The following is an 84,344-nucleotide window of genomic DNA, read 5'->3' on the forward strand; positions in this document are numbered from 1 at the left end:
CGCCGCTCGGCCCGGTGACCATCGTCGCGGCACCGATCGCGATCCTCGCCTTTTACCGGGGGATCAGCTTCATCCACGAACTGTCGCACCTCAAACGCTCGGCGTTGCCGGGGTTCGCGACCGCGTGGAACGTGCTGTTCGGTATCCCGCTGCTGACGCCGGCGTTCCTGTACGACGACGTGCATGTCCTGCACCATGCGCGCACGAACTACGGAACCGAACGTGACCCGGAATATCTGCCGCTGGCATCGATGCGGCGGCACGAGCTGGTCTTTTTCCTGGTGGTTTCGATCCTCGCCCCGTTCGGCCTGCTGGTGCGCTTCGCCCTGCTCGCCCCGCTCAGCCTGTTCAGCCGGCGCCTGCGCCGATGGGTTATCCAGCGCGGATCGGCGCTGGCGATCAATCCGGCGTTTCGCCGCCGCATCCCGACCGACGCCGTGCGCCGCGCGATGATCGTGCAGGAAGCCGCCGCCAGTCTGTGGGCGATCGCGATCGTCGCGCTGACGCTCACCGGGACGATCCGCCTGGGCAACGTCCTGCTGTGCCTTGCCGCGGGATCGGCCGTGGCGCTCGTCAACCAGCTGCGGACCCTCGTCGCCCATCGCTGGGAAAATGACGGCGGCGAACCGCTGAGCCTGACCGGACAATTTCTCGATTCGATCAACGTGCCGCCGCCGGCACTGCTGCCGGCATTATGGGCACCGGTCGGGCTGCGCTATCACGCGCTGCATCACCTGTTGCCGTCGATCCCCTACCACGCGCTCGGCAGCGCCCATCGGCGGCTGCGCGAACGGCTCGGCGAAACCGCTGCGCTTGCCGGGGTGGACCATCCCGGCCTGATCGCCCCGCTGCGCACCGTCTGGGGGGCGGTACCGATCCGCTGACCCTCGTGCGGTGACGAAGCACAGCATCGACCGGCGTCCGCGGGTCAGCGTCACCACCTGCCCATTCGATGACGCAATGATCCGTCCCCCTTTGTGCAGCATGTCGGTCAGCGACTGGTCGACCGATCCCCGCTTCAAAAAAGAATTGGCGCGTCGGTTCGCCTGAACGTCATGATGCCGGACTGTGTCGGAATCAGGAACAAGGTGCACCCCCGCCATGTGGTCTCCGGCTTTTTTCCCGATCGTCCTTGTCGCCGCGCCCGATACGGCAGCGCCGGATGAACAGAGCTGGCGATTCGATGTGCCGCGACAGGCCGGGAACATGCAGTTGCTGGTCGTGAGCAACGGCAGCGTCACACAATGAGCCGTTTTCGCTATGCAACGCTTGCCGCCCTGCTGTCGCTGGCGGCACCGACGATGGCCCGCGACGTGGCAAGGATCGAGCCGGTCCCCGTCGTGACGCTGGCCCGGTCGATTGCGATCGGGTTCGAGACGTTCACCCTGCCCAACGGGCTGCGCGTCGGGGTCCGCACCGATCGCAGCGCCAAGACCGTTGGCGTGCAGGTCGACTATGTAGCCGGATCGACCGCCGAATCATCGGGGAGGACCGGGTTTTCGCATCTGTTCGAGCATCTGACGTCCAACGGGAGCGAGAATGCGCCCGAGAACCATTCGGTGCCGATGCTGAAACTGGGTGCGACGATCAACGGCGTGACGCAGTTTGACCGTATCGCCTTTGCCAACGACGTGCCTGGAACAGACGCTGTTCCTCGAAAGCGACCGGATGGGCTATCTGCTTCGCGCGATCAACCAGACCGAACTCGACGAGCAGCAACGACCTGTATCGCCGCCGCCGGCGATTATGTCGCCCGACAGGTCACACGCTACCGTACGCTGACGCTCGAACTCACACGCAGCGCGCTCCACACTGCGATCGATCCGGCGAAGATGAGCTGGGTCGTGGTCGGCGACGCGGCCGAGGTGCGCGGCGCGCCCGACGCAATCGAGTTGCCGGTGTCGGTCGTCGCGGCAACGATCGCCAAACCGCGACCCTGCCGCGATCATCATTTTGTCACCAACGTTACTCAGGATCGTAAGGAAATTCCCGCCCGGCTCGTCTCCCCTATCATGAAGTGACGTCGCTGGGGCGGCCGGGGGAATGATCATGCATTCAGGCAGTTCGTTCTTTGCGTTTCTTACGGGAGCGGCGATGATGACGGTCGCTCCCGCCACCTTTGCGCGGCAACAGGCGCAGTCGGTTCCAACGTTCGACCTGTCGGCCCAGCCTGCAGATACCGTCATTCCCGCGCTGGCTCGGCAGGGTGGCATCCAGATCCTGGTCGACGGGGCGGTGGTGCGCGGCGTTCGGACAAGCGCGGTGGCCTCGTCGATGATGGTAAGGATGCGGATCTTGCGCCCGTCGCGGGTACGCCCCTCGATGAAGTCGTATGCCCATACATTGCCCAGATATTCCGGCTGCAGTCTGATGCACGAACCGTCGTTCAGCCACAGCCCCCCGCGGTTCGGCTGCTTCTGCGGGACCTTCAACCGTTCGCGCCGCCAAATCCGTTCCACCCACTTGTGGTTCACCGACCAGCCAGCGGCTATTCAACAACGCAGTCACCCGGCGCGATAGCCGTAGTGCCCGTACTGCTTGGCCAGCGCGACGATATCGTCGGTCAGCGCCTTTTCGTCATCCGCCCCGCACGGAAAGTTCCGCTATATTGATCGATGCTGCCCGAGCACGCGGCATACACCCGGCTTGCATATATCCAGCACCGCCCGAACCCGGTCGATGCCTTGCAGGGTTCAAAAGGTTCCCTTTGCATTCGGGCTATGATCCATCCCGCGGATAGATCATTCACGCCCTCATCCCGAAGGACCAACTTGTCCAGTGCCAAGTCCGAGATTGCGCGTCGCAGGCGGGCGTTCTTCTTCTCCGGATCATTCATTCGCCACGCCTGATCCGTCTTTAGGCCGCCACATTCCTTGCACCAGCGATAATAGGTCTGCTCGCTGACCGCGATTCGCCAGCAGGTCTCGGCGGTCGTCCCGTCCTGACTCAGCAGGATCTCAACCTCACGCAGCCTCCCAATAATTTCCTTAGGCTTGCGCTTCTTGGCTGGCTTTCGTCGTCCCTCCCTTGGTCCAGACTGTCATAGTCGGTGGACCACTCAAAAGGGTGCAGCGCAAGCGCGGTCGACGTGGACGAGCGAGTCCTGCCAATGCACGTCAGTGGGATGCTCAATCAGAAGTACATTTTGCGTACCCGTCAGCCATTCTCACGCGGCATCGGGCGTGTTAGCCGGTTTGCGCCACCCGGTCCGTCCCGGGCGGTGAGGCGTAGGAACCTCAGGTCATTGCAGCCGGTCGACAACAGGTGTCGGCCGGGTGGCCGTCACGCATGTCCAGGGCTCGCCTAAAGGTGGCGGCGCCTTGTGCAATGCAGGGTTCCTAACACCCGGCTCCACGGGCCGGAGACCGCCTCCTGACGACAGGGGAGGTGGATATGGTTCCAGGATCTTCAACAACAGCCTCGATGCTTGCCACGGCCTTGCTGGCAGTGGTTCCCGGCAGTGGCGTTCCAGCATCCGGCATCGCCGACTTTCTGACGACCATCGGCGGCGATACCGAGATCGGGACCAGTGGGTCGATGCTCTCCGATCCGTCGCCACAGCTCTACCCACTGGCGCGCGATAGCAGCGAGATCATCGGCTATCGTTTCTTCGCCGAAAAACTGGCCGCCAACGGCTCCGCCACGGCCGAACGGGCAAAGGCAGCGTTTGCGCAGGAGTGTGCTGCCAAGGGCGGCCATATCGAGCCCGAGGGCGGCACGGTAGCGCGCGGCTTCCGGGAACGCGTGCTGGGTCGCAGGCTGCCGCCACGGGGCAGCTACAAGCATTTCTGGTCGGGAGTGTCGGCGGTGTGTGCCCGCAGCCCGTCCGAGGTCATGACGCCCAGGCTTCCAGCTCGAATGTGGTCGCCATGTCGATCCGATCCGCAAGCCCGCGAGCAAGTCGGTGGGCATAGGGATCGCGCAGGCAGACCGCAGCGGCCTCCGAGCCCGTCCCGCCGGATATGGCAAGGAAACGGCCCCGGCCCCTGTGAAACCGATCTTGATGTGTCGTGCCGGGTGGATTGTAGATCAGGACCGGCGTGTCGGACACTAGCGGCGCACCGACCGCCGACGACATATAACCACCTGCCAGTACCAGCACGAAATGTGCTTCGTCATGGCTGTGTCGGCGGACTTCCTCTTCTGGCGCGTTCGCGCTCAGCAGATGGAAACTGAAATTTGCGGTCTGCCGCCCCGCCGGGCCGCTACCCCAGAAATCTGTTCTGCCCCGTCTGATGACCATTCAAAGGGTGTGCATCATCTATGATTGTCGCGCTATCCAAGATACCCGGCACGTCCCTCCCGCGCGCGACGGGAAATCGAGAAGCTTTTCGCGTTCCTGAAATTAGACTCCGTACGCGACACCCGCGAATGACAGCTGTCGGCTGAACCCGCGGGGCGGCGAGGCCGCCGTGGATGGCAGATCTGTCCCACTTCACGTCGTTCCGCGCCAGCCTCCGCGGCCCCTCGGGGGCGCAATCAATTCACATGGACGAACGAGCGAAGTTGGGAACCGCAACATGGCCGCTGAATGGCCGGAACTGGGTCTCGGCCGCCGTCCCGGAACGCCGTTGTCCGACCCCGCCGCACCTTCCCACCACATGTACCCAATTAAGAATGGTTAAGTTTACCCCCTAACGATTGAGCAGTCGTTCGAATCTATCGAGCGGGCATCCTTGTTCACCCTCCTGCGCTGGGTCGCGCATCTCGCCGCCTTTGGGCGCATGTCGGACGTGATCGACCGGGTGGAGGACGCGGCATGTTCCGCGATGCGCACCTTCGCCAAGGACCCTCACAGCGGGGAACGACCGCCGGTGCCGCTTCCCGCCGGTGCGCGGCCGGTGCTGCCGGACGGAATTGGATACGTGACGTACATCGATTTCGATCGCCTCGTCGCACAGGCCCGGCAGCGCGACATCACCGTGCACGTCGCGGCGATCCCCGGCACGTTGGTGCACAAGGGTCGGCCGCTGCTCCACGTCGTGGGTGGCGATGACCTTGAACGGGACAGCGATCTTGTAAAAGCCTTCACGATCGAGCGGCATCGCGATTTCGACCATGACCCCCGGCTCGGCCTGATCGCGCTGGGCGAGATCGCGGGGCGGGCGCTCGCCCCTGCCACCAACGATCCCGGCACAGCGGTGGAGGTGTTGAACGCCCTCTTTCGCACCCTGACCCAACTGCCCGCGCATGGCGCGGTGCCGGACGATGATCTGCCGCCCATTCATATGGTGCGCCCCTCCATTGAGGAAATGGTTCGCGCCGGCTTCGCGCCGATCGTCCGGGAGGGTGCGGGTGATGAGGAAGTGGCGATACGCGCGTTCAAGATATTGCTCGGGCTTAGGGAAACGCTGCCCCACGCCGGGGAGGTCACACGAGCGCTCACCGATGAATTGGCGGAGAATGTCGCGCGGGTGATGCTCGACACAGCGGCCGCGGCCAAGATGTTGGCCGTTCGTGGAGATAACTTTTAGCGGTCGTGCCGAAATATTACCCCGAAGGGAACGCCCAGAGCGTCCCGCGCACCGTTCGTTTGTGGGAAAGCAACGGCATTTAAAAATTGGAGCCTAAGAACCAAAACCCGGCCAGACCCGTTCATCCGGGATGACCATCTCAACAGAGCCCTACGCCCTGATCGTGGATGACGACCCGATCATCCTTATGGACCTTGATGGCATCCTCGCAGACGCAGGGTTCCGTTGTTACGAGGCCGATAACGGCGATGCCGCGATCGTGATGCTGCCCGAGTATGCGGCGAACATCACGCTGCTGTTTTCCGATGTCGAAATGCCGGGCGATGCGAACGGCTTCGCACTTGCCCGTCATGTCGCGAAAAACTACCCGTGGATTGAAATCGTAATCGCGAGCGGTCGGATCAAGCCGGAGGGCGGAGACATGCCCGATCGCGCTACGTTTCTGAGCAAACCGTTCAGTGCGCAGATGGTGCATAACCACCTCCGCAATACGCTACCTGACGGGAAAAAGCCCGAGCCGCTTAAGCACAAGGTTTAAGCGGGCAATCGATGCTTCCGGTACCGTGAACGTTTACGGATGCTGGCTCATATGACCGGACACGCCCGCCTGAGCATTTCACATTTCGTTTTCATTCCACTACATCGAAGGTCCAGCCTGCCGGGGGCAGGGTTTGTCGAACATCGAAGTCGAGGAAGCGGCGGCTGGAATGGCCATAGGAGCAGATACTGATGCGGCCGGGAGCGTTCGCGACGCGGCACGCATGATCGACCTGATTGCTGCTTTCGATTGGAAGGCGACGCCGTTGGGTGCGAGAGCGGCCTGGCCGGCGACGCTCCGCATCACTGTCGACACGATGCTTGCTTCACTGCACCCCATGTGTGTGATCTGGGGACCGGAGCGCATCCTCCTCTACAATGACGGCTACGCGCCGATCCTAGGCGGGCGCCATCCTGACGCATTAGGGCGTCCCACGGCCGGTGTATGGCCCGAACTGTGGAGCGATCTCGGACCGCTGATCGATCGCGTGTTTGCCGGCGAGAGCGTGGCCTTCCGCAATCAGCCGTTTGCGATGACGCGCAACGGTTACATCGAAGACACGTGGTACGACTTCGCTTACTCGCCCGTGCGGGACGAAGCTGGCGAGATAGCAGGCCTGCTGAACGTCACCTCGGATTCAACGTCGCGGGTAATGGCAAAGCGCGACCGTGACGCTGCGACCGTGAAGCTGTCAGACAATGAGGCCAAGTGGCGAGGCTTGTTTGAAACGCTGGAAGAGGGCTTCATCCTCGGCGAAGTCGTGCGCGACGAGGGCGGTCGCATCATCGACTGGCGCTACGATGAGGTGAATAACGCCTGGTATGATCTGGTGGACGTCGAGCGCGGCTGTGCGATCGGGCGGACCATTCGCGAGGTGTTCCCCGGTATCGAGGACGAATGGGTGATGGAGTTCGCCCGTGTCGTCGAGACGGGCAAGGCTGTTCGATTCACCCGGCAGGTGGGCAACCTTCAGCGCTGGTATGACGGTGTGTGCCAACCGGCGGGCGGTGATCGGTTCACCGTTCTTTTCCTGGAGGTAACCGACCGCATCAAATCGGACGAACGACGCGAGGCGTTGGCCGAGCTCGGGCGCGCCTTGACGGCGCTGACCAATACGGATGCGATGGCGCGGGCATCAATGGCGATCATCGGGCGAACCCTCGATGTATGTCGTGTCGGTTACGGAACGATTGCGGGCGACGGTGAGACGCTGGCCGTTGCCGAGGATTGGACCGCGAAGGGCTATGACAGCCTTGCCGGGTCGCACTGCCTCAAGGATTTCGGCGGCTACGCAGACGACCTTCGCGAAGGCCGCACCGTTGTCATTCCCGATGTGCGCCTTGATCCGCGCACGTCCGCTAATCCAGCACCGCTTGAAAGCGTGGCGGTGCGGAGTCTGGTCAACCGCCCGATGGTTGAAAAAGGTCGGACGGTCGCGGTCCTCTACGTCAACGACGACGAGCCGCGAGAATGGACTCCGGAAGAGCTGGCGTTCATCGCCGATGCCGGTAACCGCACGCGCACCGCCCTTGAACGACGCAGGGCCGAGGAGCAGGCGAAGGAAACCGCCAGCTTCCTGCAAAGCGTGCTGGCCGCATCGACCGATTGCATCAAGGTGCTCGAACTCGACGGCACCCTGTCCTTCATGAGCGAGGGCGGCATGAAGGTGATGGAAATCAGCGACTTCAACGCCGTGCGGGGCTGCCCATGGCCGAGTTTCCTGCGGGAGGATGGCTCGCAATATGCTAAAGATGCCATCGAGGCGGCGAAGCGAGGGGAAACGACCCATTTCGAGGTGCCCGCCGATACCTATCTGGGGACCGCCAAATATTGGTCGGTGTCGGTATCGCCGATTCCCGGCCCGGATGGCGAGGTTGCCCGCATCCTCTCGGTGTCGCGTGACCACACCGAACTACACAAGGGGCAAGAGCAGCAGCGGCTGCTCAACGAAGAGCTGGCGCATCGCATCAAGAACACCATGAGCGTCGTGCAGGCGATTGCACACCAGACGCTGAACAAGGTTGGGGACCAAGAGGCGGTTAGCTCGTTCGGCAAGCGATTGGCCGCGCTTGCCTCGGCGCATGATGTGCTGACCAGGGACCAATGGTCTACCGCGCGGTTGGGTGACGTTGCCAAGGGAGCGTTGGCGACCTTCGGCGAGGATCGGTTCCTGCTGTCCGGTTCTGACGTGACGATCGGGCCGCGGGCAACGCTGTCGCTGACCCTCATGCTGCATGAGCTGGCGACAAACGCCGCCAAATACGGGGCGCTGACAGTGCCCGGCGGCAAGGTGTCGGTGACCTGGGCTGTTCGCCGCAACGGCGACGAGGACATGCTTGATCTGAGCTGGACGGAGCGTGGCGGACCGCCAGCGACAGAGCCAACCCGCAAGGGTTTCGGATCGCGGCTTATTCGTATGGGTCTGAACGGCTCCGGGGGCGTTACGCTTCGGTATGAGCCAGAGGGCCTTACGGTGGAGGCCACTGCACCATTGTATCAGGTTCAAGAGGCGTAGCGCGTAAGTACATCACATGGGACAGTCTCAACCCCTTACACGATGGCCGGTGCTCGTAGTCGAGGACGAGCCGATCTTGCGGCTCGACGCGATCAGCATGATCGAGAACGCCGGCTTCGAAGCAGTTGAAGCCTTGAGCAGCGCCGACGCCATCCGGTTGCTCGAGGAGCGCCTCGACATTCGTCTGGTCTACATGGACCTCGACATGCCGCGCAGCCGCAAGGGCATCGAGATCGCAGCCGCAATCCGTAAGCGCTGGCCTCCGATCGAGATCATCCTGACCGCCGCCTATTTCACGCGAGAAAGTGTTCAGCTTCCTGACCGGGCCGAGTTCTATCCCAAGCCAGTCGATCGCGACGAGATCGTGGGTGCGATGCGTCGTTTGATGGAGCACCAGAGTCCTGCAGCAGGTGCCGGACCTGCTTAAATCAAAGATTGTCGTAAACACTTTTGAAATTGGAACAGTGTTGGCTGTCCCAAACAATGACCATAAACTCGATGCATAGACCGCTAGCCGTCGAATGGTGGCGATATGATCGGCAAACCCTAAGTGCGAAGGCAAAGCCGTTAACTAGCCTGCTGATGCAGGAACTCGTCGGCACTTATGACGATGGCGGCAGGACGGTCATGTTGACCTCGGAGGGCGGCATTGAAGGACGGCATCCTGACACATCGGCGGGACTGTTGTTTGCTCCTCGTCGCTTCAGATCATGCGCTGCGGCCCTTTTCAGCTCCACACCCGACGACCTACGCTATTTCACACCGCTTCGCGATACTGCAGGCCGAGTGACTCGGTTCGAGTTTCGCGCTAGCGGCGAGGGGCAGGGGAAGCGCACCCCGGCCGCTTCAGATCCTGATCTTGTTAGCGGTGTAAGCAGCCCGCAACACGATCATGACGACCTGCCCGCCGCAGCGTACGGTCGACGAACCGTGCGCCTTCCGCTCCAATTTCAACTGCGAACGCATCGGTTCCAGCTGGCACCATCAGGTGCCATGCGCCGGTCATAAAAAGCTAGATTTTCCGCGACAGGCGGTTGTCGTCGATCACGAAGTAGTGTGCCTGTCCGATGGCGTTGCTTTTTGCAGCAACGCAGTGTCGACTGCTTCGACGGGGACCATCGCTCCGGGACCGATCAACAGTGTCGAGCCATCGAGCTCGTCGCGGAAGTCAGCAGGGAGCATAGCTGCTATCCGGGTCAATGCGCCCCCGCCTCGTGAGCTTTTTTAGAGGTCCTGATCCCAATTGCGTGCATTGCCATTCCAATCAGCCGGGTGCGACACCAAAACTCTTTCATACGCTAACCAGGTTACTGTTTGTCGGAACCCGGCTCCGCCATCTTCCGATGCTGTTCGGCAAGCACCGATCCGGGTACGACGTTGGCGAGCACGCCTTGGATCTTGGTAGTCCAGCCTGAGAAGACGGACGGTTTCCCGCGCATCATCGCTTTCCAGCCATCGCTCGCCACGTCTTCGGCGGAACGCTTGTTCGGATCGCTGCCGACCTGCGTGTCGAGCAGGTCGCCCCGCGCAAAGAATTCGGTATCGACCGGGCCCGGCATGAGCGTGCTGATCGTGACCCCGTCCGCTTCCTTGAGTTCGTTGCGGAGCGCCTCGGTAAAACTGTCGATGAACGCCTTGGTGCCGTTATAGACGGCCTGGAACGCGCCAGGAATGTAGCCCGCGACCGAGCCCACGACGAGTATCTTGCCGTCGTTGCGCGCAACCATGTCAGGCAGCGCGCGCTGTAGCAGGTAGATCGTGCCGGTGATGTTGGTCTCCACCACGTGTCGCCAGTCCTCGACCTTCTGGTCGAGGAAGCCATGGCCGAGCCCGCGGCCTGCGTTGGCGCACAACACGTCGACGCGGCGGCCGTTTGTGGCGGCCAATACCGTGTCGACGCCTTCGATCGTGGCCAAGTCCGCCTGGATCGCCTGCACGCTGGTGCCGAACTGCTGAAAATCGCGCGCGGCGTCGTGGATCAGCGGCTCGTCCGCGACGACGAGAATGTCGTAGCCGTCCTTTGCGGCGAGCGTCGCGAGTTCGAATCCAATGCCGGTCGATGCACCGGTGATGATGGCAAACCTGTCAGCCATGGCGTCTCTCCTGTTCAGCCGTTCAGGCCGGGCTTCAACACGATCTTGGTGTAGTCGTTCTGTTCGTCATGGAACTTCTGATAGCCGAGCGGGGCATCTTCGAGGTCCATGCGGTGCGAAATCAGGAAGGTCGTGTCGATCTTCTCCTCGAGGATCGCCTGCAGCAGGCCGGGCAGGTAATGCTGGACGTGGGTCTGTCCGGTCCTGAGCGTCAGGCCCTTCTCCATGAACGCGCCGAGCGGCCATTTGTCGACGAACCCACCATAGACGGCGGGCATCGAGACGCGCCCGCCCTTGCGACATGCGATGATCGCCTGGCGGTTGGCATGGGCGCGGTCGGTGCCGAGGAAGGTCGACACCTTCAACTGGTCGATAACGTTGTCGACATACAGGCCGTGCGATTCCAGACCGACCGAATCGATCACCGCATCGGGACCGATCCCACCGGTCATCAGCATCAACGCGTCGTATATATCCGTCTGCTCAAAGTTCAGCGTCTCGGCACCAAATCGGCGCGCCAGTTCCAGTCGGCGTGGAAAGTGATCGATCGCGATCACGCGCTCGGCTCCCATGAGGAACGCAGATTGTACGGCGAACAGCCCGACGGGACCGCAACCCCAGACAGCTACCGTGTCGCCGGGCTCGATGTCGGCATTCTCCGCTGCCATCCAACCGGTCGGCAGGATGTCGGACAGAAACAGCACCTTGTCGTCCTCGATACCATCGGGGATGACGATCGGGCCGACGTCGCTGAAGGGGACACGGACATATTCCGCCTGGCCGCCCGCATAGCCACCAGTCATGTGGCTATAGCCGAACAGGCCGGCCATCGGGTGGCCGTAGAGCTCCTGCGCAATGTCCTGATTGTCGGCCGGCAGCCCGTTGTCGCACGCGGAATACTGGTGCTTGCCGCAATGGTAGCAGGAGCCGCACGCGATGGTGAACGGTACGACGACCCGTTGCCCCTTCTTCAACGTGGACTTCGCACCGACCTCGACCACTTCCCCCATGAACTCATGGCCCAGGATGTCGCCCGCCTTCATCGTCGGGATGTAGCCGTCATAGAGGTGCAGGTCGGATCCGCAGATCGCGGTCGACGTCACCTTGATGATGCAGTCGCGGGGGTTGACGATGCCGGGATCGTCGACGGTATCGACCCGCACGTCATGCTTGCCGTGCCACGCCAATGCTCTCACAATCCCATCTCCTCGAACTGCTTGCGGTTCATCGCGGGGGTCGCAATCTCGCCCGCTTCCATCAACTGCTTGAAACGGCGCAGGTCGCGACGCGCCTGGATCGCGGGTTCGCGTTGGAACATCTTGGCGATTAGTTTTCCGACCACGCCGGCGGGCGGATCGTAGAGAATGGTGGCAGTAACGATGGTGCCGCGCGCGCCGGCATCGCGGAACTCCACCCTCCCTGAGTTCGGCACGTCGGCGCCTTCCTCGCTCGCCCAGGCGATGAGCGCATTCGGCTCATCCGCAGTCAGGCGCGCGGTCCATTCGACCGTCGTGCCGCCGGGCGCTTTCACTTCCCAATGGGAAGTCGTGTCGTCGGACACGCGCACACGGACGACATTCTCCATGAACGAGGGCAGGTTCGAAAAATCGCGGAAATAGGCGTATATCTCCGCCACCGGCCGGTTGATCGTGACGGCGCGGGCGAGCGCGCTGCTCCCGACGGCGTCGGGAATGGTCGCCCTGGTCATCGCGTCGGCGTTCTTCTTTGCGGCCACTACAGGCCCATCGTCGCGGCTATCGGTCACACCGGCCTCCGTGTTGAACGAGTTCGACCAAGCGCGCGGGCTTTGCGATCGTTCCGAGGGGGCGGCGATTGCTGATCTATATCAATATGTTAGTTGTTGCCGGTCCATTCTTCGGCTGCCCTCGGCAACTATAGCTGACGGCACGCCAGCACGATCCAGCGGCCGGTTCGGCGGACCACCCGGACCTGCCAGCGCCGTTTCGTCGCGCGCAGAAAGGCGCGCTGCACCTGCCCGGCGTGCTGCGCAAAATCCGGATAGTCGACCCGGTGATGCGCAAGAACCAGCATGGCCCCGGGACGCAGCGCGCCGGCAAGGACGCGGGCGGTACGCGCCATGTCGTTGGCACTCAGATAGTAGAGCATTTCCGCCACGACCGCGACGTCGTAGCCTTTCCGTGGCAAGCGATTGGGAACGACCAGCTTGATGGCACGGGCCCGGTTTCTACCGGACAGGGCATTGCCGACCAGCATGGTGCCGCTGTCCGTCGCCTCGGTCGCATCGAGGCGCAGCGCACGGGGCGCGATCGCCACCGAGTTCGACCCGTTGCCGGCTGCAATCTCCAACACGCGCCCGCACGGCCCCGGTCCCATGGCGTGCAAGATGGCACGACGCTTCACCGCCTCATCCCGGTTGGAGAAGGTCGACCATGGGTCGGCATCGCCAGCAAACCGGCGGTCGAACTCGGCCAGCGTGATCGGCTTCATCGCGGCAACTCGACGAACATTTCGCGCGGGCGGGTGAAGGCCGCGATCTGCTGCCGGGTCATCGCAAAGCCATCGGGATCGTCGGTGATCTGTCCCGTCTGCGTACGATAGCCGCGCACCGCATGGCGCTTGGCCAACCGCTCCTGCGCTGTCAGCGACAATTTTCTCGCCCCAATAGGGCGCTGTCCGGTGGGCCAGACTGGATAGGCGATCTTGCGCAGTCCGGGACGGCGCAGGGCCGCCACGCAAGCGGCGACCGTGCGATGATCCGGGTGATCGTCCCCCTCAAACGGAACCGCTATCAGCGTCATATGGACGTGGCCGATCGCACGCGAAAGCCCCCGCCGCGCGGCGGCTGCGCGGGTATGCAGGTTCCCGTCCGGCAGGCCGAGAAACGCCACCGCAGCCGCCGCCACCCCAATCCGGTGCAGCGCGCGCCGGCTCTCGCACCGCCGTTCTGCGACCAGCCTTCCGCGTGGCCACCGCAGGCTGGACGGGTGCGACGCCGCGCCATCGGTCACCACAACCACCCGTACCGCTACGCCGCGGCGTCGCAGCCGGCGGATCAGCGTATAGGCACCGATCACTTCGTCATCGGAGTGCGGCGCGACGACCAGCAGGCGCTTCGGGGACCCCACACGCAACATCACAGGCGGACGTTCAGCAACCCGCCCGCCACCGCTGCGCCCACGCGCATGCGCTGCGCATCGGGCGCGGGCTGCCGCAGGTACATGGACAGATCGGTGATCGCGGCGGCCAGCGGGTGCGCGTCGAACAACGATGCGACGCCCACCGCCTGTTGCGCGAGTTCGATCGCCCGCCCCCCGGCGGCATAGACCGCGACCCGTGCCGCCGCGACCAGCGGCAGGCGGGCGTCGTCGTTCGCGAACCAACCGGCCGCTGCCGTGCGGACCGCGCCGGCAGCGGTTTCGACAAGGCAATATAATTCCGCGAGGCGACCCGCCTGATGCGGATCGTCGGCGCGCCCGGCCGCGACGAGGTGCGCGGTGGTGTGGTTCAGCACCGCTGCGATCCCGCCGGCCTGCACCGCGGCAAACCGCAGCGCGCCACCGCTGAACCACGGTTCGCGCACATAATCCCCGGGCACGCCGATCAGGTCGTCGGCCGCAATCGGCGCGTCCCGCCACCGCACGACATGGCTGTCCGATCGCTGCATCCCGGCCACCTGCCAGACCGATCGGTCGATCGCCGGCGGGGTGCGGGCCAGATCGAGCAGCAGCAACTGACGCCCGCCCGGCACATCGACGCCGACCAGCGCGTGGCTGAGCAGCCCGGCACCGCTCGCAAAGCTCTTGCCGCCGTGCAGGCGCAGGTCGCTAAGGCGAAGCGGTTCGCCGGTCAGGTCGGCATTCCACACTCCGAATGCCGCACCATGCGCCACCGCCGCGACGACCCGTGCGGCCTGATCCGCCGCCCCGTAGCGCAGTACGATCTGGATCGCATCGACATGCCCCTCGAACAGCCGGCCGAGCGGCAAGTCGCTCCGCCCGGTTTCATACAGCAGCCGCAGCAGCCGCAGCAGCGCATCGTGATCAGCCGGATCGCCGAGCGCAGGCAACAGAGTCGATCGCGCCGCGATGGCGCGCCGCAGGTCGGTCATGCCGCACGCCGCGCGGCAGACAGGGCGGATAATGCCGCTTCTGCAACGGTCAGGTCGACCTGCCGCATCCCGGCCGGCGGCACCGGAACGATCCGCATCGCAAAGGCTTCGGCATTCGGACAATCGCGCGCGACACCGATCACATGGTCGGTCGTCAGCCCGATCGTTGCCGCGAACGGCCCCAGGTTGCCGGCGGCAAAGGCGCTGCGCGCGGCGGCGTGGCGGTGATATTGCCAAGCCATGTCAGCGGGATGGGCGACTTCGACGGCCGTGCCCGTCCGATCGAGGGCTCTAAGGCTTCCAGCCAGCCCGTCTGTGACCCGTCCCGACCGACGATCGGAGGTATGGACGATCCCGGCCGCGTCGCGCCGCACCCGCATTCCCGCCCGCGCGGCATCGTCGACCAGGCGCGCGTCCTCCCCGGCCGGCAGCGGACGAAAGCCGCCGAGCCGGGCATATTCGTCAACCGACAGCGCAAGATTGGCCCCGCTGGTAAACGGATGGGTCGCCGCGGCTTCCCAAGCCACCGGATCGACCATCCGCCGCATGGCGTGCAGCCGGTCGTAATACGCCTCGATCCGGTCCTGCAGCGCGTGCGGCCGGATGACGGTCCGCACGACCTTGCCCGCCACGACCTCGGCATTGCGGCAACCGGCGACCATTGCCTGCACCCATTGCGGGTCGGGCACGCTGTCGGCATCGGTGCTGAGCAGCAGTCCCGCCCCGTCCAGTGCGACCATGCCTAGCAGCATCGCGGCGTGGCGCGCGCGCCCGGCATTCGCGTCGGATTGCTCCATCCGCTCGATCGCCACCGGCACCGAAGCGCGACGGGCATGGTCGTGCGCCACCGCGGCGCTCGTGTCGTGACAGCTGTCGAGCAGCAGGCACAACCGCAGGTCGACGTCCGTTCGGTCGAGGCGCTCCATCGCGGCAAACAGCTCGGGCAGCGACGACGCCTCGTTCCGGGCGGGCACGCAGATCGCGATGCGCGTCGGGCTGGCCTGTGACATCAACGCGATCCTCTATGCATCGCGCAATACTAGTCGGATCGATGGCCAGCGCCATTGATGCAGATCAATTAGATGTCCTGCAGTAGAAAGACAGGAAGATATTCTACCAATATTAATCGGGATCTGTAGCAAACAAATTAATCGTATACCTACGTGCCGTGTTCGCAAATCGGATGTTTCAGGACATTGACAGAACGATTATTTTCAATCTCGATTGGTAATATCTTCAATTTGCTGGAAAATCGTGTTGATCCAGATCATGTCCGTACCCGAAGTCTGATCGGAGACGTTCGCTCCTTCGAATCTCTAGGAGTTACCATGACCAAACCCTTCGCACGCAACGCCGGCAATGGCGGCGAGACGCATCAGGTGACCGACACCGATCATCCGGTGCTGACCACCAACCATGGCACGCCGATCAGCGACAACCAGAACCAACTAAAGGCTGGTGCGCGCGGGCCCGTGCTGATCGAGGATGAAGTCTTCCGCGAGAAGATGAACCATTTCGACCATGAGCGCATCCCGGAGCGGATCGTCCATGCGCGCGGCAGCGCGGCGCACGGCTATTTCGAATGCACCGACAGCCTGGCCGACATCACCGTCGCCGACCTGTTCCAGAAAAAGGGACAGCGAACCGAGGTGTTCACCCGTTTCTCGACGGTCGCCGGCGGCTCGGGATCGGTCGACACCCCGCGCGACGTGCGTGGCTTTGCGGTGAAGTTCTACACGCGCGAGGGCAATTGGGATTTGGTCGGCAACAATATCCCGGTCTTCTTCATCCAGGATGCGATCAAGTTCCCCGACCTGATCCACGCCGCCAAGATGGAGGCCGATCGCGGCTATCCGCAGGCGGCGACGGCGCACGATACCTTCTGGGACTTCATCTCGTTGATGCCGGAATCGACGCACATGGTGATGTGGGCGATGTCGGACCGCACCCTGCCGCGCACCTTCGCCAACATGGAGGGGTTCGGGGTCCACACCTTCCGCTTCATCAATGCCGAGGGCAAGTCGACCTTCGTCAAGTTCCACTGGAAGCCCAAGGCGGGCCTTGCCTCGACCATCTGGGACGAGACGGTGAAGATCGCCGGTGCCGACCCCGATTTCCAGCGCCGCGACCTGTTCGAACGGATCGACCGCGGCGATTTCCCGGAATGGGAACTGGGCGTGCAGCTGTTCGACGAGGATTTCGCGAACTCGTTGCCGTACGACGTGCTCGACGCGACCAAGATCATCCCGGAGGAAGTGTTGCCGGTGCGCATCGTCGGGCGGATGGTGCTCGACCGCTACCCAGACAATTTCTTCGCCGAAACCGAACAGGCGGCCTTCGTGCCAAGCCATGTCGTACCCGGCATCGGTTTCTCGAACGACCCGCTGCTGCAGGGCCGGCTGTTCAGCTATACCGACACCCAGCTGTCGCGTCTCGGCTCGGTCAATTTCCACCAGCTGCCGATCAACGCGGCGAAGGGCCGCGCCGAAGCCGCCGGGTGTCCATTCCTGAACCAACAACGCGACGGCCATATGCAGATGGCGGTGCCCAAGGGCCGCGCCAATTACGAGCCGAACAGCCTCGCCAAGGCGGGCGAAGAGGCTGGCTCGCGCGAGGATCCGGACAAGGGCTACAAGACCTACCCCTCGGAGGAGCAGGGCCAGAAGCTGCGCATCCGCCCGGAAAGCTTCGCCGACCATTACAGCCAGGCACGGCTGTTCTTCCGTTCGATGGACCCGGCGGAACAGGCGCATATCGCCTCCGCACTAGTGTTCGAGCTGTCGAAGGTCAGCCTCGAGCATATCCGCATCGCGATGCTCGCCAATCTGCGCAACGTCGACGAGGATCTCGCCACCCGCGTCGCCGACGGCCTTGCCATGGACTTGCCCGAAGCGTCGCCGACCGCCGCGCCGGTGCAGGACATGGACGTGTCGCCCGCGATGCGCATCATCCGGGGACCGCGCGAACTGCACACGCTGGAGGGGCGCAATGTCGGCATTCTGATCGCCGATGGCAGCGATGCGGGTGACCTCAAGTCGCTAAAGGACGCGATCAAGGCGGCGGGCGGCAATGCGATGACCATCGCGCCCAAGGTCGGCAAGGTCCCACTGTCCGACGGATCGACAATCGCCGCCGATGCGCAGCTGTTCGGCCAGCCCTCGGTCACGGTCGATGCCTGCGTGGTACTCCTGTCTGCGGACGCCGCCAAGAAGCTCACCAGGGAAGGCGCCGCCGTCCAGTGGGTGATGGACGCGTTCGGGCACCTGAAGGCGATCGGCCACAATGCAGAGGCCAAGCCGCTGCTCGACAAGGCCGGCGTCGAGGCGGATGAGGGCGTCACCGACCTCACCAGCTTCGTTGAGGCCGCCAAGCAGCGCTACTGGGACCGCGAACCCAACGTTCGTACGCTGGCGTAATGCCTAGGGCGGTTGCCTGAGTGGACACAAGCAGGCAGCCGTGGCCTCGGCAGGGAGGACTGGGGCTCCGCGTTCAGCGCCACGAAAGTGCTGGACGCGAAAGGTCGTGAAGGAAGTGGCGACGAACCTGACCGGCTGCAACCGGCCAGGTGTTGGCCAAAATTCGTCGTCGGTGCGATCACTCGGGAATGTCCGACCTTGACGAAGGTCGCCGTTCGAGGCGGCCATCTGGAATGGCCGGTAAGTCCCAAAACTCGCCTCTCTTGGTATCATTCCGTCACATGAATGAACGGCCGAAACCGGGTAGCCGACAATACCAGCCAGCGTCCACTTGTGGGTCTATCACCCAGCGCCGAGTCCTCGGACGATCACCTGCGCCAGATTTTCTAGATATCGGCGATCTGCTTGCTGCCCAAGCACCGCGATCCGCCAGTATAGCGGGGCCGCCAGCAGATCTGCGGCGAGCGACTGGTCGACCGTGTCAGGAAGATCGCCGCGCGCGACCGCGCGGGCAACAATGTCGTACGCATGTATCCGGCGTGCCTCTTGGAACGGTCGTACCGCTGCGGAGAGCGCGACGTTACGCTCAAGCTCAGCATGAATGTCCGAGACGATGCGGCGAATGTTCGGGTGGCGCAACACTCGACGAATGGCGAACAACAGTGCCAGCACGTCCGCCTCGAACGAGCCTTGGTCCTCGATCTCAGCGATCCTTAGACCTACCTGCGGCAACAGGTCCGCCGCCATCGCCGCCTTGTCCGGCCAGCGCCGATACAGCGCCGCCTTGCCCGACCCGGCCGCGCGCGCGACCCGCTCGAGGCTGAGATCGGCATAGCCGACCCGCGCCCATTCCGCGAAGAACGCTCGCGTTAACGCATCGGTGACGTCGGCCCGCTGCACGGCTGCCCCCGAAAGTTGCCGCGGTCTTGGCTCGACGGAACGCTTGCGTTCCAACCGAAATCTCCTACATCGATGAGACGACAGCGTCTCGACGAACAGGAGATACGGGATGACGGACAGGGTGCAAGACTTTTCGGCGATGCTGCGTGACGCGCTTGGCAACTGCCTGGCCGCCGATACGACGAGCTTCGTCGATATGCTGGCCAAGGACGCCTTGATGGAGTTTCCGTTTGCGCCGTCCGGCTTGCCGCGCCGGATCGAGGGGCGGGACGCAGTCGCCGATCACCTGGCCAAGCTCGCCTGCCTCATCGTATTCGATCGGATCGGCCCTGCGCAGGTTATCGCGCGAGAGGGCGAGACAACCGTGCTGGCGTTCGAGGCCGCGGGGATCGGGGTTGAGACGGGAGCTCCATACGATCAGCGCTACCTATCGGTCATTACGACCGTCAGCGGGCAGATCGTACGCTATCTCGACTATTGGGATCCTTTGGTGGTCGCTCGTGCGCTGTTGGGGGACGATGCAGCGAACGCGATCACAATGGATGGCGTTTATGGTGGTTGAGCGCGTCCTGGTCACCGGCTCGACTGGCACCACTGGCAGGCTGCTCGCGAACCTTCTGCGCGGGAGAGGCACCGAGGTCGCTGCGGCAACGAGGCGGGTAGAGCGGGCGGGGCAGGTCCGGTTCGACTGGTCCGACCCTGCTAGCTTCACACCGGCGTTGGACGGGGTAGACGCCGCCTATGTGGTCGCGCCGACCGACCGCGTCGATCAGCTGCCCGTCATGCGTCCGTTATTCGAACTCGCTGCCGAGCGGCTACCAGGCGCGATCGTTCTGCTCTCCGCTGCGTCGCTGCCGCCGGGCGGACCGATGATGGGGGCGGCACACGCTTGGCTGCGCGATCATGCACCACGCTGGGCCGTGCTCCGGCCGAGCTGGTTCATGCAAAACTTCACCGGGCAGTATCTGCCGTCGATCATCGGTGAGGGGCGCCTTTATTCCGCGACCGGCGATGGCCGCGTGCCGTTCATTGACGCCGCCGACATCGCGGCGGTCGCAGCGGCGGCGTTGCTGACGCCGGAAGCCGTATCGGGGGAGCTGGTGCTGACCGGTCCCGAGGCATTGACCTATGATCAGGCGGCGTCGGCCATCGCCAAGGCGATCGGCCGGCCGGTACAACACTACCGGCTCAGCGTCGAGGCGCTGGCCCAACGCTATCGTTCGTTCGGCTTACCCGCGGACTATGCCGACCTGCTCGCCGGGATGGACGGGGCGATCGCACAAGGCTCGGAAGACCGGATCACAACCACCGTCGACGATGTCACCGGCCGACCGCCGACCTCATTGGCGGCGTTCCTTGCCGAAAACCGGAAAAGCTTTATAAGCAAAACAAGCTGAACGGATGTTCAGGTCTAAGTAACCGGGCGGTAGCGGCGAACGTCTGGTTCTGGGTCGACTTACTGAATTCAACAGCCAGCCACTCGCTCTCAGGCAGATGCCGCGTCGAGGCGGAAGTCATTGAGCATAATCATGCCCAATGCTGTCTCAAGCTCGTCAGTCGATGCACAATTTCCTCTATCTCGTTAGGGTTTAGAGGGACGGTATCGATTGAATTGTGAATGCCGATCCCCTCAACCAGCGCGTCCAACGCGCGGGCGGTCAGGGGATCGAAAAAGCGTTCGAGCGCATTGCGGCTGTTCTGCATCCATCGTTGCATGACGACCGCGACCGGGGGATTGCGGGCTGCGTAAGCATATAGCTCGTAGCTGAGCAGTAGGGTGGCGGGCGTCGCCCATATGGATTCAGCAATGATCGATACGACAGCTGCCTTGGCGGTTTCGCGATCCTTAGCTCGTGCCAAACGATCTCCAAAGGCAGCCGACGATTGCTCCGCCAACTGCAGGAACGCCGTCCGGATCAAGGTGTCCAGCGTATCGAAATAGTAGGTGACGGATCCCAGCGGAACCGCTGCGGCAGTGGCGATGCGACGGTGGGTGGTTCCGGCTACCCCCTGCTGGGCGATCACTACCAGTGTCGCATCGACGATCCGCTGTCGTCGATCCGTTTCGTTCCGCCCCTTTCCAATGCCAGTCACGTCGACCCCTTTGCAAAACATGTGTACGTTTGTACATATCCGCGTATCGTAGCCTAGATGAGGGGAGAAGGTCATGCGGGATGCAAGGATTTCACGCCGAGCCGTCATCGGCGGCGCGGTGGCCTTCACCCTGGCGCCGAACACCGTTGCGAATGCGGAGACCAGGATGGAGATGTTCGGACATAATGACGGTCGTTGGCTGAACCCGCCGCGGGTGTGGGAGTGGGAGGGTAATGGCGATCTGACGATGGTCACTGATCGCACTACCGATTTCTGGCGCGAGACTCATTATGGTTTCACGCGCGATTCGGGACATTTCCTGGGTTTCGCGACGCCGGATGCCTTCACGGCACAATTGCGAGTTCGTGGTGCGTACGAGAAGTTGTACGATCAGGCCGGCATCATGGTGCGGATCGACGAGCGTCGCTGGATCAAGGCGGGCATCGAATTGTCCGATGGGCGCGCGATGCTCAGCAGCGTGCTTACAGATGAGCGTTCGGACTGGGCGACCAGTCCTTATGCCGACGACCCGAAAGACTTCTGGATGCGGGTTACCGTCGCCAAAGGCGTATTGCGACTGCAGGTTTCGGCTGACGGAAAAACGTGGCCGCTGGTACGCCTTGCGCCGTTCCCCGTGGCTTCATCCTATCTGGTGGGACCAATGGCGTGCACGCCGGAGCGCGAAGGTTTGCGTGTCCGCTTCTCCGACCTGCGGATCACGGCCCCGCTGGGCAAAGACCTGCACGATCTGACGTGACAATGCCTCCGCAGAGCGGGCCGCACATCGCGTCGGACGGGACAAAGGCACATTTTGAGGTTCTCGACGGGCTGCGGGGTATCGCAGCCCTGCTCGTGGTCGCATTTCATATCCAGGGCATTACCGTACTGTTCGATGCCCAGCGTCTGTTGTTGCCGCACGCCTATCTGGCGGTCGACTTCTTCTTCGCGCTGTCGGGTTTCGTGGTCGGCTATGCCTATGACGATCGCTGGTCCACGATGACGAGCCGGCAGTTTCTGACGCGTCGGCTGATCCGGCTGCATCCGCTGGTACTGCTCGGCGCGGTGCTCGGACTGCTGAGCTATATCGGCGATCCGTTTGCCGGCGATCGGCAGGACGCGCCGGCGATGCTGATCTTCGCCGCGTTTGCCGCAGCGCTACTGGCACTACCCTCCGCGCCGTTGCCTAACCGGCTGGGGGACAGTCATCCGCTCAACGCTCCCGCCTGGACGCTGCTGCAGGAGTATATCGGTAACTTGGCCTACGCACTGGTGTTGCGACGGCTCAAAACCCCGTGGTTGGCGGGTGCGACAATTGTGGCTGGGCTGGCCTCGGTGGCCACTGCCATGTCTCTCGGATCATACGATACCGGGTGGGGGCTAGATAATTTTTGGGGAGCGCCGGTACGGCTTGCGTATCCGTTCTTGGCCGGTCTGTTATTGTTTCGTCTGCACCACCGTCTGCCGCGCTGGCGTGTCGGGTTCCTGCCTTTGAGTGTCATCTTGCTGCTGACCTTTGCAGCCCCCGCAATGCCAACCGCCGGCGTAATCAAGCTGAACGGGCTGTATCAGGCGTTCTGCGTCATCATCCTGTTTCCGGCGATCATCGTGGCAGGTCGACATTCGCAGGGTGGACCGACCATGACGCACCTGTGCCGGACCGCCGGACAGATTTCCTATCCGCTTTACATCACGCATTATCCGTTCGTGTATCTGTACATGAACTGGATGGCGACCGGCGATGGGCAGGGTGCCGTTACAGGCCCCGTCGCGATCGGGTTGTATGTCATCACGATCGTATTAGCCGTGGCTGCCTATCGCATCTGGGACCGCCCGTTGCGGTTGGCGCTACGTCGGTGGATCAAACCGGCAGAAGCAGCCGACCACAGCTGAACGAATGGCAAGTTGAAGGAACCGCTGAACAAACACTCAATGACTGCTTATGGATCCCCTCAGCCGGGAAGCGGCTGACCGCCACATGACCCAGCTCGGCCATTCCCGGCGCCCGTGGCTTTTTCAATATCCGCCTCTTTGCGAGGCTCGCGGTTTCCGATCTTTCCGTCTCCACCGCGCCGTCTCGGGAAAGTGCATTCGGGAACAGATTTCCAGAAGCGGAGCCCCGGATGTCCTGGGATACGATCGGCGCGGCCGGTTTCCCAAGTCACGCTCTCAATAGGGAGTGTCAGAAGCTAAGGCTTGGCATCTGTTTCCCTAGCGAACGGCCAGTCGAACGATCCCATGACGAGCCGCCCTGTGACCTTTGGTTCGCGATTATTCACCCGTAGGACCAAGTCGGTTGAAAGCACGAAGTAGGTGTCCGGCGCCGACGCATAGAGCCGTTCGCTGACGCCCTCTTTGAGCGAGATAGCCAAGCCCGATCCATCCGCGGTGATCGAGAAGGTGCCGAGATCGGAAACAGCGTAGGTCCCGATCAGGCGAGCACGAATGTCGGTCGGGATCGGTATGCTCGCGCGCTCGATACTGTGGTAGCTAGGCCAGCCATAGGCGGCGGCCACGCTGCGGGTGATCTCGGATGCAAGCTCTGCACCTTGGGCGCCGTTCGTCATGATGGCCACCCCGTCGCCCGAGCCGGTATAAGCTACCAGGAAGTTCTCATATCCCTCGTTGCTGCCGCCATGCGCAAAGGCGCGATCGGTGGGTGTCGGGTGGACCTCTAGACCGAGGCGCCATTCCCCTTTGCCAGGTGTCAGCATTCCGGCCGCTAGCGTCGGTTCAAGAATGCCGCCTTTCTCACTGCGCGCACTGTCGCGCACGGCGATTGCGTAGCGAAGTAAATCGCTTGGCGTGGTCCACAGACCAGCGGCGGCCAACTCGGGATAGGTATGTGGTCCGCCGGGCACGAGCTTGCCTGCCCCGTCATGCGGCCATGCGGCGGTCGCCAGGGATGCGGCATCGAGTGGTTGAGCAAAGCTGCTGAGCGTCATGCCGGCGGGCTGAAGCACCTCGTTCCGAAGAACCTCGGCAAACGGCCTGCCTGTCACGTCACCGATCAGCTTCTGAATAACCGTGTAGCCACCGCCGGAATAACGCCAGATCGTCCCCGGTTTGGTATCCACGACGACCGGCTTGGTGTTTGCCGGCGCGCGTCCAGCAAGCACGTCGTCCACGCTCGGCACGGCGACCCCAGCAGCGTAGCCGGGGAAACCATGCACCGTCGTTCCCGCCGTGTGAGACAGCAACTCGCGCAGCGTGACGTGCGCGCCGGGTGGAGCCGGCAGCTTCCATCCCTTGAGCTGCGCGTTGACATCGCCGTCCAGCGTCAAACGGTGCTTCTGAACGAGGCGCAACGCTGCCAGCGCCGTGACCGGCTTGCTGATCGAGCCGGCCTGAAACAGGGTATCGGGCGTCACGGACGTACCGCCCGCGCGCGTGAACCCGTATCCCTTCGACCACTCGATCGTGCCGCCATGCAAAACGGCGACGCTAACTCCGGGCACATTCAGTCGGCGCATCTCCGCTGCGATCGTGCGGCGCGGGCTTGGCGCACCCGCCAGGACGACAGCCGACGTCAGCCCCTGCTCGACCGTCACGATCTTCGACGGCGTGGGAGCGGCCTTCTAGGCCGCTACGGGGATGGGCAACAGAGCCATGATGTACGCCGCCCGGAATGATTTACGCACGCCCAAATCTCCGTGTATTATTTAAATGATACACTGCGCCTGATCCTCCGGTGAGGCAAGCGGCTTTTCCGCGTCCGCTCATCCCGCGCCGCAATCCGCGGATTCCCCGTTTTACCATCGTTCTCGGGAAGAGGGGGTGGCTGCCAAAGGCTCATGCCTGCCTAGGCTGGCTGTAGCTGTTGAGATGAACGAGTGGCTGAATGTGGGAAGGCGAAAGCGAGCCGCGGGTGCCCGGAACTGGGAAGCGCGCACGGTGGCCTGAGTGTTGCCGCATGGGTCACCTGCGTCAGTAGGGCGGGGCTACCCGGACGCGTTGCTCACGGGCCGCCTCGGTCCACCACGCCAGATCATCGGCGAATCGGGGGAAAGCCTTGGTAAGAGCCGTACCGCCATCACCGGACGGGCTTCCCGTGACGTCGAGTGTGCTACCGATCGCGCCGACTGTCAGAGTGATCGAGATCACGACCATCCCCATCTCCGTGAGCGTGCCGTGCCAAGCGCCCGGCGGAATAGCTGGCGATCGCAGCGGGGCGCCAAAACCATTCCTCAAGGAAATGATCGGTCAGCTTCTTGAGGCCGGGCTGCGGGCCCCAATTATACTTCCCGGTCACGAAGACTAAGGCGTCGTTGCCGGTGCGCTTCGGATGTCGCGAAACGGTCATAGTTCCCGAGCAGGGATCGATCCGAAGCGAGCCGGCGCGCAGAACGCGGATCGGCCGCCAGGGGGATATGTTTACCATGATTTACCGCAAACTTGCAGCGTTGCTGCTGGTTGGTACCGCAACCGTTTCAAGCGTTCCGTTTGCCGAGGCCCAGACCGCGCCAGCGACGGCGGTCGCGGATACGGGCGATGCGGGCGATGAGATAATCGTGACCGCGAACCGGCGATCTGAGAACGCCGTCGATGTACCGGTCGCGGTGTCGGTCATCAGACCCGAGGCGCTGCGCGACTATCAGGCGGCCGGGGCCGATACGCTGCTGTCGCTATCCGGCCGCGTGCCCGGCTTGTACGTGGAATCGACCACGGGGCGCATCTTTCCGCGTTTCTACATCCGCGGGCTCGGCAATATCGACTTCTATCTCGGCGCGTCGCAGCCCGTGTCGATCATCCAGGACGACGTCGTGAAGGAGCATGTCGTCCTGAAGTCGAACCCGGCGTTCGACGTCGCCCAGGTCGAGGTGCTGAAGGGTCCGCAAGGGTCGCTGTTCGGCCGCAACACCACCGCCGGTATCATCAAGTTCGACAGCGTGCAGCCGACCGAGACGTGGCAGGGCCGCGGCTCGCTGAGCTATGGCACGTTCAACAGCATCAACGCCGATGTGGGTGTCGGCGGTCCGCTGACGCGCGACGGGAGCGTCAGCATCCGCGTGTCAGGCCTGTACCAGCATCGCGACGACTGGATCAGCAACACCTATACCGGCCCGTCCGACGACGGCACCGTCCCCGGTCGAAACGTGATGGGCGGATTCGACGAGAAGGACGTGCGCGTTCAGATCCTCGCCCGGCCCAGCGACCGGGCCAGCCTGCGCCTGTCGGGGCATATCCGCGACTATGACGGCACGGCCTCGATCTTCTATCGCGGGTCGATCAGGGTGGGTACGAACGCCGTTCCCGCCAGCTTCGATCGCCGCGTCGTGGCCTATGACGAGGCGCGCAACAATCCGCAGGCGTACAAGAACGAGGGCCTGTCGCTGAAGGCCGATTACGACTTCGGCGGGGCTACGCTGACGTCCATCACGGCCTGGGAACACGCGGCGGGGTTCAGCCGTGGCGATACCGATGGCGGTGCGGCGGCGAATTTCGGCGGCGTCGCGCCCAACATCTGCGCGGCAGGCTGCGGCCAGTCGCGGGGCCGGCTGCGCGGGCTGGACCAGTGGACGCAGGAAGTGCGCCTTGCCAGCCCGGATACCGGGCGTTTCAAGTGGCAGGTCGGCGGCATCTATTTTGATGCGCGCGACCGGACCGAATTCGCCCAGCGCTCCTTCTTCCTGACCAGCAACGCGCTGGGCACGACGCCGAACCCGCGCAATTATATCCTGCTGCGCAACGTCAACACCAGCTGGGCCGCGTTCGGCCAGGCGAGTTATGCGTTGACCGACGCGTTGACGCTGACCGGCGGCGTGCGGATCACCAACGACATCCGCACCACCAATCTGCTGCTCAACCCGAATTTCACGAGGCTGACCGTTCCGGCGACCGCGCCCACCGCGTCCTATGCCTGCGGCGCGGCAACGCGTTGCCGTCTCTCCGACACCCAGCCCAGCTGGGACGTCAGCCTGCTCTACAAGCTGGCGCCTGACGTCAGCGTCTATGCGCGCCATGCCCGGGGGTTCCGCGGCCCCACGGTGCAGGGCCGGTCGGCCGTCTTCGCTTCGGCCTATTCTACCGCCGGGTCGGAAAAGAACACCAGCTACGAAGGCGGCATCAAGGCCGTGTTCGCCGATGGCCGGATCAACGTGAACGTCGCCGGCTTCTACTACGAGGTCGACAACATCCAGCTGAACGGCAACGACAGCAACGGCAACGGCGTGCTGTTCAACGGCGGCAAGGGCAAGGGTTACGGTAGCGAGTTCGAAATCGAGGCCCGGCCGATCGACAATTTCCGCATCGGGGCCGGGCTCAGCCTCCTCCATACCGCGATCAACGCCCCCAACGTGTTCGCCCAGGTCGGTGCCGCCGGCGGCGTGTTGTCGGAAACCGTGCTGAATCCTACGGTGCGGATCGGCAACAATTATTACGCCAACATCAACGGCAATCCCTTTCCCAATGCGCCGGACTACAATGTCAACATCAACGCGCGGTATGACCTGCCGATCGCTGGCGACAGCAAGCTGTTCATCGCGAGCGATTTCACGATGCAGGGCAAGACGAACTTCGTCCTCTATCGCTCGGTCGAATACAACGCCGATGGCAACTTCGAGCTGGGTGGCCGGATCGGCTATGCTTTCGGCGCGTACGAAATCGCCGGTTTCGTCCGCAACCTGACGAACCGCACCAATCTGATCGGCGTGATCGACACGTCGAATTACCGTGCGGGAATCTACAACGACCCACGCGTCTTCGGTATCATGTTGAGCGGTTCGTTCCGCTGAACTATTGGCTGGGGACGGCATCTCCGATCGTCTCCAGCCTCTCCGTGTCGGATCGCGCGACGCGTTTATTGAGCGATCGTAAAGCCTTACGTTTGCAAAGGTGAACGAACGGCCTGTTTTAGGCGGTGGCTCGAGCGGGATAAGCGACGGCTTCTGGGTCGGCTCGGACCTCAGTGCGTTCGGCCAGTTCTAAAGCGTCCTCCACGTCGACGCCCAAGTAGCGGACCGTGCTGTCGATCTCGGCAATGCGATTGGCGCCTGGGCGGGCGGCATCGAGCGCTGCCGGCCGCTCCTGCGAGGGTTGAGGGGTCAAATTCGAAGCGCGGCGATCAATGCATCGCGGGCGAGTGCAACGCGGGGGTGCCGCAGCGATGATCGTGCCCAGACGAGGTAGAAGGTGTTGCACGGCACCCTGATCGGGGCAGGTATCTCGACAAGCGTGCAAGCGGCACGCTCGGCGTGGGTAAGGTAACCTGGCAGGACCGTCCAGCCAAGGCCGGCGCACACCCCGGATCGCAATACGCGCAAGTCAGGTGCGGTCAGGGCAGGCTGACGAGCGAGCTCGATGCGGTTGGCTTCCAGCCAAGCGCGCAGCAGCGGGCGATCGAGGTCGTACGCGAGATGCGGTATGCGGTCGAGGGCTGCGGCAAGGGGTTGGCCTGCCATCCGCTCGGCCACCGCCGGCGCGGCGACGGCACGCAGATCCTCCTCGCCCAGTTCTTGAAAGGCAAGCCGGGGCTCGTCCGGCTGCGACGCCGTCACGGCCAGATGTACCTTGTCTTCCAGCAGCAGGCGATAGAGCGCGTCGCGCCCGCCGATGTGGAGACGCAGATCCAGGCCCATGTCCAGCAACGGCGCCAGCCTGGGCGTGATCATCTCGCCCAGGAGATCCGATGGCGCCGCGATATGCACCGTGCCGGACATCCGCGAGGATCGCGCCCGCGCCGTGGCAAGGGCCGCTTCCGCGGTGTCGAGGCTGCTGCCGATCGATGCGGCAAGGTCGTCGGCGATCGCCGTCGCCCGCACGCCGCGGGAATGACGATCGAACAGGGGGTGGCCGAGCTGTGCCTCGAGCGAGGCGATGTGCTGTGATGCGGCGGGCTGGGTGATGCCGATCGCGCGGGCGGCCTCGCTCAACGACCGGCGCCGATAGACTTCGACAAAGGTGCGCAACTGCGACAGCGACATTTGGTCTCCATAACCTGTTTTATGGCCGATCGCCATTCCGCTTGGATTTGCTGATGCCCGCAAGGGCCTATCTGATGTGGCGTACGGACTTGACGGGTGCCTGGTCGCCGCCACCGGATCGCCCCACCGCGACCGGCGCGATGCCCACGATGACCGGTGCCCGCGTTCGCGATGTTTACGAAACAGGAGATTTGACGATGACCGGTATTCTCATGGTGATCACGTCCGCCGACCGCATGACCCCGGGGACCGAACCGACCGGTGTTTGGCTGGAAGAGCTGACCACCCCCTATTACGTCTTCCGCGATGGCGGGGCCGACGTAACACTGGCCTCGATCAAGGGCGGTGCGGTGCCGGTCGACCAGCGCAGCGTCAATGCGGACGGCGAGAACGACGCCTCCGTCGAACGCTATCTGAAGGACGAGGCGCTGAAGGCCGCGGTCGCGGATACGCCGGTATTCACCGACATCGACCCCAACGGCTATGACGCGCTGTTCCTGCCCGGCGGCCACGGCACGATGTTCGATTATCCCGGGAGCGCAGAATTGGCGCAGCTGGTGGAGCGGTTCGACCGCGCGGGCAAGATCGTCGCCGCCGTCTGCCATGGCCCGGCGGGTCTCGTGTCGGCCAAGAAGGCGGACGGCACGCCCTTCGTCGCCGGCCGGCGTGTCGCGGGCTTCACCGATAGCGAGGAACGCGCGGTCGGACTGGACCAGGCCGTACCCTTCCTGCTCGAAACCCGCCTCAAGGAACTCGGCGGCCAGCATGAGGCAGGCCCGGACTTTGCCCCCTTCGCCCTGCGCGACGGCAATCTGGTGACCGGCCAGAACCCGGCGAGCGCGACCCGTACGGCGGAACTCACGATGGACGCCCTCAAGGAAAAGGCAGCGTAATCGTGGGAAATCTTGCGATCATGCTGTGCGTCGCCGATCCTGCGGCGGCGATGCTCACCACGGGAGACGTCTGATGGCCCAATTGTTCGAGCCGTTGACGGTTGGCGGGCTCAGCCTCGCCAACCGCATCGTCATCGCGCCGATGTGCCAATATTCTGCCGAAGACGGTGCGATGACCGACTGGCACCAGATGCATCTGGGCCAGCTGGCCATGGCGGGGGCAGGCGCCCTGACGATCGAAGCCACCGCGGTCAGCCCGGAAGGGCGGATCACCTACGGCGACGTAGGCCTGTACGACGACCGTACCGAAGAAGCGATGCGGCGCGTGATCGACAGCGTGCGCCGCTGGTCGGATGTGCCGCTCGTCGTCCAGCTGGCGCACGCTGGCCGGAAGGCAAGCTGTGCCAAGCCGTGGCACGGGGGTGCGCAGATCGCGCCGGATGCCGAGAATGGCTGGCAAACGGTCGCGCCGAGCGCGATGTCCTATGCCGCGACCGATCACGCGCCCGTCGCCCTGGGCGAGGCGGGACTGGCGCGGATTCGCGATGCCTTCGCCGACGCTGCCCGGCGGGCAGCGCGGCTTGGGCTCGACGCGATCCAAATCCATGCCGCGCACGGCTATCTGCTCCACGAATTCCTCTCGCCGCTCTCCAATCATCGTGACGACGCCTATGGCGGCAGCCTTGCCAACCGTATGCGGTTCCCGCTCGAGGTCTTCGATGCCGTGCGCGACGCGTTTCCCGCCGACCGGCCCGTCACCGTCCGCGTCTCGGGGACGGATTGGGTCGAGGGCGGTTGGACGGTGGAGGAAACCGCGCAGTTTGCCCAAGCGCTCGAACGGCGCGGCTGTGCCGCCATCCATGTGTCGAGCGGTGGTCTTGATCCGCGCCAGCAGATTCCGATCGGTCCCGGCTATCAGGTGCCGCTGGCACGGACGGTCAAGGACGCGGTCACGATGCCCGTCATCGCGGTCGGTCTGATCACCGATCCGCAGCAGGCCGAACAGATTTTGCAGGACGGGCATGCGGACGCCATCGCCATCGCGCGCACTGCCTTGTGGGATCCGCGTTGGCCCTGGCACGCCGCCGCCGCGCTTGGCGCTTCGGTCAAGGCGCCGCCGCAATATCTCCGGTCCGAGCCGCATGAGGCGGGCCGCGTCCTGAAGGAGATGACGGGATGAAACGGGCCGCCACATTATTCCTTGCCGCCGCTGCCGTCGCCTCGATCGCGGTCGGTGCGACCGCCCGCGACACCGCGCGGCCAACCCGGATCGAGCGCGTCGCTGCGTTCGATGGCGCAATGCCGACCGGCGTGACCGTCGCGCCCAACGGCCGCATCTTCGTCAATTTTCCGCAATGGGGCGATCAGTCGCCTTTCACGGTTGCCGAACTGGTCGATGGCAAGGCGGTGCCCTATCCCGACGCCGCGACCAATCGGCCCGATCCGGCCGATCCGGCCGGCCACTTCATCTCAGTGCAGAGCGTCGTCGCCGACGGCGCCAACCGCCTATGGGTGCTCGACACGGCCGCACCGAACTTCGCACCGCCCCAGGCCGGTGGCGCGAAGCTTGTAGCCATCGACCTTGCGACCAATCGGGTGGTCAAGACGATCGTCCTGCCGTCCAGCGTCGTGCTGCCGACGACCTATCTCAACGACGTCCGCTTCGATTTGCGACAGGGGGAACAGGGCGTCGCCTACATCACCGACAGCAGCAACGCCGGCGTGGGCGGCATCATCGTCGTCGACCTCGCCAGTGGTCGGGCAATCCGCCGTCTGTCGGGCCATGCAACGACCAATCCTGAGCCGGGCTTCACGCCGACCGTCGATGGCGAGGTGCTGATGAACCGCCCGGCCAACGGGCCTGCGACGCCGGTCGCCATCGCCAGCGACGCCATCGCCCTGAGCGCCGATGGCAAAATACTATATTACGGCCCCCTGTCGGGCCGTACCCTGCATGCCGTGCCCACGGCGCTGCTGCGGGATCCTTCGGTTTCGGAGGACACGCTCGGCCGTGCGGTACGCAGCTTGGGGCGCAAGGGGGCGTCCGATGGCATTGCCGAGGACGACAGGGGGCGCGTCTTCGCCGGCGACTATGAGCACAATGCGATCCGCATGCTCGATCGCGGCACCTGGTCGACGCTGGTCAGTGATCCGCGGATCAGCTGGCCCGATACCCTGTCGATTGGCCCCGATGGCTATCTTTACTTCACCGCGAACCAGCTGCATCGCCAGCCCGGCTTTCATGGCGGACGCGACCTGCGTCGCAAGCCGTATGCGTTGCTACGGATCAAGGTCGGTAGCCGCCCGGTGCTCCTGACGCGGCACTGACACCGGACAACCGCCAGTCGGCCTGCGATCGTGATTGGTGTCGGCGCCGTATCAGGGGCCGACACGATCTTCACTGTTGCCACCACCTGCAACGTTTCACGCTCGGTAGCACAACGCAGCATCATGAGATTGCGGTCTGAACCGAGGCGGGGACCAATACATCCGCAATGGCCGGCGTCCCGGAACGCCGCTGTTCGAGCCCGCCGCACCTTCCCGCCACATGTACGTTTGCGGGAAAGCTGTATCGGCTGCTTCGGCGACCATAAGATCCACCTTCTTCGCGGAGGATCACGAGACGGGGTTTTGACACCCGCGATCCCACCGAAAAGGGGCGATCGGAGGTGGTTCGACAACCGGACATGCCTGTTGAAAAAGACCGGTGTGGGCGCTGCGTTACGGACAGCAGGTGAGCGCCACCTGAGGGTCGGTTGGTGAGATGCTGGCCGGTTCTCAATAGTTCTAGACGGCTTTGACACTTCGCTCAGGGCACGGGAGAGGGTGTCCGTCCCATTTGCCAATGCCGGTCTTTACCGGTGGATGCCCCTCTGCGTTGCATCGACGCTCCGCAACGCTTTTGATGCGAATGCGAGCAGGCAGACCAGCGTGCCCGCGCCGCCCAGCAGGACGAACAGCCAGCGAACGCCGATGATGTCGCCTAGCGGGGCCGAAGCGAGCAGGCCGACCGGGGCGGCCAGGCCCATCAGCGTCCCGAGCAGCGCCAACACCCGTCCCTGCAGCCGATTGGGCACCGTGGTCTGGACAAGCGCGGTGAACGGCGCATCCCCCATGATGAAGGTCACCCCGCTGACCGCCCAGAACATGGTCGCCAGCCAGAATAGCCGAGGCGGCATAAGGGCAGTCGCGGCGAGTGTCACGCAAGACAAGGTGAAGCCCCACACTATCCATCGCACCAGCTGCTTCGGCACGATCGTCGCAACGATCACGCCGCCTGCGATCATCCCGGCACCGCCGATACTTTCAAGGATCGCGACCTGTTGGGGGCCACCACCAAAATGCTGCTTCACCAAGAGCGGCAACAGGGTGAAGGTCGGCATGATGACCAACACCACCGCGGTCAGCAGCGCGTAGATGCGCAGCAGAAGGGGGCTTTGCCGAACCACCGCAACGCCTTCGCGAAATTCCGCCCAAAGGCCTGCGTTGTCGCGGTCACCGCGTTGTTGCGGGACCGCGAAGATCAGCAGCGGCGTGATGCCCAGGACGGCGGTTCCCACGTCGATCCACAACGCCATGCCGATCGGCATCATCGTGATCGCCAGGGCGCCGAGCGGCGCGGCAGCGACGGTGACGATCCCCATCAGCGTCTGATTCAGCCCTGCTGCGCGGGGGAGGAAGCCGCGCGGCACCAGCATCGCGGTGCTCGCCGACGATGCCGGCATCTGGAATGCACCCGCTGCGCTTCGCACGAACATGGCGACATAGACGTGCCACAGCGCAACCTGCCCGGTCAGGAACAACACGATCAGGATCACGACGCAGGCAGCCGCGATCAGGTCGGCGACGATCATCAATAACCGCCGACTGTAGCGATCGGCGAACGTTCCGCCGAGGGGGCCCAGCAACGCCTGGGGCAGCAGAGCCGCAAGTCCGGCGGTCGCCAGCGCGCCGAGATCCCCGGTCGTATCCGTGATCCACCAGATAAGGACGAACTGCGTTATTGCCGTCCCGATCATCGACAGCGCTTGACCGCCGAAGATCGACCAGTAGCGCCATTCCCAGCCAGGCCCCGGATCGATGCTCGATCCTGTCGCGGCCGGGTCGATGGTCGGAGCCGACGTCATAGCATTCGCGTAAGGACGTCGGCGTCGCGGCCGCGATCAAGGAAGCGGTGCTTGAGCGCCCCCAGAACATGAAGCGCGATCAGCACGAGCAGCGTGTAAGCCAGCGTCTTGTGCGCCCATGCGAAGATGGCGAAGGCGTGATCGTTCTTGGGGAGCAGTTCAGGCAACTCAAGGCCGAAGAAGGGCACGCCGTCGCTCTGCGAGAACGAGCTGGACATGCCGTAGCCCATCAGCGGCACGACGATGGCCAGCGCCAGCATCGCATATTGCACGATGGTCGACAGCGTCGTTTCCCATCTCGCCAGGCCACCTGGATGTGGCGGCACGCCGGATCGATGGCGAACGAACAGGGCGATCGTCCCGATCATGAAGGCCAGCACGCCGAATTCCTTGTGGACGGGATACATCCATTCGAATTTGGCGGCGATGCTGTCGGGCAGCGCGGTCATCGCCCATCCCAGCGTGATAAGCGCAAGGATCAATGTCGCGCGCATCCAGTGCAGCAGACGCATCGGCAACGGGTAACGGTCGGATCGCTGGTTCATTGTTGTTTCCCGGCTTGGGTATCGCCACCCAGCGCGCGGTACATCGCGGCGGCAGCGGTCAGTTGATCGCGACGGACGGTCAGCACCATCTGCCGCGCGGCATAGGCGGCGCGTTGCGCGTCGAGAAGTTCGAGCCGGCCTGTCTGACCAGCACGATAGGCAAGGTTGGACAGCGACACGCGGCGCTCCGCTGCTGTCGCCACCGCGCGCTGCTCGGTCAGTTGCGTCGCATAGGTCGCCTGCGCGGCAAGGCCGTCGGCGACCTCTCGAAACCCGGTCTGGATCGCCTTTTCATAGGTTGCGACAGCGGCCGAGGTCCGCAGCCGGGCGAGATCGAGACTGCCGCGCAGCTCGCCACCGCGAAAGATCGGGACGCTGACCGCCGGCGCGTAGGACCAGGATCTGTTGACGCCGCGGAACAGCGTGTCGAGCGCGAGACTTGCGAACCCGAAGGCCGCCGTCAGCGACACGCGCGGAAAGAAGGCCGCGCGCGCCGCGCCGATATCGGCATTGGCGGCGCGCAGATCCTGCTCCGCCTGGCCGATGTCGGGGCGACGCAGCAACAGGTCGGACGGCGCACCCGCTGCAAGAGCGGTGCGGATCGGCTGTTCGATCAACGGGACCGGCGCCGGCAGGTCGATCGGGAGGGGCGCGCCGACCGCAAGCACGAGTGCATTGATCCCTTGCGCGCGTTCGCGTTCGCGCTGGGCCAGATCGGCCTGCGCCTGGCGCACCAGCCCCTCGGCCTGCGCCAGATCGACGCCGCTCGCCTGCCCGGCATCGTGACGGCGACGGGTGATGTCGAGCGCGGTGCGCCAGTCGGCCAGCGTCGCCGCGGTCAGCGCAAGCTGCTCGTCGGCGAGCCGTTCGTTCCAATAGGCGTCGGCGACCGCGCCGATCACCGTCAGCCGCACCGCGCGGCGCGCCTCCACCGTCGCGAGCCAGCGGTGGAACGCCGCCTCGTTCAGCGCACGCAGGCGACCGAACAGGTCGATCTCGAAGCTGGTCAGCGCGGCCTGCGCGGTGAATTGCCCGAAGGTATAGCCGCCGGGCGTGCTGCCCGTTCCCGCACCGGGTGTCAGGCCAACGCCGGCGCCCGCCACGCCGGCGGGCTGGCGCTGCCGCGTATAGCCGCCGTCGAGGTTGACCGCGGGTAGCGACTGTGTGTGCTGCACCCGCACCTGCGCGCGCGCCATCTCGGCGTTCAGCGCGGCGATACGCAGATCGCGGCTTTCGTCCAGCGATAGCGCGATCAGCCGTTGCAGCCGCGCATCGCCAAACATGCCCCGCCATTCCGGCAGCGCCTCGCCCCCATGCGCGGAGGGATAGGCATCTGCGACGGGGGGCGTCGGCAGCGCCAGCTTCGGCGTCATCGAACAGCCTGCGGTGGTCGCCATCATCACGGCGAGGATCAGCGAACGTATCGTCATGCCGCCTTGCCCGCCCGCCGCGTGCGCCAGCGTTCGGCCATGCCCACCACGACCACGAAGAAGGTCGGCACGAACACCAGCGCCAACAGCGTGCCGGTGATCATCCCGCCGAACACGCCGGTGCCGATCGCGTGCTGCGTTTCCGCGCTTGCGCCGCCCGCCAGCATCAGCGGCATCACGCCGAGCGTGAAGGCAAGGCTGGTCATGACGATCGGGCGCAGCCGTACGCGCGCGGCGGCGATCGCTGCCTCGACCAGACTGCTGCCGGCCTCGCGATATTGCCTGGCGAACTCGACGATCAGGATCGCGTTCTTGGCGCTCAGCCCGATGATGGTGACGAGCCCGACCTTGAAGAACACGTCGTTCGACAGGTCGCGCAGCAGCACTGCCGCCACCGCGCCGATCAACCCGAGCGGGACGACCAGCAATACCGCCATCGGGATCGACCAGCTCTCGTAGAGCGCGGCCAGCACCAGGAACACGACCAGCATCGACAAGGCCAGCAGCATCGGTGCCTGCGCGCCTGCGTTGCGCTCCTGGAGCGACTGCCCGGTCCATTCGATCGCGAAACCGGTGGGCAGGTCTGCGGCAAGCCTCTCCATCTCGCGCATGGCATCGCCGCTGGACGTACCGGGAGCAGCGGTGCCGGTAATGCTGACGGAGGGATACCCGTTGTAGCTGGCGAGCTGGAGCGGGCTGTTGCTCCACACCGGCGTGACCAGTTCGGCGAGTGGCACCGTGCCGCCGGCTGCATTCCTGACCCGCAGACGCATCACGTCGTCGAGGTGCATGCGGTGCGCAGGCTCGGCCTGCACGATCACCTGCTGCAAGCGCCCTTGATTGGGGAAGTCGTTGACGTAGCTGCTGCCGAGCGCCGTGCCGATCATGTCACTGATCGCGGTGAACGACACACCGAGCGCACGCGCCTTTGCCCGGTCGATGTTGAGCCGCACGCTGGTACCGGCCGGCAGCCCCTCGGCGTAGACGCCGCTCAGCCTGGCGTTGCGGGCAGCATGCGCGATGAGCAGGTCGCGCGCGACGAACAACGCCTCGCGGCCCTTGCCCGCACGATCTTCCAGTCGCAGCGCGAAACCGGACGAGGTGCCCAGTTCGTCGATTGCCGGGGGCGTGACGCTCATCACCTGACCTTCGTGGATGGCACCCGCCATCGCTGTCTCTGCGGCCGCCACTTCCTTGGCGACGTTCGTGCCGCGCCGATCGCCCCAATCCTTCAGCATCGTGAAGACCATCGCCGCATTCGGCCCCGAGCCCGAAAAGCCGAAGCCGAGGATCGCTTCGGTCGTATCGATCCCCGGGCGGGTGGCGGCATGGCGCTCATAGGCCTGCACCGCGTCGAGCGTGCGGGTTGCGGTCGCGTCGGCGGGCAGCTGGAAACTGGTCATGAAATAGCCCTGATCCTCCTCCGGCATGAACGAGGACGGGAGAGTGGCGAAGGCGAGCCCGAGCATCCCGACAATCGCGATGAAGGCGAGCATCATCCGCCCGCTGGCCTTCAGCAGCCGCGCGATCCAGCCCTGATAGCGCTGCGTCAACCGGTCGAACCGATCGTCGAACCATGTGAAGAAGCGGTTCTTGCGCGGCGCGTCCTCCAGCGGCTTCAGCAACGTCGCGCACAACGCCGGGGTGAGGGTCAGCGCCAGCAGCGCGGAAAACAGGATCGATACCGCCATCGCCATCGAAAACTGGCGATAGATCGTACCGACCGATCCCGTCGCCATTGCCATCGGGATGAACACCGCCGACAGCACCAGCGTGATGCCGATGATCGCGGGCGTGATCTCTTCCATCGCCTTGCGCGTGGCGTCCCTCGGCGACAGCTGCTCCTCGTGCATCAATCGCTCGACATTCTCGACGACGACGATCGCATCGTCGACGATGATGCCGATCGCCAGCACCATGCCGAACATCGTCAGCACATTGATCGAATAGCCGGTCGCCAGCATGACCGCGATCGTGCCGAGCAGCGCGATCGGCGCGACGATGGCGGGGATCAGCGTATAGCGGACCTTCTGCAGGAACAGGTACATGACGAGAAAGACCAGCACCATCGCTTCGGCCAGCGTGTGCAGCACCTTCTCGATCGAAATGCGCACGAACGGGGCGGTGTCGAACGGGGCGGTCCAGCTCATTCCCTGCGGCAGTGCGCGGGACAACTCGGTCATCCGTTCGCGTACGGCACTTGACGCAGCGACGGCGTTGGCGCCGGGCGTGAGCTGGATGCCGACCGACGCCGCGACCTTGCCGTTCTCGCGGGTGGCGTTGCCGAAGCTCTGACGGCCAAGCTCGATCCGGGCGACCTTGTCGAGGGTCACGCTCGATCCGTCGGTATCTGCTTTAAGGATGATGGCCGCGAAATCCTCAGGGGTCTTCAGCTGGCCATCGGCCGTCAGCGGCACCAGCACGCGCTGGCCCGCGGTCGTCGGTTCGGCGCCCAGCGCACCGGGTGCGATCTGGACGTTCTGCTCGGCAATCGCGGCGGTCACGTCGGTCGCGGTCAGCCCGAACCCGGCGAGCTTTGCCGGGTCGATCCAGATCCGCATCGCGCGCTCGGCCGAGAAATTCTGGACGCGGCCGACACCGGGCACACGCTTCAGCTCATCGACGATGTTGCGCGTCATGTAATCGGAAAGCTCGACCTCGTCCTGCCGTCCGTCCGACAGCAGGCTGACGATCATCAGAAAGCCCGATGCGGCGGATTCGACGGTCACGCCGGTCTGGCGCACCACCTGCGGCAGACGCGGCTCGATCGTCTTGAGCCGGTTCTGCACATCGACCTGCGCCAGCTCCGGGTCGGTGCCGGGGCGGAAGGTCGCCGTGATCGTCGCGGACCCCGACGTGTCGGCCGAGCTTTCGAAATACAGCAGGTTCTTCACGCTCGAAAGCTCGCGCTGAACCAGCGAGACGACGCTGTCGTTCAGCGTCTGCGGCGTTGCACCGGGGTAGCTGGCATAGATGCTGACGGTCGGCGGCGCGACATTGGGAAAGCGGGCAACCGGCATCTGCGGAATGGCGATGACGCCCATCAGCACGATCGCGATCGCGATGACCCAGGCGAACACCGGGCGGTCGATGAAGAAGCGGGGCATCGTTCAGCCCCCCGTCCGGTCGCGCCACGGCCGTTGCCTGACCGGGGTGTCGGGGCGAATGCGGTCCTGCCCCTCGACGATTACCACGTCACCCGCCTTCAGCCCGGTACTGACGACGTAACGCCCGTCCGTCAGCGCACCCAGGGTCACCGGGCGAACGTGCACCCGGTCCTGCCCGTCGACGACACTGACCTGCGCCTGTCCGTTGCCGGCCCGCGTCACGGCCTGTTGCGGCACCAGCAGCGCGGCGGGCAGCGCGGCACGGGGCAGCCGCGCCCGGACGAACATGCCGGGCAGCAGCCGCTCGCCCGGATTGGGCACCTCGACGCGGACGAGCGCATCGCCGGTGTTCGGATCGACCGCGATGCCGGAAAACAGGATGCGTCCCCGCAACGGCGGCTGACCGGCCGCGGCGACGATCTCGGCGGTGCTCGCGCCGGCGCCCTGCTCGCGCAGCTCCGCATATCGCCCGGCGGGCTGACGCACGTCGACATAAACCCGGTCGATCTGGTGGATCGTCGCCAGGGGGTTCGTATCGGCCGCGGCGACCAGCGCCCCCTCCGTCACATTGGTCGCCCCGATGCGCCCGGTGATCGGTGCGGTGATGCGGGAGAAGCCGACATCGATCTGGCGACGCCGCAGCGTGGCGCGTGCTTCCGCCAGTTCCGCCGACGCCTGCTCGCGCGCCGCGACCGCATCATCATAGGTCTGGCGGCTGATCGCGTCCGCCTGCACCAGCGGCTTCAGGCGATCGGCCTGCGTCCGGGTGCGCGCATAGGCGGCGGCGGCCCTGGCGACCGTCGCGCGCGCGGTGTCGGCATCGGCGCGGAACGGCGCGGGGCTGATCTGGAACAGCACCTGCCCGGCGTGGACGGTCGCGCCCTGCTCGAACAGGCGGCGTTGCACGATCCCGCCGACCTGCGGCCTGATCTCCGCCGTACGGAACGCGACGACGCGGCCCGGCAATTCATCCACAGCCGTCACCGCCCGTGGTGCCATCCGGATCGTCAGCACCTCGATCTCGCTGGTCGTCTCCGCAGGCGCTTGCGCGGAGCAGCCACCCAGCATGACGGCCAGCATGATGGCCATCAGAGAGCCGATGCAGGCGGTCGTCGGACGGTGGCTGTTCTTCATGGCGTCGCTCATCGGCGCGCTTGGTTGCCGTCACGTCGAGATTGTGTGGAGACTATATGGAGGCGTGCTGGCGGCCGTGCGGAAAGTCGGGTTAGGATGACGTCATGCCGAAGCCTGCCATCCCATGAGCCCGCTTGCCCTGATTGCGGAGGACGACCGCGACATCGCCGATATCGTCCGTGCCTATCTCGAGCGCGAGGGGTTCCGTACGGTGCAGGCGAACGATGGACGCACCGCGCTCGACCTGCACTCGGCGCTCAAGCCGGACATCCTGCTCCTCGACATTTCGATGCCGTTGATGGACGGATGGGAGGTACTGGCGGAGGTCCGACGCCGCGGTAACACGCCGGTCGTGATCGCGACTGCGCTCGATCAGGATATCGACAAGCTGCAGGCGCTTCGCGTCGGCGCGGACGATTATGTGGTAAAGCCGTTCAATCCGGTTGAGGTGGTGGCTCGGGTCAAGGCGGTGCTGCGGCGCACGGGCGGAGATAATGGCAGCGGCGTGCTGCGGGTCGGCCCGGTCGAGATCGAAACCGGCGCGCATATGGTCCGCACCGCGGCAGGCGAGGTCGCGTTGACGCTGACCGAATTTCGACTGCTCACGCACATGGCGCGCGTACCTACCCGTGTGTTCAGTCGCAGCGAACTGCTCGATGCCTGTCTGCCGGGCTCCGACGCGCTCGATCGCACCGTCGACAGCCATGTCAGCAAACTGCGCCGCAAGCTGGAGCAGGCAGGCGCCCCGGATATGCCGGAGGGTGTTCGCGGCGTGGGCTATCGCTTGTGGTCGCGCGGATGAGCCGGCAGATCAGTCTTACCCGGCAATTATCGATTGCGATGGCGGGGCTGGCCTTCGTCGCCGTCGTGGTCAGCACCGTCGTCTTTTACATCGTCTATGCCGTGCTTGAGCAGTGGCGGTTCCTGCCCCCCATGCCCTCCAGCGCAGCTGACACCACCGGGCTCGATCTTGGCATCACGCTCGCTGCCGCCGGGATCGGGATTGTTCTCGCCCTGGTCATCGCGATCCGGCTTGCGCGCAGGATCGTTCGACCGTTGGGCGCAGTGGGGGATGCGGCGCGTCGGATCGCGTCCGGTGACCTTGCCACAAGGATCGATGCCGTTCCCGGCTCGCATGGCGAAGCCGCAACGCTGATCGCCGACTTCAACGCAATGGCGGGTCGTTTGCAACGCATGTCCGACGATGTGAAGGTCTGGAACGCGCAGATCGCGCATGAGCTGCGCACGCCGCTGACCGTCCTGCGCGGCCGGCTCCAGGGGGCCCGGGATGGCGTGTTCGCCCTTGATGATGCGCTGATCACCGGGCTGATGAAGCAGGTGGACGGCTTGACCCGACTGGTCGAGGACCTTCGCAGTGTGAGCCTAGCCGATAGCGGGCGGCTCGAAATGGTCATGGCGGACATCGATCTGGCCGCCGAACTGACCGAGTTGCAGCCCCTCCTGCTGTCGATGCTCGCACCCGACGGATTTGATCTGCAACTGGCCCTCGAGCCTGGTGTGGTACGGGCGGATGCCGCTCGCATCCGACAGGCCGTCTTTGCCCTGGTCGACAATGCGCGTCGCCATGCCGATCCGTGCACCGTGCGGATCGCGATCGGGTTCGCGACAGAGGCGGCAACGATCTCCGTAGCCGACAAAGGGCCCGGCCTGCCGCCGGGCTTTGCCGGCGATGCCTTTCGCCAGTTCACCCGTGGCACCCGTCAACGCGGGGGATCTGGGCTCGGACTGGCGGTGGTGCGTGGCATTGCGCAGGCGCATGGGGGTGACGTGGTCTACCGACAGTCGCCCGACGATTTCGCCTTTTGCATCAGCCTGCCCCGGAGCAGGCCAAGGTAGCGATGAATTGGCATCGGCCGAAGCTGAACGGGTGTGATGCAGCGGTCAGCGCCCCCCGCCAACCTGCCACGTCAAGCCGCGACAAGTTCGATGTTGGGGTGATCGCCGATGATCTCGAGGACGATATCGAAATAGGTTTGCCCAGTGCCTCGCTCGAGGGCATCCAGCTGGCCGGCGATCCTGTCGACGTTGAACGTGTCGGGCCGTTTGAGCTTTTCCGCCAGGAACGTGCGCGTCGCGGCAAGGCCGAGCGCCGATCTGCTGACGTCCATGTCCCGCCAGATCAGTTTGACCGGCTCACGCCCGTCGATCGCGCCATACCCCCCGTACAGCAGGTCGTTCAACGCATCGAGGCTTTCGCCGAGCGACCAGCTTTCGTCCGCCATGAAGACGCGATTGATTTCGGCATAGAATGTCGGAATGTCGACGATGGCGCGACCGAGGATCTCCAATGTCCTGATCACGCCGGGTCAGCCCGCCGCCATGCCCTCGACCGCGCGAAGCGGAGTCTGCTCGAAGGTGGCGGGCTGTCCGACGGCCCCGAAAACCTCTGCCGTCAGCGGCGAAGAGATCGCGCCGGCGCCGATGGTCAGCGTGATCCGGGCAACGTGCACGCTTCGACTGCGAGGAAAGACGGGTCCGGCAACCCAGCGGATCTCGGCCACTGCGCGATGGCCGGCTGCAAGCCGCAGCGGCACCATTGCCGGACCTGGGTGCATCCCGCGCGGTGCCTGGCGAACCACCGGAAGAATGCGATTTCGCGCATCGCGCATCTGTATCCGGGGCAGGGTGGCCAGCAGGCAATCCTGACCCATGTTGCGAACCGACAACCCGGTTCCCGCGTGCGACATGCCATTGAAATCCCCGTCGCCGGCGTCGAGCGACAGGCGAAGCTGACCTGCCTGGCAGGGCGGCGGTAGCGGGGACGACGCGGTGAGCAGCAGGGTAGCGAGGATCGGCATGTCTCGTCTCTAAAGATATGGCCGGGCGTTACGAACGGCGCCGGAACGGCGGTGTCGGTGATGCCCGGCCTTATGTCAGTAGCGGCAATAGCCCTCATCACGGGACACCATGAGGCAATCCGACTTGCCGGCGAGGGCGCTGCGATTGATCGCATTGCCCTTGCTCGGACGGAGGGTCTCGGTGACGCCGTTGCGCCGGAAGCTCAGGCCCGCGGGCGTGACCTTGCCGATGAATTTGCCGCGCATATTCGCGTCGAGCCCCCACTGATTGTCGATCACGAAGCCGCTGTCCTGGTGAGTGATCTTCAGATACGTGCCTTCGCCGCCCCGCCAGCGGCCGACGAATGCGGCAGGGGGCAGCAGGCGCGCCGGCGTGCTCGCCTGCGGCAGCCTTGCCCCAAGCGTCGTCGCCCGTGCCTTGGTTGCCTTGATCCAGCATTGCGCGATGGCAAGCGATGCCATCGATCCGCCGCTATTGCCGCGGGCCAGGCAGTCACGATCCCGTGACGTCAACCAGGCGCGCTGCTCGGCCAGCAGCTTCTGTTGCGCCGCCGGTTGCAGTCGGCCACGCAGGGACGCGTAGCGAGCGGTCATCTGCGCATCGGCAACGCGCAGGTCGTGTGCCGCACAGCGCTGCATATCCAACGTCGACATGCACCGCGCGGGCGGGGGATCACGAAACGCCGGATTGTTCATGAAGGCGCCAGCGGTCTGCGCGCTCGCCGGCACGGCACAGACGGCACCGGCGACGACTGCAGAAAAGCACAGTATCAGCTTCATGTTCTTGTCCTCTTTGATCCGGCCTGCGCTGGATGTGACGTGCCGAATGTGAATGTGCGATGACAGGCACAGACAAGCAGCAACGCCCCTCGACGTGGCTGGCTCCGAAACGGACGGGAATCGTAGCCTTTGCCGCACAGCGCAGGCCCCGCGTCACCTGTTCGAGTTCCCCGAAGCAGGGTATGGGGCATTGGAACGCAGGGAAAACAGGTGCACGGAAATTCCGCTTTAGGCCATCAGGATGGCTCCGAAACAGCGTCTCGGTTGATTGCCGCCAGTGCGGAGATGGCGAGCGCCCGTACGATGGAATCCATCGTGGACGTCCTGCGACGGACTGCCCGGGCGATCCTTCAGGCGGACGGGATCGCGGTGGTCATCCGCGACGGCGACCAATGTCATTATGTCGCGGAAGATGCGGTCGGCCCGCTGTGGCGCGGGCACCGCTTCCCTGCGGACGACTGCGTGTCCGGCGCGGCGATGCGGGGCGGCAGGACGATCGCCATCGCGGATGTCCGGGAGGACCCGCGGGTGCCGCAGGACCTGTATCGCACTACCTTCGTGCGCAGCCTCGCCATCGTGCCGATCGGCAAGCCGGAGCCGGTCGCGGCGCTGGGGGCGTATTTGTCCGAGGCCGGGCCGGTGGGCGATCCGACGATCGAGCGACTGGAGGGTCTGGCCAAGCTCGCGACGATCGCGATCGAGAATGTCCGCCTGATCGATGCCCGTGACCGCGCGGCAGCGCTGGCCGCCGCCCAGAACGACATCCTCGCGCGGGTCGTTCGCCATGAACCGTTGGCGACGACGCTCGATGCGGTCATCGAAACGGTCGAGCGGCTGTCGTCGTCCGGGGTGCTGGGTTCGATCCTCCTCCTCAGCGAAGACCAGCAGACGCTGCTGCACGGCGCCGCGCCAAGTTTGCCCGCTGCCTATAACGAAGCGATCGACGGGATTGCGGTCGGTCCATCGGTCGGATCTTGCGGCAGTGCGATCCATCGTGGCAAGCCGGTGCATGTCAGCGATATCGCCAATGATCCGCTGTGGACCGACTATCGCGATCTGGCGCTGGCGCACGGTCTGCGCGCCTGCTGGTCCACGCCGATCCATTCGGCATCGGGGGCGGTGCTGGGCACGTTCGCGATGTATCACCGCGACCCGCGCGAGCCGGTGCCCGCCGATCTCGAGATCGTGGACTTCGTGGTGCAGACCGCGGGCCTCGTCATCGAACGGGCCAGGGCGGAGCAGACGGCGCGGGACATCCGGATCGCCAAGCAGACGCGCGAACGCGAGCTGCACTTCGCGTTGAAGGCGGGGCGTTTCGGCGCATGGCATTTCGACCTCGCCACCGGAGAACTGACGTCGTCCGAGACATGCCGCACGAACTTCGGGCGCGATCCGGACGCGGCGTTTTCCTATGCCGAGCTTCGCGCGGCGGTGCATCCCGACGACCAGGCACGCATGCAGGCGGCGGTCGAACAGTCGGTCGCGACCGGCGGTGACTATGACATCGAATATCGCGCCATTACCCCTGCCGGCGATGTGCGCTGGGTGCAGATCCGGGCACAGCCATCCTATGCGGACGACGGTTCGCCCGTGTCGATGACCGGGGTGTCGCTCGACATTACAGCGCGTCGTGCCGCCGAGGAGCGCCTGCGCGATCTGAACGAAACGCTGGAGGCGCAGGTGGCGGCGCGGACCGCCGAGCTGCGCTTTCACCACGACATCATCGAGGCGACCGTCTCGCCGATCTGCGCGTTCGATCATGACTATCGGCTGATCGCGTTCAACAAGGCGCATAGCGACGAGTTCTTCCGCATCTTCGGGCACCGCGTGCAGATCGGCGAGATTTTCCCCGACCTGTTCCTGCCGGACCAGGCGCCGATCATGCGCGGTTTCATGGCACGGGCGCTGGCAGGCGAAAGCTACGTGATCGTCGAGGAGTTCGGCGATCCCGACCTCGCCAAGCCCTATTGGGAGGTGATCTACACGCCGCTGCGCGACGAGGCGGGCAACGTCGTGGGCGCGTTCCATCTGGCGAACGACATCACTCAGCGGCTGCGCGCGGAGGCAGAACTGCGCACGACGCAGGACGCCCTGCGACAGGCGCAGAAGATGGAGGCGATGGGCCAGCTCACCGGCGGGGTAGCGCACGACTTCAACAATCTGCTGACCCCGATCGTCGGCAGTCTGGACATGCTCCAGCGCAAGGGCGTCGGCACCGAACGCGAACAGCGCCTGATCGCCGGAGCGATGCAGTCGGCGGAGCGCGCCCGCACGCTGGTGCAGCGGTTGCTGGCATTCGCCCGTCGGCAACCGCTCCAGGCGAAGCCGGTCGACATCGCCGCCCTCGTCACGGGTCTGGGCGACCTCATCGCCAGCACGACGGGACCGCAGATCAAGGTCGTGGTGTCGGCCGATGCCGACCTGCCGCCCGCCCTTGCCGATCCGAACCAGCTTGAGCTGGCGCTGCTGAACCTCAGCGTGAATGCACGCGATGCCATGCCCCACGGTGGTACGCTGCGCATCTCGGCAACGGCCGACCGGATCGACCGGCGGACACCCACCGGGCCGGCACCGGGCGACTATGTTCGTTTGTCCGTGGCCGATACGGGCACCGGGATGGATGACGCCACGGCCGCGCGTGCGGTCGAGCCGTTCTTCTCGACCAAGGGCGTCGGGCAGGGAACCGGCCTCGGTCTGTCGATGGTGCACGGCCTGGCATCCCAGCTCGGTGGAGCGCTCGTCATCAACAGCCATGTCGGCGTGGGTACGAACATGGAGCTTTGGCTGCCGCAGACCACAGCGGCCGTCGCCCGGGCAGAACCTGCCGATACCGCTGGTGTCGCGTCTTTCAGCGGGCGCGCGCTGCTGGTCGATGACGAGGAACTGGTCCGGCTCAGCACCGCCGACATGCTGGTCGACCTTGGGTACGAAGTCGTCGAGGCGGCGTCCGCCGAACAGGCATTGCAACTGCTCGCCAACGAACAGATCGATCTGCTCGTCACGGATCACCTGATGCCCGGGATGACCGGCGTCGATCTGGTCCGGGAGGTCCGACGTCGAACCCCTGCCATGCCGGTCCTGCTTGTGTCCGGCTTCGCCGAAGTCGACGGTCTCGATGCGGCGCTCCCCCGGCTCGTCAAACCGTTCCGAAAGGACGAACTGGCTGACATGGTCGAGCGGGTATCGCAGCGCTGACCGGATAGCCGCTTGGCGGCGATCACGATAAGAACCACGGATACTCCAACCGAAGGATCATCATGAAGATCAGCGCGCGCAACCAGATTTCCGGCACCATCGCCTCGATCACGCCGGGGGCCGTCATCATCAAGGCCAGCGACGTGATGATCGGCAAGTAACATGAAGCTCGGCTCCTTCTGGCTCAAGATCCAGATCACGTGCGGCGATGCGCTGGCGATGGGGCCGGGCAAGGCCGACCTGCTGGCGGCGATCATCGCCGAAGGCTCGATCAGCGGCGCGGGCCGCGCGCTCGGCATGAGCTATCGCCGCGCCTGGCTGCTGGTCGACGAAATGAACCGCTGCTTCGATCCGCCGCTGGTCGAAACGCTGAAGGGCGGCGGGCGGGAGCGCGGGGCGAAGGTTAGTGCGGCCGGCCTCGCGGTGCTCGAAGCCTATCGCGAGATGGAGCGCGAGGCCGCCGCCATCGCCGAACGCCCGGCCTATGCCCGCCTGCGTACCTATCTTCGCGACGCGCCGGTCACGAACGACTGAACGCGGGCCGGATTGGGGCATCGCCGGCAACTCTCTATATACGCTCGGATACATACTCGATATACGCCCGAATATAAAGCGGCCACAGGGACCGCGATCAGGGGTATTCATCGATGTCGAAGCGGTTCGCAGTGTTTCTCTGCGCCACGGCCATGTCTGCGTTCAGCGCCCCGGCCATCGCCCAGACCGCCACGACGGAGGTGCCGCCGTCGGCTTCCGACGATGCGGCCGATACCGGCCTGCCCGAAATCATCGTCACGGCGCGACGCCGGGCGGAAAATGCGCAGCGTGTCCCCGCCGCCCTGTCGGTGGTGGGCGGCGATCTGATCGACCAGAGCTATACGGTCAACACGCAGGGACTGACCACGCTGATCCCGACGCTGAACTACAGCTCGGCCAACCCGCGCAACACCGCCTTCACCATCCGCGGCTTGGGGTCGAGCGTCGTTGCGGTCAGCCAGGCGAATGACGGGTTGGAGCCGGGCGTCGGCTTCTATGTCGATCAGGTCTATCACGCGCGCCCCGCGACCGCCGCGTTCGACTTCGCCGATATCGAGCAGGTCGAGGAATTGCGCGGGCCGCAGGGCACGCTGTTCGGCAAGAACACGACGGCGGGCGCGCTCAATATCACAACCCGCGCGCCGACCTTCACCCGCGAAGGCTTCGCCGAGCTGTCCTATGGCGACTATAATTTCGTGCAGGCGAAGGGCTGGGCGTCGGGGCCGATCACCGACACCATCGCCTATCGCATCTCGGGCGTGTCGACCCGGCGCGACGGCGTGCTGGACAACGTCCGCACCGGCCGCGCCGCCAACACGATCGGTACGCAGGCGGTGCGCGGGCAGTTGCTGTTCAAGCCCGATGACATGATCCAGATGCGCGTCATCGCCGACTTCACCAATTTCCAGGCCTATTGCTGCGGGCAGGTGTATCTGCGCACCGGCACGTCCTTGCGCGCCGCCAACCGCCAATTCGGCGGGCCGAACGGTCTGGCGGCGCAGTTCGGCTATGCGCCCCCCAGCACCAACGTCTACGACCGCAAGACCGATATCGACGGCCCGCTCGGCGTCGACACCAACGAAGGCGGCGTCAGCGCGATCACCGACTGGAACCTGGGCGGTCACGCTGACATCGGTCAGCGCGTGGCGATTCTGGAACTGGGATGCCGAGAACGATCGCGACTATACCGGCTTGCCCGTCCAGCTGTCGCAACACATCCCGTCGCGGCAGGACCAATATAGCCAGGAACTGCGCCTCGCCTCGAACGGCACGGGGCCGCTATCCTATGTTGTCGGCCTCTATGGCTTTCGCCAGCGGCTGCGAGCAATTGCACTTCCGCAATCACATGAATGAACTCGGTCGCCATCTCAATCCAATATCATGGAATGTCCGCCTCCCCCCGATGGGCAGCACCGGGTTGACGGGGCGCGACTGTGCATGGCGCCCAAAATCGAGAAATGCCAAAATCGAGAAATGAATGCATGGCAGAAGCTAAGTGTCTGGAAAGACCGGATGTGAGTCACCTGGATATGGCGGGCACATTGATGACGATCTTACCGACATGTTCGCCCTTGGTGAGATCGCGCAGCGCTGCCTTTGCGTCTTCGAACGCATAGGTTCGGGAGATGACGGGGTGAAGCCCGTGCAGCGTGATCGCAGCGTTCATCGCCTCGAACATCTCGCGAGAGCCGACGTTCATGCCACGCAGGATGGCAGAGGTTTTCAGCAGCGCCATCGGATCGATCCTCTCGCCGGGCATGCCTCCCAACAGGCTGACAACGCCACCCGGACGGACACTCGCGACGGAGCGCGCCGTGGTGCCCTTGCCGCCAATGTCAATGACATGGTCTACGCCACGTCCACCGGTCAGCCGACGTGCTTCCAGCTGCCAGTCCGGATGTGTCCGGTAATTGATCGTATCGTCAGCGCCAAGCGCGCGAGCCTGCTCCAGCTTCGCATCGCTGGACGAGGTGGAGATGACATGCGCCCCGGCGGCACGGGCGAACTGAATGGCGAAGGTTGCGACACCGCCCGTACCAAGCGTCAGGACGGTTTCACCGGGCAGGAGCGGCCTGAGCCCGAATAGCGCATTCCATGCCGTCACGCCGGCGACCGGGAGTGTCGCGGCCTCGGCAAAATCAAGATTCTCAGGGATAGCGACCAGCCCGTTCTGGTCGACGAAGACCATTTGCGCGAGCATCCCGTCCAGCAAACCGCAACGCTGCGTCTCGAAGCTGTCGTGCGGCTGCCGGCCACCGATCCAGCTTTCGACAAAGGTACCGACGACACGCTCGCCGACCTTCCACCGGGTGACACCAGACCCGGTTGCGAGGACGACGCCTGCGCCATCGGAGCACGGGATGATGTGCGGACCGGCAACGGGGAAGCCATAGCTTTTCGTCGCGAGCAACACGTCACGGAAGTTGAGGCTGACGGCATGCACTGCGATCAGAACCTGGCTATCGCGCAGCGTCGGCACCGGCCGCTCGACCGCACGCCAGCTATCGACGTTGTCCCGTTCCCCGATCTCGTATGCGAGCATGGTGTTTCTCCTTCGATCACAATGATCTAGCGATCGCCAGGCGTTCGGATTAGACGGACAATAATGGACAAGCTGGTGAACCAGATCGAACAATGACACGGCATTTGCAGGAGATCTCAGCCTTCGTAGCGGTGGCGGATCGGCTAAGTTTCCAGCGTGCGGCGATCGATCGCGGCGTTACGCGCTCGACGCTCAGTCACGCCGTCAAGACACTTGAAGCGCGGCTTGGCGTTCGGCTCCTCAACCGAACGACGCGTAGCGTCGCGTTGACGGAAGCGGGGCAGGCGTTTCATGCCCGTGCAAAGCGGGCGCTGGGCGAGATCGATCAGGCGATCGAAGCAATAGATGATTTCCGTAGCCGTCCGATGGGCACGCTCCGCCTGACGGTTCCCCGCTCGGTAAGCCCGAGCATCATCGGGACGGTTGCCGCGCTTGTCGCAACCCATCCCAACCTGTCGATCGAAATCGATGCCAATGACCGGCTCGTGGACATCGTGGCGGAAGGCTTCGATGCCGGCATCCGCTTCGGGGTCAGCATGCAGCAGGATATGATTGCCGTCCGGTTGGACCGCGCCTTCCATTTTGCCGTTCTTGGTGCGCCTGCCTATCTAGCAGAACACGGTCCGCCGATCACACCCACCGATCTGCTGCGACATCGCTGCATCCGCTACCGGTTGCCGAGCGGTATCCTCGACCCCTGGGTTTTCGAGCGTGGGCGGGAGATCAGCAGGATCGACGTGACCGGGCCGCTGATCTTCAACGATCAGAATTTGATGATGGAGGCGGCGCTTCATGGCGCCGGCCTGGCCTTCGTTTTCGAGGAGGGGGCACGCACCCACCTCGACAGCGGGCGGCTTGTCCGGTGTCTGCCAGAGTACACGCTGCAGTTCAGCGAACTCTATCTCTATTATTCCGGCCGCCGTCACGTATCCACGGCGCTAAGGGCGCTGATAGACGCCTTGAAGGCGTGATATTGTTGCCGCTGACATTTTGACAATAGGACATCGAGGATAGGAGAGGGTGGCAGTGACATCGGACACAGCTTCATCCAGCCTGACGCTACCTTGAAGTCGTATGACGCCGCTGTCTTATGTCATCGGCCGCAACGTGAATCGTGTGATCTCGGACGGCACGCCCAACCGGAGCGCGAAGCCGGGCCACAAGCCGGTGCCGTTGCTGACGTAGAGCGTCATGCCGCCGACTTCGTACCGTCCCGACACGAACCCGGCATTGGCCCGGGCGACGATCCGGTCGAGCCCCGCGATCATGCCGCCATGCGTGTGTCCGGACAATTGCAGCGCGACGCCGCGCGCGGCGGCATCGCGTGCCTTTCCAGGTTGATGGTCGAGGAGCAGGACAGGCGCATTGGCCGGCGCACCTCGCAACGCGAGGGCAAGGTCGGGTCCGGGCGCACCGACGCTGGGTGCCGACAGGTCGGTGACGCCGGCGACGACCAACTGGTCGCCGCCGTGTTCGATCACCGCATGCGCGTTGGGCAACATGCGGAAACCCATGCCCAAGAGGTGTCGCATCCACGCGCCGTAATCGAAGAAATATTCGTGGTTGCCCGGGATGGCATAGACCCCGTTCGGCGCACGCAGCTGCTGCAGTGGCGCGATGTCCTGGCGACGCATTTCGACCGACCCGTCGATGAAGTCGCCGGTCACCACGATCAGGTCGGCGCCGGACGCATTGGTGCGATCGACTACTGCCTGCGCCCAATCGGCCGTGAAGAGTCGGCTGACATGAAGATCGGTAAGCTGAACGACGCGATATCCGTCGAAGGATGGCGGAAGGTCGCGGATCGCCACCGTCACGTCCCTGATCGGGGGAACGCGAAGCGCATTGACGACCCCGATCCCGGCCAGCGCCGCGGCCACGCCGGCAATGGTATAGCGCAGCGCGTCCGGTTCCCGGATCACCTCCCGCCGCACCAGCATGGTCAGCACTGCCCCCAGGTCGATCACCACTTGGAGCACCGCAAGCAGCAGCAGCGCGCCGAACGCCCAGTTGAAGAGGATCACGACCAGACGCGGGAACTCGGGCGCGAAGACCGAGCCCGACGACAATCGGCTCCAGAAATGGAACTGCGACGCCACGAGTATCAGGATGCCTGCGGGGATCTTGGCCCAGAGCGGCAGCGGCAAGGGCCAGAGCCAGCGGGCGAGGACGATCAGCGCCGGTATGGCAAAGATGACATTGAAGATGGGATGCGCTCCGGCTTGTGCAGGCAATGTCGCCTGTAAACGAGGCGCGGGCCCTACGTGTCCGCCCTATGCTACGGGGGAGGGGGCCTGGAGATGATTTCGACGCGGCCCGCCGTCGTCATAACAGGGGCGCGCGTCGAAGTTTCATCGGTGCCTTCTACCCAGGCTGGCCGACCACCGGCGTCAAGCCGTTGCACCGCCGTCGATGTTGAGCGTCGTGCCGGTGATATAGCTCGCATCCGGTCCGGCCAGGAACGCGACCGCGCCCGCGATCTCCTCGACCTTGCCATAGCGACCGAGCGGGATCGCCTGGAGTACCTGTCCCGCGAATTCGCTGTCGGCAGGGTTCAGGTCGGTGTCGATCGGCCCCGGCTGCACGGTGTTGACCAGGATGTTGCGCGGGGCGAGGTCCTTGGCCCATCCGCGCGCCAGCGCCGCTACCGCTGCCTTGGTCGCGCTGTAGACGGTGGTCGCGGGGAAGGCCATTTCGCCCGAGATGCTGCCGATCAGGATGATCCGGCCGCCGTCGCGAAGATGCGGCAAGGCCGCGCGGGTGCCGACGTGCAGGCCCTTCACATTGACGCCGAACTGACGGTCGTACGTCTCGTCGGTATCCTCGGTGACCGTGGAGAATTCGGCCACGCCGGCATTGTGGACCAGGATGTCGATACCGCCCAGCGCAGCGGCAGCCTGTTCGACGCCGGCACGCTGCGACGCGGGATCGGCAGCGTTTGCCTGGAAGGCGAAGGCGGTGCCGCCCGCGCGCTCGATCGCCGACACGGTAGCGTCGGCGGCGGCCTTGTTGCCGGCATAGGTGATCGCCACGGTCGCGCCATCGGCCGCCAACCGCCTGGCGATGGCCGAACCGATACCGCGCGATCCGCCGGTGACGAGCGCTGTCCTGCCCTGAATCGACATACTCATTCTCCAAAAAATGCTGGCCCGCGATCACGCCGTCGTGCGCTGTCGGCAGGCGGTAAATGGGATGACGCTTCAACAGTTCAATAATGCCGAACTATTAAATCGAAGGTAGTGCCCTATATCGGTTCGATGGCCCGCTTCACGCATCCACGACTGGAGGACGTTCCGCTCGATCTGGCGCTGCACGCGCTGGCCGATCCCAATCGGCTGACCATGGTGGCGCGGCTCGCCGCGACCGAGCGGCTGAGCTGTACCGATGCCGCGCCTTGCGACTCCATTCCAAAGAGCACGCTGTCCAACCATCTGAAGCTGCTGCGCGCGGCGGGGCTGATCGAGACGACGCAGGCCGGGCGTGAAATGATCAACACGCTGCGCCGCGCCGAATTCGACCAGCGGTTTCCGGGGCTCCTCGACGCGGTGCTTGCCAACCGGCCGGCCTGATTACCGGCCGATCGCGTCGAGTTCGGCCACCATGGCTTCGGGCAGTCTCAGCGAGGCTGCGGCGAGGTTCTCGTGGAGGTGCGCGACCGACGAGGTGCCGGGGATCAGCAGGATGTTGGGCGATCGCTGCAGCAGCCATGCCAGCGCCACCTGCATCGGCGTTGCCGCAAGCCGCGCCGCGACGTCGGAGAGTGTCGCCGACTGAAGCGGGCTGAACCCGCCGAGCGGGAAGAAGGGTACATAGGCGATGCCCTCCGCCGCCAACGCATCGATAAAGCCATCGTCGTCGCGGTGGGCGAGGTTGTACTGGTTCTGCACGCAGACGATCGCGGCGATGTCGCGGGCTTCCTCGAATTGCGTCGGCGTCACGTTGCTGAGGCCGATATGCCGCACCAGACCCTGTCGCTGGAGATCGGCGACGACCTTCAATGGCGCGGCCAGCGATCCTTCCGCCGGCCCGTGGGCATCGAACATCAGGCGCAGGTTGACGACGTCGAGCGTCTCCAGCCCGAGGTTCGTCAGATTGTCCTCGACCGCACGAGCCAGTTCGTCCGGCGCGAACGCGGGGAGCCACGATGCATCGTCACCGCGCCGCGCGCCGATCTTGGTCACGATCAGCAGGTCGTCGGGGTAGGGGTACAGCGCCTCGCGGATCAGCCGGTTGGTGATGTGCGGGCCGTAGAAGTCGCTCGTGTCGAGGTGGTTGACCCCAGCCTCGATAGCGGCGCGAAGCACGGCCAGCGCCGCATCATGGTCGCGCGGCGGGCCGAACACACCGGGGCCGGCGAGTTGCATCGCGCCATAGCCGAGGCGCTTTACGTCGCGTCCGGCGAAGGAATAGGTGCCTGCCTGATCGATCGTCATCATCGGTTCTCCTGTGCTGACCCCCAGATACGGCTTGCGGATCATGGCGATAAGCCGGAGTGATCCGCACGGGCTGTACGGAAAACCGAACGATGAAGGCTGACCTTGCCGATCTCAATGCGTTTCTGGCGGTCGCGCAGGCGCGGGGGTTCCGCGATGCTGCGCGAACCGTCGGGTCGAGCGCCTCGACGCTCAGCGAAGCGGTACGGCGGTTGGAGGCGCGGTTGGGTGTCCGGCTGCTCCATCGCACCACACGCAGCGTCGTGCCGACCGAGGCGGGGACCCGGCTGATCGAACGTCTGGCACCGGCATTGGGCGAAGTGGAGGCGGCGCTCGACGTCGTGAACCTGTTCCGCGATCGGCCGGCGGGGACGCTCAAGCTCAATGTGCCGGTCAGCGCGGCGCGGTTGGTGCTGCCGGCGATCCTGCCCGGCTTCCTCGCCGCCTATCCGGACATTCAGGTCGAGATCGTCGCCGAGGACGGCTTCGTCGACATGGTGGCATCGGGCTGCGATGCGGGCATCCGCTATGACGAGCGACTGGAGCAGGACATGATCGCGGTGCCGATCGGCCCGCGCGTCCAGCGCTTCGCGACGGCGGCGGCACCGGCCTATCTCGACGCACGCGGACGCCCCGACCATCCCCGCGACCTGCTCGACCATGCCGGTCTGCGCGGCCGGTTCAGCAGCGGCGCGCTCACCAGCCCGTGGGAGTTCGAGCGCGATGGCGAGGTCGTACGGATCGAGCCGCAAGGGCCGTTGATCGCCGGTGTCGCCGGCGCGGTGGACCTGCTGGTCGATGTGGCGGTGGCGGGCGGTGGGATCATTCACCTGTTCGAGGACTGGCTCGCGCCGGCACTGAGGAGCGGCGCGCTCGAACCGGTACTGCCCGACTGGTGGCAGTCGTTCCCCGGCCCGTTCCTCTATTATTCCGGCCGCCGCCTCGTGCCGCCGCCGCTGCGCGCGTTCCTCGACTTCATTCGCGGCTAGAGCGGTTTCCGACCAGGTTGAAAACCGCTCTAGAGCATCGCGAGCGGCTCGGGGCCGCGTGGCGGCGGGAACAGGTCGTCGAGGCGTCGTAGCTCGGCGTCGGACAGGGTGAGGTCCAACGCCGCCCGGTTGTCCCGCACATGGGCGATGGACCCGGCCTTGGGGATCGGGAGGATGTCGTCCCGCGCCAGCAACCAGGCAAGAGCGACTTGCGCGGGCGTGGCGTCGCGCTCGGCAGCCATTTGGGTAAGCGCGGAATGGGTCACCAGGCGGCCTTGCTCGACCGGGCTGTAGGCCATGACCGCCATGCGATGCTGCGCGAGCCATGGCAGCAGGTCGTATTCCGGACCACGACGGGTAAGATTGTAGAGAATCTGGTCGGTCTGGCATCCTTTGCCGCCGCTGCCGACGAGTTCGGCCATATCGTCAACGTCGAGGTTGCTGACACCCCAGCGCAAAATCTTGCCCGCCTCGACCAGTCGCTCCATCGCCTCGACCGTTTCGGCCAGCGGCACGTTGCCGCGCCAGTGCAGCAGGTACAGGTCGAGCCGGTCGGTCTTCATCCGGTCGAGGCTCGCTTCGCACGCTCGCGGCAACCGGTCGCGCGAGGCATTCTGGGGATAGGCCTTGCTGACGAGGAACACCTCGTCGCGCACGCCCGCGATCGCCTCGCCGACCAGGCGTTCGGACGCGCCATCGGCATACATCTCGGCAGTGTCGATCAGGGTCAGGCCGAGCGACAGTCCCTCGCGCAGCGCGGCGATCTCGTCCGGCCGACGGGCGGGATCTTCCGCCATCATCCAGGTGCCTTGGCCAAGCGCGGGGACGGTCGTCCCGTCCGGAAAGCGGATCATCTTCATGTGGCGGTCAACGTCTAACCCGGTGCATCGGGCCAACATATGATTGTCGACCGACCATACCGACCCGGAGGACTATCTCGCCGGACGCAGAATCTGGTGCCGTCCGGGTCAGCTGACCGTGACGCCCTTCCAAAAGGCGATGCGTCCGCGGATGTTTTCCGCTTCGGGCTTGGGATCGGGATAATACCAGGCGGCATCGGGATTGTCGGCGCCTGCGACGTGCAGGCTGTAATACTGCGCCGTACCCTTCCACGGGCAGATGGTCGTCGTGCTGCTCGGTCGCAGGAGCGCGGCGTCCACGCTCTGCACGGGGAAATAATGATTGCCCTCGACGATCACCGTATCGTCGCTATGGGCGATCCGTACGCCGTTCCATCGTGCTTCCACCATCATGCGTCTCCTTGCGCGGACAGACGTCGGCATCCGGTCGACGTCCGTCAAGGTCGGTTCGGAGGGGCGGGCGGAGATGCCGACCGATCTTGGCGCGAACACGTTTGGCAAGAGATCGGGCAATGCCAACTGCGATCGATCCTGCTAACGGACGGCGATGCTCAATACCCGCATGAAGCGCCTCGCCACCAGGACGGAACTCGAACTACGGCGCCTTGCTGCCATCGAGGCGGCGGTGGCGGCATTGGGCGATGAGGATCTGCTCGACTTCGCCGACATCTTCGCTGGCGGTGATCCGACGCCCTTGCGAGCCATGGCGGAGGAACAGATGCGCCGGCGCGGTATCCGCCTGTGAGGAAAATGCCGTCCCGCTTCCGGCGGCTCGATGGCGCGCTGGCGGAACTTCCGGTCGAAGCGCCGATGCTCCTGACCGAACTCGACGGTTTCCTCACCGGGCTGATCGTCTGTCCCGAACCGATCCCCGTCGATGAATGGATGACGGTCATATGGGGCGTCGAGGCCGATGGCGTCCCGCCCTTCGAGGACCCGTTCGACGTGCAATGGTTCGTCAAGGCGGTCGCGGCGCGGCGCGAGGAGATCGTGCGCGACCTGTCTCGTGGCAAGTTGCAGCCGATCCTCGACGTCGACGAACGAGATGGCGACGTTCTGTGGGAATATTGGGTCGACGGCTTTTCCGACGCGATCGCGCTACGCCCGGAGGCGTGGGACGCGGCGGCCGCCGATCCCGAATGGGCCGATCCATGGCACCGCCTTCTGGCGTTGATCGCAATCGCGAGAGGCGAAAGCGATCTCGACAGCGTCGAGGTGAACGCCTTCCAGGACCGGGCGGTGGCCGAGCTGACGGACACGGTTCAGCGCCTGTATGCGGCCCGCGCGGGTGTCGGCGAGGCGAGGGCGACCGCCGTCGTGACGGCGAAGACCGGCCGCAACGATCCATGCCCTTGCGGATCGGGCAAGAAGCACAAGCATTGCTGCGCCTGACTGTTCGGGAACATGGACGCCGTAGGGCGCGGGCCGGGCGGGGCTTCGAACGACGTTTCGCCATTCGGGTTTGCGTCCGTGCGCATCTGCTGTGCTAAAGACCCGGCTATGTCGAAATCCCACGTAAATGCCGGAACCGTCACGGTCGATGGTGTCGCCTATGACTGGCACCTGCACAGCGAACCCCACCAGTCGGATGACGAGGGATGGAAGGGCATGACGATTGCGCTTCTGCAGCAGGACGCCAAGCGCGAAGCGCTGGTTGAGTTTCCCCCACCCAAACGGCTGCTGAAAGGTCTGCCGCGCGGTCGGCTCCAGCTCGATGACGCGACGATCGCGCGCTCCGTGCGCTCCGCGCTGTCGGCCGGTTGGGAACCAACGTCGCGCGGCAGGCCGGTCGTGATCATGGTCGACGCCGAAGGTAATTGAGCCGCGCGGCGGCTCTACGTCGCAATTGCCATGTTAGCGGGCGCGACTGCTGTCCAGCGGAGCAACCTGACACAAGCGAAGATCGCGCACCAGGAAATCGACGAAGGACCGCACCCGCACCGCTAGCCTGTCGTGCGGCACGAAAAGGGCATGGATGTCTTCGCCGTCGCCGGGATTGAAAGCAGGTAATATTTCCACCAGGCGGCCCGAAGCGAGGTCCTCCGCAATGTGAAAGCGACCAAGGCGAGCGATGCCGCCGCCCGCGAGCGTCATCAGCCGCACCGCTTCGCCGGAGCTGCCGAGGAAGGGACCTGTCGGGGTCCGCTGCACCGTCCTTCCGTCGATGCGGAACGGCCAGCTGTCGACGGATCGGCGGAAGTTGAAGCGCAGACAGTCGTGATGCTCGAGATCATGCGGATGCGTTGGCTCGCCTCGTTCCTTAAGGTAGGCCGGGCTGGCTACGACGGCCATCGTGCTTCGTCCAAGCTTGCGCGCCCGCAAGTCGGTATCACGCAAGGGGCCGACCCGGATGGCCACGTCGGCCTGTTCCTCGACCAATCCGACAAGCGCGTCCGTCATGGTCAGGTCGACCGTCACCGCCGGGTTTTCGCGGAGATACGTGGGGAGGATTGGCAGCAGGCAATGCGTGCCGAACGGAACCGATGCATTGACCCGCAGCAGGCCTCGCGGCGAACGATCGACATCGAAACTGCGCTCAACGGAGTCGATCTCTGCAACCAGCCCTTCGACGCGCTCTCGGTAGGCTCGGCCTTCTGCTGTCAAGGCGAGCGCGCGGGTCGTTCGGGATGCTAGTTGCACGCCCAACCGCTGCTCCAGACGTGCCATCGAACGGCTCACGGCCGAGGGCGTAAGCCGCAGCGCGCGTGCCGCCGCAACGAAGCTGCCATGCTCCGCCACGGCCAGGAAGATCATCATCTCACCCAGTCGATTGTCCATGTCGATTAATGATCCCAATGCACTTCTGCGATGATGATGTCCGATCTAATCAGTAATCGTCGGAGCGCATAGGTATGGCGGCGTACACGAGGAGATGACGCATGGACCTGCAACTTGATGGCAAGACAGCTATCGTCACCGGCTCGACCGCCGGTATCGGCCTGGCGATCGCCGAGCGGCTCGCACTGGAAGGGGTCGCGGTTACGATCTGTGGCCGGGATCGCGCGAAATTGGACGCGGCAGCACAGCGGGTGAGCAAGGCAGGGCGAGTTTCAACGGTACTCGCAGACCCGGCAACGTCAGCCGGTGCGATGGCGCTGATAAAGGCAGTGCCCGACGCAGACATTCTGGTGAACAACCTCGGCATCTACGAGGCGAAGCCGTTCACGCAGATCAGCGACGATGATTGGCATCACATTTTCGAGGTCAATGTCGTAAGCGGAGCGCGGTTGGCTCGCCATTACTTTCCCCGCATGTTGGCACAAGACTGGGGGCGAATCCTCTTCGTCGCGAGTGAGAGTGCGCTCGTGGTGCCAAGCGAAATGATCCACTACGGTATGACCAAGACCGCACAGCTCGCAATCGCACGCGGGTTGGCCGAACAGACGCGCGGTACCGGGGTGACCGTCAATTCGGTTCTGCCCGGGCCTACGCGCTCCGAGGGTATCGTCGAGTTCATCCGCTCGGTCGTGGACAACAAGGACGCGCCGGAGGCTGAGCGCGAAGCTGAGTTCTTCGCCAAGATGCGGCCGCTATCACTCATCCGCCGGCTGATTGAGGCCGAGGAGATTGCCGCACAGGTGGCACTGCTCGCGAGCCCCCTTGGAGCGATCACCAACGGAGCAGCGGTGCGGGTCGAAGGCGGTATCATACCGACGATTGCGTAGGCGGCAGTGAAGCTCTCCTCGCGCAGCCTCTGAATGAAGTTGAACGAGTGGCGAAAGCAGGGATGCACGCGAGGTGGCGCTAACGACCTGCTATGGGTCCATTACGCTAGGCCGCTCGTATGCCGTCGCCGGAGACATGCGGCTTCTGTGCCTTGACGTCGCGCGAGGGCGCCAGGCCAAACAGCCGGGCATACTCACGGCTGAATTGCGATGCGCTCTCGTAGCCGACGGCATAGCCTGCAGCAGCGACGTCTCGCCCTGCGACGATCAGCCGGCGGGCCTCCTGAAGGCGCAGGCTTTTCTGGTATTGCAACGGGCTCATCGCCGTGGCGGTACGAAAGTGGCGATGGAACGAGGCAGGGCTCATGCCCGCCGCCTCCGCCAACGTTTCGCTGCGGATCGGCTGATCGAACCGATCGCGGATCATCGTGATCGCGCGGCGCACCTGCGAGAGGCGGCTGTCGGCCCGTGCGATCTGGCGGACGATCGATCCCTGGGGGCCTTGCACCAGTCGGTACAGGATCTCGCGTTCGTACAGCGGCGCGAGCGCGGCGATATCGTGCGGCGTGTCCAACAGGCGCAGGAGCCGTAGCCACGCGTCGAGCAGATCGGCCGTGACCGGATTGACGGCGAAGGCTGGCTCGGCCGGGGGAAGTTCCGTTTCGACGTCCGTCAGCACCGACGCCAGTCGCTCGCTGTCGAGGTCGAGGCTGACCGCCAGATAGCGTTGATCCGGCAGATCCAGCTTGACGCAGCCCGAGGCCGGCAGTTCGACCGTGGCAATGAAGTAGCTGGCCGGGTCATAGCGGATGCGGCGGTCGCCGATCGCGATCTCCTTGGCGCCGCTGACGATCAACGCCATCATTGGCGGGTAGACGCCGGCGACCGGCTGCGGCGCGGCGCCGTCCTTGTAGAGCGCCACGCGTGGCAGCGCACCGGGCCGGTAGCGACCGGCGGCATGCCGATCGACGATGGTGCACAGCCTGTCCAACATGTCGTCCATACCGACAAGGTGTGTCGGTTCGTCGCGCAAGACAAGGTGACTGATCCGATCAGGCAAGTTCTCGCGCGGATCGCGCATGCCGCACGCCAGCGGCATCCCATCTCCAGGTCACCTTATGGAGGAATGACGATGACGGACAAGCGAACGGCCGTGGTGACGGGAGCGAACAAGGGTATCGGGCTGGAAATCGCGCGAGGGCTCGGCAGGCTGGGCTACACCGTCTGGCTGGGCAGCCGCGATCAACAGCGGGGCGAAGCGGCGGCAGACATCCTGCGTAACGAGGGTCTCGACATCCGCTTGCTGACGATCGATGTCGCCGACGACGTCAGTGTCGGAGCGGCTGCCGAAGCACTGGCGGGCGTGACGAACACGCTCGATGTGCTCGTCAACAATGCCGGCATATCGACGGGCTGGGTTGCGCCGAGCGACGACCGGATCTCGGACGTGCGGGTGATCTACGAGGTGAACGTATTCGGCGCGATCCGGGCGACGCAGGCCTTCCTGCCCCTGCTGAAAGCATCTGCCGCCCCGCGGATCGTCATGATGTCCAGCAGCCTGGGCTCACTGGCGTGGGCGTCGGACTTTGACGCGCCGATGGCGCACGAGGCGAACCTGCTCGGCTACAACAGCTCGAAGTCCGCCCTGAATGCCGTGACGGTGGCATTCGCCAAGGAACTGGCGCCGCTCGGCTTTAAAGTGAATGCCGCCTGTCCCGGCTACACGGCAACCGATCTTAATCAACACGCTGGCCCTCGTACCCCGGAGCAGGGTGCCGCCATCGCAGTCCACCTTGCCTCGCTAGCCGATGACGGCCCGACCGGCAGCTTCTACGATGATGCAGGCGTGGTAGCCTGGTAACCACCGCGACGCGGACGCTTGTTCGTGCCGATGAACAAGCGTCCGCTTCAGGTTCGCCTTATCTGAACTATCGCTCCGGATCGCCAAAGTGGCTGCGGTGCGTTTGATCGATCAGGATGCGATCCCGCTCGCTCGTCATCGCCGCCTTCGAGCGCTCCGCCGCATCGTACGCTTCCTGTGCGATGAGCGATCGAGACGGCTCGGCATGTCGGGCCAGGGCAGCAAGGGTTTTTTGTAGCCGGATGCCGACTTCGACAATAGCCGCGCCATCGCGCGCGATCGGACGACACCAGTCGCCGAGCAGTTCGGCAAAGTGGATCGGCGGGACATGAACCCGGGCGGGCACCTGCGCACCATCCCTTGTTCGGTGATCCGCCAGGCGCAACATCACACGGGCGCTTGCCTCGATGACCGCACTTGCCGTGCCGGGATCGTTCACCGCCGGTGACAAGGCGCGTGACGCGATCTCGGACAGGACGACCAGGCCGAAGCGTGGATCGTGATCGAAGGTGCGGTGATGGGACATGGTGAACGCCTGTCGAACCTTGTCGACCGCGCTGTCGTCGCACCCGCCCGCGACCAGCGCGATCGGCCGCTCGGGTTCGACGAGCTTGCCGGGCAACGCGAGGACGTGGATATCGGCACCGATCGCCTCTGCGAGCTTTCCAAGTACCGCGACGTCGACGTGGGTGACCCGCGCCATCGTTTTCGGCATGACCGGCGTCATGCTGCCAGCGTCCGGCTGCGTCTGCTCGGTGCCGAGCGCCAGCGGCATGTGGATCGTGTCGACCGCCGCCATCGCCGCCCGCTCGACACGATCGATCGTGTCGGACACCCGTCCGAAGCGCGCGATATGCTCGATCCAGCGCAGCAGCGTGACGACGATAAAGAGGATGACCGCAATCGTGCCGACCAGGAGGATGACGCGCCCGGTATCGCCATAGAGCCCGGTCGACAGCGCGATGATGCCGACGATGGCGAACAGGAAGCTGCCTAGGAACGTCGCGAGCGTGTTTTGCGCCGTGCTGTCGTCGATCAGCAATTGGACCGCGCGGGGCGTGATCGTGCTGGTCGCGCCCGAATAGGCCGATACCATCGCGGTCAGCGAGAAGGTGGTCACCGCCAGCATGCTCGACGCCAGGATCGTCAGGATGCCATCGACCGATTGCGCGCCGATCGTCGCGGCGAACTCGTAGGATATGGTGTGTCCAACCAGTGCGCCTGCAAGGGCGAGCGCACCTCCGAACGCGCTGACCAGCGCCGCCCTGAACCACATCCTGCGTGTGAGCAGGCGGATGAGCCACTGCCACCGCGTCAATGCCGTTCCCCTTCAAGCGTCAAAGCATCGGCGAGCCGCGCCGGTTCCGCTTCGAGCCGTCGCAATGTTCCGTCCCGGCCGCTTCCGTCAGATTCCGACGACAGAGCAGCTGCGGCATCGTCAATCCCTGCGCGAAGATCGAGAAGGCCACTACGCTAAAGGGGATCGCGACAATCTCGCCCCGTTCGGCGACGCTGGCTGGATCATATTCCCGGTCGAACGTCGCGCTGGTCGGCGTGGAGGTGGTCCGAACCATTCGAGGCGCCGTGGCGTTCGACCCGCCAGTCCTGCCGCTCGTGCGCCACCCCGGCGTAGGTGGTTCAGGAGGCTTCGGGTTCGTCGCCGCAATCCGGGCGCGCTCGCACCCGCGTCCATCAGAGCTTCACCCCAGGACCCAGTACGGCAACGAACGCCACTACGGCGACGCCGGCCGCGGCACATAGGGGCCAGCTCGGTGACGCCGGAGGTTGCGCCGTCGAGGTCGCTGGCTTCACGAAGCGCGCGACGCTCAACAGGCCGGCATTGCCGCCGAGCGCGACACCGATCGACGCGCCGATGGTCGCGCGCCAATCGCTTCCCGCCGCTACAGCCGCCATGAGCGAGATCGCCCCGTCGTCACCCACACGACGATCGCCATCCGCCGCACGTCGGCGACGTTGGCCGCGCCGTCCGCCTTCTGGCACAGCATCGCCGCTGCCATCCGAACGATCGCGAAATAGCCCGCGACGCCGACGGCGGCGAGGGCACCGCGCGTCAGGATGGAGTCCGGCGAACCTGCCATCACGCCGGCCCGGTTCCAGTCGCCGATGTCGAACGCGGCGGAGAAAACCAGATAACCGAACGATGTCAGGCCATTCAGCGCGAAGACGACCCAGCCAGCGAACCATCCCCGCGCCGTTGCGCTGTTCCGCCACCACAGCCAGCCCAATGCCATCAGGGTCAGATTGACGGCCGTCCCGGCACCGGCGACGATCCGCCCGCCCCAGGCCGAAACGGCCTGGCGTCCGCATTCGAAATGGAAGGTGCTCCACGCAAGTGGCTCTCCTCCCACAGCCTTGCAGGCCAGGCCATGGCCCGCACCCTCATGCAGGGTTGCCGCTGCGATCCAGGCCAGCGCCGTCAGCGCCACGATATCCGCGATCGGCAGGCGTCCAGTGTCGCGAGAACCGGTCATGCCGGCACTCCTGTTTGGACCAGACGGGTGCGGACCAACCATCCGCCGATCAGGAACAGGGCGATGTTCAGTGCGATCATGAGCGGCCAATGGCTTCCTGGATCGCCGAGGCTGCTCAGGCCCATCATCGGATTGACCAGAAGCTCCGTAACGAACGCCATCCAAAGGCCGACATAGTTCATCGCCATGCGGCGCTGATGCGTGACCAGGTCGTGCGGGTTCTGCGTCCTGCGCCATCGACGCAGGGCCATAAGCCCCATCGCCAGCGTGGCGAGATTGACGGCCGCAATCGCATGAAAGACGTTTGGCCGCCCCGTCAGGTCGTAGATCGATAGCGCCGTCGTATTGATGGCAACGATCGCCACGGCGTACATCCGACCGACGTATCGGTGGGCGACCGTGCCTTTTCGCATCGCCAGAACGGCAGCGCCGCCTGCCAGTGCCATGCTTCCCACCGCGACATGCGTCGCGCCGATCACCGATATTCCGCCCATTCTCGTTCCTGCCCCTTTGGAAGCGGAGGGCTTATCGAGCGGCGACGTTCCGCGGCGGCGGATTGCGCCGTCTGCGTATGGTATTTCGTGAAACCGACTTCGCGTTACGCCAGTCCGTCACCAGGCGTCAGCCAGCCACGTGCGCGGCAAAGGGCGACGCTCGACTCGCTGACGACGACGCTTTCTCCGTCGGTCAGCTTCAGCGACCAGCGCCGTCCGTTGCGCTGTGCGCCGGTGACCGCATGATCCGCGACCCAGGTGCTGCGGTGGACTTGCGCGCCGGGCACGTTGGCAAGATCGGCAATGGCGTCCTTGAAGCGATAGTGGACGAGCAAGGTTTGTCCGTTGCGCAGCGAGAGGCGGCAGTAATGATCCTCGGCGCACACGCACAGGACGTCGAAGGGGTCGCCGATCCCGGCACGGGCCAAGATACCGGCAGTCGGCGACCGTACCGGCGTGATCACCTTGCCGGGCGACAGCCCGTCGACTTGTGCGGCCGGTCGGGCAAGCCCGGCTTTCAGGAAGATGACGAACGCCGTGGCCAGCAAGCCGTAAAGAGACGGCCGCCAGTCGATCGCCACATCCGATCGGCCCATCAGCCGGTACAGCAACGGTACCTCAAGGCAGAGCAAGCCGTTCAGCAGCACGGCGCCCAACACCCAACGACCATCGATCCGATCCCCGCGCAGGATAGTGTGTCGCCATCCATGCCAGCCAACGATGTTGACGCCCACGAGCACCATCCAGAACGTCAATGCGCCCGTCGATCCGAACGCACGCAAGACCCCGAAGGCGTCCACGATCGCCAGCATGAGCGACAGAGTGAACCAGATGATCGCAGACCGTGTCAGCAGGCGGGTACTCGAGATGGCTCGTGGCGCCCTGGCGGTGTTCACTTTTTCATTCCTTCAGGCCGTTCGAATCTGAGGATTTAAGGGGCTACGTGGTGTTCGCAAAATACTATGGTTTTTGAAGGCATGCTTTCTGCCGTCGGGCAGGTGAGGAAGCCGCGATCATCTCACTTCCCCGAATCCGGACGAAAGGCCGGATCGAGATCTGCCATTCCCCGCAACGCATCATGCCGGGCCGCATCCATGCGACTGCGGTAGGTCAGTACATCGCGGCCAATCAGCTTGCGATGCGTACCCACCGGACATGATGTTCAGCAGATCGGCTGCTTCCTGGTAATAAGTTCTGCCTGTAGCAGCACGACCGTAACGGCAGGCTACGCCTTGAATCCACCCGCGAGAGGGCACGCGCGGCGTTACGTGCCGATGCGCTGATGGTCGAGCATGCTGATCGGGGTGGGTGTGATCCAGTCGGCACCCAGCATCGGATAGGGACCGTAGAACAGGTCCCCTAGCGCACGCCGGTAATGCGCATTCCTCCAGCGTCGGCGTCGATGCTCCGGACCATCGTGGAGCATATGGCAACGCTGGCACAGCGCTGCCAGCTTGTGGAGCGCGCTGTCGCTCGGATCATGGTTAAGGTGGGCGCAGGCCAGCACCACCGGCGTCCAGGCACCGTGCGTCAGGATGTTCTCGATCGGACGCCGCACCCGGCGGCCCTGACCGCTACGCCAATATTGCCGCTTTCGGTCCCACCAGCGGCCATCGCGCATATGGAACACTCGCTGCCCGTGGGGACGCCCGCAATGCTCGCAGGCACCTCTGGCCCGCACGAAGCGCACATGATGCGAAAGCTGCGGCCAGTCGATCGGGTACAGGAAAATGTGCTCCGGACGGATCGGCATCAGGCTTCCCACTGCGGCAACGTCACCTGACGCATCGAACCAGCGCCGCGGCGGTGAGGGCGCGATACAGCGTCGCGTGGTGACACTTGAGCAGCTTGGCCGCTTCGCGAACGGAAGTACCCTCGCTGACCAACCGTTCGCCCAGTTTGATCTGGTCGGCCGTGAGCTTGGGTGGCCGCCCGAAGCGTACCCCCCGTTCCTTCGCGGCTACCCGCCCGCTGCTGGTACGCTGGTGGATCAGGTCGCGCTCGAACTCGGCAATACCGGCAAACACCGTCAGCACCATGCGTCCTGCCGGCGAAGTCGTATCTGCCCAAGGCTCCGCCAACGAGCGCAGCCCGGCACCGGCGTCTTTGAGCTTCTCGGCAATATTAAGCAGGTCGCGGGTCGAGCGTGCCAGTCGATCGAGCCGCGTGACGACGACCGTGTCATCATGGCGCAGCTGCTCAATCATTTTTGCCAGCTCGGGTCGATCGCGCTTCGCCCCCGACACCTTCTCTTCGAATGTCCGGCCGCAACCGGCTTCTTTCAACGCCGCGCGCTGCAGCCGCAGATCCTGATCATCGGTCGAAACGCGGGCATAGCCAATCAGCATGTCGCAAATATGTATCGAAACCGAACGGTTTTGCAACAGAGTTTTGCGACATCGAACCGCGCAGAAATGCGTTCATCCGTCAGCTGTCGCAAAACTTAGGATATAAGCGACACCGGCATGTTCCCAAACGCCGTCGTTGTGTGTCCGTTTCGGGAAAGCGTGCCTGCTGGCGAGAGAGTCCGACTTCCCCTTTCCTCTGTAGCGCCAGCTGAAGTTCCCGATCGGGAAAGTGGTGGGCGTGCGCAGGGAAGGGGCGATTTGACGAAGCGGCGGCGCTACTTGTCGTTTCATGGAACTCCTGTTCGGTTGGCGTGCCGCGGCTCTGACGGTGGCGGCAGCCATTCTCTTGCCGTTGGCGGGCGCGCTCGCGACCTCGATCCGTCACCGGTCGGCGACGCGGACATTGGCTGCGTTGCTGGTGGTCATGACCGGCGTCATCATTCCCTGGCTGATCGGGTTCGCCGGTTTCTATGATCGCTGGTGGTGGCTGACGTTCGCGCCGTTCTCCAACGCGCTGTTCGTTCCGCCGCTGCTGTACCTCCATGCCTGCGCGCTGGTGACCGGGCGCTGGCCCGATCGGGGCTGGCGTCACCTGCTGCCGGGTTTTGCGCAGTTCGGATATCAGGGAGCGGCGTTCCTTTTGCCGCTGCCGCGCAAGCAGCGTTGGGCCGACATCGCGTTCGACGCCGGCGAGACGATCCTGGCCGTGCTGCTGGCGATCAGCTTCCTCATCTATGCGCGCCGCACGGTCCTGTTGCTGCGACACTATCGCGCAGCTCTGGCGCAGAACCGCAGCGATGATGCACGATTTGCGACCGCCTGGCTTGCCCGGACCGTGATTGCCTTCACCGCGCTGGCGCTGATCTGGGCCGGCGTGCTGCTGTTCAACGCCATCACACCGCTCGGCTACAAGGGGCTGATGCCGCTCTACCTGGCGATCGCAGGGTTCGCCCTGTATCTTGGCATCGCGGGCTGGCGCTATCTAGCCCTGCCGTTTCCGACGCTCGACACGCTGCGGATCACGGCTGCCGTGCCCGGGCCTGCGCCGGACTGGTCGGAGCGCGGGCGCAGATGGGAAGCGCTGACGCGCGAGAACGGATGGTATCGGGAGGAGGCACTGACGCTGCGACGGCTCGCAAGCCTGCTCGCCACCAACGAAAGCTATTTGTCGCGTGCGCTGAACGAAGGGCTTGGCCGCAGCTTTTCCGAGTTCATCAACGGCCTGCGCTGCGAAGACGTCGCCCGGGCGCTGGATCGACAGGATGCGCGCGCCTTGCTCGCCATCGCGCTGGAGGCCGGATTTGCATCGAAGGCGAGTTTCAACCGGGCTTTCCAGCTTCGCTATGGCCAGTCGCCGAGCAGCTATCGCAAGGCGCATATTCCGTAATTTCGGCGGATTACCGATGGTGAGGCGACCGGACCCGGTCCTTTAGGCTTGCTGCGCAGAAGTCCATCGGAGCCACCATGCACATACCCTTCCGTCGCATCGTCGTATCTGTCATCGCGACCGTCCTTCTTGGCAGCCTGCCGACCACCGGCGCTACCGTTCCGCGCGCACCGACCGCGCTGGCCCAGCGATGCGTCATCACCTCGCTCCCCGCCTCGCAAGCCACCGCGATCGAGCGCATCGTGCGGCGGGAGATGCAACGTCGTCGCATTCCGGGCCTGCAGATCGTGATCGTGCGGCACGGGGCCGTCGCCTTCCGGGGCAGCTATGGCGTGGCGGACATCGAGACGGGCGCAACCGTCACGCCCCGCAGCCTCTTCACCCTCAACTCCGCGACCAAGGCGTTCACCGGCGTCGCCATCGCGCAGCTGGTCCAGGCCGGACGACTGTCGCTGGACGCACCCGCCGCGGCATTCGTCCCCGACTGGCCGGCGCGGTGGGGCGTCGTGTCCGTCCGCCAGCTGCTGACCCATATCTCCGGGCTTCCCGACGTTCTGGAGCAACCCAGGGGCCAGGGTACCGGGCGCCTTGTCGGTGACGGCGATCCGGACTCTGCCTGGGCGACGATCAGGACACGCCCCGTCGAAGCGCCGCCCGGCGCCCGGTTTCGCTATAACCAGACCAATTATGTGCTGTTGGGCAAGATCATCGACCGTCTGACCGGGATGCCGTTCACCCGATATATCGCAGCCCGTCAATTTGCACCGGCAGGTGCGACGGGGTTCGCCTATGGCGAAACGCGCGACATCGTTCCCGGGCGGGTCAGGGTCTATCGCTACGCCAGCGGAGCTGTCGACGGTTCCACCAGGGACGCCCCGCTCGAACATGCCTTTGACGAGTTCGCCCCGTTCCTGCGGACAGCCGGCGGCCTGAACGGATCGGCAACCGACGTCGCGCGGTGGCTGATCGGATTGCAGAATGGCAGGTTGTTGAGTCCGGCTTCGCTGCAGATGCTCTGGACGCCGGGTCGCTATGCCGATGGCAAACCAACGCAATGGGGCATGGGGTGGCCGCTGCGCAGCGATGAACGGCATCCCGTTGCGACGGGTATCGGTGGACGGCGCTCGGCCTTCTTCGTCTACCCGAAAGACGACCTGTCGATCGTCGTCCTGACCAACCTGGCCGGCGCCAATCCGGAGGAGTTTATCGGGGAGATCGCCGGAGTGTTCTACCCCGAGCTGCGCCTCGAAAACGGCGGTGGCCTGTCGCGCGATACGAACCGGTTGCGTGTCGCCCTGGCTGCGTTTCCGGACGATGCTCCCGCGATGATCTTCGCGCGATTGCGATCCGGCAGCCCGGCCCTTGATGTTACGGAAGAGGACCTGAATGTCTGGGGCGGTCGACTGCTGGCTGCCGATCGCGTCGATGAAGGCATCCGCGTGCTGATGCTCAACACCAGCCTGCATCCCGAAAGCGCGAACACCTGGGATAGCCTTGGCGAAGCCTATGAAGCTGCCGATCGGGTCACGGACGCACTGGCCGCCTATCGCCGATCGCTGCACATCGATGGCAGCAATGAACACGCCCGGCGGCGATGTTCCGTCCTGTCCGCTCCCCGGCGCACTGCGCCGGAGAGCGGGGAGCATCGTCAGAAGAACAACCGAACCGAGGTCGAAATCAGGCGTCCGTACAGCGTGTTGGCCTGTGCGATACCGGTGGCGGGAATCGCCGCGTCGAGGGTGCCGACGATGGCGTTGGCATCGAACAGGTTGGTGGCGCTGATGCCCAGTTCGACGCGGTCGACCGGACGGACCTGCGCATAGAGGCCGACCGTCGTATAGGCTGGCAGCCGCAGCCGGTTGACGTCCTGCGCATAGCTGCGCGTCACGCCGATCACATTCGCACCGATCGAGAAGCGCTCGCCATCATATTGCGGCGAGATGCGGTAGATGAACGCGGGCTGGTGGCGCGGTGTATTGCCGACCAGCGCGGCGCTTTCGGCGGCGGTGATGCTGGCATCGGCCAGCGTGCCGTTGGCGGTCAGGCTGAACGGACCGCGACGGACGGCCCCCTCCATCTCGACACCATAAGCGCGGTAGCGCCGCGATACGAGTTGCTGGGTGGTGATGCCCTGCGCATTGGGAACCAGCTGGGTGTTGGTTTCCTGCGTAGTGGCATAGAAGCCGGTCGCGTTGAGCGTCAGCCCGTCATGGCGATATTTCACCCCCGCCTCGGCCTGGCGCACCCGGTCATAGCCCGACTGGCCCGCGACCAGATCGCCACTGGTCCGGTCGATCGCGGAGGAGAACAGGATCGCACCCGCGCCGCCACGGCCACCCTTGCTGTAGCGCGCGAATACGGCAAACGGATCGGACAGACGCAGATTGATGCCGGTCGAATAGGACAGATAGCGATACCCATAGTCGACCGGGCGCCCGGCACCGGGCGTGAAGACCACCGTCTGGCATTCCGGCGTTCCGGCGCGCGTCACCCCGTCGCCGTTGAAATCGTAGCAGCCGATCCGCCCTTCGTGGATCATGCCCTCCACATTGGCGATATCGTAGCGCAGCGACCCGCCGATCGCGACCGGCCCGGTCTGATAGTTGAACGAGCCATAGGGCGCGATCGTCCGATAATCGGTCTCTGCGCCCCGGTTGAGCTGAGGCGTTCCCAATGCATAGTTCAGCAGGATGCCGTTCTGCGTCAGCGGCACGAGCCCGCTTGCGGCGGCGACATTGAGCAGCGCCGAGCGACCGTCGCCCCGCACGTCCTGGAACGCGGTCAGCAGCGCATTGGCCTGATTCAACGTCTGGCGGGAGGCATACAGCCCCGCCGTGGTCGTCAGATTGGCATCGCCGAGGGTCCAGACGCGACTGGCGCGCAGGTCGTTGGTGACGTTGTCGGCGCTGTCGACCCTGGCGCGGAACAGCCCGTTCAGCGCGATCAGCCCGCTGCCGCGCGTGGTGTCGAAAGGCTGTCCGGCAAACGGCCCGGTCGCGTAGGTGAAGCTGGGCGCGGGGATCGAGAGGGCACCCGCAATCTGTCGCGGCGTACCGGCCAGCACCGAGATCGGCAGCACGCCGTCCAGCTGCATCCCGGCATAGCGGAACCGCTCGGTGACGGTCCATTCCTCGACGCGGAACTGCCCCTCGAACCCGCCGGCGAGGGCGCGCACATGCGTGCTGTTCCCGAACCGGGGCTGCTCGACATCACCATCGGGCATCAGGAAACGGGCGCTGGGGACATAGCGCGAGAACATGCTGTCGCGATTGACCGAGAAGCCCGGCAGGCTGTTGAACTGCGGGTCGCTGTCCGTCCCGGTCACGCCGACCGGATAGTTGCGATATTGCGGCGTGCGGTCGTCGAGAAACTTGGCGTAGAAACGCAGATAGCCGTTCGGCAGCTCCCTGGTGACGTTGGCCTTCACCTGGCCACCGGCATAGGAGGTGAAGCCGGTGCGGCGCGGTCCCTCTCCCTCGCGGTAGAAGCCACCGATGTGGAAGCGCCAACCGCCGCCTAGCCGGGCGCCGTAATCGCCGTCGAGCCGGTAGCTGCCATAGTTGAGGCCGGTGCTCGCCATGATCGATCCGCCCTCGACCTCCCCGGTCTTGGAGATCAGGTTGATGACGCCGCCCGGCGCGTTCGAGGCAAAGGTCGAGGACGAGCCACCGCGGATGGATTCCACCTGCGACACGTTCAGGTCGGCGCGAAGGAAGGCGTCGGCCGGGGCGTTGTTGAAATCGCCGAATTCCAGGACGGGCAGGCCGTCTTCCTGAAGCTGCAGATACTTGGCACCCTCCGCGACCAGCGGCAGTCCCCGCACGGTATAGCCGTTGCCGAGATCGCCCGCGCCGGCTTCGACGCGGATACCGGGGATGTTGCGGAACAGGTCCGCCAGCGACCGCGGCGTCAGCCGGACGATCTCGTTCTCCTTGACCGAGCTGGTCGAGGTGGCGCTGTTCAGGCGGTCGCGCCCCTTGGCGACGCCGGTGGTCACCATGTCATTCTCGTCGACGGTGCGGCTAGCCTCCCATGCCGTTTGCGCGGCATCGGCTTGTACCTTGGCAGACTGGGCTGCGGCAGGCCCGGCGAAGCCGACGGCAGATACCAGCGACAATAAGCATAGCGACCCCTGCAACACGGAGGCCGTCGAACGATGATGCATTTAATTGATCTTCCGAGGTAATGGTGCGGCGGCACCTATCCACGGAGTGTGAAGGCACGCTTAAGGCAAGGGCATGCAACCTCGACCGGTAAGCCATGGATGAACGCGTGGCTTACCGATTGCGGGTCGGCGTCGTGCCGGACACCGCAATCGACGCTATCCAAGCGCGATCCGTGTCCCAAGTGCTGCCAGCAGCGCGAGGGGCATTGCGACCGCTCCGATCTTCAGGAAGCGCCAGAACCCGATATCCTGCCCTTCGCGGCGGATCGCCTGCAACCACAGGATGGTGGCAAGGCTGCCCGTGATCGACAGGTTCGGTCCCAGGTCGACACCGATCAGCAGCGCATCGACCACCAGCTGCGGCGGGTGCGCCTGCGAAACGGCCGTGCTCGCGACCAGCCCGGCGGGCAGGTTGTTCATCAGGTTCGATGCGAAGGCCAGAATGGTGCCCGACAGCGCCGCCCCATAGGCCGGATCGGTCGATGTCGCCCGCAGCGCGGTCGCCACCTGCCCGATCACCCCGGTGCGATCGAGTGCCTCGACCAGCACGAACAGCCCGGCCACCAGCGGCAGGACGCTCCACGAAATATCGCGCAGCAACGGGACCGGCGACGACCGGGCGATCATACAGACGACCAGCGTCGTCACGATCCCCGCGATCGCGGTCGGCAGCCCGAGTTCGATGTCGAGCGCGGACACGACCAGCAACACCGCCGCCGTGGCAAGGATGCCGACAAATGCCGCCTTGCCACCCGTCGTCAGCGGGGTGCGTTCGACATTGCTGATACACGTCCCCGCCAACCGGTCGCGTTCCATCCAGCGCAGCACGAGGAAGGTGACGGCGATCGCCGCCAGCGAGGGCAGCGCGAACGACGCGAACCATGCGCCGAGCGGCGGCATCCTGCCCCCGTACAGCACGAGATTGGCGGGGTTGGAGATTGGCAGGACGAAGCTGGCGGCGTTGGCGATCAGCGCGCAGGCGAACAGCAGGGGCAGGGGGTCGGCCTTCGCCTTCCGCGCGGCGACATAGACCGCCGGGGTCAGCACCACGGCGGTGGCGTCGTTCGACAGGAACGTCGTCGTCACGATGCCGGTGATATAGACCAGCGCGAACAGGCGCGTGGTCGATCCGCGCGCCTGGATCACGGCCGTCGCCGCCACCCAATCGAACAATCCCTCGGCGCGCGCGACCTCGCTCAGCAACATCATGCCGATCAGGAACAGATACACGTCGCTGCCCTTGGCCACCGCCGACAGCGCGGCGGTCGCCGGAATCAGTCCGAGGATCAGGAGCAGTGCGGCCCCGGCCACAGCCCAGATCGCTTCGGGCCAGCGGAACGGCCGCGCGATGACGGCTGCGGTGGCGGCGGCACAAATGCCCCAGGTCGCTCCGGTCGCGAGGATCACCAATGCCGTCCGTTCTTGTTGGGGCCGAGTTGCGTGCCCGCGATGCCGCGCTCGGGCCATGCGCCGATATGATGGATGTCGTGACCGGGGGCGATGGGTACGCCCCGGCGGGGGATGCCGCCCTCGCCGCGCACCAGCATCGTGATCGTGTCGCGGTCGTCGCCGACGGTGACGGTGACGCAGTGCGCGCCGGCGGCCACATCGACCGTCGCCGACCATAGCCCGCCATTACCGGCCGCCGTCATCGGCACCGGGGCACCGCTATCGACCGACAGCAGCACCGGACCCGTGGCGGCGCCGAACACTTTCGCGACGATTTCAACCTTGCCCGGACGCGGCACCTGCGTCGGGTCGGCGGGGCGCGTTACCAGTCGCAGGTCGGCGGGGGCGACGATCTGGACGAACGGCCAGGGACTGCCCGTTTCCCGGAAGCGCCAGCTTGGCACGCGGCCATGGAGCGTGACGATCGAATAGCCGGGGCGTCCGTGCCCCTCCTCGATCTCACCGGTCGAACGGGTCGCGCCATAGATGACGCGGCCATCGTTCAGCAGTTCGTTATAATGGGTATGGCCGGTATCGACGAAGGCGACGCGGGCATCGGCAAGGATGCGGGCGATATCCTCGCCATCCGCCGCCAGGTCGCCGGGATAGGCGTGCATGAACACGACCGGCACCTGTCCCTCCGCTTCCGCCCGCGCAAGTTCGGCCAGCAGGCGGTTGCGATGGTGGCGGGTCAGCCGGAAGTCGGGACCCCCCGCACCGGCCGACACGATGTCGAGAAAGATGCAGCGATGGCCCGCGATCACCTCCGCCTCCGGCCGGTTTTCGGGCGGAAAGGCGGCGTCGTAATGGGCCAGATCGCCCAGTTCGTAATCATGGTCGCCGGGGATCACGCGATACGGCAGCGCGAGCGGCGCCAGCGTATCGATGATGACGCGATACTGTTCTTCGGTCGCGTGATTGGCGTTGTCACCGGGCAGGTAGACGAACTGGGCGGCGTCGCCGACATGGTCGTTGATCTCGGCAACGATCGCCGCAAGCCGGTCGCGGCTTTCCCAGCCATTGGCTTCGTCCATGTGCAGGTCGCCGATATGGACCCAGCTCAGCATCGGGATGAGGGTCACTTCTGCGTCTCCGGCATCGCGATCAGGTACAGGACAAAGCCGGCGGCGGCGATGCCGGCCAGCGTCAGGAATCCGGCGCTGTACCCGGCCGACACGATGATCCACCCGGCCAGCGTCGCCGACAGCGCCGCACCCAGGCCGAAGACGCTCGACACCACGCCCTGGCTGACGTTGAACCGGCCCGACCCCTTGGTCAGATCGGCGACGACCACCGGGAACAGCGCGCCGAAGATGCCGGCCCCGATCCCGTCGAGCGCCTGCACCCCGACCAGCCACCACGGATCGTTCGACACGGTATAGAGCACGCCGCGCAGCGCGAGGAAGCCGAACGCGACGAGGAAGATCGGTTTGGTGCCCCAGCGTTCGGTGTTGCGTCCGACGACGATCGCGACCGGTACCATCACCAGCTGCGCAGCGACGATGCACGCCGCGGTCAGCGACGTCGCCTTGTCGGTACCGACCGTCCGCCCGAGCAGCTGGCTGACCGAGGTCAGCATCGCCGCATTGGCGAGGTGGAAGGTGAACGCCGCCGCGGCGAAAATCATCAACGTGCGATTTTCCAGCAACGTCTTCCACCCGCTCGGTTCCTCGCACCCTTCCTCGGGTTCGCAGTCGAGGCCGCGCGCGACGGCATTGTCGATGTCGTCGTTGTTCAGCCGCGCCGCCACCACGACACTGGCGACGGTCAGCGCCGCCATCAGCCAGAAGACGACGACCGGCCCGAACGACCATGCCAGCACGCCCGCCAGCCCGGCCGACACCGCATTGCCCGCGTGATTGAAAGCCTCGTTCCGGCCGACCCGCTTGGCGAACAGCTTCGGCCCGACCAGCCCCAGCGTGATCGCCGAGATGGCGGGCGCGAACACCGCCCCCGCCGCCGCCGCGATCGACTGGGTCAGGGTCACCATCGGAAAGCCGGAGACGATCGGCAGCGACAGGCTGCTCGCGGTGACCAGGAGCGCGGCGACGATGACGATGCGCGGCTTGTTTTTCGCCCGGTCGATCAGCCCGCCGGCCGGAGTCTGCGACAACAGCCCGACAATCCCGGCGATAGTCAGCACGATGCCTACCGTCGCTTCGTTCCAGCCATGCGACGGCCCGCGCACCACCAGCAGATAGATCGCGAGGTATGGCCCAAGGCCATCGCGCACGTCGGCAAGGAAGAAGTTGAGTGCGTCCAGCGTGCCGGTCGGCGTCTTCCCCGGTGCGGCGCGGGGCGGGCCGGAAGGAGCAGTCACGGTGGCCATCGGGTCGGTTCCCCATCGTTCGAGCACGCAAACAGGCGAACGACATGCTCCCGCGCAATGTCATCCGGACGTTCCGGGCCGACGTGTCGAATGGTAACACCGACGATCCCGCCACCTCCGGCAGCGGTTTTTCGACGTTAGCAGGCTGAAACGATCGGTACGGGCAGGTCTGCGTCCAATCGTATAACCTTCTGTCAATGTTCCGATACAATATAGAAATAATCTGAAATAGCGGCCCGTCTTTTGCAGGGAAAAGCTAACGATCGAGCCCGATCCAATTCGGTCTCAGCGGCGGTCGGCGTCCTTTACCTTCACCGTCGACCGAATGAACCCCGCGACATCCGCCAGCACCGGTCCACGCCCGCGAAAGGGGCGGGCGAGGGCGAGCAGGATGCCGACATGGCCCAGTTTGGGATAGGCCCGTTGCGCCACGGTCACGCCGCCTGCGCGTAGCCTGGCGGCCAGCGCCTCGCTGTTGCGGGGACGCACGACGCTATCCTCCGTCCCATAGAGCAGCAGGGCGGGGGGATCACCGGTTCCGGCCCATGTCACCGGCTGCGTCTCCGCCGGGTCGGTGACCTGCCCGAAGGCGGCACGGCTCGCATCCACGTCGAACGGGGCGAAGTCATAGGGACCGGCCAGCCCGACGAACCCCCGCACCACCGACCGCGTCTCGCCCAGCCAGCGCGGATCGACCGCCAGCATCGCGGCGATGTACGCGCCCGCCGAATGGCCCATCACCACGACCGAGCGGCCATCGCCGCAATAGGTGCCGGCGTTCGCGCTTGCCCAGCGCACGGCGGCGGCGCCGTCCTCGACGAACGCCGGATACTGGACGTCGGGCACCAGGCGGTAATCGGGGATGACGGTCACGAACCCCTGCGCCGCCAGCGCGCGGCCGACGAACGCATAGCCCGCCCGCGTCCCGCTGTTCCAGCTGCCGCCATAGAAGAATACCACTACCGGGCGCGGTTGCCCGCAACCGCCACGCGGCGCGTAGACGTCCAGTTGCTGGCGCGGCGCCGACCCATAGGCCAGCCCCTGGGCAACCAGCGTCCCGTTCCGGTCCTTCGGCACCAGCCTGTCGAAGGTGCCAAGCGGCGAACAGGCGGTGGCAAGCGCCCCGAGCAACGCACCGATTGCCAGCCCCACGCCACGCCGTCTCATGCCGTTCCCGGTCCGGGTCATTATGGTGTGTCCTTCCGCTTTTCGCGCAGCATAGCCGACGTCGCGGGGCGGCACACGCCCTGCGAACCTTTCAAACCCCGCCCTCGCACCGCATAGGGGGAGCGATGGCCGACCCCGTTCTCTACAGCTTTCGTCGTTGCCCCTATGCGATGCGCGCGCGACTGGCCCTCGCCGTCAGTGGCGTGCGCCATGAACTTCGCGAGGTGCGCCTCTCGGCCAAGCCCGACGCGATGCTCGCAATCTCGCCCAAGGGTACCGTGCCGGTCCTGCAAACCGCCGATGGCGCGGTGATCGACCAAAGCCTTGCGATCATGCGCTGGGCATTGTCGCGCCGCGACCCGGACGACTGGCTGGCCCGCGACGATCCGGCCCTGATCGCCAGCAACGACGGCAGCTTCAAGCACCATCTCGACCGCTATAAATATCCCGATCGGCACGGGTCGAATGCTGCCGAGCATCGCCATTGCGGCCTGCTGTTCCTGCAGGAACTCGACGCGCGGCTAGCCTCGACGGGACAGCTCGCCGGGATAGGTATGGGGATCGCGGATGCGGCGATCCTGCCGTTCGTCCGGCAGTTCGCGGCGGTCGATCGCGAATGGTTCGACACCCAACCGCTGCCCCATCTGCACGCATGGCTCGCGGCGCACCTCGCCTCCGATCTGTTCCGGCAGATCATGTACCGCGCCGCGCCCTGGTGTCCGGGCGAGCGGCCCGTCATGGTACAGGGCGGTTCACCGGACCATGACCCGACTCCCCTGCATTCCTCCACCCCCCGATCAGGCTAGCCGGGCAGCTGCGCGGAGCGGTTCGGTCCGTGTTCCGCAGCCAACCTGCGTCAGGGCGCAATCAGTTCGACCATCACGACGTCGTTCTCCCGCATCGGAATCGCGCTGCGGGCAACGCCGTTGCGGCCGACCTCCAGCTGCGCCAGCATCGGCGTGTCGGTCGTCAGCGATTGCAACATGGCGTGCTGGGCGGGGGACAGCGTTGCCGGTCGGCCCATGCGCAGATAGGCCGAATAGGCGTCATTATGGTCATATCCCGTCCGCCGGATACGCAGGCTGTATTTCCCCGGTTTCAGGCCGCTTACCCGGAGCGTCAGCGGCGTGGTTTCGGCCGCTGGCCGGACCTTCGTGAAGAACGGGCGGTTGCTGACCGGCTGTTCGGGCAGCACGTCGCGCCATGCCAGTAGCTGGAGCGTGCGACCTTTCAGGGTCGCGATGCTCGCGGCGTCGCCGGTCTGCAGTTCGCGGTCGCCCAGTTCGGCCAGATATTTGTATGCGAACCACGACGCCTTGCGAATACCCTGCGGGGTCATCAACCCGAACCCGCCCTCGAACGGTTTGCCCTGCGGCCCCGGCTCCTCGAACAGATCGCTATAGGTCCAATAGCTCATGCCCTGCGCCACCCCTTCGGTTCGACGCAGCTTCGACAGGATATAGGCGGCATCCATATAATCGTCGTGGATCGGATCGCGCGGATTGTAGCTGGTGCTCCATTCGGTGAAGAACAGCGGCAGGCCGGCATGGCGCGTGGCGTCGATCTCGGCGCGCACCTTGCGCACCTCCTGAACGATCGCGTCGGGATTGCGCGAGAGCTTGTTGTCGCCTTCGCCCTTCTCGTCGAGGAAGCCGCCCTCCACGCCGTAGGTATGCGTGGTCACGAAATCGACCGGCAGCCTTTCCCGGTCCACATAGCGCAGGAAATCCGGCACCCATGCCGCACCCGCCGTCGACGGGCCGCCGACGCGCAGGGCCGGGTCGATCGCCTTGATCGTGCGGGCGGTGCGGCCGTAATAATCGAAATAGGCCTGCTGATCGCCCTTTTCCCAGAAACCGGCGAGGTTGGGTTCGTTCCAGAATTCGAAATACCAGCTGCGGACCTCCTGCCGGCCATAGCGCGCGATCAGGTGCCGGACGAACGCATCGACCAGCGCCGTCCACTTCTGCGGCTGCGGATGGGACGTGTTGCCCTTCCAGTAGAAGATGGTCTGGTCCGACTGCTTCATCGCATCGGGGGTGAAGCCCAGTTCGACGAACGGCTTCAGCCCCATGCCGAGCAACCGGTCGTAGAGGTGATCGATCCGCGTCCAGTCATAGACCGGCTTGCCGCCCCGTTCGCGATAGGTGCCCAGTTCGTCGGCAAAGACATGATGGAACCGGATGTAGCGGAACCGCAATTCCTGCTGCACGGTCGCCAGCTGCGCCAGGCTGTCCTCGCGGATCAGCGTGCCCGGAAAGTCCGAACCGACCGACAGCTGCGCCATGCGATCACGCGGCCTGGTTGCCCCGTGCAGATCGATGGCGATCTCCCGAACCGTCGCGGGCTGTGCCGCCGCCGGGGCGATGCCGGTCGGCCCGACCACGCTGCTCAACGCCATCGCCGGGAGGAGCAACGCGCGCCGCAGGCCGGCGCGGATCGATGCGCGCGTCACTTCGCCGCCGCCACGATCGCCTGAACGATATCCGCATGGACGACGCGGCCGGTCGCACGGTCGAACAGGCCAAGGGTGTGATTGCCGGTCGGGCCATTGTCCCAATAAATCGGTACCATGCCGTGCCGCACCGCCGACCGGGTGACGTAGCGATCCCATTCGGTGCGGTATGTGCCGGACGGATCATGCTCCGTCTTCGCGATCGCCCCATATTCGCCGAGGATGACGGGTATCCCCCGGTCGCCGAACGTCACCTGCATCTTCTGGAACATGGCATCGACATAGGGTTCGTTCGCCCATGCCGATGTGGCCTTCGGGTCGGTCGCACCGGCCCCCCATTGCCAGATCGCGCTCTTCTCGTTCAGCGCGAAATCATAGGGGTCGTAATAATGCACCTCCATCATCATCCGGCCGGCAACGCTGTCGGTCGGTAGCGTGGCATTGCACGCGATGCTGTGATCGATGTTGGTGTTATAGCCCTGCACGACCAGATAGCGGTTCGCATTGCCGCCGCCGGTGGCGCGCACCGCGTCGGCGAATACCTTGTTGAAGCCGTTCTGCACCGCGCAATTCTCGGGGGTCGGCGCGTTGTAATTGTCCTTCACCATCACTTCGTTGGTGCCGGCGAACAACAGGCGGTCGTCATGGTCGCGGAACCGGGTCGCGATCTGCGTCCAGAAGCTTTTGAGCCGCGCATTGGCGGCCGATTGCTCGGCATAGGTCGGTTGCAGCCAGCCCCCGTCCCAATGGACGTTGAGGATGACGATCAGCCCGGCCTGTCGCGCCTGATCGACCACCTGCGCCACCCGGTCGAACCACGCGGCGGCGATCCGGTCGTCGGCACCGGCATATTGTTTCCACGACACCGGCACGCGGATGCTCTTGAAGCCGGCGGCGGCAACCGCCTTCAGCAATGCCGGCGACACGACCGGATTGCCCCATGCCGTTTCCTGCGATCCGGCCGCCGGGACAGGGCCGCTACCGATCGCTTCCAGCGAATTGCCCAGATTCCATCCCGGCGACAGCTGCGCGGCGAACTGCATGGCGGCCATCGTCGGCGGGGATGACGGCGTCGGGGTGGGCGTGGGCGTCGGGGTAGGGGTCGGCGCGGCGGTGGCGGTCGGCGTCACGCTGCCCGACGCGCTACCGCCAGCGGAGCAATTGGCGATCAGGGCAACCGCGAACGCGGCCATGGCGGCGCCAGGGCCCTTTCGCATCGATCCGTTCACGTTCTGCACGATGTCGTCATCCCCCTGGCCGCCGCCGTTTGTTGTCGTTTTCCGCGTTGCGGACAAGCCTTCTGCACCACCCGTATCGCCATGGTACAAATTAACCAGATCTTCGGTTTTCGACCATCCAATAGATGATTGCGATCGACCGCCGACGGTGCGAAGCACGCGCCGATACTCCCATGGGACGACTGGCGATGGCGACTGCAACCCCGATCCTGCTCGACGGTAATCTGGACGACTGGAACCAGTCGGATCGGATCGATCGGGGGCTGGGCGACGGCTATGCCGTCTATGCCCGCAGCGACGGCGATGCCTTTGCCTTTGCGCTGAAGGCGCCCGGCGTCATCGGCACCAACACCACCGCATGGCTCAATACCGATCGCAACGCCGCGACCGGGTATCAGGTGTTCGGCTTTGCCGGCGGTGCCGAATACAACGTCAATGTGAACGCCGACGGCACGGTGTCGCTCTATTCGGGCGGGGCCGGCGAAACGCTGGTGCTGGCGAACCTGCAGGCGGTGTGGTCGGCCGATCGCGCCACCGTCGAATTCCGCGTGCCCAAGGCGGCGATCGGCAATCCGCAGGCGATCGACACGCTGTACGACGTGAACGACGCGGTGTTCCTGCCGGGCAACTATTCGGCCAGTCCGTTCACCGTCTTCAACGATACCGGCGCTGTGGCCGATCCGGCGCACCGCATCGCGATCGTATGGTCGGATTCGACCGCCAACGCCTATTTCAGCAAGACCGCCTATTCGCAGCTGTTCATGGCCGCGCAAGCCCAAGCAATGCAGGCCGGCGTGCCGTTCGACATCCTGACCGAAGGCGACCTGACCAGCCTGTCGACGCTCGCGAAATATGACAGCATCGTCTTCCCCTCGTTCCGCAACGTCGACGCCAGCAAGGCCGACCTGATCGCGCAGACGCTGGAACAGGCGACCAAGCAGTTCGGCATCGGACTGATCGCGGCCGGCGAATTCATGACCAACGACCAGGCCGGCAATGCGCTGCCCGGTGACAGCTACAGCCGGATGAAGCTGCTGTTCGACGCCACCCGCGTGACCGGCGGCTTCCCCGCCGACGTGACGGTGCGTGCGACCGATGCGAACGGCACCGTGCTCGACGGCTATGCCAACGGTCAGGTCGTCCACGACTACAAGGCCGTGGGCTGGAACGCGTTCAAGAGCGAGAGCGGCACCGGCCAGACGATCGCGACCGAGACGGTGAACGGCCAGACCTATTCGGCGGCGATCGCGACGCAGACCGGCGGCCGCAACGTCATCTTCTCGTCCGAAGCCGTCATGGCCGACGAAAACCTGCTGCAAAAGGCGATCGACTATTCGGTCCATGGCAGCGGCCTGTCGGTCGGGTTGCAGATGACGCGGCAGACCGGCCTGTTCGCCTCGCGCGTCGACATGGACCAGAGCCAGGAACGCGACGAGGTGAACCCGGCCGGGACCGCGCCGGGCATCTATGACAAGCTGATTCCGTTGTTGGCTGAGTGGAAGCAGACGTACAACTTCCTTGGCAGCTATTACGTCAATATCGGCAACAGCCCGGCGACTGGCCAGGCGACCGATTGGGCCGCGTCGCTGCCGGTGTACAAGGCGCTGCTCGACATGGGCAACGAGATCGGCACCCACAGCTATACCCACCCGCACGACACCAACGTCCTGACCCCCGAACAGATCGCCTATGAATTCGGGCAGAGCCGCGCCGAACTGCAAAAGCAGATCAGCGACTATATCGGCCGCGATGCGAAGGTGGTCGGCGCGGCGGTGCCCGGTGCGCCCGAACAGATCGCGACGTCGCAGGAAATCCTGAAATACGTCCAGTATCTCTCGGGCGGCTATTCGGGCGTCGGCGCAGGCTATCCCAACGCCATCGGGTTCATGAACCCGGCCAATGCGGCATCGGGCCAGGTCTATATCGCGCCCAACACCTCGTTCGATTTCTCGCTGATCGAATTCCAGAAGAAGACCGTCGCCGAGGCGCAGGCGATCTGGGCGAGCGAGTTCGCCAAGCTGACCGCCAATGCCGATGCGCCGGTGGTGGTGTGGCCGTGGCACGACTATGGCCCGACCATGTGGTCGGCAGACGGAGTGGCCAGCGCCTATACCCAGGCGATGTTCACCGACTTCATCGCCATGGCGGCCAAGACGGGAATCGAGTTCGTCACGCTCGCCGACCTCGCCGCGCGCGTGCAGGCGTTCGACCAGTCCAAGATCGTGACCAGCGTCATCGGCAACACGATCAACGCCACCGTCACCTCGCCGCTCGGCACCGGGCTGTTCGCGCTCGACGTCGATGGGCAGAAGACCGGACAGGTGATCCAGAGCGTCACCGGATATTACGCCTATAACGCCGACAAGGTGTTCCTGCCGGTCGCCGGCGGCAGCTTCGAGATCAAGATGGGCGCGCAAGCCGACGACGTGACCCATATCGTCGAACTGCCGATGCGCGCCGCGCTGCAATCGGTGTCGGGCGACGGGCGCGACCTGTCGTTCACCGTGGAGGGCGAAGGCAAGGTCAAGATCGACCTGAAGGCGCCGGGCACCAGCTGGCTGTCGGTCGAGGGCGGCAAGCTGGAGTCGCTGATCGGTGAAATCGCGACGATCGATATCGGCGCGATCGGCGCCCATGCGGTCAAGGTGCAGCAGGTCGCCAACACCGGGCCGGTCATCAGCTCGTTCGGCGGCGCCGACACCGGCACCCTGAAGACGGCGGAAAATGCCACGGCGGCACTCACCACGATCACCGCGACCGATGCGAACATCAAGTTCGGCGATTCGATCAAGTTCTCGATCGCGGCGACGGCCGACGGCGACAAGTTCACCATCGACCCGACCAGCGGCGTGCTGAAGTTCCTCGCC

The 84,344-nt window shown here is 65.0% G+C and carries 75 protein-coding genes and 4 pseudogenes (1 of these 79 cut by a window edge); 32 read left to right on the forward strand and 47 right to left on the reverse strand.

Annotated elements, in window-relative coordinates; genetic code table 11:
• A protein-coding gene (locus tag ASE58_RS16555) for a fatty acid desaturase family protein (protein WP_055823817.1) crosses the window boundary here: on the forward strand, positions 1-884 show its 3' portion. 196 nt of this gene lie to the left of the window's left edge; 884 of the gene's 1,080 nt are visible here — the last part of the coding sequence; its start codon lies beyond the left edge, outside the window; the stop codon is at positions 882-884.
• Positions 885-1,244: 360 nt separating this feature from the next.
• A complete protein-coding gene (locus ASE58_RS16560) occupies positions 1,245-2,021 on the forward strand; it encodes an insulinase family protein (RefSeq protein ID WP_055823821.1) in 777 nt (258 codons plus the stop codon).
• 240 nt (positions 2,022-2,261) lie between these two features.
• Here the strand turns inward: ASE58_RS16560 and ASE58_RS18605 are convergent.
• From ASE58_RS18605 to ASE58_RS17655, 3 genes and pseudogenes are all read right to left on the reverse strand, one after another.
• Positions 2,262-2,681: pseudogene (locus ASE58_RS18605) on the reverse strand (IS3 family transposase); the annotation flags it as partial.
• A gap of 79 nt (positions 2,682-2,760) precedes the next feature.
• A pseudogene (locus ASE58_RS18610) lies at positions 2,761-2,983 on the reverse strand (transposase); the annotation flags it as partial.
• 849 nt (positions 2,984-3,832) lie between these two features.
• Positions 3,833-4,243 (reverse strand): AraC family ligand binding domain-containing protein, encoded by a 411-nt coding sequence (locus tag ASE58_RS17655; protein ID WP_082457211.1) that lies wholly within the window; start codon positions 4,241-4,243, stop codon positions 3,833-3,835.
• 433 nt (positions 4,244-4,676) lie between these two features.
• On the opposite strand from ASE58_RS17655, the gene ASE58_RS16570 reads away from it, so the two are divergent.
• From ASE58_RS16570 to ASE58_RS16585, 4 genes are all read left to right on the forward strand, one after another.
• Positions 4,677-5,474, forward strand: coding sequence for a DUF2254 family protein (locus tag ASE58_RS16570; RefSeq protein WP_055823827.1), 798 nt, complete (start codon positions 4,677-4,679; stop codon positions 5,472-5,474).
• Between the two features lie 163 nt (positions 5,475-5,637).
• On the forward strand, positions 5,638-6,012 hold the full coding sequence (locus tag ASE58_RS16575; protein WP_235511967.1) for a response regulator: 375 nt from the start codon (positions 5,638-5,640) through the stop codon (positions 6,010-6,012).
• Positions 6,013-6,235: 223 nt separating this feature from the next.
• Entirely contained in the window at positions 6,236-8,527 is a 2,292-nt protein-coding gene (locus ASE58_RS17660; protein ID WP_082468187.1) for a PAS domain-containing sensor histidine kinase, read from the forward strand.
• A 49-nt stretch (positions 8,528-8,576) separates the two neighbouring features.
• Entirely contained in the window at positions 8,577-8,954 is a 378-nt protein-coding gene (locus ASE58_RS16585; protein ID WP_235513660.1) for a response regulator, read from the forward strand.
• 880 nt (positions 8,955-9,834) lie between these two features.
• Here the strand turns inward: ASE58_RS16585 and ASE58_RS16590 are convergent.
• The 7 genes from ASE58_RS16590 to ASE58_RS17665 form a co-directional block, all read right to left on the reverse strand.
• Entirely contained in the window at positions 9,835-10,620 is a 786-nt protein-coding gene (locus ASE58_RS16590) for an SDR family NAD(P)-dependent oxidoreductase (RefSeq protein WP_055823834.1), read from the reverse strand.
• 14 nt (positions 10,621-10,634) lie between these two features.
• Positions 10,635-11,816 carry a zinc-dependent alcohol dehydrogenase gene (locus tag ASE58_RS16595; protein ID WP_055823837.1) on the reverse strand — a complete coding sequence of 394 codons (1,182 nt, stop codon included), beginning with the start codon at positions 11,814-11,816 and terminating at the stop codon, positions 10,635-10,637.
• Positions 11,813-12,328 carry an SRPBCC family protein gene (locus tag ASE58_RS16600; protein ID WP_156347809.1) on the reverse strand — a complete coding sequence of 172 codons (516 nt, stop codon included), beginning with the start codon at positions 12,326-12,328 and terminating at the stop codon, positions 11,813-11,815. The genes ASE58_RS16595 and ASE58_RS16600 overlap by 4 nt, the downstream gene beginning before the upstream one ends.
• A 185-nt stretch (positions 12,329-12,513) precedes the next feature.
• Positions 12,514-13,089, reverse strand: coding sequence for a class I SAM-dependent methyltransferase (locus tag ASE58_RS16605; RefSeq protein ID WP_055763824.1), 576 nt, complete (start codon positions 13,087-13,089; stop codon positions 12,514-12,516).
• A complete protein-coding gene (locus ASE58_RS16610; RefSeq protein ID WP_055763822.1) occupies positions 13,086-13,736 on the reverse strand; it encodes a PIG-L deacetylase family protein in 651 nt (216 codons plus the stop codon). The genes ASE58_RS16605 and ASE58_RS16610 overlap by 4 nt, the downstream gene beginning before the upstream one ends.
• Positions 13,736-14,710, reverse strand: a complete 975-nt coding sequence (locus ASE58_RS16615) for a hypothetical protein (RefSeq protein WP_055763820.1) — start codon at positions 14,708-14,710, stop codon at positions 13,736-13,738. Before ASE58_RS16615 ends, ASE58_RS16610 begins: the two co-directional genes overlap by 1 nt.
• Positions 14,707-15,720, reverse strand: coding sequence for a glycosyltransferase (locus ASE58_RS17665; RefSeq protein WP_082457208.1), 1,014 nt, complete (start codon positions 15,718-15,720; stop codon positions 14,707-14,709). Before ASE58_RS17665 ends, ASE58_RS16615 begins: the two co-directional genes overlap by 4 nt.
• Before the next feature lie 318 nt (positions 15,721-16,038).
• On the opposite strand from ASE58_RS17665, the gene ASE58_RS16625 reads away from it, so the two are divergent.
• Complete coding sequence (locus ASE58_RS16625; RefSeq protein ID WP_055823840.1) at positions 16,039-18,126, forward strand: catalase; 2,088 nt, start codon at positions 16,039-16,041, stop codon at positions 18,124-18,126.
• Positions 18,127-18,468: 342 nt separating this feature from the next.
• On the opposite strand, the gene ASE58_RS16630 is transcribed toward ASE58_RS16625, so the two are convergent.
• Positions 18,469-19,026 carry a TetR/AcrR family transcriptional regulator gene (locus tag ASE58_RS16630; protein ID WP_235513662.1) on the reverse strand — a complete coding sequence of 186 codons (558 nt, stop codon included), beginning with the start codon at positions 19,024-19,026 and terminating at the stop codon, positions 18,469-18,471.
• Positions 19,027-19,135: 109 nt separating this feature from the next.
• On the opposite strand from ASE58_RS16630, the gene ASE58_RS16635 reads away from it, so the two are divergent.
• Both ASE58_RS16635 and ASE58_RS16640 read left to right on the forward strand, forming a co-directional pair.
• Positions 19,136-19,588, forward strand: a complete 453-nt coding sequence (locus ASE58_RS16635) for a nuclear transport factor 2 family protein (protein ID WP_082468189.1) — start codon at positions 19,136-19,138, stop codon at positions 19,586-19,588.
• Positions 19,569-20,423: an NmrA family NAD(P)-binding protein gene (locus tag ASE58_RS16640; RefSeq protein ID WP_235515929.1), complete on the forward strand. Its 855-nt coding sequence runs from the start codon at positions 19,569-19,571 to the stop codon at positions 20,421-20,423. The genes ASE58_RS16635 and ASE58_RS16640 overlap by 20 nt, the downstream gene beginning before the upstream one ends.
• Before the next feature lie 130 nt (positions 20,424-20,553).
• Here the strand turns inward: ASE58_RS16640 and ASE58_RS16645 are convergent, their stop codons facing one another.
• The gene (locus ASE58_RS16645) at positions 20,554-21,120 is read right to left on the reverse strand and encodes a TetR/AcrR family transcriptional regulator (RefSeq protein ID WP_200909392.1); all 567 of its coding nucleotides are present in this window, start codon (positions 21,118-21,120) and stop codon (positions 20,554-20,556) included.
• Between the two features lie 73 nt (positions 21,121-21,193).
• Here ASE58_RS16645 and ASE58_RS16650 point away from each other — a divergent pair, with 73 nt between their 5' ends.
• Together ASE58_RS16650 and ASE58_RS16655 are read left to right on the forward strand one after the other, a co-directional pair.
• Positions 21,194-21,877 (forward strand): DUF1349 domain-containing protein, encoded by a 684-nt coding sequence (locus ASE58_RS16650; protein WP_082468191.1) that lies wholly within the window; start codon positions 21,194-21,196, stop codon positions 21,875-21,877.
• Between the two features lie 2 nt (positions 21,878-21,879).
• A complete protein-coding gene (locus ASE58_RS16655) occupies positions 21,880-23,010 on the forward strand; it encodes an acyltransferase family protein (RefSeq protein WP_055823848.1) in 1,131 nt (376 codons plus the stop codon).
• A gap of 296 nt (positions 23,011-23,306) precedes the next feature.
• Here ASE58_RS16655 and ASE58_RS16660 read toward each other — a convergent pair whose 3' ends face one another.
• From ASE58_RS16660 to ASE58_RS18505, 3 genes are all read right to left on the reverse strand, one after another.
• Positions 23,307-24,668, reverse strand: a complete 1,362-nt coding sequence (locus ASE58_RS16660) for a serine hydrolase domain-containing protein (protein WP_055823851.1) — start codon at positions 24,666-24,668, stop codon at positions 23,307-23,309.
• Between the two features lie 376 nt (positions 24,669-25,044).
• Positions 25,045-25,227 carry a hypothetical protein gene (locus tag ASE58_RS18400; protein ID WP_235511963.1) on the reverse strand — a complete coding sequence of 61 codons (183 nt, stop codon included), beginning with the start codon at positions 25,225-25,227 and terminating at the stop codon, positions 25,045-25,047.
• A complete protein-coding gene (locus tag ASE58_RS18505) occupies positions 25,184-25,498 on the reverse strand; it encodes an NADPH-dependent FMN reductase (RefSeq protein WP_327196343.1) in 315 nt (104 codons plus the stop codon). The genes ASE58_RS18400 and ASE58_RS18505 overlap by 44 nt, the downstream gene beginning before the upstream one ends.
• Between ASE58_RS18505 and ASE58_RS16670 the strand changes: the two genes are divergently transcribed.
• Positions 25,497-27,851: a TonB-dependent receptor gene (locus tag ASE58_RS16670; RefSeq protein WP_055824036.1), complete on the forward strand. Its 2,355-nt coding sequence runs from the start codon at positions 25,497-25,499 to the stop codon at positions 27,849-27,851. The two genes, ASE58_RS18505 and ASE58_RS16670, sit on opposite strands and share 2 nt — an antisense overlap.
• A gap of 309 nt (positions 27,852-28,160) precedes the next feature.
• Here ASE58_RS16670 and ASE58_RS16675 read toward each other — a convergent pair whose 3' ends face one another.
• Positions 28,161-29,075 carry a LysR family transcriptional regulator gene (locus tag ASE58_RS16675; RefSeq protein ID WP_235515930.1) on the reverse strand — a complete coding sequence of 305 codons (915 nt, stop codon included), beginning with the start codon at positions 29,073-29,075 and terminating at the stop codon, positions 28,161-28,163.
• 161 nt (positions 29,076-29,236) lie between these two features.
• Between ASE58_RS16675 and ASE58_RS16680 the strand changes: the two genes are divergently transcribed.
• From ASE58_RS16680 to ASE58_RS16690, 3 genes are all read left to right on the forward strand, one after another.
• Positions 29,237-29,932: a type 1 glutamine amidotransferase domain-containing protein gene (locus ASE58_RS16680; RefSeq protein WP_055824037.1), complete on the forward strand. Its 696-nt coding sequence runs from the start codon at positions 29,237-29,239 to the stop codon at positions 29,930-29,932.
• Between the two features lie 73 nt (positions 29,933-30,005).
• Positions 30,006-31,112: an NADH:flavin oxidoreductase/NADH oxidase gene (locus ASE58_RS16685; RefSeq protein WP_055823857.1), complete on the forward strand. Its 1,107-nt coding sequence runs from the start codon at positions 30,006-30,008 to the stop codon at positions 31,110-31,112.
• A complete protein-coding gene (locus tag ASE58_RS16690) occupies positions 31,109-32,260 on the forward strand; it encodes an L-dopachrome tautomerase-related protein (RefSeq protein ID WP_055823860.1) in 1,152 nt (383 codons plus the stop codon). The genes ASE58_RS16685 and ASE58_RS16690 overlap by 4 nt, the downstream gene beginning before the upstream one ends.
• A 527-nt stretch (positions 32,261-32,787) precedes the next feature.
• On the opposite strand, the gene ASE58_RS16695 is transcribed toward ASE58_RS16690, so the two are convergent.
• Genes ASE58_RS16695 through ASE58_RS16715 form a run of 5 tightly spaced genes read right to left on the reverse strand, consistent with a single transcriptional unit; the run spans position 32,788 to position 40,287 of the window.
• Complete coding sequence (locus ASE58_RS16695; RefSeq protein ID WP_055823862.1) at positions 32,788-34,059, reverse strand: MFS transporter; 1,272 nt, start codon at positions 34,057-34,059, stop codon at positions 32,788-32,790.
• Positions 34,056-34,604 carry a cytochrome b gene (locus ASE58_RS16700; protein WP_055823865.1) on the reverse strand — a complete coding sequence of 183 codons (549 nt, stop codon included), beginning with the start codon at positions 34,602-34,604 and terminating at the stop codon, positions 34,056-34,058. The genes ASE58_RS16695 and ASE58_RS16700 overlap by 4 nt, the downstream gene beginning before the upstream one ends.
• Positions 34,601-36,034 (reverse strand): efflux transporter outer membrane subunit, encoded by a 1,434-nt coding sequence (locus ASE58_RS16705; RefSeq protein WP_082468195.1) that lies wholly within the window; start codon positions 36,032-36,034, stop codon positions 34,601-34,603. Before ASE58_RS16705 ends, ASE58_RS16700 begins: the two co-directional genes overlap by 4 nt.
• The gene (locus ASE58_RS16710) at positions 36,031-39,141 is read right to left on the reverse strand and encodes a multidrug efflux RND transporter permease subunit (RefSeq protein ID WP_055823869.1); all 3,111 of its coding nucleotides are present in this window, start codon (positions 39,139-39,141) and stop codon (positions 36,031-36,033) included. Before ASE58_RS16710 ends, ASE58_RS16705 begins: the two co-directional genes overlap by 4 nt.
• A 3-nt stretch (positions 39,142-39,144) precedes the next feature.
• A complete protein-coding gene (locus tag ASE58_RS16715; protein WP_235513664.1) occupies positions 39,145-40,287 on the reverse strand; it encodes an efflux RND transporter periplasmic adaptor subunit in 1,143 nt (380 codons plus the stop codon).
• A 112-nt stretch (positions 40,288-40,399) separates the two neighbouring features.
• On the opposite strand from ASE58_RS16715, the gene ASE58_RS16720 reads away from it, so the two are divergent.
• Complete coding sequence (locus tag ASE58_RS16720) at positions 40,400-41,077, forward strand: response regulator (RefSeq protein WP_055823874.1); 678 nt, start codon at positions 40,400-40,402, stop codon at positions 41,075-41,077.
• Positions 41,074-42,132 (forward strand): ATP-binding protein, encoded by a 1,059-nt coding sequence (locus ASE58_RS16725; protein WP_156347802.1) that lies wholly within the window; start codon positions 41,074-41,076, stop codon positions 42,130-42,132. The genes ASE58_RS16720 and ASE58_RS16725 overlap by 4 nt, the downstream gene beginning before the upstream one ends.
• 71 nt (positions 42,133-42,203) lie before the next feature.
• On the opposite strand, the gene ASE58_RS16730 is transcribed toward ASE58_RS16725, so the two are convergent.
• The 3 genes from ASE58_RS16730 to ASE58_RS16745 form a co-directional block, all read right to left on the reverse strand.
• Positions 42,204-42,596, reverse strand: coding sequence for a barstar family protein (locus ASE58_RS16730; RefSeq protein ID WP_156347803.1), 393 nt, complete (start codon positions 42,594-42,596; stop codon positions 42,204-42,206).
• A 6-nt stretch (positions 42,597-42,602) separates the two neighbouring features.
• Entirely contained in the window at positions 42,603-43,094 is a 492-nt protein-coding gene (locus ASE58_RS17675) for a DUF4232 domain-containing protein (RefSeq protein ID WP_055894800.1), read from the reverse strand.
• Positions 43,095-43,169: 75 nt separating this feature from the next.
• The gene (locus ASE58_RS16745) at positions 43,170-43,874 is read right to left on the reverse strand and encodes a lysozyme inhibitor LprI family protein (protein WP_055823902.1); all 705 of its coding nucleotides are present in this window, start codon (positions 43,872-43,874) and stop codon (positions 43,170-43,172) included.
• Between the two features lie 303 nt (positions 43,875-44,177).
• On the opposite strand from ASE58_RS16745, the gene ASE58_RS17680 reads away from it, so the two are divergent.
• The 3 genes and pseudogenes from ASE58_RS17680 to ASE58_RS16760 all read left to right on the forward strand — a co-directional run.
• On the forward strand, positions 44,178-47,069 hold the full coding sequence (locus ASE58_RS17680; RefSeq protein WP_162233540.1) for a GAF domain-containing protein: 2,892 nt from the start codon (positions 44,178-44,180) through the stop codon (positions 47,067-47,069).
• Between the two features lie 162 nt (positions 47,070-47,231).
• Positions 47,232-47,603, forward strand: coding sequence for a winged helix-turn-helix domain-containing protein (locus ASE58_RS16755; RefSeq protein ID WP_055823905.1), 372 nt, complete (start codon positions 47,232-47,234; stop codon positions 47,601-47,603).
• 113 nt (positions 47,604-47,716) lie between these two features.
• Positions 47,717-48,923 (forward strand): annotated as a pseudogene (locus ASE58_RS16760) (TonB-dependent receptor); the annotation flags it as partial.
• Positions 48,924-49,122: 199 nt separating this feature from the next.
• Here the strand turns inward: ASE58_RS16760 and ASE58_RS16765 are convergent.
• On the reverse strand, positions 49,123-50,145 hold the full coding sequence (locus tag ASE58_RS16765) for a zinc-dependent alcohol dehydrogenase family protein (protein ID WP_055823907.1): 1,023 nt from the start codon (positions 50,143-50,145) through the stop codon (positions 49,123-49,125).
• 92 nt (positions 50,146-50,237) lie between these two features.
• Between ASE58_RS16765 and ASE58_RS16770 the strand changes: the two genes are divergently transcribed.
• Positions 50,238-51,116 carry a LysR family transcriptional regulator gene (locus tag ASE58_RS16770; protein ID WP_055823909.1) on the forward strand — a complete coding sequence of 293 codons (879 nt, stop codon included), beginning with the start codon at positions 50,238-50,240 and terminating at the stop codon, positions 51,114-51,116.
• Positions 51,117-51,233: 117 nt separating this feature from the next.
• Here ASE58_RS16770 and ASE58_RS16775 read toward each other — a convergent pair whose 3' ends face one another.
• Positions 51,234-52,379 carry a metallophosphoesterase gene (locus tag ASE58_RS16775; RefSeq protein ID WP_055823912.1) on the reverse strand — a complete coding sequence of 382 codons (1,146 nt, stop codon included), beginning with the start codon at positions 52,377-52,379 and terminating at the stop codon, positions 51,234-51,236.
• 156 nt (positions 52,380-52,535) lie between these two features.
• Positions 52,536-53,270, reverse strand: coding sequence for an SDR family oxidoreductase (locus ASE58_RS16780; RefSeq protein WP_055823916.1), 735 nt, complete (start codon positions 53,268-53,270; stop codon positions 52,536-52,538).
• A gap of 132 nt (positions 53,271-53,402) precedes the next feature.
• Here ASE58_RS16780 and ASE58_RS16785 point away from each other — a divergent pair, with 132 nt between their 5' ends.
• Positions 53,403-53,714, forward strand: coding sequence for an ArsR/SmtB family transcription factor (locus ASE58_RS16785; RefSeq protein WP_055763996.1), 312 nt, complete (start codon positions 53,403-53,405; stop codon positions 53,712-53,714).
• Here ASE58_RS16785 and ASE58_RS16790 read toward each other — a convergent pair whose 3' ends face one another.
• Positions 53,715-54,581 (reverse strand): aldo/keto reductase family oxidoreductase, encoded by an 867-nt coding sequence (locus ASE58_RS16790; RefSeq protein WP_055824045.1) that lies wholly within the window; start codon positions 54,579-54,581, stop codon positions 53,715-53,717.
• A gap of 89 nt (positions 54,582-54,670) precedes the next feature.
• Here ASE58_RS16790 and ASE58_RS16795 point away from each other — a divergent pair, with 89 nt between their 5' ends.
• Complete coding sequence (locus tag ASE58_RS16795; protein WP_055823919.1) at positions 54,671-55,567, forward strand: LysR family transcriptional regulator; 897 nt, start codon at positions 54,671-54,673, stop codon at positions 55,565-55,567.
• A 29-nt stretch (positions 55,568-55,596) separates the two neighbouring features.
• Here the strand turns inward: ASE58_RS16795 and ASE58_RS16800 are convergent, their stop codons facing one another.
• Both ASE58_RS16800 and ASE58_RS16805 read right to left on the reverse strand, forming a co-directional pair.
• A complete protein-coding gene (locus tag ASE58_RS16800; RefSeq protein WP_055823922.1) occupies positions 55,597-56,427 on the reverse strand; it encodes an aldo/keto reductase in 831 nt (276 codons plus the stop codon).
• Between the two features lie 108 nt (positions 56,428-56,535).
• Entirely contained in the window at positions 56,536-56,817 is a 282-nt protein-coding gene (locus tag ASE58_RS16805) for a DUF427 domain-containing protein (RefSeq protein ID WP_055824047.1), read from the reverse strand.
• 157 nt (positions 56,818-56,974) lie between these two features.
• On the opposite strand from ASE58_RS16805, the gene ASE58_RS16810 reads away from it, so the two are divergent.
• The 3 genes from ASE58_RS16810 to ASE58_RS16820 all read left to right on the forward strand — a co-directional run bounded on the left by ASE58_RS16810 (position 56,975) and on the right by ASE58_RS16820 (position 58,248).
• Positions 56,975-57,172 (forward strand): hypothetical protein, encoded by a 198-nt coding sequence (locus ASE58_RS16810; protein ID WP_235511957.1) that lies wholly within the window; start codon positions 56,975-56,977, stop codon positions 57,170-57,172.
• A 5-nt stretch (positions 57,173-57,177) separates the two neighbouring features.
• Positions 57,178-57,819 (forward strand): UPF0149 family protein, encoded by a 642-nt coding sequence (locus tag ASE58_RS16815; RefSeq protein WP_235513667.1) that lies wholly within the window; start codon positions 57,178-57,180, stop codon positions 57,817-57,819.
• Positions 57,820-57,927: 108 nt separating this feature from the next.
• Positions 57,928-58,248 carry a hypothetical protein gene (locus ASE58_RS16820; protein WP_055763763.1) on the forward strand — a complete coding sequence of 107 codons (321 nt, stop codon included), beginning with the start codon at positions 57,928-57,930 and terminating at the stop codon, positions 58,246-58,248.
• Between the two features lie 33 nt (positions 58,249-58,281).
• Here the strand turns inward: ASE58_RS16820 and ASE58_RS16825 are convergent, their stop codons facing one another.
• A complete protein-coding gene (locus ASE58_RS16825; RefSeq protein WP_055823928.1) occupies positions 58,282-59,205 on the reverse strand; it encodes a LysR family transcriptional regulator in 924 nt (307 codons plus the stop codon).
• A gap of 101 nt (positions 59,206-59,306) precedes the next feature.
• Between ASE58_RS16825 and ASE58_RS16830 the strand changes: the two genes are divergently transcribed.
• Positions 59,307-60,092 (forward strand): SDR family NAD(P)-dependent oxidoreductase, encoded by a 786-nt coding sequence (locus ASE58_RS16830; protein WP_055823931.1) that lies wholly within the window; start codon positions 59,307-59,309, stop codon positions 60,090-60,092.
• 106 nt (positions 60,093-60,198) lie between these two features.
• On the opposite strand, the gene ASE58_RS16835 is transcribed toward ASE58_RS16830, so the two are convergent.
• Positions 60,199-61,095, reverse strand: coding sequence for an AraC family transcriptional regulator (locus tag ASE58_RS16835; protein ID WP_055823933.1), 897 nt, complete (start codon positions 61,093-61,095; stop codon positions 60,199-60,201).
• Between ASE58_RS16835 and ASE58_RS16840 the strand changes: the two genes are divergently transcribed.
• Positions 61,051-61,953 (forward strand): SDR family oxidoreductase, encoded by a 903-nt coding sequence (locus tag ASE58_RS16840; RefSeq protein ID WP_235515931.1) that lies wholly within the window; start codon positions 61,051-61,053, stop codon positions 61,951-61,953. The genes ASE58_RS16835 and ASE58_RS16840 overlap by 45 nt on opposite strands.
• Before the next feature lie 67 nt (positions 61,954-62,020).
• Here the strand turns inward: ASE58_RS16840 and ASE58_RS16845 are convergent, their stop codons facing one another.
• From ASE58_RS16845 to ASE58_RS16880, 8 genes are all read right to left on the reverse strand, one after another.
• Complete coding sequence (locus tag ASE58_RS16845) at positions 62,021-63,271, reverse strand: DUF2254 domain-containing protein (protein ID WP_235513669.1); 1,251 nt, start codon at positions 63,269-63,271, stop codon at positions 62,021-62,023.
• 19 nt (positions 63,272-63,290) lie between these two features.
• Positions 63,291-63,527 carry a hypothetical protein gene (locus ASE58_RS16850; RefSeq protein ID WP_055823937.1) on the reverse strand — a complete coding sequence of 79 codons (237 nt, stop codon included), beginning with the start codon at positions 63,525-63,527 and terminating at the stop codon, positions 63,291-63,293.
• 118 nt (positions 63,528-63,645) lie between these two features.
• Complete coding sequence (locus tag ASE58_RS16855) at positions 63,646-63,867, reverse strand: hypothetical protein (protein WP_055823941.1); 222 nt, start codon at positions 63,865-63,867, stop codon at positions 63,646-63,648.
• Positions 63,855-64,445, reverse strand: coding sequence for a hypothetical protein (locus ASE58_RS16860; RefSeq protein WP_055823944.1), 591 nt, complete (start codon positions 64,443-64,445; stop codon positions 63,855-63,857). Before ASE58_RS16860 ends, ASE58_RS16855 begins: the two co-directional genes overlap by 13 nt.
• Positions 64,442-64,939, reverse strand: coding sequence for a DUF2306 domain-containing protein (locus ASE58_RS16865; protein ID WP_055823945.1), 498 nt, complete (start codon positions 64,937-64,939; stop codon positions 64,442-64,444). Before ASE58_RS16865 ends, ASE58_RS16860 begins: the two co-directional genes overlap by 4 nt.
• A gap of 104 nt (positions 64,940-65,043) precedes the next feature.
• Positions 65,044-65,835, reverse strand: coding sequence for a LytTR family DNA-binding domain-containing protein (locus ASE58_RS16870; RefSeq protein ID WP_156347804.1), 792 nt, complete (start codon positions 65,833-65,835; stop codon positions 65,044-65,046).
• A 368-nt stretch (positions 65,836-66,203) separates the two neighbouring features.
• On the reverse strand, positions 66,204-66,692 hold the full coding sequence (locus ASE58_RS16875) for a hypothetical protein (RefSeq protein ID WP_055823952.1): 489 nt from the start codon (positions 66,690-66,692) through the stop codon (positions 66,204-66,206).
• A gap of 22 nt (positions 66,693-66,714) precedes the next feature.
• The gene (locus tag ASE58_RS16880) at positions 66,715-67,287 is read right to left on the reverse strand and encodes a recombinase family protein (protein ID WP_055823955.1); all 573 of its coding nucleotides are present in this window, start codon (positions 67,285-67,287) and stop codon (positions 66,715-66,717) included.
• Positions 67,288-67,576: 289 nt separating this feature from the next.
• Here ASE58_RS16880 and ASE58_RS16885 point away from each other — a divergent pair, with 289 nt between their 5' ends.
• Both ASE58_RS16885 and ASE58_RS18405 read left to right on the forward strand, forming a co-directional pair.
• A complete protein-coding gene (locus ASE58_RS16885; protein WP_055823959.1) occupies positions 67,577-68,674 on the forward strand; it encodes an AraC family transcriptional regulator in 1,098 nt (365 codons plus the stop codon).
• 77 nt (positions 68,675-68,751) lie between these two features.
• A pseudogene (locus tag ASE58_RS18405) lies at positions 68,752-69,864 on the forward strand (serine hydrolase domain-containing protein); the annotation flags it as partial.
• A gap of 458 nt (positions 69,865-70,322) precedes the next feature.
• Here the strand turns inward: ASE58_RS18405 and ASE58_RS16890 are convergent.
• The 5 genes from ASE58_RS16890 to ASE58_RS16910 form a co-directional block, all read right to left on the reverse strand.
• Positions 70,323-72,839, reverse strand: a complete 2,517-nt coding sequence (locus ASE58_RS16890) for a TonB-dependent receptor (RefSeq protein WP_082468203.1) — start codon at positions 72,837-72,839, stop codon at positions 70,323-70,325.
• A gap of 156 nt (positions 72,840-72,995) precedes the next feature.
• A complete protein-coding gene (locus tag ASE58_RS16895) occupies positions 72,996-74,246 on the reverse strand; it encodes an arsenic transporter (protein WP_055823962.1) in 1,251 nt (416 codons plus the stop codon).
• Positions 74,243-75,370 (reverse strand): metallophosphoesterase family protein, encoded by a 1,128-nt coding sequence (locus ASE58_RS16900; protein WP_235513670.1) that lies wholly within the window; start codon positions 75,368-75,370, stop codon positions 74,243-74,245. Before ASE58_RS16900 ends, ASE58_RS16895 begins: the two co-directional genes overlap by 4 nt.
• On the reverse strand, positions 75,367-76,617 hold the full coding sequence (locus ASE58_RS16905; protein ID WP_055823965.1) for an MFS transporter: 1,251 nt from the start codon (positions 76,615-76,617) through the stop codon (positions 75,367-75,369). The genes ASE58_RS16900 and ASE58_RS16905 overlap by 4 nt, the downstream gene beginning before the upstream one ends.
• Before the next feature lie 285 nt (positions 76,618-76,902).
• Positions 76,903-77,805, reverse strand: coding sequence for an alpha/beta hydrolase (locus ASE58_RS16910; protein ID WP_055823968.1), 903 nt, complete (start codon positions 77,803-77,805; stop codon positions 76,903-76,905).
• Between the two features lie 104 nt (positions 77,806-77,909).
• Here ASE58_RS16910 and ASE58_RS16915 point away from each other — a divergent pair, with 104 nt between their 5' ends.
• Positions 77,910-78,590 carry a glutathione S-transferase gene (locus ASE58_RS16915; RefSeq protein WP_055823971.1) on the forward strand — a complete coding sequence of 227 codons (681 nt, stop codon included), beginning with the start codon at positions 77,910-77,912 and terminating at the stop codon, positions 78,588-78,590.
• A 50-nt stretch (positions 78,591-78,640) separates the two neighbouring features.
• Here ASE58_RS16915 and ASE58_RS16920 read toward each other — a convergent pair whose 3' ends face one another.
• Together ASE58_RS16920 and ASE58_RS16925 are read right to left on the reverse strand one after the other, a co-directional pair.
• Entirely contained in the window at positions 78,641-80,239 is a 1,599-nt protein-coding gene (locus ASE58_RS16920) for a GH39 family glycosyl hydrolase (protein WP_235513671.1), read from the reverse strand.
• Positions 80,236-81,432: a glycoside hydrolase family 5 protein gene (locus ASE58_RS16925; RefSeq protein ID WP_055823975.1), complete on the reverse strand. Its 1,197-nt coding sequence runs from the start codon at positions 81,430-81,432 to the stop codon at positions 80,236-80,238. Before ASE58_RS16925 ends, ASE58_RS16920 begins: the two co-directional genes overlap by 4 nt.
• A gap of 233 nt (positions 81,433-81,665) precedes the next feature.
• Between ASE58_RS16925 and ASE58_RS16930 the strand changes: the two genes are divergently transcribed.
• Positions 81,666-84,344 (forward strand): cadherin (locus tag ASE58_RS16930; protein ID WP_200909393.1); only part of this gene is annotated, 2,679 nt, incomplete at its 3' end.

It is taken from the genome of Sphingomonas sp. Leaf9, assembly GCF_001421355.1.
Lineage (GTDB): Bacteria > Pseudomonadota > Alphaproteobacteria > Sphingomonadales > Sphingomonadaceae > Sphingomonas.

Coding starts and splice junctions, on each gene's coding strand:
- ASE58_RS16560 (WP_055823821.1), top strand. CDS start 1,245: ATGAGCCGTTTTCGCTATGCAACGCTTGCCGCCCTGCTGTCGCTGGCG.
- ASE58_RS17655 (WP_082457211.1), bottom strand. CDS start 4,243: ATGGTCATCAGACGGGGCAGAACAGATTTCTGGGGTAGCGGCCCGGCG.
- ASE58_RS17660 (WP_082468187.1), top strand. CDS start 6,236: ATGATCGACCTGATTGCTGCTTTCGATTGGAAGGCGACGCCGTTGGGT.
- ASE58_RS16590 (WP_055823834.1), bottom strand. CDS start 10,620: ATGGCTGACAGGTTTGCCATCATCACCGGTGCATCGACCGGCATTGGA.
- ASE58_RS16600 (WP_156347809.1), bottom strand. CDS start 12,328: ATGACCAGGGCGACCATTCCCGACGCCGTCGGGAGCAGCGCGCTCGCC.
- ASE58_RS16605 (WP_055763824.1), bottom strand. CDS start 13,089: ATGAAGCCGATCACGCTGGCCGAGTTCGACCGCCGGTTTGCTGGCGAT.
- ASE58_RS16610 (WP_055763822.1), bottom strand. CDS start 13,736: ATGTTGCGTGTGGGGTCCCCGAAGCGCCTGCTGGTCGTCGCGCCGCAC.
- ASE58_RS16615 (WP_055763820.1), bottom strand. CDS start 14,710: ATGACCGACCTGCGGCGCGCCATCGCGGCGCGATCGACTCTGTTGCCT.
- ASE58_RS17665 (WP_082457208.1), bottom strand. CDS start 15,720: ATGTCACAGGCCAGCCCGACGCGCATCGCGATCTGCGTGCCCGCCCGG.
- ASE58_RS16625 (WP_055823840.1), top strand. CDS start 16,039: ATGACCAAACCCTTCGCACGCAACGCCGGCAATGGCGGCGAGACGCAT.
- ASE58_RS16635 (WP_082468189.1), top strand. CDS start 19,136: ATGACGGACAGGGTGCAAGACTTTTCGGCGATGCTGCGTGACGCGCTT.
- ASE58_RS16640 (WP_235515929.1), top strand. CDS start 19,569: ATGGCGTTTATGGTGGTTGAGCGCGTCCTGGTCACCGGCTCGACTGGC.
- ASE58_RS16650 (WP_082468191.1), top strand. CDS start 21,194: ATGCGGGATGCAAGGATTTCACGCCGAGCCGTCATCGGCGGCGCGGTG.
- ASE58_RS16655 (WP_055823848.1), top strand. CDS start 21,880: ATGCCTCCGCAGAGCGGGCCGCACATCGCGTCGGACGGGACAAAGGCA.
- ASE58_RS18400 (WP_235511963.1), bottom strand. CDS start 25,227: ATGGTCGTGATCTCGATCACTCTGACAGTCGGCGCGATCGGTAGCACA.
- ASE58_RS16670 (WP_055824036.1), top strand. CDS start 25,497: ATGATTTACCGCAAACTTGCAGCGTTGCTGCTGGTTGGTACCGCAACC.
- ASE58_RS18505 (WP_327196343.1), bottom strand. CDS start 25,498: ATGGTAAACATATCCCCCTGGCGGCCGATCCGCGTTCTGCGCGCCGGC.
- ASE58_RS16675 (WP_235515930.1), bottom strand. CDS start 29,075: ATGGCGATCGGCCATAAAACAGGTTATGGAGACCAAATGTCGCTGTCG.
- ASE58_RS16680 (WP_055824037.1), top strand. CDS start 29,237: ATGACCGGTATTCTCATGGTGATCACGTCCGCCGACCGCATGACCCCG.
- ASE58_RS16685 (WP_055823857.1), top strand. CDS start 30,006: ATGGCCCAATTGTTCGAGCCGTTGACGGTTGGCGGGCTCAGCCTCGCC.
- ASE58_RS16690 (WP_055823860.1), top strand. CDS start 31,109: ATGAAACGGGCCGCCACATTATTCCTTGCCGCCGCTGCCGTCGCCTCG.
- ASE58_RS16695 (WP_055823862.1), bottom strand. CDS start 34,059: ATGACGTCGGCTCCGACCATCGACCCGGCCGCGACAGGATCGAGCATC.
- ASE58_RS16700 (WP_055823865.1), bottom strand. CDS start 34,604: ATGAACCAGCGATCCGACCGTTACCCGTTGCCGATGCGTCTGCTGCAC.
- ASE58_RS16705 (WP_082468195.1), bottom strand. CDS start 36,034: ATGACGATACGTTCGCTGATCCTCGCCGTGATGATGGCGACCACCGCA.
- ASE58_RS16710 (WP_055823869.1), bottom strand. CDS start 39,141: ATGCCCCGCTTCTTCATCGACCGCCCGGTGTTCGCCTGGGTCATCGCG.
- ASE58_RS16715 (WP_235513664.1), bottom strand. CDS start 40,287: ATGAGCGACGCCATGAAGAACAGCCACCGTCCGACGACCGCCTGCATC.
- ASE58_RS16720 (WP_055823874.1), top strand. CDS start 40,400: ATGAGCCCGCTTGCCCTGATTGCGGAGGACGACCGCGACATCGCCGAT.
- ASE58_RS16725 (WP_156347802.1), top strand. CDS start 41,074: ATGAGCCGGCAGATCAGTCTTACCCGGCAATTATCGATTGCGATGGCG.
- ASE58_RS17675 (WP_055894800.1), bottom strand. CDS start 43,094: ATGCCGATCCTCGCTACCCTGCTGCTCACCGCGTCGTCCCCGCTACCG.
- ASE58_RS16745 (WP_055823902.1), bottom strand. CDS start 43,874: ATGAAGCTGATACTGTGCTTTTCTGCAGTCGTCGCCGGTGCCGTCTGT.
- ASE58_RS17680 (WP_162233540.1), top strand. CDS start 44,178: ATGGAATCCATCGTGGACGTCCTGCGACGGACTGCCCGGGCGATCCTT.
- ASE58_RS16755 (WP_055823905.1), top strand. CDS start 47,232: ATGAAGCTCGGCTCCTTCTGGCTCAAGATCCAGATCACGTGCGGCGAT.
- ASE58_RS16765 (WP_055823907.1), bottom strand. CDS start 50,145: ATGCTCGCATACGAGATCGGGGAACGGGACAACGTCGATAGCTGGCGT.
- ASE58_RS16770 (WP_055823909.1), top strand. CDS start 50,238: ATGACACGGCATTTGCAGGAGATCTCAGCCTTCGTAGCGGTGGCGGAT.
- ASE58_RS16780 (WP_055823916.1), bottom strand. CDS start 53,270: ATGTCGATTCAGGGCAGGACAGCGCTCGTCACCGGCGGATCGCGCGGT.
- ASE58_RS16785 (WP_055763996.1), top strand. CDS start 53,403: ATGGCCCGCTTCACGCATCCACGACTGGAGGACGTTCCGCTCGATCTG.
- ASE58_RS16790 (WP_055824045.1), bottom strand. CDS start 54,581: ATGATGACGATCGATCAGGCAGGCACCTATTCCTTCGCCGGACGCGAC.
- ASE58_RS16795 (WP_055823919.1), top strand. CDS start 54,671: ATGAAGGCTGACCTTGCCGATCTCAATGCGTTTCTGGCGGTCGCGCAG.
- ASE58_RS16800 (WP_055823922.1), bottom strand. CDS start 56,427: ATGAAGATGATCCGCTTTCCGGACGGGACGACCGTCCCCGCGCTTGGC.
- ASE58_RS16805 (WP_055824047.1), bottom strand. CDS start 56,817: ATGGTGGAAGCACGATGGAACGGCGTACGGATCGCCCATAGCGACGAT.
- ASE58_RS16810 (WP_235511957.1), top strand. CDS start 56,975: ATGCTCAATACCCGCATGAAGCGCCTCGCCACCAGGACGGAACTCGAA.
- ASE58_RS16815 (WP_235513667.1), top strand. CDS start 57,178: ATGCCGTCCCGCTTCCGGCGGCTCGATGGCGCGCTGGCGGAACTTCCG.
- ASE58_RS16820 (WP_055763763.1), top strand. CDS start 57,928: ATGTCGAAATCCCACGTAAATGCCGGAACCGTCACGGTCGATGGTGTC.
- ASE58_RS16825 (WP_055823928.1), bottom strand. CDS start 59,205: ATGGACAATCGACTGGGTGAGATGATGATCTTCCTGGCCGTGGCGGAG.
- ASE58_RS16830 (WP_055823931.1), top strand. CDS start 59,307: ATGGACCTGCAACTTGATGGCAAGACAGCTATCGTCACCGGCTCGACC.
- ASE58_RS16840 (WP_235515931.1), top strand. CDS start 61,051: ATGCCGATCGACGATGGTGCACAGCCTGTCCAACATGTCGTCCATACC.
- ASE58_RS16835 (WP_055823933.1), bottom strand. CDS start 61,095: ATGGACGACATGTTGGACAGGCTGTGCACCATCGTCGATCGGCATGCC.
- ASE58_RS16850 (WP_055823937.1), bottom strand. CDS start 63,527: ATGGTTCGGACCACCTCCACGCCGACCAGCGCGACGTTCGACCGGGAA.
- ASE58_RS16855 (WP_055823941.1), bottom strand. CDS start 63,867: ATGGCGGCTGTAGCGGCGGGAAGCGATTGGCGCGCGACCATCGGCGCG.
- ASE58_RS16860 (WP_055823944.1), bottom strand. CDS start 64,445: ATGACCGGTTCTCGCGACACTGGACGCCTGCCGATCGCGGATATCGTG.
- ASE58_RS16865 (WP_055823945.1), bottom strand. CDS start 64,939: ATGGGCGGAATATCGGTGATCGGCGCGACGCATGTCGCGGTGGGAAGC.
- ASE58_RS16875 (WP_055823952.1), bottom strand. CDS start 66,692: ATGCCGATCCGTCCGGAGCACATTTTCCTGTACCCGATCGACTGGCCG.
- ASE58_RS16880 (WP_055823955.1), bottom strand. CDS start 67,287: ATGCTGATTGGCTATGCCCGCGTTTCGACCGATGATCAGGATCTGCGG.
- ASE58_RS16885 (WP_055823959.1), top strand. CDS start 67,577: ATGGAACTCCTGTTCGGTTGGCGTGCCGCGGCTCTGACGGTGGCGGCA.
- ASE58_RS16890 (WP_082468203.1), bottom strand. CDS start 72,839: ATGCATCATCGTTCGACGGCCTCCGTGTTGCAGGGGTCGCTATGCTTA.
- ASE58_RS16905 (WP_055823965.1), bottom strand. CDS start 76,617: ATGGCCACCGTGACTGCTCCTTCCGGCCCGCCCCGCGCCGCACCGGGG.
- ASE58_RS16910 (WP_055823968.1), bottom strand. CDS start 77,805: ATGACCCGGACCGGGAACGGCATGAGACGGCGTGGCGTGGGGCTGGCA.
- ASE58_RS16915 (WP_055823971.1), top strand. CDS start 77,910: ATGGCCGACCCCGTTCTCTACAGCTTTCGTCGTTGCCCCTATGCGATG.
- ASE58_RS16925 (WP_055823975.1), bottom strand. CDS start 81,432: ATGGCCGCGTTCGCGGTTGCCCTGATCGCCAATTGCTCCGCTGGCGGT.